This window comes from Haladaptatus halobius, from assembly GCF_020618475.1.
In the GTDB taxonomy this organism is placed as follows: Archaea; Halobacteriota; Halobacteria; order Halobacteriales; family Haladaptataceae; genus Haladaptatus; species Haladaptatus halobius.
Window position 1 is genome coordinate 57672 of record NZ_CP085339.1, and the last position, 115343, is coordinate 173014.

At 52.5% G+C, this 115343-nt stretch carries 112 protein-coding genes, 5 pseudogenes and 1 riboswitch (2 of these 118 cut by a window edge); of the genes and pseudogenes, 54 read left to right on the plus strand and 63 right to left on the minus strand.

Features of this window, described 5'->3' with window-relative positions; translation table 11 throughout:
* The 4 genes from LIW51_RS30580 to LIW51_RS30595 all read right to left on the minus strand — a co-directional run.
* A protein-coding gene (locus LIW51_RS30580; RefSeq protein ID WP_227379818.1) for a VOC family protein crosses the window boundary here: on the minus strand, nt 1–289 show its 5' portion. The gene continues 668 nt to the left of window position 1, outside the view; 289 of the gene's 957 nt are visible here — the first part of the coding sequence; the start codon lies at nt 287–289; the stop codon falls past the left edge of the window.
* Nucleotides 290–482: 193 nt separating this feature from the next.
* The gene (locus LIW51_RS30585) at nt 483–1241 is read right to left on the minus strand and encodes a CoA-transferase subunit beta (RefSeq protein ID WP_227379819.1); all 759 of its coding nucleotides are present in this window, start codon (nt 1239–1241) and stop codon (nt 483–485) included.
* A complete protein-coding gene (locus tag LIW51_RS30590; RefSeq protein ID WP_227379820.1) occupies nt 1241–2158 on the minus strand; it encodes a CoA transferase subunit A in 918 nt (305 codons plus the stop codon). Before LIW51_RS30590 ends, LIW51_RS30585 begins: the two co-directional genes overlap by 1 nt.
* Before the next feature lie 239 nt (nt 2159–2397).
* Nucleotides 2398–3174: an SDR family NAD(P)-dependent oxidoreductase gene (locus tag LIW51_RS30595; protein WP_227379821.1), complete on the minus strand. Its 777-nt coding sequence runs from the start codon at nt 3172–3174 to the stop codon at nt 2398–2400.
* A 192-nt stretch (nt 3175–3366) separates the two neighbouring features.
* On the opposite strand from LIW51_RS30595, the gene LIW51_RS30600 reads away from it, so the two are divergent.
* The 5 genes and pseudogenes from LIW51_RS30600 to LIW51_RS30620 all read left to right on the plus strand — a co-directional run.
* Nucleotides 3367–4179 carry an alpha/beta fold hydrolase gene (locus LIW51_RS30600; protein WP_227379822.1) on the plus strand — a complete coding sequence of 271 codons (813 nt, stop codon included), beginning with the start codon at nt 3367–3369 and terminating at the stop codon, nt 4177–4179.
* 52 nt (nt 4180–4231) lie between these two features.
* Nucleotides 4232–4852 carry an FAD-dependent oxidoreductase gene (locus LIW51_RS30605; RefSeq protein ID WP_227379823.1) on the plus strand — a complete coding sequence of 207 codons (621 nt, stop codon included), beginning with the start codon at nt 4232–4234 and terminating at the stop codon, nt 4850–4852.
* A gap of 346 nt (nt 4853–5198) precedes the next feature.
* Nucleotides 5199–6062, plus strand: a complete 864-nt coding sequence (locus LIW51_RS30610; RefSeq protein ID WP_227379824.1) for a branched-chain amino acid ABC transporter permease — start codon at nt 5199–5201, stop codon at nt 6060–6062.
* Nucleotides 6059–7066 carry a branched-chain amino acid ABC transporter permease gene (locus tag LIW51_RS30615; RefSeq protein ID WP_227379825.1) on the plus strand — a complete coding sequence of 336 codons (1008 nt, stop codon included), beginning with the start codon at nt 6059–6061 and terminating at the stop codon, nt 7064–7066. Before LIW51_RS30610 ends, LIW51_RS30615 begins: the two co-directional genes overlap by 4 nt.
* Nucleotides 7067–7156: 90 nt before the next feature.
* Nucleotides 7157–8476: pseudogene (locus tag LIW51_RS30620) on the plus strand (nickel pincer cofactor-dependent isomerase, group 22); the annotation flags it as partial.
* An 88-nt stretch (nt 8477–8564) separates the two neighbouring features.
* Here LIW51_RS30620 and LIW51_RS30625 read toward each other — a convergent pair.
* The 3 genes from LIW51_RS30625 to LIW51_RS30635 form a co-directional block, all read right to left on the minus strand.
* Nucleotides 8565–9812, minus strand: coding sequence for an ABC transporter substrate-binding protein (locus LIW51_RS30625; protein ID WP_227379826.1), 1248 nt, complete (start codon nt 9810–9812; stop codon nt 8565–8567).
* 134 nt (nt 9813–9946) lie between these two features.
* A complete protein-coding gene (locus LIW51_RS30630) occupies nt 9947–10645 on the minus strand; it encodes an ABC transporter ATP-binding protein (protein WP_227379827.1) in 699 nt (232 codons plus the stop codon).
* 2 nt (nt 10646–10647) lie between these two features.
* The gene (locus LIW51_RS30635; RefSeq protein ID WP_438267477.1) at nt 10648–11373 is read right to left on the minus strand and encodes an ABC transporter ATP-binding protein; all 726 of its coding nucleotides are present in this window, start codon (nt 11371–11373) and stop codon (nt 10648–10650) included.
* A 181-nt stretch (nt 11374–11554) separates the two neighbouring features.
* Between LIW51_RS30635 and LIW51_RS30640 the strand changes: the two genes are divergently transcribed.
* From LIW51_RS30640 to LIW51_RS30665, 6 genes are all read left to right on the plus strand, one after another.
* Nucleotides 11555–12790, plus strand: coding sequence for an iron-containing alcohol dehydrogenase (locus tag LIW51_RS30640; RefSeq protein ID WP_227379828.1), 1236 nt, complete (start codon nt 11555–11557; stop codon nt 12788–12790).
* 96 nt (nt 12791–12886) lie between these two features.
* Nucleotides 12887–14365, plus strand: a complete 1479-nt coding sequence (locus tag LIW51_RS30645; RefSeq protein ID WP_227379829.1) for a CoA-acylating methylmalonate-semialdehyde dehydrogenase — start codon at nt 12887–12889, stop codon at nt 14363–14365.
* 211 nt (nt 14366–14576) lie between these two features.
* Nucleotides 14577–15740: an LLM class flavin-dependent oxidoreductase gene (locus LIW51_RS30650; RefSeq protein WP_227379830.1), complete on the plus strand. Its 1164-nt coding sequence runs from the start codon at nt 14577–14579 to the stop codon at nt 15738–15740.
* 140 nt (nt 15741–15880) lie between these two features.
* Nucleotides 15881–16279 carry a VOC family protein gene (locus LIW51_RS30655; RefSeq protein WP_227379831.1) on the plus strand — a complete coding sequence of 133 codons (399 nt, stop codon included), beginning with the start codon at nt 15881–15883 and terminating at the stop codon, nt 16277–16279.
* A 43-nt stretch (nt 16280–16322) separates the two neighbouring features.
* Entirely contained in the window at nt 16323–17261 is a 939-nt protein-coding gene (lipP1, locus tag LIW51_RS30660; protein WP_227379832.1) for a LipP1 family hormone-sensitive lipase, read from the plus strand.
* A 63-nt stretch (nt 17262–17324) separates the two neighbouring features.
* Nucleotides 17325–17738 (plus strand): DUF120 domain-containing protein, encoded by a 414-nt coding sequence (locus LIW51_RS30665; protein WP_227379833.1) that lies wholly within the window; start codon nt 17325–17327, stop codon nt 17736–17738.
* Nucleotides 17739–17793: 55 nt separating this feature from the next.
* On the opposite strand, the gene LIW51_RS30670 is transcribed toward LIW51_RS30665, so the two are convergent.
* On the minus strand, nt 17794–18288 hold the full coding sequence (locus LIW51_RS30670) for an HIT family protein (RefSeq protein ID WP_227379834.1): 495 nt from the start codon (nt 18286–18288) through the stop codon (nt 17794–17796).
* Between the two features lie 212 nt (nt 18289–18500).
* Between LIW51_RS30670 and ribB the strand changes: the two genes are divergently transcribed.
* From ribB to LIW51_RS30685, 3 genes are all read left to right on the plus strand, one after another.
* On the plus strand, nt 18501–19205 hold the full coding sequence (gene ribB / locus LIW51_RS30675) for a 3,4-dihydroxy-2-butanone-4-phosphate synthase (RefSeq protein WP_227379835.1): 705 nt from the start codon (nt 18501–18503) through the stop codon (nt 19203–19205).
* A 119-nt stretch (nt 19206–19324) separates the two neighbouring features.
* Nucleotides 19325–20548 carry an iron-containing alcohol dehydrogenase family protein gene (locus LIW51_RS30680; protein WP_227379836.1) on the plus strand — a complete coding sequence of 408 codons (1224 nt, stop codon included), beginning with the start codon at nt 19325–19327 and terminating at the stop codon, nt 20546–20548.
* Nucleotides 20549–20677: 129 nt separating this feature from the next.
* Nucleotides 20678–21682 (plus strand): TatD family hydrolase, encoded by a 1005-nt coding sequence (locus LIW51_RS30685; protein WP_227379837.1) that lies wholly within the window; start codon nt 20678–20680, stop codon nt 21680–21682.
* A 20-nt stretch (nt 21683–21702) separates the two neighbouring features.
* On the opposite strand, the pseudogene LIW51_RS30690 reads toward LIW51_RS30685, so the two are convergent.
* The 5 genes and pseudogenes from LIW51_RS30690 to LIW51_RS30710 form a co-directional block, all read right to left on the minus strand.
* Nucleotides 21703–22589, minus strand: a pseudogene (locus tag LIW51_RS30690) (fumarylacetoacetate hydrolase family protein).
* A 520-nt stretch (nt 22590–23109) separates the two neighbouring features.
* Nucleotides 23110–23895 carry an IclR family transcriptional regulator gene (locus LIW51_RS30695; protein WP_227379838.1) on the minus strand — a complete coding sequence of 262 codons (786 nt, stop codon included), beginning with the start codon at nt 23893–23895 and terminating at the stop codon, nt 23110–23112.
* A 1431-nt stretch (nt 23896–25326) separates the two neighbouring features.
* Nucleotides 25327–26143 (minus strand): annotated as a pseudogene (locus LIW51_RS30700) (transposase); the annotation flags it as partial.
* Between the two features lie 91 nt (nt 26144–26234).
* Entirely contained in the window at nt 26235–26945 is a 711-nt protein-coding gene (locus LIW51_RS30705; protein ID WP_227379839.1) for a hypothetical protein, read from the minus strand.
* A gap of 297 nt (nt 26946–27242) precedes the next feature.
* Nucleotides 27243–27638, minus strand: coding sequence for a hypothetical protein (locus LIW51_RS30710; protein WP_227379840.1), 396 nt, complete (start codon nt 27636–27638; stop codon nt 27243–27245).
* 175 nt (nt 27639–27813) lie between these two features.
* Between LIW51_RS30710 and LIW51_RS30715 the strand changes: the two genes are divergently transcribed.
* Both LIW51_RS30715 and LIW51_RS30720 read left to right on the plus strand, forming a co-directional pair.
* On the plus strand, nt 27814–28680 hold the full coding sequence (locus LIW51_RS30715; RefSeq protein ID WP_227379841.1) for a universal stress protein: 867 nt from the start codon (nt 27814–27816) through the stop codon (nt 28678–28680).
* Nucleotides 28681–29170: 490 nt separating this feature from the next.
* Complete coding sequence (locus LIW51_RS30720) at nt 29171–30040, plus strand: universal stress protein (protein ID WP_227379842.1); 870 nt, start codon at nt 29171–29173, stop codon at nt 30038–30040.
* Between the two features lie 168 nt (nt 30041–30208).
* Here LIW51_RS30720 and LIW51_RS30725 read toward each other — a convergent pair whose 3' ends face one another.
* Both LIW51_RS30725 and LIW51_RS30730 read right to left on the minus strand, forming a co-directional pair.
* Entirely contained in the window at nt 30209–30793 is a 585-nt protein-coding gene (locus tag LIW51_RS30725; RefSeq protein ID WP_227379843.1) for a VIT1/CCC1 transporter family protein, read from the minus strand.
* Nucleotides 30793–31080 carry a DUF211 domain-containing protein gene (locus LIW51_RS30730; protein WP_227379844.1) on the minus strand — a complete coding sequence of 96 codons (288 nt, stop codon included), beginning with the start codon at nt 31078–31080 and terminating at the stop codon, nt 30793–30795. The genes LIW51_RS30725 and LIW51_RS30730 overlap by 1 nt, the downstream gene beginning before the upstream one ends.
* Before the next feature lie 215 nt (nt 31081–31295).
* Here LIW51_RS30730 and LIW51_RS39615 point away from each other — a divergent pair, with 215 nt between their 5' ends.
* Both LIW51_RS39615 and LIW51_RS30740 read left to right on the plus strand, forming a co-directional pair.
* Entirely contained in the window at nt 31296–31403 is a 108-nt protein-coding gene (locus LIW51_RS39615) for a YegP family protein (protein WP_368411893.1), read from the plus strand.
* Between the two features lie 335 nt (nt 31404–31738).
* Nucleotides 31739–33094: a sodium/calcium exchanger protein gene (locus tag LIW51_RS30740; protein WP_227379845.1), complete on the plus strand. Its 1356-nt coding sequence runs from the start codon at nt 31739–31741 to the stop codon at nt 33092–33094.
* 200 nt (nt 33095–33294) lie between these two features.
* Here the strand turns inward: LIW51_RS30740 and LIW51_RS30745 are convergent, their stop codons facing one another.
* The gene (locus tag LIW51_RS30745) at nt 33295–33774 is read right to left on the minus strand and encodes a transcriptional regulator FilR1 domain-containing protein (RefSeq protein WP_227379846.1); all 480 of its coding nucleotides are present in this window, start codon (nt 33772–33774) and stop codon (nt 33295–33297) included.
* A gap of 582 nt (nt 33775–34356) precedes the next feature.
* On the opposite strand from LIW51_RS30745, the gene LIW51_RS30750 reads away from it, so the two are divergent.
* Both LIW51_RS30750 and LIW51_RS30755 read left to right on the plus strand, forming a co-directional pair.
* Entirely contained in the window at nt 34357–34692 is a 336-nt protein-coding gene (locus LIW51_RS30750) for a GerW family sporulation protein (protein ID WP_227379847.1), read from the plus strand.
* 239 nt (nt 34693–34931) lie between these two features.
* Nucleotides 34932–36032 (plus strand): putative sulfate/molybdate transporter, encoded by a 1101-nt coding sequence (locus tag LIW51_RS30755; protein WP_227379848.1) that lies wholly within the window; start codon nt 34932–34934, stop codon nt 36030–36032.
* Nucleotides 36033–36069: 37 nt separating this feature from the next.
* Here the strand turns inward: LIW51_RS30755 and LIW51_RS30760 are convergent, their stop codons facing one another.
* Both LIW51_RS30760 and LIW51_RS30765 read right to left on the minus strand, forming a co-directional pair.
* Complete coding sequence (locus LIW51_RS30760; protein ID WP_227379849.1) at nt 36070–37365, minus strand: MFS transporter; 1296 nt, start codon at nt 37363–37365, stop codon at nt 36070–36072.
* 12 nt (nt 37366–37377) lie between these two features.
* Complete coding sequence (locus LIW51_RS30765; protein WP_227379850.1) at nt 37378–38484, minus strand: MBL fold metallo-hydrolase; 1107 nt, start codon at nt 38482–38484, stop codon at nt 37378–37380.
* 91 nt (nt 38485–38575) lie between these two features.
* Here LIW51_RS30765 and LIW51_RS30770 point away from each other — a divergent pair, with 91 nt between their 5' ends.
* Together LIW51_RS30770 and LIW51_RS30775 are read left to right on the plus strand one after the other, a co-directional pair.
* Nucleotides 38576–38899: a rhodanese-like domain-containing protein gene (locus tag LIW51_RS30770; protein WP_227379851.1), complete on the plus strand. Its 324-nt coding sequence runs from the start codon at nt 38576–38578 to the stop codon at nt 38897–38899.
* Nucleotides 38900–38992: 93 nt separating this feature from the next.
* Nucleotides 38993–39727 carry a helix-turn-helix domain-containing protein gene (locus LIW51_RS30775; RefSeq protein ID WP_227379852.1) on the plus strand — a complete coding sequence of 245 codons (735 nt, stop codon included), beginning with the start codon at nt 38993–38995 and terminating at the stop codon, nt 39725–39727.
* Between the two features lie 395 nt (nt 39728–40122).
* Here LIW51_RS30775 and crcB read toward each other — a convergent pair whose 3' ends face one another.
* The 4 genes from crcB to LIW51_RS30800 form a co-directional block, all read right to left on the minus strand.
* On the minus strand, nt 40123–40479 hold the full coding sequence (crcB, locus tag LIW51_RS30785; RefSeq protein WP_227379853.1) for a fluoride efflux transporter CrcB: 357 nt from the start codon (nt 40477–40479) through the stop codon (nt 40123–40125).
* Nucleotides 40479–40889 (minus strand): fluoride efflux transporter FluC, encoded by a 411-nt coding sequence (locus LIW51_RS30790; protein WP_227379854.1) that lies wholly within the window; start codon nt 40887–40889, stop codon nt 40479–40481. The genes crcB and LIW51_RS30790 overlap by 1 nt, the downstream gene beginning before the upstream one ends.
* A gap of 6 nt (nt 40890–40895) precedes the next feature.
* Nucleotides 40896–40960, minus strand: a riboswitch (Fluoride riboswitch).
* Nucleotides 40961–41290: 330 nt separating this feature from the next.
* Entirely contained in the window at nt 41291–41494 is a 204-nt protein-coding gene (locus LIW51_RS30795; protein ID WP_227379855.1) for a hypothetical protein, read from the minus strand.
* Nucleotides 41495–42021: 527 nt separating this feature from the next.
* On the minus strand, nt 42022–42282 hold the full coding sequence (locus LIW51_RS30800) for a hypothetical protein (RefSeq protein ID WP_227379856.1): 261 nt from the start codon (nt 42280–42282) through the stop codon (nt 42022–42024).
* 817 nt (nt 42283–43099) lie between these two features.
* Here LIW51_RS30800 and LIW51_RS30805 point away from each other — a divergent pair.
* The 4 genes from LIW51_RS30805 (at nt 43100) to LIW51_RS30820 (ending at nt 48044) form a co-directional block, all read left to right on the plus strand.
* Entirely contained in the window at nt 43100–43546 is a 447-nt protein-coding gene (locus LIW51_RS30805; RefSeq protein ID WP_227379857.1) for a universal stress protein, read from the plus strand.
* Complete coding sequence (locus LIW51_RS30810; protein ID WP_227379858.1) at nt 43539–45791, plus strand: amino acid permease; 2253 nt, start codon at nt 43539–43541, stop codon at nt 45789–45791. Before LIW51_RS30805 ends, LIW51_RS30810 begins: the two co-directional genes overlap by 8 nt.
* A gap of 460 nt (nt 45792–46251) precedes the next feature.
* A complete protein-coding gene (locus LIW51_RS30815) occupies nt 46252–47721 on the plus strand; it encodes an HPP family protein (protein ID WP_227379859.1) in 1470 nt (489 codons plus the stop codon).
* A gap of 50 nt (nt 47722–47771) precedes the next feature.
* Nucleotides 47772–48044, plus strand: a complete 273-nt coding sequence (locus LIW51_RS30820) for a hypothetical protein (protein ID WP_227379860.1) — start codon at nt 47772–47774, stop codon at nt 48042–48044.
* A 607-nt stretch (nt 48045–48651) separates the two neighbouring features.
* Here LIW51_RS30820 and LIW51_RS30825 read toward each other — a convergent pair.
* Nucleotides 48652–48855: a hypothetical protein gene (locus LIW51_RS30825; protein ID WP_227379861.1), complete on the minus strand. Its 204-nt coding sequence runs from the start codon at nt 48853–48855 to the stop codon at nt 48652–48654.
* A 538-nt stretch (nt 48856–49393) separates the two neighbouring features.
* On the opposite strand from LIW51_RS30825, the gene LIW51_RS30830 reads away from it, so the two are divergent.
* From LIW51_RS30830 to LIW51_RS30855, 6 genes and pseudogenes are all read left to right on the plus strand, one after another.
* Nucleotides 49394–51814: an amino acid permease gene (locus tag LIW51_RS30830; RefSeq protein WP_227379862.1), complete on the plus strand. Its 2421-nt coding sequence runs from the start codon at nt 49394–49396 to the stop codon at nt 51812–51814.
* Between the two features lie 12 nt (nt 51815–51826).
* Nucleotides 51827–52177, plus strand: coding sequence for a hypothetical protein (locus LIW51_RS30835; protein WP_227379863.1), 351 nt, complete (start codon nt 51827–51829; stop codon nt 52175–52177).
* A gap of 151 nt (nt 52178–52328) precedes the next feature.
* Nucleotides 52329–52522 (plus strand): annotated as a pseudogene (locus tag LIW51_RS39620) (hypothetical protein); the annotation flags it as partial.
* 366 nt (nt 52523–52888) lie between these two features.
* Nucleotides 52889–53047 (plus strand): hypothetical protein, encoded by a 159-nt coding sequence (locus LIW51_RS30845; RefSeq protein WP_227379865.1) that lies wholly within the window; start codon nt 52889–52891, stop codon nt 53045–53047.
* Complete coding sequence (locus tag LIW51_RS30850; RefSeq protein WP_227379866.1) at nt 53040–55469, plus strand: amino acid permease; 2430 nt, start codon at nt 53040–53042, stop codon at nt 55467–55469. Before LIW51_RS30845 ends, LIW51_RS30850 begins: the two co-directional genes overlap by 8 nt.
* 123 nt (nt 55470–55592) lie before the next feature.
* A complete protein-coding gene (locus LIW51_RS30855) occupies nt 55593–55919 on the plus strand; it encodes a hypothetical protein (protein WP_227379867.1) in 327 nt (108 codons plus the stop codon).
* 4 nt (nt 55920–55923) lie between these two features.
* Here LIW51_RS30855 and LIW51_RS30860 read toward each other — a convergent pair whose 3' ends face one another.
* Nucleotides 55924–56676: an Lrp/AsnC family transcriptional regulator gene (locus LIW51_RS30860; RefSeq protein WP_227379868.1), complete on the minus strand. Its 753-nt coding sequence runs from the start codon at nt 56674–56676 to the stop codon at nt 55924–55926.
* Between the two features lie 70 nt (nt 56677–56746).
* Here LIW51_RS30860 and LIW51_RS30865 point away from each other — a divergent pair, with 70 nt between their 5' ends.
* The 3 genes from LIW51_RS30865 to LIW51_RS30875 all read left to right on the plus strand — a co-directional run bounded on the left by LIW51_RS30865 (nt 56747) and on the right by LIW51_RS30875 (nt 59717).
* Nucleotides 56747–57775: a universal stress protein gene (locus LIW51_RS30865; protein WP_227379869.1), complete on the plus strand. Its 1029-nt coding sequence runs from the start codon at nt 56747–56749 to the stop codon at nt 57773–57775.
* Between the two features lie 190 nt (nt 57776–57965).
* Nucleotides 57966–59507 carry a TrkH family potassium uptake protein gene (locus tag LIW51_RS30870; RefSeq protein WP_227379870.1) on the plus strand — a complete coding sequence of 514 codons (1542 nt, stop codon included), beginning with the start codon at nt 57966–57968 and terminating at the stop codon, nt 59505–59507.
* On the plus strand, nt 59508–59717 hold the full coding sequence (locus tag LIW51_RS30875) for a hypothetical protein (protein ID WP_227379871.1): 210 nt from the start codon (nt 59508–59510) through the stop codon (nt 59715–59717). It begins immediately after the preceding gene.
* Here LIW51_RS30875 and LIW51_RS30880 read toward each other — a convergent pair.
* Complete coding sequence (locus LIW51_RS30880; RefSeq protein WP_227379872.1) at nt 59714–60067, minus strand: hypothetical protein; 354 nt, start codon at nt 60065–60067, stop codon at nt 59714–59716. The two genes, LIW51_RS30875 and LIW51_RS30880, sit on opposite strands and share 4 nt — an antisense overlap.
* Before the next feature lie 78 nt (nt 60068–60145).
* Here LIW51_RS30880 and LIW51_RS30885 point away from each other — a divergent pair, with 78 nt between their 5' ends.
* The 3 genes from LIW51_RS30885 to LIW51_RS30895 all read left to right on the plus strand — a co-directional run bounded on the left by LIW51_RS30885 (nt 60146) and on the right by LIW51_RS30895 (nt 64453).
* Nucleotides 60146–60829, plus strand: coding sequence for a potassium channel family protein (locus LIW51_RS30885; RefSeq protein ID WP_227379873.1), 684 nt, complete (start codon nt 60146–60148; stop codon nt 60827–60829).
* 163 nt (nt 60830–60992) lie between these two features.
* Nucleotides 60993–63230: an amino acid permease gene (locus LIW51_RS30890; RefSeq protein WP_227379874.1), complete on the plus strand. Its 2238-nt coding sequence runs from the start codon at nt 60993–60995 to the stop codon at nt 63228–63230.
* Between the two features lie 224 nt (nt 63231–63454).
* Nucleotides 63455–64453 (plus strand): DHH family phosphoesterase, encoded by a 999-nt coding sequence (locus tag LIW51_RS30895; protein ID WP_227379875.1) that lies wholly within the window; start codon nt 63455–63457, stop codon nt 64451–64453.
* Between the two features lie 334 nt (nt 64454–64787).
* Here the strand turns inward: LIW51_RS30895 and LIW51_RS30900 are convergent, their stop codons facing one another.
* Nucleotides 64788–65171 carry a hypothetical protein gene (locus LIW51_RS30900; protein ID WP_227379876.1) on the minus strand — a complete coding sequence of 128 codons (384 nt, stop codon included), beginning with the start codon at nt 65169–65171 and terminating at the stop codon, nt 64788–64790.
* A 346-nt stretch (nt 65172–65517) separates the two neighbouring features.
* Between LIW51_RS30900 and LIW51_RS30905 the strand changes: the two genes are divergently transcribed.
* Nucleotides 65518–67107 (plus strand): TrkH family potassium uptake protein, encoded by a 1590-nt coding sequence (locus LIW51_RS30905; protein WP_227379877.1) that lies wholly within the window; start codon nt 65518–65520, stop codon nt 67105–67107.
* A gap of 160 nt (nt 67108–67267) precedes the next feature.
* Here LIW51_RS30905 and LIW51_RS30910 read toward each other — a convergent pair whose 3' ends face one another.
* Entirely contained in the window at nt 67268–67942 is a 675-nt protein-coding gene (locus LIW51_RS30910) for a potassium channel family protein (RefSeq protein WP_227379878.1), read from the minus strand.
* Nucleotides 67943–68106: 164 nt separating this feature from the next.
* On the minus strand, nt 68107–68268 hold the full coding sequence (locus tag LIW51_RS30915) for a hypothetical protein (protein WP_227379879.1): 162 nt from the start codon (nt 68266–68268) through the stop codon (nt 68107–68109).
* 218 nt (nt 68269–68486) lie between these two features.
* Here LIW51_RS30915 and LIW51_RS30920 point away from each other — a divergent pair, with 218 nt between their 5' ends.
* The 3 genes from LIW51_RS30920 to LIW51_RS30925 all read left to right on the plus strand — a co-directional run bounded on the left by LIW51_RS30920 (nt 68487) and on the right by LIW51_RS30925 (nt 71042).
* On the plus strand, nt 68487–69440 hold the full coding sequence (locus LIW51_RS30920; RefSeq protein WP_227379880.1) for a universal stress protein: 954 nt from the start codon (nt 68487–68489) through the stop codon (nt 69438–69440).
* A 19-nt stretch (nt 69441–69459) separates the two neighbouring features.
* A complete protein-coding gene (locus tag LIW51_RS40545; protein WP_497007415.1) occupies nt 69460–69732 on the plus strand; it encodes a PIN domain-containing protein in 273 nt (90 codons plus the stop codon).
* A 512-nt stretch (nt 69733–70244) separates the two neighbouring features.
* Complete coding sequence (locus LIW51_RS30925; RefSeq protein WP_227379881.1) at nt 70245–71042, plus strand: DUF7537 family lipoprotein; 798 nt, start codon at nt 70245–70247, stop codon at nt 71040–71042.
* Between the two features lie 77 nt (nt 71043–71119).
* Here LIW51_RS30925 and LIW51_RS30930 read toward each other — a convergent pair.
* The 3 genes and pseudogenes from LIW51_RS30930 to LIW51_RS30940 all read right to left on the minus strand — a co-directional run bounded on the left by LIW51_RS30930 (nt 71120) and on the right by LIW51_RS30940 (nt 74109).
* Nucleotides 71120–71970, minus strand: a pseudogene (locus LIW51_RS30930) (IS5 family transposase).
* 197 nt (nt 71971–72167) lie between these two features.
* The gene (locus tag LIW51_RS30935) at nt 72168–72956 is read right to left on the minus strand and encodes a CPBP family intramembrane glutamic endopeptidase (RefSeq protein WP_227379882.1); all 789 of its coding nucleotides are present in this window, start codon (nt 72954–72956) and stop codon (nt 72168–72170) included.
* A 301-nt stretch (nt 72957–73257) separates the two neighbouring features.
* Nucleotides 73258–74109, minus strand: coding sequence for a geranylgeranylglycerol-phosphate geranylgeranyltransferase (locus tag LIW51_RS30940; protein ID WP_227379883.1), 852 nt, complete (start codon nt 74107–74109; stop codon nt 73258–73260).
* Nucleotides 74110–74240: 131 nt separating this feature from the next.
* Here LIW51_RS30940 and LIW51_RS30945 point away from each other — a divergent pair, with 131 nt between their 5' ends.
* The 3 genes from LIW51_RS30945 (at nt 74241) to LIW51_RS30955 (ending at nt 76193) form a co-directional block, all read left to right on the plus strand.
* On the plus strand, nt 74241–74660 hold the full coding sequence (locus LIW51_RS30945) for a helix-turn-helix domain-containing protein (protein WP_227379884.1): 420 nt from the start codon (nt 74241–74243) through the stop codon (nt 74658–74660).
* Between the two features lie 262 nt (nt 74661–74922).
* Entirely contained in the window at nt 74923–75804 is an 882-nt protein-coding gene (locus LIW51_RS30950) for a ParA family protein (RefSeq protein WP_227379885.1), read from the plus strand.
* The gene (locus LIW51_RS30955; protein ID WP_227379886.1) at nt 75801–76193 is read left to right on the plus strand and encodes a DUF7970 domain-containing protein; all 393 of its coding nucleotides are present in this window, start codon (nt 75801–75803) and stop codon (nt 76191–76193) included. The genes LIW51_RS30950 and LIW51_RS30955 overlap by 4 nt, the downstream gene beginning before the upstream one ends.
* A 468-nt stretch (nt 76194–76661) precedes the next feature.
* On the opposite strand, the gene LIW51_RS30960 is transcribed toward LIW51_RS30955, so the two are convergent.
* Nucleotides 76662–77129: an HVO_A0114 family putative DNA-binding protein gene (locus LIW51_RS30960; RefSeq protein WP_227379887.1), complete on the minus strand. Its 468-nt coding sequence runs from the start codon at nt 77127–77129 to the stop codon at nt 76662–76664.
* A 331-nt stretch (nt 77130–77460) separates the two neighbouring features.
* Here LIW51_RS30960 and LIW51_RS30965 point away from each other — a divergent pair, with 331 nt between their 5' ends.
* Complete coding sequence (locus LIW51_RS30965) at nt 77461–77697, plus strand: hypothetical protein (RefSeq protein ID WP_227379888.1); 237 nt, start codon at nt 77461–77463, stop codon at nt 77695–77697.
* Nucleotides 77698–77764: 67 nt separating this feature from the next.
* Here the strand turns inward: LIW51_RS30965 and LIW51_RS30970 are convergent, their stop codons facing one another.
* Nucleotides 77765–78061: a HalOD1 output domain-containing protein gene (locus tag LIW51_RS30970; protein ID WP_227379889.1), complete on the minus strand. Its 297-nt coding sequence runs from the start codon at nt 78059–78061 to the stop codon at nt 77765–77767.
* A 906-nt stretch (nt 78062–78967) separates the two neighbouring features.
* Here LIW51_RS30970 and LIW51_RS30975 point away from each other — a divergent pair.
* The 3 genes from LIW51_RS30975 to LIW51_RS30985 are packed head-to-tail and all read left to right on the plus strand — an operon-like array spanning nt 78968 to nt 81945.
* A complete protein-coding gene (locus LIW51_RS30975) occupies nt 78968–79642 on the plus strand; it encodes a P-loop NTPase family protein (protein WP_227379890.1) in 675 nt (224 codons plus the stop codon).
* Nucleotides 79629–79901, plus strand: a complete 273-nt coding sequence (locus LIW51_RS30980) for a DUF8156 family protein (protein ID WP_227379891.1) — start codon at nt 79629–79631, stop codon at nt 79899–79901. The genes LIW51_RS30975 and LIW51_RS30980 overlap by 14 nt, the downstream gene beginning before the upstream one ends.
* Nucleotides 79902–79905: 4 nt before the next feature.
* Complete coding sequence (locus LIW51_RS30985; RefSeq protein ID WP_438267478.1) at nt 79906–81945, plus strand: type B DNA-directed DNA polymerase; 2040 nt, start codon at nt 79906–79908, stop codon at nt 81943–81945.
* A gap of 108 nt (nt 81946–82053) precedes the next feature.
* On the opposite strand, the gene LIW51_RS30990 is transcribed toward LIW51_RS30985, so the two are convergent.
* The 10 genes from LIW51_RS30990 to LIW51_RS31035 form a co-directional block, all read right to left on the minus strand.
* Complete coding sequence (locus LIW51_RS30990; protein ID WP_227379892.1) at nt 82054–82407, minus strand: hypothetical protein; 354 nt, start codon at nt 82405–82407, stop codon at nt 82054–82056.
* Between the two features lie 615 nt (nt 82408–83022).
* Nucleotides 83023–83166 (minus strand): hypothetical protein, encoded by a 144-nt coding sequence (locus tag LIW51_RS30995; protein WP_227379893.1) that lies wholly within the window; start codon nt 83164–83166, stop codon nt 83023–83025.
* A 79-nt stretch (nt 83167–83245) separates the two neighbouring features.
* Nucleotides 83246–84535, minus strand: coding sequence for an ArgE/DapE family deacylase (locus LIW51_RS31000; RefSeq protein ID WP_227379894.1), 1290 nt, complete (start codon nt 84533–84535; stop codon nt 83246–83248).
* A 148-nt stretch (nt 84536–84683) separates the two neighbouring features.
* Entirely contained in the window at nt 84684–85676 is a 993-nt protein-coding gene (locus LIW51_RS31005; RefSeq protein ID WP_227379895.1) for a branched-chain amino acid ABC transporter permease, read from the minus strand.
* Nucleotides 85673–86548 (minus strand): branched-chain amino acid ABC transporter permease, encoded by an 876-nt coding sequence (locus LIW51_RS31010; RefSeq protein WP_227379896.1) that lies wholly within the window; start codon nt 86546–86548, stop codon nt 85673–85675. The genes LIW51_RS31005 and LIW51_RS31010 overlap by 4 nt, the downstream gene beginning before the upstream one ends.
* A gap of 81 nt (nt 86549–86629) precedes the next feature.
* Nucleotides 86630–87388: an ABC transporter ATP-binding protein gene (locus tag LIW51_RS31015; RefSeq protein WP_227379897.1), complete on the minus strand. Its 759-nt coding sequence runs from the start codon at nt 87386–87388 to the stop codon at nt 86630–86632.
* Nucleotides 87351–88088, minus strand: coding sequence for an ABC transporter ATP-binding protein (locus LIW51_RS31020; protein ID WP_227379898.1), 738 nt, complete (start codon nt 88086–88088; stop codon nt 87351–87353). Before LIW51_RS31020 ends, LIW51_RS31015 begins: the two co-directional genes overlap by 38 nt.
* Nucleotides 88088–89557, minus strand: coding sequence for an amidase (locus LIW51_RS31025; RefSeq protein ID WP_227379899.1), 1470 nt, complete (start codon nt 89555–89557; stop codon nt 88088–88090). The genes LIW51_RS31020 and LIW51_RS31025 overlap by 1 nt, the downstream gene beginning before the upstream one ends.
* Before the next feature lie 139 nt (nt 89558–89696).
* Nucleotides 89697–90128: a GNAT family N-acetyltransferase gene (locus tag LIW51_RS31030; protein WP_438267479.1), complete on the minus strand. Its 432-nt coding sequence runs from the start codon at nt 90126–90128 to the stop codon at nt 89697–89699.
* A gap of 47 nt (nt 90129–90175) precedes the next feature.
* The gene (locus LIW51_RS31035) at nt 90176–91462 is read right to left on the minus strand and encodes an ABC transporter substrate-binding protein (protein WP_227379900.1); all 1287 of its coding nucleotides are present in this window, start codon (nt 91460–91462) and stop codon (nt 90176–90178) included.
* Between the two features lie 152 nt (nt 91463–91614).
* On the opposite strand from LIW51_RS31035, the gene LIW51_RS31040 reads away from it, so the two are divergent.
* Nucleotides 91615–92859 carry a Zn-dependent hydrolase gene (locus tag LIW51_RS31040; protein ID WP_227379901.1) on the plus strand — a complete coding sequence of 415 codons (1245 nt, stop codon included), beginning with the start codon at nt 91615–91617 and terminating at the stop codon, nt 92857–92859.
* 67 nt (nt 92860–92926) lie between these two features.
* Complete coding sequence (locus tag LIW51_RS31045; RefSeq protein ID WP_227379902.1) at nt 92927–93409, plus strand: Lrp/AsnC family transcriptional regulator; 483 nt, start codon at nt 92927–92929, stop codon at nt 93407–93409.
* A gap of 1260 nt (nt 93410–94669) precedes the next feature.
* Here LIW51_RS31045 and LIW51_RS31050 read toward each other — a convergent pair.
* The 7 genes from LIW51_RS31050 to LIW51_RS31080 all read right to left on the minus strand — a co-directional run bounded on the left by LIW51_RS31050 (nt 94670) and on the right by LIW51_RS31080 (nt 99288).
* Nucleotides 94670–95143: a DUF7992 family protein gene (locus LIW51_RS31050; RefSeq protein WP_227379903.1), complete on the minus strand. Its 474-nt coding sequence runs from the start codon at nt 95141–95143 to the stop codon at nt 94670–94672.
* Nucleotides 95144–95307: 164 nt separating this feature from the next.
* Nucleotides 95308–95907, minus strand: a complete 600-nt coding sequence (locus LIW51_RS31055; RefSeq protein ID WP_227379904.1) for a DUF5789 family protein — start codon at nt 95905–95907, stop codon at nt 95308–95310.
* Between the two features lie 311 nt (nt 95908–96218).
* Complete coding sequence (locus LIW51_RS31060) at nt 96219–96677, minus strand: SRPBCC family protein (protein ID WP_227379905.1); 459 nt, start codon at nt 96675–96677, stop codon at nt 96219–96221.
* 264 nt (nt 96678–96941) lie between these two features.
* The gene (mntA, locus tag LIW51_RS31065) at nt 96942–97376 is read right to left on the minus strand and encodes a type VII toxin-antitoxin system MntA family adenylyltransferase antitoxin (RefSeq protein WP_227379906.1); all 435 of its coding nucleotides are present in this window, start codon (nt 97374–97376) and stop codon (nt 96942–96944) included.
* A 393-nt stretch (nt 97377–97769) separates the two neighbouring features.
* Nucleotides 97770–98681 (minus strand): DUF8008 family protein, encoded by a 912-nt coding sequence (locus tag LIW51_RS31070; RefSeq protein ID WP_227379907.1) that lies wholly within the window; start codon nt 98679–98681, stop codon nt 97770–97772.
* Entirely contained in the window at nt 98674–98817 is a 144-nt protein-coding gene (locus LIW51_RS31075; protein ID WP_227379908.1) for a hypothetical protein, read from the minus strand. Before LIW51_RS31075 ends, LIW51_RS31070 begins: the two co-directional genes overlap by 8 nt.
* A 150-nt stretch (nt 98818–98967) precedes the next feature.
* On the minus strand, nt 98968–99288 hold the full coding sequence (locus tag LIW51_RS31080) for an antibiotic biosynthesis monooxygenase family protein (RefSeq protein WP_227379909.1): 321 nt from the start codon (nt 99286–99288) through the stop codon (nt 98968–98970).
* Between the two features lie 209 nt (nt 99289–99497).
* Between LIW51_RS31080 and LIW51_RS31085 the strand changes: the two genes are divergently transcribed.
* Complete coding sequence (locus LIW51_RS31085) at nt 99498–100682, plus strand: trans-sulfuration enzyme family protein (RefSeq protein ID WP_227379910.1); 1185 nt, start codon at nt 99498–99500, stop codon at nt 100680–100682.
* Between the two features lie 113 nt (nt 100683–100795).
* Here the strand turns inward: LIW51_RS31085 and LIW51_RS31090 are convergent, their stop codons facing one another.
* From LIW51_RS31090 to LIW51_RS31120, 7 genes are all read right to left on the minus strand, one after another.
* The gene (locus LIW51_RS31090) at nt 100796–101287 is read right to left on the minus strand and encodes an MOSC domain-containing protein (protein ID WP_227379911.1); all 492 of its coding nucleotides are present in this window, start codon (nt 101285–101287) and stop codon (nt 100796–100798) included.
* Between the two features lie 417 nt (nt 101288–101704).
* Nucleotides 101705–102571, minus strand: a complete 867-nt coding sequence (locus tag LIW51_RS31095; protein WP_227379912.1) for a hypothetical protein — start codon at nt 102569–102571, stop codon at nt 101705–101707.
* Nucleotides 102571–102756, minus strand: a complete 186-nt coding sequence (locus tag LIW51_RS31100) for a hypothetical protein (RefSeq protein ID WP_227379913.1) — start codon at nt 102754–102756, stop codon at nt 102571–102573. Before LIW51_RS31100 ends, LIW51_RS31095 begins: the two co-directional genes overlap by 1 nt.
* The gene (locus LIW51_RS31105; RefSeq protein ID WP_227379914.1) at nt 102749–103156 is read right to left on the minus strand and encodes a hypothetical protein; all 408 of its coding nucleotides are present in this window, start codon (nt 103154–103156) and stop codon (nt 102749–102751) included. The genes LIW51_RS31100 and LIW51_RS31105 overlap by 8 nt, the downstream gene beginning before the upstream one ends.
* A complete protein-coding gene (locus LIW51_RS31110) occupies nt 103153–103485 on the minus strand; it encodes a hypothetical protein (RefSeq protein WP_227379915.1) in 333 nt (110 codons plus the stop codon). Before LIW51_RS31110 ends, LIW51_RS31105 begins: the two co-directional genes overlap by 4 nt.
* On the minus strand, nt 103482–103916 hold the full coding sequence (locus tag LIW51_RS31115; protein WP_227379916.1) for a hypothetical protein: 435 nt from the start codon (nt 103914–103916) through the stop codon (nt 103482–103484). Before LIW51_RS31115 ends, LIW51_RS31110 begins: the two co-directional genes overlap by 4 nt.
* 398 nt (nt 103917–104314) lie before the next feature.
* Nucleotides 104315–104812 (minus strand): hypothetical protein, encoded by a 498-nt coding sequence (locus tag LIW51_RS31120; RefSeq protein ID WP_227379917.1) that lies wholly within the window; start codon nt 104810–104812, stop codon nt 104315–104317.
* Between the two features lie 751 nt (nt 104813–105563).
* Between LIW51_RS31120 and LIW51_RS31125 the strand changes: the two genes are divergently transcribed.
* Nucleotides 105564–105824 carry a hypothetical protein gene (locus LIW51_RS31125; RefSeq protein ID WP_227379918.1) on the plus strand — a complete coding sequence of 87 codons (261 nt, stop codon included), beginning with the start codon at nt 105564–105566 and terminating at the stop codon, nt 105822–105824.
* A 648-nt stretch (nt 105825–106472) separates the two neighbouring features.
* Here the strand turns inward: LIW51_RS31125 and LIW51_RS31130 are convergent.
* Both LIW51_RS31130 and LIW51_RS31135 read right to left on the minus strand, forming a co-directional pair.
* The gene (locus LIW51_RS31130) at nt 106473–107420 is read right to left on the minus strand and encodes a hypothetical protein (protein ID WP_227379919.1); all 948 of its coding nucleotides are present in this window, start codon (nt 107418–107420) and stop codon (nt 106473–106475) included.
* Nucleotides 107413–108462, minus strand: a complete 1050-nt coding sequence (locus LIW51_RS31135; RefSeq protein ID WP_227379920.1) for a hypothetical protein — start codon at nt 108460–108462, stop codon at nt 107413–107415. Before LIW51_RS31135 ends, LIW51_RS31130 begins: the two co-directional genes overlap by 8 nt.
* 11 nt (nt 108463–108473) lie before the next feature.
* Here LIW51_RS31135 and LIW51_RS31140 point away from each other — a divergent pair, with 11 nt between their 5' ends.
* Nucleotides 108474–109103, plus strand: a complete 630-nt coding sequence (locus LIW51_RS31140) for a hypothetical protein (protein ID WP_227379921.1) — start codon at nt 108474–108476, stop codon at nt 109101–109103.
* A gap of 290 nt (nt 109104–109393) precedes the next feature.
* Here LIW51_RS31140 and LIW51_RS39625 read toward each other — a convergent pair whose 3' ends face one another.
* From LIW51_RS39625 to LIW51_RS31160, 4 genes are all read right to left on the minus strand, one after another.
* Entirely contained in the window at nt 109394–109744 is a 351-nt protein-coding gene (locus tag LIW51_RS39625) for an HNH endonuclease (RefSeq protein ID WP_438267480.1), read from the minus strand.
* Nucleotides 109745–110380 (minus strand): SRA domain-containing endonuclease, encoded by a 636-nt coding sequence (locus LIW51_RS40550; RefSeq protein WP_497007416.1) that lies wholly within the window; start codon nt 110378–110380, stop codon nt 109745–109747.
* 202 nt (nt 110381–110582) lie between these two features.
* A complete protein-coding gene (locus tag LIW51_RS31155) occupies nt 110583–114107 on the minus strand; it encodes an Eco57I restriction-modification methylase domain-containing protein (RefSeq protein WP_227379924.1) in 3525 nt (1174 codons plus the stop codon).
* Between the two features lie 49 nt (nt 114108–114156).
* On the minus strand, nt 114157–115343 hold the final stretch of the coding sequence (locus LIW51_RS31160; protein ID WP_368411894.1) for a helicase-related protein. 1513 nt of this gene lie beyond the right edge of the window; 1187 of the gene's 2700 nt are visible here — the last part of the coding sequence; the start codon falls outside the window, past its right edge; the stop codon is at nt 114157–114159.

Below are 115343 nucleotides of genomic sequence, written 5' to 3' on the forward strand. Positions count from 1 at the left end.
CCCAGTAATCGACCGAACCCTCTGGGATCGTCAGGCCGACGGAACTCATCATACCCTTTCCAACCATGCCATCTTCCATGGGCATGTTGGTCATCGGGAAATATGTGACGATCGTACCAGGGGTCCCCATTTCGTCGCCGTAATAGAGGTGATAAATCTTCTCGGGGACGTCGAAACGAACTGTCCGTTTGACGAATCGCATTCCAAGAACGTTCGTGAAGAAATCGTAGTTCTCCTGTGGATCGTCACAGAACGCCGTCACGTGGTGAATGCCTGTTATCTCTGGCATGGTATGGTACAACAGAACGTATAGAGGGATACCATATAATACTTTGTGTCAAATCACCGACTTCGATGTCGGGAAAGGCTCCAGTCGGCCGTGGAGAGAGGCTAACGTACGGCGTTCCGGCTACGAAATACGCCTCACCCTGACTACGGAAAATCTCTACTCAAAATACCACTATTTCAGCTGTGAAATGATATTAGCTCGTGTAGACTCCCTCGGGATCGAGTTCATGACGAATCAGCTTGATTTCTTCTTCGGTCGGCGGCGTGGTTTCGACCAACTCGTCCCCAATCCGGAGATCCCATCCAGTTGCCGCTTGGATCGTATCTTCCGTCACACCCGGATGTATTGAATCGAGGTACATCTCACCGGTATCGTCGAACCGCATAACACCCATATCGGTGATAACGGCGTCTGGGCCGCCCTGCAGCCTTAGCTCTTTCCTGTTCTCCCGACCACCAACGTAGCCAGGGCTCGTAATAAAGTCCACTTCTTCCGGGAACCGTCGCTTGACTTGTGGCGTGATGATTATCGTCCGATGGGTATTGCTCGCGATTTCGCAGGCTCCGCCACTCCCAGGGAGTCGAACCTTGGGGTCTTCGTAGTCGCCAATCACCGTCGAGTTGATATTGCCGTATCGGTCGATTTGTGCACCACCGAGGAAACCGACGTCGATGCGTCCGGCCTGCAGATAGTACCCAAAGCCCTGCACCATCGGTACGATACTCTTGGCGTTCGAAGCGAGTACCGGGTCGCCGATGGAGAGCGGTAACTTCGATGGATTCGAGTCGATTGTCCCCGATTCGTAAATCATCTCTAAATCCGGTGCGTGGGTTCGTTTCGCTAGGTTACAGGCGAGGTTGGGGATACCAACTCCAACGAGTGTGGTGTCGTCGTTTTGGAGCTCCTGTGCCGCACGCGATATCATTAGTTCCGTATCCGTGTAGTCCGTCATCAGTAGCCTCCCATATCGATCGGTGTCGCGTAATTCGACTGTGGCTGTAGCTCGACGAACCGCTTCGTATCCAGTTTTTCGAGATACTCCGTGCGATTCTCAACGCCATTCACCCACTCGTCCAACCACTCCAGCGTCGATTCGTGCGTTTCGCTCTGTCGATTCCAGTCGAGATAAGCCTGGTTGTCCCTGTCGTAGTATCCCTGTGCGTATGACGGGTGTGAACCATACGGCTCCTCTACCACGTAGTCCACCACGGTATCTGGAATGAGCGTTCGGTTCGGGTCGCTCTGGATGATCTCTGTGTCGACAATCTCCTCGACACTCAACACGACGATGTCGGCGGCAAACGCCGCTTCGACCATGTCACCGGCGATTCCCCACAATTGTGCGCTCCCCTTTTCGTCAGCTCGCTGTGCTCGAACAATCGCAACATCGGGATTTAGCGGGGGGACGACCGGAATTTCGTCCGGCTCATCGCCGTAGGGATTATCGACCGTTCGTATCGCATCGACGTACTCGGGGTAGTCGGAACCGACGAAGGTCCGGAGCGGCAGGAAGGGAAGATTCCGAGCTCCGGCCTCCAAGCGGGAGACGAGGCCGAAATGCGAGTACTCCTCAATAGATATCCGGCACGGCACGTTGTCCTCGAAGGCGCGGCGGAAGGCGCGAAGGCTCCCGACGCCGGGGTTGCCCGCCCACGAGAAAACTACTTTACTCGCACAGCCGGCGGCGATCATCTGGTCGTAAATTAAATCCGGTGTCGCTCGCGCTAGCGTGAGATTCTGGTACCCCTGTCTGATGATTTCGTGCCCCGCAGCGAAGGGGATGAGATGGGTAAAACCACCGAGATAGACCGTCTGACTGTCTTCGATAGCATCCAATATCGCTTCTTCCATGTTCACAATCTTATCCATATTACATTTCACTCCACCGGTGGAGCCATACTCGTTCAAAGGCGGCGTCCATGGAGACGAGTATCCGGTGGGATGTAATAAATCTCGGGTTCACCCGGATCGTCACCCCGCCCTTGCACGAGACACCCCACGAGAACGGTCTGGAGATCGTCGACGTTGGTTTCGGTAGCGCCAGTTCCGGTACTGCACACCTGATAAGTATAACGACACCAGTGGGACGGCGCTTTGCGACGCTTCTATCAGGGTCCGCCGGTGTTGACCCACCCGCCATCGACGATGATTCCCTCCGCGGTCACGTACGAGGAGAGATCGCTTGCCAGGAAAACGGCGACGTTACCGAGGTCATCGGGCGTTCCCAAGCGATTCAGCGACGTCTCGGCCGCTCGTGCGCGGACGGCCTCCTCCGGGTGATTCTCAGCCAGGCCCGTTTCGTCGGTGAATCCGGGCTGAATGGCGTTCACACGAACCTCCGGCCCGAGAAGTTCAGCGACGCCGAAGGTCATCGATTTCACGCCACCTTTCGCCGCACTGTAGAGGATGGAACCGGGTTCGACGAATCCCTGTTCAGTGGCGGTACTGGCGACGTTGATGATGGAGCCGCTGCCGCGCTCGACCATCCGCTCACCGGCGGCCTGACAGCCGAAATACGCACCTTTCAAGTTGACGTCGATCAGCGTCGCGAAGTCGTCGTCGGTCGTCTCAAAGAAGTCGACCGGGTGGACGATACCGGCGTTGTTGACCATCACGTCGATACCGCCGAATTCATCGGCTGCACCCACTGCCCCGACGAGGTCATCGTAGTTCGTCACGTCGCACTCGACGAACAGGCCCTGAGAGTCAGTCTCGTCCTCGATCACCTCCAGCGTGGGTTCCGTGTTTGGCGTTCGAGGCGTCTCTCGTACGTCGGCGACGACGACGTTCGCTCCGTGTGTGGCGAGTTTCAGCGCAATTCCGCGACCAATACCGCTTGCACCGCCGGTGACGACGGCTGTCCTGTCGGTCAAGAGGTCTGACATACGTCATCAATTAACAGGTGTTGATATGAAAGCTACGGTTCGTCTACGCCCCTGTGCCGAGGGCACCTGCTGACTACAAACGTTTTCGACTGCCGGCTTCGCGCCAGCGACGCGGGCCGTTCACCCTTTCCGAGATCGTTTTGTTGCCGACCATGAAAACATATATGGACTACCCTCGTGTCACGAATCATCATGGTATGTCACACTATCGACGGTGGCGACGACGTTACCCTGGCGGTGGATGAGGTGGGGAGTGGACAGCCGGTGATGCTCGTCCATGGCTACTCTCAGAGCCGACTCTGTTGGCGAAACCAGTTCGAGTCCGACTTGACCGATGACTTTAGACTCGTCGCGATGGATAATCGGGGCCACGGCGAGTCGGACAAACCACGCGATGCATACGCTGACTCGGAGTTGTGGGCCGAGGACGTTCGCTCCGTTCTCACCGAACTCGAACTGGATGACGTCATCCTCGTCGGGTGGTCGTACGGTGGGCTCGTCGTCCTCGACTACATCGAAGCGTTCGGAACGGATCGGGTTACGGGTCTCAATCTCGTCGGGGGAGTTTCGGAAATCGGCACCGAGACGGGAAATGCCCGTCTCGGCCCTGAATACATCGACCTCATCGAGGGATTTGTCTCGACCGATGCCGAAACGAGCGTCGAGACGTTGCTGGAATTCGTCGACCTGTGCGTCTACGATGACCTCTCGCCCGCGGATCGTTACTACATGTTGGGGTACAACGTCGTCGTCCCACCCCACGTCAGGGACAGTCTCCGCGACCGCACGGTGAGACACGACGCTGACCTTACGGCACTCGATATCCCCGTGCTGCTGACACACGGCGAAGAGGATGCCGTCGTCGTTCCGGCGGCGGCACGAGAGTACGCGGATCTCATCGATGATGCGACGCTGTCGATGTACCCGGAGACGGGCCATTCACCGTTCTGGGAGCACCCCGACCAGTTCAACCGCGAACTCCGGGAGTTCGCACTCAGGTCGTAGACAAAGCGTCACGGACGGAATTTTTTTATACGGATCACCGGGATCATACTGTATGCCTGCATTGCGCATCACGCGAATCGAGGACGTTGGTGAGCGAACCGTTGCGATTGAAGTTCAGACGCCGACGGAGTTCGAGGCCTACCCTGGACAATTCGTTCTGGTTCGGGCGACCATTGACGGCGAGGAAGAAACCGGCTATTACACCATCTCTTCACCCGACGTCGAGGAATTCTTCGAGATGACCGTCGCGGTCGACCCCGACGGAACGCTCGGCACGTGGCTGGTCGAACGGACGATCGATGAGGAGATCACCGTCGAGGGGCCGTTCGGTGACATCCGGTACACCGGGGAGGATGACGCGCTGGTTTTCGCACGCGGCCCCGGCATCGGGCCCGCAGTCGGTATCGCGGAGCTGGCCAGGGAGTCAGGACACGACGCGACGATCGTCCACGGTGGGAAGCAACCACCACACCAGAAACGGCTCACCCACTTGGAGGAGCGCGGTGTGACCGTCATCCTCACGAACGACCTCAGTGGGACGGTGGAATCGCTGACGGCGGACGAAATGTATGTCTTTGGGTTTCAAGGGTTCATCGAGGAGACGAAAGACGCCCTCACCGCCGCCGACGTCGATCTCGCCGAGGTCGAGATGGAGAGCTTCGGCCCGGCGTAGGTCGACGCGGCGACTTCAGCGATATTTTCTCCCGGGGTTCCAACGATTTGGTTTGCGCGAAGCAACTGTCGTGGGAGCGGAGCCCCGCCCGAGTTCACAAGCCCGCTCGACGCCCAGGATGCAATTGGTGACGTAATGGTCGCCTCGAGGAGGATTTTCGTGCGCCGGGGTTGTTAACCGACTGCGATCCACGCACAGTCGATTGTGGGACTCGGGTGGATGCCGTCGTTCGCCGGATATACGTGCAGGAGAGTATCGCCCGCTACGGCGCGAAGTTCATCCCTTGCTAGAAGATAACTAACCACAACCTATAAGATACCACTCCTCACATACGCAAAATAGAATAATGGCAGGCAATCAATTTGTCCAGATATGGGCATTGCTAGTCGATGGCCTGAGTATTGGACTCCTCTACGCGATGCTCGGACTCGGGATTACGCTCGTGTTCGGCCTCGGCGGTATCCTGAATCTAGCACTGGGTGTGTTCAGCGTCATCGCGCTCATCGTGACGTTCGAATTAACTGGATCGTTACCGCTCGTCATCGCCGCGGCCGTCGCGATCGTTGGTGTGGCCGTAGTGGGTTTAATTCTCGAACGGACGCTCCTACAGCTCGTTTATCGGTCGAAAGGTGACGACCGATTGTTGCTTGGCATCTTCACCACGCTCGGACTCTCGATTCTGCTACAGGGCGTTCTCTCGACCCAGTATAGCGGACTTTTTTCTATACCCGCTGAAATTTCCTCGATACAGATCTTCGGCGCGTTTATTAGAGGTGGTTCGCTCGTCACTCTCGCACTCTCCGTACTGACCTTGCTGGCGATGTACCTGTTCTTCAGCCGAACGTATACCGGAATGGCGACTCGAACGATCATGCAGGATGAAATCGGTGCGGTCTACTGCGGTATCGATATCGGACGGATGAGAACATTCGTATTCGTACTGAGTATCGCGATCGCGAGCTTTACGGGAGTGCTCTATGGTCTGACGTTCGAAGCCGGCGTATCTGATTCGTTCGATCTCACTATCACCGCCGTTATCGTCTCCATCGTTGGCGGCGTCACGAGCATTCCGGGGGTAGTCGCCGCCGGTATTCTGCTGGGGATCCTGACCACATTCCTCAGCGCGTTCTTCGGGTCGTACGTCGCGACCATTTCGCTGTTCGGCACCGCGATCGTCGTGCTCCTGTTGAAGCCGGAGGGAATCCAATGAACTGGGACTATTCTCGAATCTTGGCTGTGGGGGTTATATTGTTCGCTATTCCACAGATGTTCTTCGCGCCGAACGTGAGCTACTTCTCGCGAATTTTCGTTCTAATGGCGCTGTACGCCATTCTCGCCATGGCACTCAACATCGTCTTCGGACATACGGATCAACTGCTTCTGTTTACCGGCGCGATCACCGGTGTCGGTACGTATACGACCGTACTCATCGCCCAAGGATACGGTATCTCCCCCTGGATAACACTGTTCTTGGGTGCGCTAGTAGCCGGTGTCATCGGTGCCATCGTGTGTTATGTAGCAGCGATTCGTGAACTAACGGTCATCGTCATCTCGATTCTCACCCTTGCGCTTCAGTTCTCCATTATTGAACTCTTCAACAGTCTACGCGATATCACCGGTGGGGTGACCGGTCTCGCCTTCTCTGGGTTGCGTCTCGAAGTGATCGAGAACACCTTCGGCCTCCGCGAAGACGCCGTACTGTTCTACACGATCTCGGTGATACTACTCGGCGTGCTCCTCTTGTACCGGAATCTCATGAACTCCAAGTACGGGTTGGCGTTCGAGATGATTCGACAGGATGAGACCGCGGCCGAGTCAGCGGGTCTCAACGTGGTAAAATACAAAACCTTTGCGGGATTCATCGCGACGTTCATCATGGGGCTAACCGGACCGTTCTTCGGACAGCTTTCCGGCTACGTGACGCCGAACCTGTTCTCGTTCAATTCGATCGACGTACTCATTCTTATCATGCTCATCGTCGGCGGACTCCGGACGATGTACGGACCGCTCGTCGGGGCAGCGCTGATCATCTTCCTCAACGAGCAACTCCGGTCGTTTGCGGAGTTTCGCTCCATACTCTTCGGGGCGTTGTTGATCGTCTTATTCCTCTACTTCAGGGATGGCATCGTTCCCTTCGTCAATGATCGTCTTGAAAAGTCGAATCTCAAACGACGAGTGGCGAAGCGAGTAACGAACTTCCGCCCAGGTTCGTAGAGGCCTCGCGACCGTACTGCTACCGGAGTCTTCTGCTTGACTCACGTCCTCCGAACACCTTTTTACCAGCGACACCCGTACCTGGTAGATATGTCGACCGGAAACGATTTGATAGTATCACAGGAAGTCATCAAGGAGACGTGTGGGGAGACGCCGCTCCCAAAACTCGATACCATTGAACAGGTCTGAGAGACGAACCCGATTCCCGTATCGGACGTCACTGATCGGGCAGTAGCGACAGTTCAGGACCTCCCTTTCGAGGACGTCCCCGACGGTGGCACGATTGCACTCGGTGTCGGCAGTCGCGGGATAGCAAATCTCCCAAACGTAGTCCGCGGTGTCGTCGATGGGGTCCGAGAGATGGGATACGAACCGTTCGTCGTGCCGGCGATGGGGAGTCACGGCGGTGCAACGGCAGATGGGCAGCGAGAGAAACTCGCCTCTCTCGGGATATCGGAGGACACCGTTGACTGTGAGATTCGATCAAGTATGAACGTCGTCACCGTCGGGACGACGCCCGAGCGAGGCGTGCCGCTATATTTCGATGCGATCGCGGCGGACGCCGATGCTATCGTGCCGATAAATCGCATCAAGCCGCACACCGACTTCGATGGGAGCGTCGAGAGCGGCCTCTCGAAGATGATTGTCATCGGCCTCGGGAAACAGCGCGGTGCAAAGATCGCCCACGATTGGGCGGTCGACTGGAGTTTCCGAAACATGATTCCCGAGATCACCAAGCAACTCCTCGAAGAACTTCCGATCGTCGGCGGTGTCGCCATCGTTGAGGATCAGCATGACGACACCGGGATGCTCGAAGCGATCCCGCCGGCGGGGTTCCTCGACCGGGAGCGAGAACTGCTCGAAACGGCCTACGATATCATGCCGAAGCTTCCGTTTGAGTCCGTCGACGTCCTCGTCATTGACCGGCAGGGGAAGGACATCAGCGGTCAGGGCATCGATACGAATGTCATTGGCCGACGGCCGTTTTCCATCAATGAACCAGCTCCTGACAGCCCAGAGGTAAAGCGTATTTATGTCAGGTCGCTCACTGAGACAACCAAGGGCAATGCGATGGGCATGGGCTCGGCCGACTTCATCCATCGTGACTTCTTCGAGGAAATTGACGCCTCCAAGTCACTCATCAACGCAATCACCGCGAGTACAACCCGGGGCGTTCGCGTTCCGCCAGTGGTCGAGACGGATCGGGCCGGTCTGATCGCATCGCTCTCCACGATCGGCGTCGTCGACCCTGAATTGGTTCGCGTCCTCCGTGTAACCGACACGATGCGGCTAAAGCGACTGTACGCGTCGGAAGCCCTGGTCGAGGAGGCCCGCGGCCGCGACGATCTCCGTGTCGTCCGGGAACCGGAACCAGTACGATTCGAGAACGGACAGTTCGCTTCTCGCCCGCCTGATTCATCTGAAATAAAGACTCGGCCAGATACGGAATTGTGGCGGCGCTCGAACGTGGCATCCCGCTATCTTCGACAACTTCCGCTCACAGGTTGAGTGAACCGGGTTCGAAGGCGGGGAGCGGATCGGTTCGGAACTCCTCTTTGGGTGCGAACTTCCCGTTCGACCAGTAGTCGGGAGAACTCCCAACGTCGAACGAGTTGTAGACCTGAACCGAACCCTTCGGCTCCCCCCAGTCAGTGTATTCGATTTTTGCACCGTAGAGCAGATCGAACGTCCCGGTGCGTGTCGCTTCGGCAACGTCCACTGGATCCGTGGAGCCTGCTTCCTCTATCGACTTCGCTACGAGTTGAACTGCGGTGTACCCGTTCACTTGTGCATGGTCGAACAATCCACCGACTTCCTCATTGAAGGTTGACGCTACTTCTGCATAATCGTCGGCGTACATGTCGGTTGAGTTGAAGGATGCAAACGAACGGTCGATGCTGTCGCCGATGGCGTTGTAGTCTGCTTCCATTGGAGTAATAGCACCGAGGAATAGATCCGGCTCCAACCCAATCTCGTACATCTGGGGGTACAATGAACTGACCCCTGCCGGGTGGGCGGTGCCAAGGAACATTTCGATATCGTTGGGGAACTGCCGGAGTTGCGGAACGAAGTCCGTTTGCGTGATCGGTGCCGTCTTCCTCGTCACGTTGAGGCCGTCGGGGAAGTAGGCGTCCATCGCCGCCTCATACTCGTCACCCCAGACACCATCCTCAAATATGACGCCGACGTTGCTGTAACCGCGGTCTTTCACGATCTGTGCCTGTGCTCGACCAACGGTCGGTGTTGCAGGCAGAGCGGTTCGGAACGTGAACTGCGCGTCTTTCGGCACGATCTTTACTGCACCTGCCGCATGGAGGTACAGCGGAACCTTGTTTTGTTCAGCTATCCTTCCGACTCTGATCGCCGCCTCCGACGCACCGGGACCGATGCCCGCAACTGCGTTGTCTTGCTCGATCGCTTCGGTGAACGCATTCGCTGCAGCTTTTCCGCTGCTCTCCGTGTCCACGGTTTGGACGCGGATTTTACGCCCTCGAACGCCTCCGTTTGCATTGATCTGTTGGGCCGCAAATTCCGCGCCCACTCGATGACGTGGTCCATATACGGAGAATGGCCCGGAGAGCGGTTGGAGTGAGGAAATCACGATGGGATCATTACCTCCACCACTGCCGCCACCGTCGTTGCCCCCCTCGAAGAGACACCCAGCGACGAGGGTTGTTGCTACGCCTGTACCAGTTGCTTTCAGAAACTTACGCCTCTTCGTATCCGGGGGGGATTGTGGGGTCATGCTACTCCCTTCTAAGCGCTAAGGGCAAGTATTTATCTCTTTCTTTAATATAAGAACAAATAATGATGGTAAAATCAGTCATCTCCTAGGTTATCTTAAAACCCCAAAGTGTAGTCATGTATGAGTGACATCAGCTATCCACTCAAGTAACTCCGTCTGACGTGGTCGCTCTCGAGCAGTTCCTGTCCGGTTCCTTCCGAAGCAATACGGCCATTTTCGAGGAGGTAGGCACGGTTCGCAAGATCGAGTGCCTGATCGATGTGCTGTTCGATGAGAACGACGGTGACGTCGTTGCTAATTTCGTCGATCTTTTCGAACACTCGCTCGACAAGTTGCGGTGCGAGCGCACCCGACGGTTCGTCGAGTGCCAACACCTCCGGTTTCGCCATCAATCCCCGACCAATGGCGAGCATCTGTTGTTCGCCGCCGCTGAGTGTACTGGCCTTCTGATTCCGCCGATCTTCGAGTACGGGGAACATCTCGATGACCTCTTCGAGCGTCTTCTCGAAGTCGTCGCGCTGCGTGTACGACCCCATTCGGAGGTTCTCGTACACCGAGAGATCACCGAAGAGATTCCGTTTCTCTGAAATGTGAACGAACCCGTTGCTGACCCTGTCGCTGGCTGCCATCGACGATATCGGTTTTCCGAACAACTCGATCTCCCCGCTCGTGGGGTCGATCACGCCAGAGAGCGTCTTCAGCAAAGTCGTCTTGCCGGCACCGTTCGGGCCGACGATCGCGACGACGGAGTCTTCGTCGCTAACTTCGAGGGAGACGTCCCAGAGAACCTGTAAGTCCCCGTAGTGGACGTTGAGATCGAAAACTGCGATCATCGTTACGCCTCCGCTCCGCCGAGGTACGCTTCCGCAACTCGGCGGTTTTGTTGAACTTGTTCGGGTGTGCCGTTCGCAATTTTCTCTCCCTGGTTGAGGACGATTATCCGGTCGGTAGCGGTCATGATTGCGTCCATCACGTGTTCGATCCAGAATACCGAGATACCGAATTCGTCACGCGTCTTTTGGAGATTCCCGGATAGTTCGTCGAGCTCCCTCGGTGTCAACCCGCTCCCGATTTCGTCCACCAGGATGAGATCCGGTTCGGAGGCGAGTGCCCGAGCGAGTTCGAGTTGTTTCCGATGGGCAATTGTGAGATTACTCGCATCCTCTTCGGCCTCGTTTTCGAGGTCAATAAATTCGAGGTATTCCCACGCTTTTTCCCGTTCCTCATCGAGCGACCCCGGGTCGTTCTTTCCGAACATCGCCCCGGCGAGGACGTTGTCGAGCACCGTCGACTCGTTGAACGTCCGTGCCGTCTGAAAGGTTCGCATGATCCCATTGCGGGCAATTTCGTGTGGCGGTTTCCCCACCAGTTCCTCGCTGTCAAACAGTATGCTGCCGTTTTCGGGCGTGTAGACGCCGGCAATCGAATTGAAAAGCGTCGTCTTCCCGGCGCCGTTCGGACCGATAAGGCCGACTATCTCACCGTGGTCGATACTGAAGTCTACGTCGTCGACGGCGGTCAGGCCGCCGAAGCGTTTGGTCACCTCGCTAGCCGTTAACATAGATATGGATATCCTGCACCATGATATAAATCATGGGGTCAGATACCATGGTGCCGGGGACGGACACCGACGACAGGGATCGACAGCGTTCGATCGTCCACCTTTTCGCCCGGCTACGGAACTCGACAGTAGGTTAATAGCATCCGTAAGAATTAATTAGAAACCGAAAATTGGGGATAGTATGGCGCACGAGACCGTTCTCTCGCAAGAGACGCGAACAGTTGTATCGCCGAGTAAGGTTGTCGTCGGGGCCGGTGCCGTCGAAGAAGTAGGCGAGTACGCATCCCTTTACGGAACCACCGCGCTGCTCGTCGCGACCGAACAGATTTTCGACGTCCATGGTGATACGGTACTCGACACGCTCGACGCACACGGCGTCGAAACTGTCGTTTACACCGACGTTCGCCCCGACCCGACCGTCGAGAATATCAAGGTAGCCCACGAACTATGGGAGGAACACGATTGTGATGTCATCGTAACCCTCGGGGGTGGGTCGTCCATCGACACCGGCAAAGGTGTCGGCATCCTCGCCGGTAACGGCGGCGAGATTCGGGATTTCGGCGTCGACATCGCCGGGTATGAAGGTGTCCCAAATCCGACGCCGCCGCTTCTCGCCGTCAACACGACGGCCGGAACCGGCAGCGAGGCAACTCGTTCCGTCGTCGTCAGCGATGAGTCCACGTCGACGAAGTTCCTCATCGTCTCGAAAAACGTCGTCCCGGACGTCGCAATCGAAGATCCGGAACTCACCGTCTCGCTCCCGCGGAGCCACACAGTATTTACCGGTATCGACGCGCTCACCCACGCCATCGAGGCCTACGTGTCGGTGAACTCGTACGGGATTCCCGACGGGTACGCCGTGGAAGCGATGGAACGCATTGCACGCTCCCTCCCGGTCGCCTGGGCGAACGGCGAGAATCTCGACGCTCGTGCCGACATGCTCGTGGGACAACTTCAAGCCGGACAGGCGTTCACCAACTCTTCCGTGGCACTCGTCCACGGCCTCGCGCGCCCGCTCGGCGCACAACTTCACATTCCACACGGCTTGGCAAACGCGCTCATCCTCCCGTATGTCGTGGAGTTCTCCGTGATGGCTGCTACGGAAAAGTACGCGACGGTCGCACACATCCTCGGTACGGCAGACGAAGACGACAACACCCGTGAGGCCGCCGACAAAGCGGCCGATGGCGTACTCCGACTTTGTGATGACCTCGACCTGACCGGCTACCTCGACGACTTCGGTGACGTTCCCACCCGCGAGGACTACCTCGCCGTGGTCGACGAGATGACGCAGGACGCCATCGATTCGGGGTCACCGGCCAACAACCCACGGAAGCCGACAGCTGACGAGATTCAGGACCTCTACGTCGAAATCTACGACGACGCGCTCGCTCCCGACAGTCCACGGCGTTCCTGAACGCCGCTCGTTTCCCGAATTTCCCCATAACACGACGAGCGGGAACTGACCGGTCGAATCAAAACTACTAATGAGGGTGGTAGTAAACTGCTATGTATGTCCGAGTCAGAACAGAGCGGTCAGGCCAGCGTACAGAATTATATCGGTAGTCAGTGGACGGACGCCACCGGATCCGACGGAACTGATGTGGTCAATCCGGCGACCGGGGAGACGCTATCGTACGTCGGATTTAGCACCGAGGACGACGTCGACGATGCCGTGCAGCGTGGACAGGAGGCGTTCGAATCTTGGAGCCAGCGCCCGATCGAGGAGCGCATCCAACCGTTGTTTGAACTGAAAGCCCTCCTCGAAGCGAACATCGACGAATTGGCCGAACTTCTCGTCCGAGAGCACGGGAAGACGTTTGGCGAGGCGAAAGGAGAACTCCGCCGTGGCATCGAGAACGTCGAGACAGCCTGTGGAATGCCGACGCTGATGCAAGCGGGCCATGTCGAGAACGCCGCTCCGGATATCGACGAGACGGCTGTCCGGCAACCGCTCGGCGTCTTCGCGGCCATCACGCCGTTCAACTTCCCCGGGATGATCCCGCTATGGTTCCTGCCCTACGCCGTTGCGTCTGGCAACTCGTTCATCCTCAAGCCGAGCGAGCGCGACCCGCTGACCGCCAAGCGCCTCTTCGAACTCATCGACGAGGCCGGATTCCCCGACGGCGTCGTCCAGTTGATCAACGGGAGCGTCGACACGGTGAACGCGATCCTCGAACACGATGGTATTGAAGGCGTCTCCTTCGTCGGCAGCACACCCGTTGCACGGACCATCTACGAGAAGGCGGCGGCCAACGGCAAGCGCGTACAGGCACAAGGCGGTGCAAAAAACCATGTCATCGTCTCAGAGACCGCGAATCTGGAGTTCGCCGCGCGCAAAAGCGTCTCCTCGGCGCTCGCCTGCAGCGGCGAGCGCTGTCTCGCGAACGACATCATCTGCGTCGAAGAAAGCGTCTACGAAGAATTCGTCGACCTTGTCGTCGACGTCGCGGACGAACAGGTGGTCGGCTACGGACTCGACGAGGAGACGGATATCGGCGCTCTAATCACGCCGGAGCACGAGGATCGAGTTCGGAACTACGTCGAGATCGGCATACAAGAGGGTGCAAACCTCGTGCTCGACGGTCGTGACGTCGAGGTAGACGGTTACGAGAACGGGAATTTCTTTGGCCCGTGCATTTTCACGGACGTTACCGAGGATATGGTCATCGCCCGTGAGGAGATTTTCGGCCCAGTTCTCGGACTGATGCCCGTCGCCGACGTGGACGAGGGGATCGAAGTAGTGAACGCGTCGGACTTCGGGAACGCTGCCAGCCTGTTCACCGATAGGGGGGCGGAAGCGCGAAACTTCCGTCATAACGCTCAGGCTGGTAACCTCGCTGTCAACGCGGGTACCGCTGCACCGATGGCGTTCTTCCACTTTGGCGGACGGAAGGATTCGTTCTTCGGTGATCTCCACGCTCAGGCGGAGGACGTGGTTCGCTTCTACACGGACGAGACGGTGTACATCGAGCGCTGGCCCGACGCCTGAAGACGTTCGACTTACGCTCGAATTTTACCCTACCTTCTAAATTCGGAGATGCTGTTCGGTATCGTTCCAGGCGTACTCCGAATCGAGGTGAACGAGGGAATCTCGATGAGTGGCCGTCAAATCGGTGTTATTACCCGTCCGTCAACCCCATTTTTCATGATAGATGGGCTATCATATACTATTAAGTAGTATCATCACACATGATAACTTCATGGAGACATTTGCGTTCCACCTGATGCCGTATCAGGATATTGAAGATCTCACGGAGAAGAAATCCGCCTGGCCGTGGGTCGAGTACGATTACGACCCGGAAAAAGGAGCTCAGTATTACCAAGAGTACCTCGATCAGCTCGAGTACGCTGCCGAGTTGGGTTTCGACGGTGTCGGGGTCAACGAACACCACTATAACGCATACGGCTTGCAACCCGGTCCAAACATCACAGCGTCGAATCTGGCCGCTCGAACCGACGATACCACGATCGCGTTCTTCGGGAACTTGCCGGCACTTCGGGAGAATCCAGTTCGGCTTGCGGAGGAACTCGCAATGTTGGACAACATCACCGAGGGCCGGATTATCAGCGGATTTCCGCGAGGGATCCCGAGCGAGTATTTTGCCTACGGTGTCGATATGGGTGAATCTCGAAGCCGGTTTGAAGAGGCGTGGGATCTTATCATCAAGACGTGGACCGCCGACGAACCGTTTGACTGGGACGGCGAGCACTTCCAATACGAGAACGTCTATATTTGGCCGCGTCCGTATCAGGATCCTCACCCACCACTTTGGATGCCAGCAGAGAGCGAAGAATCGCTCCGCTTTACCGCCCGTAATCAAGTCCCTACAGGGCTCGTCTTCCAGCCGGTCGAGACGATCAGTGAGAAATTCGAGGAATACCGTCGCTATGCAGAGGAGGACTACGATTGGAGTCCAAGCGACGAAGACTTCAGCGTGATGCGGGCGATCTACGTCGCCGAAACAATGGAGAAGGCCCGCGAGGAAGCCGAACCCCACCTGCGGAAGTTTTACCATACGCTCACCGCCGGCGTCCACATCGGTGTCTCCGCAAGCATGATGGGTGATCAACCGTACGATCCCGAGAAGTGGGATGAGTACATCGAAGAGCTTCATCCCCACGGTGAATTCGCATTTAACTACGATTTCGAGGAGTTCCAGGAGTACGGCGAAACGATCGTCGGCACACCCGAATACGTCGTCGAAACGCTAGAAAAACAGTACGAAGAGGTCGGCGGATTCGGCCGGATCGTGGGCCAATTCCACTTCGGTGACTTGCCGGACTGGAAAGCACGGAAAAACCTCAAGCTCTACGCCGACGAGGTCAAACCAGAAGTCGACAGAATTGGCGAAGTCAACCCGTAAGCACGCACTCGATCTACGATTGACGTACCGTAGTCAATACTTCCATTTCCGCTCCACAATCCCATCAGCGTATTCTAATTTATAATTGAACTACTACTTCCCGAAACCTCTTAATTCCCGGCAAATAGATGTAGGGTCGAATGATTCCATCACTTCACCAGTCGCTGTTAATGGTGACGGATCTGGACGCGTCGACGGCGTTCTACGAAAAAATAATCGGTCTGGAGACCGACCGGGTAGCAGAAGGGAACGTGGAGTTTGCGACTGGCGAAGCGACGCTGGTCCTAGAGGAGGACTTCGATCCTGAAGTGCTCGACGCGTTCGGGGTAGACGCCCCCGGTGATGATCGCGGGAGTGGGGTTATCCTCGCCATCGACATCGGGACTCCCGAAGCGGTAGACACCGTCTGTGAGCGCGCCACGGAAGCGGGATATTCCGTTCGGATGGAGCCAACGGATGTCGATTGGGGTCGTCGGATGGCGCTTCTGTCAGACCCGGACGACTACACGATCGAGGTTTCGGCTTTACGTTCGGGGTAGTCCACCTGAACCTATATAACGGGGGAGAACACTTGTTAGCGTGATGCGTGCACAAGAACCACACCCGCAGTTAAAAGCGTTCATGGCAGAGACCGAAGATGCACCGGCGTTCCATCAACTTCAGATCGAGGACGTGCGAGGGATTACGGCCGACGTTTTCTCCGTTGAGGAACCCGAGCCGGTCGGGGAAGTTCTCGATGAGACGATCGATGGGCCGGGCGGGGATCTGCCGATCCGAATTTACTTGCCAAAAGGGGAGCAGCCGTTTCCGGTAACGATGTTTTTCCACGGTGGTGGATTCGTCTCCGGCGGACTCGGCAGCCACGACGAGTTCTGTCGGAGAATCACGAACACCACGGGAGTGGCTGTCGTTGCGGTCGACTACAGGCTTGCTCCGGAAAATCCCTTCCCGGCGGCCGTCGAAGATGCGTATGCAGCTATCGAGTGGGTTGCCAAAAACGATGGGGAGTTTGGCCTCGACACGGATCGTCTCGCGGTGACCGGTGACTCTGCTGGTGGAAACCTCGCAGCGGTCGTCGCACAGATGGCACGGAACCGAGGCGGTCCTTCCATCCAGCATCAGGTTCTGTTCTATCCACCCGTCTCACACCACCTAGAGTGGGATTCCGTAGCTGAAAACGGGGATGGGTACTTTATCACGAAGGAGGACTTGACGTGGTTCGACGATCACTACTTCGAGGATCCGATCGACCAGATGAACGTGTATGCGTCACCGCTTCTGACCGCTGATCTCAAGAACCTACCATCCGCGACGATCGTAACGGGCGGATTTGACCCACTTCGGGATGAAGGCGTCGCGTACGCCGAACGGTTGGAAGCGGCCGGCGTCGATGTCTCACACTACCATTACGAAGATGCCATACACGCCTTCATTCAGATGGCCGCAAAACCGTTCGAATTTGATCCATCGAAGGACGCGCTCGCAGATGTCGCTGGTGACCTACGATCCGCGTTGAAATAAAATCCGGCTGCACCGCTACGACGCATCGGTTGTCGATCGAAGATGGTTCACACCACACGAAAAATGACGTTCAGAGTACAAGGAACCGTAACCAGCGGCTTCGGGAGAGGAAAAGAGTTCGTCGCACTGGAGGGGTATGCCCGTCAATTCGAGCAACGGTTGGGGTACGAGCCGTATCCAGGAACGTTGAATCTCGAACTGGATAATCCAGCACGGGAGAGAATTGCGCCCCTCGAGCCGACGCGTCTCGGTGGGTGGGAAGAGGACGAACGGTCGTTTGGCGCAGTCGATTGTTATCCCGCGTTTATTCCCCATTGCGAGGATTCCATTCCACTCCACCTCATCCTTCCGGACCGCACCGATCACGATACGTCCACCATCGAACTAATTTCTCCCGTCAATCTGCGGGATCGGTTCGATCTATCCGACGACACGGTCATCGAAATCGCCATTGGTTCTAGCGAATCTAACGTTTGAGTCCGTCTAACGCCCCATCACCGTCTGGGTGTCTTTCCTCTAGCGGATATCTCGGTCACTCGTGTATTATCTCCACGGCTCCGTTTTCATCACGTACATGCGTCACGGAGAGATCGATCAATTCTTGGCAGAGTCTTTCATAGGTTTCATCGACTGCTTCTTCAACGATAGCGGTATTCGCTATGAGCGGGGTGAACGAGGTGTCGCTTTCCCATCGTGGGATGATGTGCATGTGGAGATGATCAGTCACTGACGCTCCCCCTGCAGCACCAACGTTGAATCCAATATTGAAACCGTCCGGAGCGAGACTTTCCTCGATCACGTTTATGACTGTTTGCGTCGTTTTCATGTAATCGACGAGAATATTCTCTGCAAGCGTATAGAACCGTCCGGTGTGTTCATACGGGAGTATCATTACGTGCCCCGGATTGTACGGCATGTTGTTCAGCAGAACGTAGGTATGCTCACTCCGGACTACGATGTTGTTCCTTCGATCGTCATCACACGACGGAAGATCACAGAAAACGCATTCCGTGTCGTCGTCATCCACCGGTCTCTCCCTTGTTACCCAATTCATCCGCCACGGAGCAAACAGTGAATCCATTGATTTGGCTATCGTCGTATGTTAGTATAAAGTCTCCGCTAGTTTGAAACGTCCGCTTGCTTTTTCTCGTAGAAACCAGGCAGAACGTTTATTATATACGCGAACGACCATGGACTCTATGACACGAATAAGCGGAAGTCGGATCGAGGTGAGTTTCTATGCTGAGTGATAGCATGCTGCCCGACAGTTACAGCTACCGTCAGAAAGAACCCGCCGACGGGTTGGATACTGCTATCGAGGCATTCCAATCGGGTGAACCGGTTCTGATTCACGATGCAGCAGATCGTGAGAACGAGGTCGATATCGTTTATCCGGCCCACGCTGTCACGCCGTCCGACGTTGTTCGACTCCGAAACGACGCTGGCGGGTTGATCTGTGTGGCGTTGTCTCACGAGGTAGCGGAAGCATTTGAATTGCCGTTCGCGGAGGAAATTATCGACCATCCCGCCGGTCATGAGACAACCATTGATTACGACGACCGGTCTTCGTTCTCCCTTACAGTTAATCACCGGGATACATTCACCGGTATCGTCGACAACGACAGAGCGCGCACCATCTCTGAACTCGGTACTGCGGCTCAGAATCCGGATACGACCGACTTTGTCGCAGAATTCGATGTCCCGGGGCACGTCCACATTCTTAAAGCCGCCCCGAATCTCCTGGAGGACAGACGAGGGCATACGGAACTCGGCATCGCGCTCGCGGAGTTGGCAGATGTTCCACCGGCGGTCGTTGTCTGTGAAATGCTCGACGACGAAACCGGGGGCGCACTCTCTGGTACTAATGCGGCGTCATACGCGGGGCGTAACGATTTCGCCTTCCTCGACGAATCCACGATCGTCGAGGAAGTAAGTTGGGACTGATTCCGATCTACATTACCCACTAATCGGCGTTAGATGGCAATACATTCGGCAAATTTCCGTGTCTACATGCGATCGTGAGTACTATTATATGCTCACGTGCTTGAGTAATCCATAGCACAATGAACGCTCATAGCTATACGTTCGGGTATCAACCAGCCACAATCCACCACGGTTCGGGTGTCATTGCGGATCTCGAGACAGAACTCGCTCGACGGGGGCTCTCACGTGCGCTCGTCGTTACCGACGCCACCATGCGAGACGTCGATCATGTAATGGAACCGGTGCGAGAGGGAATCGGAGAATCGCTCACCGACGTATTCGACGGTGTAACACCCGAGAAGTATCTGAAGGCGGCCTATGACGGTGCGACACGAGTTTGCGAGGAAAACATCGATGCGCTCGTCCCGGTCGGCGGTGGTAGTAGTCTGGACATCGCTAAACAAATCAGCGTCCTCGCCGGACACGACCGACCGCTCGACGATGTCGCAACCGAGATATTGGATCGCGAAGAGATCCTCGTTCCCGACGACGACGTTTCGCTGACGGATATTTTTGCCGTGCCGACGACGCTACCCGGCGCCGACCTCTCACAAGTCGCGGGAGTCAAGCTCAGTCTCGACCCGGACAGAAAATCCAAATCCGATGTTCCGAGCGCTGGTGTATCGGACAGTCGCCTGATGCCGACTGCGGTCTTCCACGACTTGGAACTGTTCGCCACGACTCCCGATCACATTCTCGCTCGTTCCGCGATGAACGGATTCGACAAAGGCATCGAAATGCTGTACACTCGCCACCATAACCCACTTACCGACGGTACGGCTCTTCGTGGCGTCAGACTGCTGTACGAGAACCTCCCGACTCTCACTGCCGACTCGACGAGCCGGGCGGAGCTCTCACGGGTTTTGCAGGGTATTGCCGCCGCGCAGTACGGCCTTTCGACGCCTAACGCATATCGTGCCTCCGTCATCCACTCGTTTGGTCACGCTATCGCACGGAACTACACCGTTCAACAGGGTGTCGCACACGCGATCGCGGCACCGCACGTTCTTCGCTATCTCTTCGAGCAGATCGATGGGCGCCGTGATCTGCTGGCCGAGGCTTTCGATGTCCAGGACGAGGATGCTTCCGAAGAGAATACGGCAGCCGCAATCGTGGAAGCGGTGATCGATACCCGAGATGCGCTCGATCTTCCGTCACGGTTGCGTTCGGTTGAGGGGACCAAAAAGAACCATTTTCCGGATCTCGCGCGAGCGGTCATCGCGGATCCGTTCATGGAGGCTGGCCCGCGCGACCTCGATGCAACTCGGTCAGATATCGAAAACGTTTTTGAGCGGATGTGGTGAGCTGAGCATTCTCCGCGGCAATTCGAGCGAATATTTGCTCAATGCTGACTCTATAAACACGTGTTACTCGGCCAGTGGTGGTCCTATCTTCTCATAAAGCTTCAAGCAGGGGGAGGGTCTTGTTCTGGTATGGCACCAATCTATCCAACTCGCCGGCCGACCGACGCGGACTATCTCTCCGACGAAACGATCGATCTGCCTTCGTCCCTGCTTAATCTTCCATGGGTTGACTGTCATAATCATGCGCAAACTCTATCTTGGGAGGATCGCGAACGGTACGCCCTTACGGGCTGTCAATCGATGGTTATGGTCGCATCAGAGTATCACTGGACGCCATATAAACCAGTCGTTGCCGACGACATCCGGTTTCTGTGGGACGACGCTATCAATCGTCGACGAGCGATCGAAAATAACCATTTCTTTGAATCTAATCTTGCATTGGGTGTTCACACCGGTGTTCGAATCGAGAATCCAGCCGAACTGCTGGCCGCGATGGACGATTACTGCCGACTTGACGAAGTCGTGGCACTCGGTGAAACTGGCGTCACTCCATCTCAGCATATCGAGGAGTGGGATATAGACGGACAACGGGCGGTTGTTCAGGCACAGATGGAACTCGCAGATGAACATAATCTCCCGATTATTCTCCATACACCGAATCGGAGAACTGGTGATAGCCCAACTTATCGAGTTGGGGCTAGCACACCCGGATACGAAAAGAACACGTCTCTTGCATCTTCACCCGTCATTAAAGGAGAGAACCCTGCTTTGGGGGCAGTCAAAATCGATATTCAGACCGCTAAAGAGGCTCGTTTGGCTGAGGAACAGATCATCGCTTCACATGCAGATCCAAACAACTCAAAATATCTTTTGGAACAAACTGATTGTTACTTGAGTTTCACCGTCGGTTACCCATGGCTGACCGGAGTGACTGCCGCTGATGTCGCAGAGGTAATTCATGAGTACGGCTCCGATCGCATAATGGTCGAAACGGATTGTGCGAACATTCTCCGTACGAGTGTGTTTTCCGTGAAACGGACGATTTTCGATCTCTATCGGATGGGAATTAGTGAGAGCGATATTAGAAAAGTCGTCTTAGAGAATCCACGGAGCGTCTTTAAATTAGGAGAGTAATACTCACACCTTAAATCTGATTACGTGTGCCGACATGTATTCGTTATTTCGCCAATGTTCTCAACACCGACAGTAACCCTTGTACCATCATCAAGAAGACGCTGCGGATCGCGGTACACACCAACACCTGACGGAGTTCCAGTGAAGAGCAGGTCACCCGGCTCAAGTGTAAACGCCTGACTACAAAATGAAACGAGATCATCAATATCAAAAATAAGGTTCGCTGTTGTCGAATCTTGTAGCCGTTCTCCATCAATCTCTGTCCAAATCTCGAGATCGTGCACATCGTCAAGTTCATCCAAAGTGACTAATTCCGGTCCAGTTGGTGCAAAGGAATCTAAAACTTTTCCCTTGAACCCATTGACCATCATTGTGTTGCAGATCTCGTGTTGATACATCGTTTCCGACCATGACTCCGGCCACATATTCTCGAGCGTCATCGACACTCACTGACTTGCCTTGGCGACCAATCACAATGACCATCTCGGCCTCGTAATCCACCTGTTTCGTGTACTCGGGATCCCATGTGATATCGTCATTGGGACCTCTCACAGTCGTCGGAAATTTCGAGAACAACACCGGTTCATCAGGAATCGAATTCTCCCCCTCTTCGGCGTGCTCTTCGTGATTCAACCCAACGCACACTACTTTTTGAGGATCTCCTATAGGTGCGTGACGTTTGAGGTCACCGATAGCATGAGAATGAGTGTCATTTTCCGTCCCATATTCAAGGATGAAGGCGACTCTCCCTCCAATTCCACATCTCTGGAAGGTCTGACAATTGTCGTGGAATCTCGATTCCTGCTTCCTCCCCTGCTACGTGAAGGTCGACTACGTCCCCGTTCGGGGTGTGTGCACCACACCAAGGCTTGTCCGTTTGGTTCGAACTGAAGTGTCCTATTCGCATCGTAGTTAGGTAAGTCCCCGCTGTACTTAATCCCAGTGATAAAGCGTCATGGATGCATACGACTCTCGATTAATTATCGGATCGTTCTCCCGTACAAACATCAGCAGTATGCCTTATACTCGCTCTATCACGTTCGAACTGTGGATCCTGAGGAGTTGGTTCCTCCGTCGCTCATTTGATGTCAAATGCCATTGGAGTAGAGAGACGATGATACTTGAAGCCGAATACACGCTGGTTGGGCACAGACTTCTCGACGGCGTAATTTGGTATGACACACTTCGGAAGTAGATTATTGGTCGGGGGAATTGTCGCTAGAAAGCGCAGCGAGCAAAAGTGACGCAGATGCGTTCATCCGCTTTAACATGAACATCTGCCAGTTCGAGGCTGAACTTGATGTGTCCGATTCCACGCTTCGGCGTATCGAGTAGTTCGCAAGAATGCTCTACGCGTCTTCTTTGATCTCATAGGTCGTATGAAGCTACCATCACACGATAATTACCAACTTTTTCTGTTCATACCGCTATTCTGGGTCGTAGTACTTCCAAGATTGGTTTTCGAGGCGCAGTTCAATATCGTTTGCTGCACCCCTGACGATGTTAGGGAGTTGATCACCCCACTCATCTTTAATTCGAACTGTAGGTCCAGCCACCGAAATCGATCCGACGACATCATTATCGTGGACCACCGGTGCAGCGACAGACGAGACGCCGGATTTGACCTCATCATAACTTGTTGCGAAACCCTGTTTGCGTACCTTTTGAATCTGAGAGATATACGTATCCTCGTCCGGGATTATGTAATCTGGATGCTTCGTCTGGAGGTATGATATGATATTTCGGGTCTCCTCGTCTGGATACTGGGCAAGAATGGCCTTCCCGCCTGCAGTGGCCAGTGAGCAATCTCCCTCCATTCTAAATGAAATAACGCCGCGGCCACCAACTGACTTGTCGATGTAAATTGGATGGGAATGCTCCTCGAAAAGCAACCACACAGCTTCGCTGGTCCGCTCGGCGAGGTCGTTGAGTACCGGTTTGGTTATAGAGAGGATTCCTAGTTGCTCATTCACATGTGTTGCATGTTCGAGAAACCGCAACCCCAGCCGGTATTTATCGCCGTCCTTAACGACATATCCTTCGCTCTGAAGGGTTGCCAGGTAGTGATAGGTAGTACTCTTCGCCAACCCCACATCATTGGCTAGCTCCGTGACTCCTGCGTATTCTTTCCCTTGAAGCGTGACAAATAGTTCGACGATTCTGTCGGCTGTTTTCACCGAACGTTTAGGTTTTGATGGTTGATACGGTGACATTGCTCTAGTATAGAATAGTACACTTAAAAACATTAGTGTTGTTTCTACATCTTTTTACGCCCTAATTATAGATGAAAATTGCCTGCAGAAATTAAGGGTGTCTATTGACATTTTTCCCAAGGTTGTATGAAATTATCAAACACCACTATGACGGTCTTACTAATAAAGGATAAGGAAAACATCCATTCAATTCTTGCCCTCAGTATTGGATTAATATCTGGTCGCCCGCAAACCGGCTAATCATTACAAACCTATTTGTGTAACGCCTAACGGTTTACTCCTACTGTTGGTTCTCTCTTCGCATCTAATCGCCGAAAAAATCTTGTTTGGTATCTATAGACAAAGCGAATGCCTCTCCGTGTCTTTAACAAAAAATCTGATGACGATGACCCTACCGCGTATCCAAGACTAAATGAAATTATCGAACGGCCATGGTTAACAGTCCACAAATCGCGATACTCGTTAAGTGATATCGGGCCAATGTAGTCTCTCATTTCATGACCAGTTACTCGATCGTCCCGCTGATCCAGGAGCAACCTGGGATAGCGATAATCTTCGGCAATGTCGACACCTCGACATACGATTATATGGTTGATAGTAGATGGTATCGTGTGCGGTGAGATTTGATACCCGTTATTACACTGGAAGTGATGGTGTCCCCATTACTTTCTATTACGGAAGTGGGAGTGCTACTACCCCGGTAAGAATAATTAAATCAGTGGAGGATGCTTTCCGGCGGCTAAATAGGTTAGAAATTATGTCAAAAGAAGTTACTCAATCGTGCTCTGAAGAACTAGTAAAACCAATAGAAGTCGTCGTACTGAGCACGGACAAGCGATCAGAAGAACAAATCACCGAGACCGTCTTTTATTTACGTTTGTCGATTAAAGGAATTATCGGAATCAGTTAAAATTTCTTTACAATATTTTGTTCTGCAAGCATCTAGCCAAATCTAATAAACTTTTAATTGCCAACTTGATCTGGTGTCGTTGTTCAAAGCGAGTAATTACATCTGGAAAAGCTGCGAATACTGGCAGAACGGCAATCACCACGCTAGAACCAAAATTTGTGATCGCTGTGGAAACACTATCTCAGCAAATACGTTTCCACGGAGCCACTCAATCCCGTCGCGGAGATCAAAGAAATGTCCTAAAATATCAATCATGTCTGCGTCACCCATCGTCTCAGATGGAGAGGGTATCTGGACACCCATGAACAAAATCACCACATGTCGTTCGTGGGAATCTGAGACTACAGCGGCTATAGAGGATATGTGATGCGCGGTTTCACGCGAATCAGAGAAGGAGGGTGGCTTCATTCTCGGCTTCAGCCGCGGGTTTATTTCGATAGACCAACTAATTGCGCTGAATTGCCGTCGTCAGGATATGGCCGTCGCTCACCAACGAGCGAACATCGACTTTTGACGCTCAACTATCCGATTCCGGTCTGTTTCTTTAAAAGTATCAGAACGCTATCCGCCGTCACCGCTGGAGACCGCTCGTACTCATCATTCAACTCGACTTGCATGAGCAGATCGACCGCTCGCCAGATCGAGTACAATAGGCACGCGAAGGCGAAGTAGAAGAACCGCAACACGAAATTTTTCGACGTCGTCGTGGCCATGAACCGCTTGATCGATTTGTAGCCGCTCTCGATTTCCCATCGATAGCCATACTCGGACAGAAATTCACTGCCTTGATTCGACATGAATACCGAATATTGGCGGTGATCCATGTGCGTAGAATTCTCGCTCCGTCGGCAGACCAGTGTCGTCTCGTGCCAACTCGTTCTCCCCGAGATGCAGCTTCCGATCGGTTTCGTACCTGTCCTTATCCCAGTGGAAGAGTCGCTTGGCTTGGGCTTTCTCATTGATCTGCATTCGTTTCGGTACGACGTACGAGAGCCCGCGCTGGCTGATCGCTTCCAAGACGTGCTAACTGTCGAACTCCCGGTTCATCAGCACATTGTCGACATGGACGAGATCCTGAGCCGAGTCAAGTAGATCCTCAACGATCTCCTTATGTGTCTTGCCTCGTCGAACTGGACGAGCATCCAATACAATTGGAACAGCGTCGCCGACCAGTTGAACAGTCGTCCACTGGTGAGCGTACTCGTCGGTGCTCTCTTTCGTCCCGATGATCTCATCTTCATAACTAGTCCTGTCACCCGTGAACGGACCAGCCTCGGTGATGTCAATGGCGACGATACCTGCCCGAAAGAACTTCTCAGTCTCTGCGACCTCGCCTAAGAATCAGTCCAAAGAGTGTTGGTACATCTCACCACCCTGACGGGCAGACTACGCTAGGCGCGTAACACCCTGAAAAATACGGGCGAGTGGGTCAATTTTCGCCCGGCCCGTCGTCCCCGTCAGGATCATCATCGTCATCTCCCGATCCATCGTCGTCGTCATCATCGTCACCACCGACTCGTGCACTGGGATGACGGTCGACCGACACGCCCGAAACCTCGCCATCCACATCGACGTTTTCCGCAAGAATGACGTCGCCGTCGGTCGTGATATCCCCATCAATCTCGCCATCGGGACAGACGAGGACAGTATTCTGCGTCGTGATGTTGCCGTCAACCTCAACATTGGAGCCGTGAATCACGTCGTCGACGCTCGCTAACTCGTCGTTATTGAACGCCTCGCGGTTGGCGGCGAGATCGACGCCAAGGAGGACGTCACTCACCGCATCAATGTCCCCGTCGATTTCGACAGCGGAGCCGGTGACGATGGCTCCATCCGCTTCGATAGTGCCGTCAACATCAACATCGTCTTCGAGAATCACATGCCCGCCAGCGACGATGTCCCCATCGAGATCAACGCCCTCGGTAACGTAGACATCGCCATCAGATTGGACATCGTCGTCAGTGTCCGACGTGACGGTCGTCGCTGCCGTTTCTAGGGTGATAGTCCAGTACTCGTTGCCGTCTCCTCCGTCTTGTCCTGTCGTGCCGTCTTGTGCTTCGGCGAGGCCCCCGAGGAGTGTGAATCCTGCTACACCTCCCAGAAGTCCGAGAACCTGCCTACGCGATGTTCTGTTGGTCATATTCTGCACATAGCAAAGGAGTCGAGACAGCATAAGTCGGGTATTACGCGAGACGGATACTATCGGGGTTGTTACAACCGATATTTCCATGCCACTGTTGACCGGCACGCATATCCACCTAACGATTATTACAGTTACGAGAGTGTCGACTAATAGGTTTTCAACAGATTCGGAGGTGTCAGTACAGCTCGCCAGCGGTTCGTGTATAGTGTTATCTCCATTGTTAGAAGAACACTCACTTCATAGAGAATCAGCTGTTGCCGATTCGTGGGTGGACAGCACTAGTGATGCGATCGTTCACGGATTCGTCGGAGTGCGCGTACCGCGGACGAACTGGATCACGGCAGCGAGGAGGACGAGACAGATGACGATCATCGCGCCCTGTGAGACGGCCGCAATAACTGAGTCGACTGATTCCCCGGTCAGCAACGCGATGATATCTGGAATCCCACGCGTCGATCCCAGCACGCCGAGCATCGCCAGGAGCCCGATTCCGTAGGCAGCGAGCCGTTGCCGATCCGGCTGCTGGCGACCTATCACGCCCAAGATGGTGATGAGAACACCGAAGAGGGTTGGAATGAGCGCCGTGACGCTCGCGAAGTCAGAAAGCACGTAGGCACCGATACCCAAGACGACAAGCGCGATTCCGAGCACTATGCCCACCATGAATGCGGCCGGACTGAAATTCGCCATATATGGAACCCTGTGTGGGACAGGCGTATAGGTTTCTATCCTGAATGTGCTGGATGATTCCCCTCAGCTCATCCGTGCATGGTTGGGTCAGTCAGTTCATGAAAATTAGACTGCAAGCACGGTCACTGATGTCTTTTCAATGGCTGATGAACAAGTGGTAGCATGATAGCTAACTATGTTCGAGACCATTCTCATCCCGGTTGACGGAAGTGATACTGCGAAGCGTGCTGCCACGGTCGGGCGTGAATTCGCACAACGCTACGATGCGCGTCTCAAGGTGCTTCACGTTCTCGAGAATCAATCACATCTTTCCGGCCTGGGGGGTGACCAGACCCCGGAAGAGAAGGGTCGCGAAATTCTCGATGAGAGTGCGGATCTCACTGCTGGGAGTGATATCGAGATCGACACGCATCTAGTAGAGGGGCAGCCGCGCGAAGCCATCACAGAGCATGCGACTGAGATTGACAGTGACCTCATTGTGATGGGCCGTCACGGTCGGAGTGGACTGCGAGAACGCCTTCTCGGGACCGTCACCGATCGCCTGTTGCGTCACACCAGCATTCCGGTGCTGATCGTCCCCGGTGAGGTCAGCGAGCACACTACTGGTGGCACGTATGAAAACATCCTCATCACGACGGACGGCAGTGAGAACGCCGAACGAGCGGCCCCCTATGGTGAGGATATCGCACAGCACTTCGAGTCCACACTCCACCTACTCAACGTGGTCGACGTCCAAGCTGAGGCCGGAGCGTTCGACGCTGGTGGCGTGTCAGAGGACTTCATCGAACGACTTGAAGAGGAAGGTCACAAGGCAATCGAGCGACTCGCCCAGCAGATTGACGATGACAACGTGCCGGTGCAGTCAGACGTCGTGCGAGGGGATTCACAGGAAGCTATTGCAGACTACACTGGCGACCATGATATCGGTCTGATTGTCATGGCGTCCGAGGGCGAATCAAACTTGGCCAGTCAGTTGTTGGGAAGCGTCACAGACCGCGTTCTCCGTACGGTGGACGTGCCAGTACTCGTCGTATTTCAATAGCACGGACGACTGACCATGTGAGGAAGAGCGAGGAGAATACCTCATCCTCTGGGGTGGGGAGGATGTTACCGAACTGGGTGGCGCGAACATCGTTATGCACAAAAATGTCTCCTTCACAGGGTGACGAGCGGATACCATGGAGTTTGACCCCAATGCGATGGACATTATTTGACCGTACCGACTTGATTATCTCTCTCGGCTTATCGGATTTCAAGTGTCTCGGGTTCTAATACGGCATAACCTATGCCCAAAGAGCTGGAACGCAGCCTCGGTCTCACTCACATGAGTACGTCCACACACCATTTCCGCTACGACATCGTCTTCGGTGCTGTACTCGATTAGCTGGCGGATCATTCGCGTTCAATGGTCCTGTACACTCACTCGCAGGAGCCGTGTCGGCATACCTTTCTCCGCTCTCTGCTCAACAAAGTCGCGTTCTGAAGAGAGAAAACTAATTAGCGGAGTCGCCCCGTGGTTCTTTCTAGCACCCATGTACGAGGATATCCTGCTGCCGTTCGATGGAACCGAGGGAGCGGCGGAAGTGCTCCATCACGCCAGCGAAATTGCGCACTGGGCCGACGCGACGATACATGTCCTCTACGTAGCCGACACCACGCGTGACAGCGTCACCGTCGTCGAAGGTCATCCTATGGATGCACTCGTTCAAGAGGGGGAAGACATCGTCGAAGAGGCTGAGGAAATCCTGCGTACGCTCGGTGTCGACTACGACTCCGACGTCGTCCAGGGGAATCCAGCGCCGATGATCGTCGAGTACGCTGAGCGCTACAATCACGATTTGATCGTGATGCCGACCCACGGCCGGGAGGGTATCTCCAGATATCTCCTCGGGAGCGTGTCCGAGAAGGTCGTTCGCCTGTCGCCGGTGCCCGTTCTGACGGCCCGAATGCAACCCGACGAACAGTTCGCGTTCCCCTACGAGAACATCCTCATCCCAACAGATGGCAGTGCAAGCGCCACCCATGCTGCCCAGTACGGGCTTTCCCTCGCGGCAGCCCTCGATGCAACCGTGCACGTCCTATCCGTCGTTGACGACACGTCGCTCGGTCCGGACATCCGATCGGCCATCTCGAACCAGGAGAGTGAGCAGGCAGCGACCGAAGCTGTGGACGACCTCCTCTCGGAGGCGAAGACCCACGGCGTTGCGAACACTGTTCGACACGTCGAATACGGGCCGCCCATCTCGGAAATTCTCGACTGTATCGAGACGAACGACGTCCACGCCGTCGTGATGGGCACGATAGGAAGACGCGGGACCGACCGCATCTTACTCGGCAGCGTCGCCGAAAAGACTGTGCGCTCTGCACCAGTCCCCGTTATCACGGTCAGAGAGACAGAGTAACAGAGCAGTGGAAGCTGTGTTACTGACGATAGCGCATCCCGAACTACACCCCGAGGAATACCGCTACTACGACCGATGGGCTACGTCGTCTGACGCTACGTCCTTGTCTCATTCGGTCACGTTACCAGTGAAGCGCCTGCCGTCGTAGTTGAATTCGAGAGATGTGAGCTATCCGGGGAGGAAGATGTTGATGAGCGCAACAACGATGCCAGCGATCCCCATCCGAATCCCCGCGACGTACCACCGCTGACGAGAGATCGACGCCATGTACGCTCCGAATGCAAACAGAACGCCGCATGCGATGGCGACCGAGAGTATCGTGGCCTGGAGTAACGAGAGTGCCGTGCCCTCAAACAGGAACGGAATTAGGGGCACCACGAGTCCGCATAATGGCCCGAAGCCGCTCATGAGGGCGTTGACGACCTGATTGTTGGTCTTGTCCCGCTCAACCTGCGTGTCGCTCAGGTCGGTAAGCATCGCATCCTCCAGATTGTGCAGTTCGGCACGCATCTCGGCGCGTTCGATCTCCCAGACGCTCCAGACACCCGAGGTTGTCAGCCCGATAGCGCCGCCGAGGCCGATCGCAATGACCTGTAACCCGTCAGAGACTCCGGAGAGATACGCGCTGACGGTGACACCGACGCCAGTCAGTGCGCCGTCGAACCCGTTCGAGACGAAGTATCGTCTCGCGATCGGCCCAATCCTATCGCTGATTCGTTCCGAGATCGACGCCGAGATAGATTCCGCACCCATCAGTCCTGGGGCGTGGGTGCATCTTCGACGAGATGCTCTCCACAAACGACCTGATCGACCGAGTGGATCGTCCCTCCTGCATCTTTGACAGACGCTCTGACATCGTCGTACTCGATCTCATCGCCTTCGAGCGTTAATTTCAAATTTTTTACCTCTTGGTCGAGTTCGATGAGCGTCGCGTTAACAGCGGCGACATTGCTCGTCCCAGCGATGTGTTGAGCGAATTCGATCGTCGACGGTTCATGTGGTTTCAGTACGTCGATAACCAATCGCTTCACGGGGGCCATCACACTATCTAACAATGCACCATTTAAAACTCATTTGGTGGACGCACATCCGAAGACAGCAAATATGAGTCGGTACTTCAGTACGATATAGTACATATTCGCGTTCAGCGGGAGATCAGAGAGACAGAGATGTCCAGCAAGGCTACGTTCGAGATAGTTCACGATAAGGCGGGGAATGGTGTTGGCGACTCATCGTCTCAAACGGGAACATAATCATGGATAGTGGAGAGGAGTACCGATCTAAGCAGGGAGCCAAACGGGGGATTGAGAGCGTCAAAAAGAACGCCTCCGGGGCCGGTATACGGGTTGTCGACGACAGTTAACTGTGGATATTCAAGCCGTTTACCTGACCTACTAAAGTCCATGTTCGCGTCATCGACCCGCGAGTGAAGCCGTGGGCTTCCGCCTTGCATCTTTGTAAAGGTTGAAGCTGACTTCCTGCCAATAGTGATGGATATTCACAAGCAACGGTACATCTCTAACGCTACTATCGCCGAATTCGGCATTTTCAGGACTCAATGAGGAGGATTAGTGACCAACTCGACTAATGGCGTATTCGGACACTTCAACGCCTGTAGTCGGCGAAATCAGACATTTGAGGGATATCTTGTGTATTATACATCAGAGAACCCTGTATGAAGGCGAACAAGGTATTCAGATGATCGAGTCTAGTCGATTCCGCCACCCGCTGGTCGCCGTTCTCGTCGCATTGGTACTGACGATCCCATGGATCGGAGCGTTCGTCTCGTACGGTGGGTACGGAACCGTGCATCCGGGCGAAAACATCGCGCCTGTCATGGCCGTCGTCGTTGCGGGATTCGCGATCCTAGGTGCGGCGTTCCTACTCGCGTGGGCGGCCGAAACTGCCGAAAAAGACGTCCCGCAGGCGTTTGCTATAGCTGTCCTAGCGGTGCTCGCTGTCGCGCCCGAGTACGCAGTTGACGCACTGTACGCGTGGGAGGCCGGTGCTGGCTCAAGTGAAGCCGCCAATCTCGCGGTCGCCAACATGACTGGAGCGAATCGCATCCTCATCGGCCTCGGGTGGTCCGGGATCGCCCTGTTCACTATCTATCGCGCAAAACTCGCCCGCGACTCAGCGGTTGAACACCGTTCGGGATTCCTCGCGGACGTCGTCGGACTCGATCAGAAGATATCTACTGAGATTGCCTTCCTCCTTGCGGCGACGGCGTACGCGTTCTTCGTTCCCCTCGGCGGCGGCATCGGACCGTTCGACACGCTCATTCTCGTAGGCCTGTACGTGCTCTATCTCCTGGTCATCATCCGCGGTGATGTCGAGGAATCCGAAGAACACGTCGGGGTTCCCGCGTACTTCCAGCAGTATCCGAAAGTACCCCGGATTGCTGTCGTCATGTTCGGATTCGCGTTTTCGGGCGCGATCATCTTCACTGCCGTCCACCCGTTCGCCGAGGGGCTTGAGCAGTTAGGGCTGCAGTATGGCATTCCGGAGTTCTTCATGATTCAGTGGCTTGCTCCACTCGCTTCCGAGAGTCCTGAACTCATCGTCGTCGCCTACCTGGTAAACAAGGCGCGCTCGACCGCTGGGTTCAACGCACTCATTTCCTCGAAGCTCAACCAGTGGACATTACTTATTGGAACACTCGCTGTCGTCTACTCCATCTCGGCGGGAGTCATCGGAACACTTCCGTTCGATCAGAAGCAGGCCGCAGAGATCTGGATCACTGCTGCGCAGAGCTTTTTCGCCATCGCCATCCTAACAAACTTCGAAATTAGCACTCGTGAGGCGGTCGCACTGCTCGTGCTGTTCGTCACGCAGGTTCTCGCAGAGTTCTACGTGATTCAGATATACGCTGAGCCAACGGCAACCAACATCAGTATGACCATTCTCTATGCCTACACAGGTGTCTACATTGTCCTTGGGATCGGGTTGTTCATTACGCGCCGCGAGAGTGTTCGTCGGCTCGTCAAACGGACACTCTCAACCGCTCGGGCAGCACTTGGGAATGGCTCCAGTCAGCCAGAACACGCAGACTGAGTAGCGCGTATCTCTTTCCTGTGCTACATTATCAGAGGGGCGATTTAGTCGCGTCAGATATCCACTGTACATGACTCCATTCAAGCCCTATGCATTGAGAACACTAATCGCAACTTCCCCATGTATTGGAAGTTCCACCGGTGTTCTCGATCGAAAGACAACATTCGATACGACTCCTGCGACGGATAATCTTGGAAGGATCAATCACGGCGTGAAGAATCGTGTTCAGGTGGCTGTACAGATTCCCAATAGAAATCGAACAGGTGGTTGCCCCATTGTCGTGCTTCGTCAGTGTCAGCGATAAATTCCGTTTGCGAGTCGTAGGCCCCGTCCAATGTCGGTAGCGAAAGCAGAAGGTAGTCCTCGGTAACGGTGACCGCAACCGAAACATCCGGCACTCGAATCGTCTCCGTGGCGTCGAGCAGTGCGGGAGCAGTTTCCTTGACGACCTCCTCGAAAACGGCTTCATCAAACACGAGTCGTCCTATGTCCGCACCACTGGCTGCATCGGCCAATCGGTCGTTGTACACCGGTATGATAGCACTGATTGAGTCTGCATTCCTCAGCCGTCGTTCGATTTCAGAGACGGCGTGTGCCGGTCGGGTTTCGGTCGCTCGTACGACCTCGCCGCCAGCAAGTTCTGAAAGACGAAGCCGAAAACGTGGCGGTATTACCGTCACATTGTGGGTCTCCCAGTAGTCTGGATCCGTCGCAAGTACTGACTCGGTTTGCTGGTAATTGTCGATAAAATCGACGATGACTTGCCCCAGTCCAGTTAGCGACCACCGTTTCGATTGTGGTTTATGTATTAATCCTTGTTCGTGTAGGCAGGTTAACGCGTTGTATACGGCGGACTTGCTAGCGAGATCGTGGTCTACCAATGATTGGGTCGAATCACAGCCGCCAGCGATCGCGAAGAGAATGGCCGTTCGTGCGTTAGATCGGAGTACAGAGTCGATCAACGACAAGTGATCGCCCATAGCTAGAGTTCTTTACCTGGTCTCATTATCTTTTTCTCCTCAACTGAGAGTACTGCACTGGTTCCGATTGAGAAGTTGCCGTCGGGTGAACACCGTGCCCCCTAGATTCAGGCATACATGAAGCGGATTAATCTCAGCTACCGCTGACACAGTCGTATTTAGATTTCTTGTTCTATATCCTATTCATACGGTTGATATCACATAGGTATCTGACTGCAAAGTAGAACATCGCCTGAAGAATAGTTATGACGACCGATCTCGATTGAGTACCTGGACGATATTATGGTTGAAATTGAATCAATTCGATCAGTCATCGAGCAGATGGATCGGCGCGCCTCAGTAGAGTCGGTTTACGGAGAGCCGATCGAAGTAGGTGACAAAACTATCGTTCCTGTCGCAAAAATTGGGTACGGGTTTGGCGGAGGATACGGCTCTAGTGATGAAGACGAAGGCGGATCAGGCGGAGGGGGTGGGGGTGGCATCTCGGCTACACCACTAGGAGCGCTTGAACTCACAGAGGACAATACTCGGTTCGTTCGCCTTGAGTCGAGAAAACGGCTTCTACTGGCGTTTATAGCAGGGATTATCATCTCCCGTCTGTGGGGACGTCGCGCATAAAATGAGTTCAGGTGGTTCCGATCGTGTTAAACCTATAAAAAGCGGCTAGAAGCGATCCTGTATCAGACAAGAAAGCATCTTCCACCCCCCTTGGTGTCACCTTGCTCGCGGGTAACGAGCGCTAATGATTGTAAAATAACGTTCCATTGACGAAACCAGAATAGATTATATCTTCTTCGGAATTCAATCGTTCTTGATTGCCGAGTAAATTGATACGTCTGTACTTCTATGGGTATACAATGGCTATTTCTATCGGGTATTCATCTCAGCGTTCTTTGAAATTTTCCTTTTCGGAGTTTACTGGCGCGTTAGGAGATTCGGTTACGGTTTTTCCGGTTGTCGTCGCCATCGCCGCACTCACCGAATTGTCACTGACACATCTTCTCTTAGGGTTTGCAGCGTTCCAAATTGTGTGGGGACTCTACTATGGGCTCCCGGTATCAGTCGAACCAATGAAGGCACTCGCCGCACTCGTGATTGCAGGCGCACTCACAGCTGGGGAACTGGCAGTTGCGGGGCTCCTCGCCGGTGTTGTTCTTCTCGTGGTTGGATGGACTGGCATGCTCCGCCGAGTCGAGCGGTACGTCGGCCAGCCAGTGATTCGTGGCGTGCAAGTTGCCGTTGCACTCATCCTCCTCGAAACTGGTGTCCAACTGAGCCTCGACGGACTACCGCTCGCACTTATCGCGACGAGTGTCGCGGCGGTCGTGATTATCGCGGGGTACCAGCGTGCGAGTGCGCTTGTCGTCCTCGGTGTCGGAATCGTATTCACGGTTGCACAGACGGGTGTCCCAGCACCGCAGCTCCCTACGTTTACAGTCAATCTTCCGAGTCTGACATCAGTCACTGGGGCAATGTTGGAAGGAACAATAGCTCAGCTTGCGATGACTGTCGGCAATGCCGCCGTTGCCACCTCGTTACTCCTCTCAGATTACTATGACGCCAATGTCTCCTCCGACGAGCTTGCGACGAGTATGGGCGTGATGAACCTGTTTGCCATCCCGTTTGGAGCGATGCCAATGTGTCACGGCAGCGGTGGTGTCGCTGGCAAGTACGCTTTTGGAGCTCGAACTGCAGGATCGAATCTAATCCTTGGAGTCATTTATGCGGTCGCCGCCATCCTCGCAGTTGGTGTGGTTGCCGCGTTCCCACTGGCAATGCTTGGGGTCGTCCTCGTCTTGATCACCATTGAACTCGGCCGGGCTGGTCTCGACACAGAGCATATGCCGCTAACACTCGGTGTTGGGATTCTTGGACTGATAACAAATGTCGGTGTAGCATTTTCCGTGGGAATTGTTGGGCATCTGGTACTCAATCGCATTTTCCAAGTTTCGCAGTAAGTGATGAAACCGATCTTTGCTTAGCAGATATATACGCTTAGTCCTCAGAAACGAGTTGATCGGGTGCGTCAGTTGCTGGAGCGGGCGGTTCGTGTGTTCCGAAGTCAGGATGTGTCTCTTCCATCCAGAGGTATACAAGGCCGCCGGAGACGAACATTAACAGACCGGTCATATAGAAGGCAGCTTCGATGTTGACAAATTGCATTGCAAGCCCGATTAGGATTGCTCCGACGGCATAGCCAGAGTCTCGCCACATCCGATAGACACCCATGCCCGACGCACGCCATGTCGGATGGGCTGCATCTCCGGGCACCGTCATTAGATTCGGATAGAGCAACGCCATTCCAACTCCTGCAACGCCCGCCATCACGGCCCATGGGAGATATCCGTCGACGGCTGTCATCCCTAAGACACCCACACCAGCTACAAACATACCCACAATCACCGGCGGTCGGCGTCCGATTCTATCTGCAAGTCCCCCAGTCCCAATTTGGAGGAAATACATGGCACTGTGAACGCCAACGACAACACCAACAGCTGCGATACCTAACCCCTGGCTTGTGAGGTAGAGCGGAACTGCAATCCAGAACAACGTATCGACGAAATTCTCAATGTGACCAGCCTGTGCGGCCGCAAACAGCGTTTGATCGCCGTAGGTCGCCCGCTTCAGCACTTCATTGAACGGCAGGTTTGCATCGTGGTGATCATCATCACCCTCTGCATGCGCGTACTGAACCGTCTCCTTGATGAGAGAGATTGAGATAAGAAATGCCAGCACTACAACGCCAGCGAGGAAATAGAATGGCTCCGGTCGAAGGCTCGTCTGAGCGGCTATCACACCTGTAATCCAAGCCCCGACCGCAAGGCCGGTGTAGCCAAACGCCTCATCGATGCCGACGGCGAGACCACGTTGCTCCGGCCCAGCAAGGTCAATTTTCGCATTCACTGCCATACTCCAGGTAAGTCCTTGATTGATGCCGAGCAGGATGTTGCCGACGGTGATCCACCACCAGTTCGGCGCGAAAATCAGGATGACCGGCAGCGGGAGTGCGGTCGCCCACCCAAGAATGAGCACAGGCTTTCGACCGTACTCTTCGCCCCATTTGCCAGCATAGAGGTTGATCAGTGATTTTACAATCCCGAAGGAAACGACGAACGAGCCGATAACGAATAACGACTTGACGCCAAGGACGTCACGGCCTAAGACGGGGACTACAGCACGTTCTGAACCAATCGTCAATCCAGTCGCGAAGACCAGTAAGATGTGTAGCGAGAACTGTGGGAGATGCTCGCGGATACCCTGCGTATACTCAGGAGTGGTTTCCGTTGCCATAGCTATCGGTCGTTAATTTGCAGCACACTGATTCGGTCCTAATTCAAGTTGCCGAGCCTCTTCCTCGTCGACGTGCTCTTTCCCGACGTTCACACGTTTAATCTGCTCATGGTTAGGTGGCGTCTCAGGAATGTTTGCCGTGATCGCCTCGATAAATCCCTCTCGCTCGTATCTCAGTACCTCATTGTGCTCTCGGATGTCATGAAGGGAGGCAGTCATTGGAGGCTTAGGGGACCCAGGATCGTGAGCAGGGAGAACCAAGCGGTCGTCCGGTTCTTCGAGGAGTCGCTGGAGACTTGCATACAGGGTTACTGCGCGGTCACGAATGGCTGCATCGTTACCACCCTCGAGGTCGGGGCGACCCACACTCTCGAGGAAGAGCGTATCGCCGGTCAGGAGAGCTTTCTCAGCTACGTTGAACGTCACACTTCCTTCGGTATGACCCGGTGTGTAGATAATCTCAATCTCGATCGACCCCAGGGATAGCACCTGCCCATCTGCAAGTGCGGTAGCGGACGAGAGATCACCAGCGTCGGCAGGGTGGAGGTAGCGAGGGACGTCGTGGTTCACAGCGAGTTCCTGCGCGCCAGAGATGTGATCAGCATGGGCGTGTGTTTCAAGAACCGCCGTGAGCGTTGCCCCATGCGCATTAATCAGGTCGAGATAGTTCTGCGTATACTGACTCGGATCGACGACGACAGCTTCCCCGTCATCGATAAGGACGTACGAGAGACATCCGGTTCCCGGTCGTGCCACCTGAATGAGCTGATCAGGGCCAGTGGCCGGAAGTTCCGCTGCGAGATGGACACGACTCCAGCCGCCCATTCCATCCTTAAGGGTCGTTGCCTCGTATCCAAGCTCAGTGAGCACGGTCGTCGCCGTGTCGGAGACTTCTCCTGCTGCGCAGACGGTGACGATCTCTTTGTCTTGCGGAAGTGTTTCGAGTGCTGGTTGTGCCTGCTCGGGCGACTCTTTTAGCGTATCGTAGACATCGATATTGACGCTGTCTGGGATATGCCAGCTTTCAAACTCGTCTTCATGCCGGATATCAAGAACAAGGAGCGGGTCATCCTCATTCTCCAATCGGTCTGCGAGGGTCTCTGGTGAGAGGTCTGCCATCACGTACTAGGTAGCTTCGACATTGCCATATCACCACTGCCAGCTATAACTGGCACCACCTCTAATTACCCTTATTGTGTAGTACTTGGCGATGGCTGGAATTAGTCCCGAAGAACTTCGTACCCGACGCCAAAACGACGCCAATCTTCGAATTGTCGATATCCGCTCCCCGGGAGACTATGAAGAAGAGCACATTGAGGGAAGTGAGAATCTTCCCGTTCGAGAGGCATTGCTTTCTGGAAACGTCGACGAGGCACTGGAACTGTTGGATAATCTTCCCGCTGATGCTGAAATTGTTACGGTTTGTGATGCAGGCCACGTCTCGGGAGAAACAGCAAACATGCTTCGCGAGCAAGGGTACGATGCAAAGGCACTAGATAACGGACTCGAAGGGTGGAAGCAGAGTTCAGAGTAATACTCTTTCCTAATCAGTTTAGTGATTTTATTCTTTGAACACCAGCTATAACCGGTAGACTATATATAGTTACGGACAGTCTATGATGCCACCATGTACGAAGCATCATTCAAGATCCGTCACGAATGCCCATATCGAGAATTCTCCGAGCAGTTTCCAGATATCACAATCCGTGAATGGCACCACCACGATTGCCAGATCTTAGAGCTGTCAAGCCCAACGGCACCGTCCGAGGATCTTCTTGAAGAGATTCAACGCATCGGAGACGTCCTTCACAGTACGACCGACGACGATGGACTTTACGTGGTCGTGCAATCGTGTAAATGCCCGATCGAGAAATCCATCATCAAGCTATTCCAGAACCACACCTGTGTGTATACCCCGCCGACCACCTATCGACAGGGATGGGAACACTATACGGTGATCGGGTTTGACGAAAGTGATATACAAGGAGTTTTGCAGGAACTAGACGAATCTCGTGAGATCGATGTCCTCTCAAAAACTTCTATTGAGAAACGCCAACTCCCTCACAGCACGCTCTTCTCGGTCGACCGGTTGTTTGCTGGTCTTACTGATAGACAGCTCGCTGCCCTCCGACTGGCCTTAGACAACGATTACTACAACCAACCACGAGGCGCATCGACGAAGGAGCTGGCTGAACAGACAAACATCGCGCGGGCGACATTCGAAGAACACCTCCGAAAAGCCGAAAATAAGCTCCTCACGAATGTTGAACCGTTCATTCGACTCCTCACCGAGACACAAGCATCCAATGTTCTGGGTACCCGTCAACCATCAGTGTCGTCGGAAACCGTAGAAACAGACTGACTTACACTGATCCAGTAACACCATTCTGGAGGAAAAGCATCTGTCCTGCCACCTGGAGCGGTGAGAATCGTGGTTGGGGTCTCGACGATCCAGATAGGAACTCAATCGAGGAGGTGCGTGAAATTCAGGACAAACTCGAAGACCGGATCGAGGAATTCTTCGACGAAATTGAATCCCACCAGTGAACAAGATCTGAAGGAGAGGGTCCTGTGTCATCGTACTCTATGCATTGAGAACGACAGTCTCAACTTTTGGATTCCCTAGTTCAATGAGACTCACGAGTTGTCGACACTACGAGACGCTGAACACGACACGCTTAAGAACGCGTCTAGTCGCTCAATACAGTGGGTGTAGGTATCCCAGAGATGTTCAGAGTCGAAGAGTCACTCGTTCATTCACAACTGGAGGACAGTCGCAATGCCAGCGGCGATACCCGCAGCGATAAGACACAGTCCAAGCGTCCCAAGGGCATAGATACTTGCGCGTAGTCGATCGCCCTTCTCCCACAACCGGACAGTTTGCACCGAAAACGAGGAATACGTTGTGAAGGAACCACACGCCCCGACACCAACGAAGAGGGTGACTTCACTATTGAACCCGGCGAACGCGACGAGTCCAAGCACGAAACTCCCCACTACATTCACGGTGAGCGTCGAGAACGGGAATCGGTCGTGGACAAGCAACTGGCCAACCGTGTAGCGTAATACCGCGCCAATCGCACCACCGGTACCGAGGAGATGAGCAGGTTCCATCACTCGTCCACCTCCGGTGCCGAAGGTGTGACAGTGCTAACCCACCGGGCTGCCTCACGACCGAGTAAGACCGCCCCAAATCCCAACGCGTAACTACCGATGATGTAGCCAATCGCCACCGTTGGTGTCGTGGTGAGCACGTCGATGATGAACGTGCTATAGGTGGTGAATGAGGCGAGGAATCCGGTCGCCATGAGAGTCCGGCTGGTTCCAGAAATCGTACCGCTGAAGAGTTCCTCGTAGATGAGGAACCCAAGGGCGAAACAGCCCAGTATATTGACGGACGCAGTGGCCGCCAGTGAGCTTGGGACAAAGAGGTCGATGAAGTATCGGAGGTTCGAGCCGGCGAACCCGCCGATACCGACCACTAGGATTGCTTCCAAGTGTTCAAGAGGGTGTGTCTGAGCCATGGCTGATGTGTGGTAGGAGTCATCAGCCAGAGTGGCGGTTGGGTCAGGCGGACTCCATCGCCCGAATAGACCCACAAGGGGGCGTTGGTTTGAATTGACTCTGGTGGCTATGTTAAAATTGCGATTGTATATGGGTCGAACGAAGCGACAATGAGGTAGATCTCCTGATTAGTAATTCAATCATTATCTTCCTGTACAAAACCGTGAGGTAGATCATATCGTATGCATTGAGAGCGTCGGTCTCAACTTCTGCCAGGAACGCATATGACCCTCACTGCTGAATTTCGGCTTACCTCGTACCATCTCCCACTCGTCGACGTTGCGGCTGCACCCCCGAACGCACACTACAACTCGCGCACGGTGAACAACCCAAGTCAGGACCATTTGTATACTCCTATCGGTTACCGTGAGTCAAGCGCATAATAGACGACGGTCATTGTGAGAGCCATCAATACTGCCTGAAAGAGTACCCAATCTCCTAGCAACAGGCCGAATACGAGGATCGTAATACCGGTCAGGATGCCTATCAGAACTGCATATGCCCTGCGCGAGAGGTTCCTCGTCCACGCATCAACGCGATGGTAGAGCTGTCTCACAATATCCATATCCGGATTATGCCCGTCATCCAGATAAATCTGTTAGAGATGCAGTCTAACTGACTGGTTGTTCCACGCTGCGATGAGCTGAATAATAGAGGTGGAACTCGCTCTCCAAGTTGTCCACGTCTAAAAAAAGGCACTCTTCAGTAGCAACGCGCATCAGAGATTGAGGAGAGCGAGCGTCGGAACGACCTCTGATAACACCATTATAAGGACAATGAGTAACGGAACGAAGAGAAGGACAGAGAGATGCACGAGATTGCTCGTGCATTCTATCCACCGACGTAATTGACGCAGTCGTCGGTGTTTAATGCGTTGACTCCGATGGCATATCCCGCGAATGCGGGCTAGCAGGTCGTCCCGCATGTGTATCCAGCTCTGGTATTTTGGTGAAAAGCAGTATAGCTCCGAGAACAGTGGTGTTTTGAAACACCTTTCTTGGCTTATTCACGTAAAGTATTAACATATGATATATACTGCAGTATTCCCAGAATGACTAAACTACAGGATGGTTCGAGATATCGATTTCGTGTCTATGGCGTTTCATCTTCGTCAACGGGGCCGAGATATTCCAAGTGAATATCTTCTCTGTTCTGGGGAGTTACTTCTTGTTGAATGCGATAGAGAACATGAGTCGACCGTTCATTCTGTGTTCGCTCTTCAACAACAACGAGTGCACTTTTTGGTGTTGCTTCTCGAATATCGTAACTTAACACGTTCTCTCGGGCGGAGAGGAGTTCTTGAACAGCGGTGATAAACTCTGCTGTGGCAGAATCCTCATCGGATGTGGTCATGTGTTTGACTTCAAGCGGAATCAATAGTAATCCTTGGGTGGCGTAGCAGTTGCCAGCGTACACATTGCGCAGTTATTGACTGCCGTGTAACTCGAAAATCGCTGTAGAACCGTAGTTTTTGACTCTATAGCAGTGTGCATGTAAAGTGTATCACTAACCAGAAGGGGGGTGAGCAAGCATGGCTGCCGACCAACGCTCGATCGTCCCGACGCCGTTGAATCCCCGTGACGCCCAGACACTCACCCAACGCCTGTCGGCAGGTGACAAAGTTCGCATCACTACGACTATCCTATCGCGGACGATTCTCACGGTGAGAGAGACACACATCGACACGCTATGCACTACACCTCGTTCTGACGGCCCCACCGATCACGAACACAGCACACCATCCAGCAAGCTACCTACCACTGCACTGTCTGCCAATCCAACGCACCTATGACTGTTCTCGAGTACACGCACACAGCCAATGACACAACTACCCGCTGTATCGGTATACTCACCACCATCGCTCACCTCTCGCAGAGTTCCATCGTGTTCGAACCTGAGTGATTCCAACAGCTCAATCGACGCCTCGTTGAAGCTCCTGACCTGTGCGCTCACTCGTCGGAGGTTTCGATATTACATAATCAAAAAATCATTGCTCCCAATTTCCGTTTGGCGCAATACAGCTGGAAAAGATTCTCGAATGAATTAAGGGAGATGAGATGGGACACTCCGTGAGATGGATTCACACATACAAGGACTGTATCCTGATTTCGGAGATTGGCAGATGACTCGAAAACAGGTTGCAGCGAGCTAATAAATACCGCGTATTCCTATGCCAGAGACGCTCTTCCAGAAAATACTCGTCCCGGTCGCATCGGAGTCAGATGCGGAAACGACGTGTCAAGCACTGCTGCCATATCTCGATCGAGACACGAGCGAAGCCAAGATCGTCCACGTCATCGAGAAGGCAGACGGCGCACCCGACAAAGCATCGCCCGAGCAATTACAGGAGGAAGCCGAGAAGATGTTCGATAGAGCTATCGAACAGTTCACGAACGCGGACTTCACAAACTTCGAGACCGAGGTGCGATACGGAACGAACGTTGCTGACGCCATTGTTGACGCGGGGCGCGAATACGGTGCATCAGCCATCGTCTTCACACCGCGTGGCGGCAAGCGCTGGACACGCCTCCTCACCGGTGACGTGGCGAATTCTCTGTTAACGAATACTGATCGTCCAGTCATCACCCTTCCGCCGGAGGAAGACAGCCATGGATGAGCAGGAACTCGCCCGCGATTTAGGCTTCCTCGAAGCTTACACGATCGGCCTCGGAACGATGATTGGCGCCGGAATCTTCGTGCTGCCCAGCATCGCCGCGGAAGCAGCGGGCCCTGCTAGCATGATTTCGTTTGCCCTCGGCGGTGTTGTATCGTTGCTGGCCGCCCTCTCGCTGTCCGAACTCGCCACTGGCATGCCGAAAGCGGGTGGGAGCTATTACTACGTTAATCGGGCTCTCGGCAGCTTCTTCGGTAGTATCGTCGGGTGGGGGATGTGGGCCGGGCTGATGTTCGCGAGCGCATTCTACATGCTCGGATTTGGCCAGTATCTCACGTACTTCGTTCCTATGGGATCGACGGGGGTGGCGATTGCTGCACTCATCATGTCCGCTATTTTGACCGGCGTCAACTATTACGGGGTGAAAGAAACGGGTGCGCTCCAGAACGTTATCGTCATCGCTCTCATCGGTCTCATCATCGTGTTCGTTGCATTCGGCGTCCTTCACGTCGATACACTCGGTGAGTTCAATCCGAACGGCTGGGGGGCAGTTGTCGCAACCATCGGCACAGTGTACGTGACGTTCATCGGGTTCGAAGTGATCGCGACGAGCGCTGAGGAGATCAAAAACCCGAGTCGGAACCTTCCGTTATCGATGATCGCAGCGGTCGTCACTCCGACGCTGCTGTACGTGCTTGTCATGTTCGTCAGCACGGGAACGCTCAGCATCGATGCGCTCGCCAGTTCCAGGATTCCGGTGGCGGACGTCGCCCAACAAGTCCTCGGAACGATTGGCGCGATAGCGATGGTCGTCGGAGCTGTCCTCGCGACAGTCTCGAGTGCAAACGCCTCGATACTGTCCGCTGCACGGGTGAACTTCGCCATGGGGCGGGACAGGATCCTCTCTAATTGGCTCAATGAAGTGCACAACCGCTTCCGGACACCATACCGCGCAATCATGGCGACTGGTGCGATCATCTTGCTGTTGATCACCGTCGGCGTCGGTATCGGGACGCTCGCCGAGGTCGCGAGTTTCGCGTACTTGGTCACCTACTCACTCGTTCACATCGCCGTCATCGTCATGCGACGAGCAGACCCAGCTGACTATGACCCGGCATTTGAAATTCCGAACAGATTCTTTCTCTTCCCCATTGTTCCTATTCTCGGTTTCTTCGCATGCGTGTGGGTACTCGTTCAGATGGACACTCTCGTTCAGTTACTCGGTCTTGGGATCGTTGGCATCGGTATCGTGTGGTATTTCGGCTACGCCCGCGACCGAGCAGTTCGAGAAGGGTTGCTTGGGGAAGCGATTGCGCCGACGCCGACACTCACGGCGGATGGCCACGGACGATACCGGGTCGTTGTGCCAGTCGCAAATCCAGAAACCGAACGTGAACTCCTTCGCCTCGCCGCTGCAAGCGCCCATGCGCATGACGACGAGCAGGCCGAACTCGTCGCAGTGAACGTTATCGAGGTACCACAACAAACCTCGCTCTCACAGGATCTCGAGTTCGAAGAGGAACGTGTCCAGAAACAACAGCAACTCCTCGACGAAGCACGAGATATCGCAAACGATCTCAATGTTGGCCTTCGAACACGGGCAATTGTTGGACGAAACGTCGGCGAGGTCGTCCTCAATGTGATCGAAGAGGAGAATGCGAACCACGTCCTCCTCGGGTGGAAAGGCCGACGAAGTGCCCGCGAACACATTCTTGGCTCGAACATCGATCCAATTATCGAACGAGCACCGTGTGAGGCGACGCTCGTGAAACTAAACGCTGACCAATCACACGACGATGTCGAGGAGATCGTCGTTCTCGCCGGGGAAGGCCCTCATTCCCCTGTCGCTGCGCGACGGGCTGGAGAGTTTGTTGCGGCGACCCAAGGGAAAGCACGGCTAACGCTACTGAACGTCCAGCGTACGTCCGAGGAATCTAAGCAAGATCCGACTGAACGCGGTGAGGAAATCATCGACCAAGTTGCGAGTGCGGCCGGTATTCAGTTCATGGATTATGACTCACAGGTCGTTGTCACCGACGATATCGAGCCGACCATTCTTGAGACCGTTAAATCGTACGACACGATCTGTGTCGGAGCGACGCGCTCTGGCTCCGTTTCACAAGCTCTCTTTGGGTCACTTCCGGAAACCATCGGCGAGAACGCATCAGGGACGGTGGCAATGGTTCGCGGTAGCAAACAAACACCGCAGTCGATTCGAGAAGGTCTTATTTCCCGTCTTACTAGTTGAATTGTTTTGGACTGGTCGAAACTATCAGTTCGAAGTGTGAATTGACGTCAGTCATGAGTTACCATCGCTTCGGCGAGCGATGAAAACACCCCAGTTACGAAAACGCCGACTATCACTGACACCGCGACAAGTAGATGCGATAACTGGAAGGTCACGACAAGAATGGCCATCCTTGTATGCGGGAACTATCATTCTAACATGCCAACTCCGACGGCAGATGATATCTTGTTCTGAATAGCACTTGTATTCTCATCTTTGTTCGATCTGCTCGCCGCGTATCCAGCGGATTCCTGTTAGCCAAGTTCAGCATCAAAGGAAAATGTTCTCAAAAAACCGTTTGGATGGTTATCTCCGATGAAACACTCATCCTTCGCTTTGTTCGGTGAGGAAGGGGGTTTACCCACCTGTAATTTAGCTAAATCGGCAGAACACACTTACTGCACCATCTGATACTATCGCTATGCTCGAGCGACTACGAACGCAATATGAGAGGATTCATCAACGGCTTCGACGAGTAGAACGCCGTGAACTCAGGGAATTTCGCCGGTGGGTTGAGCATACTGGAAACTTGATTCACCTCTCGGTATTGCTTTTTGTTCCCCTGCTCATCGGCATGGTTACGCTCCTATCGAACACTATCGAGCAGTTATCGTTTCTGTTGTTCCCACCGCTTGCGGCGGGCACGTATACACTGTTTGCTGACCCCCAAGGACGGTACGCGTCCCCGCGAAAGTTCGTCGGGGGGCTAACTGTCGGCGCTCTCTGTGGATGGGCTGCGCTGGAGCTAGCCGCTTATTTGTTCTATCAGACACCCCCAGGTGAATCCCAAATATCCGCTGGCGGTGCAGCGATGGGTGTGTTATTTACTGCAATTAGTACTTGGGCATTCGATCTCGAGGAGCCGTCGGCGTTTTCGACTGCGCTTCTTGTGCTCGTCACGGGAACCTCACAGCTTGCATATGTTCTCAGCGTTGCTGTATCGAGCGGTCTCGTCGCGGCGGTGTTCGTCAGCTGGCGTCGCTTATTTTACGAGCGGCGGGCGCATTACCTCTATCAATCAACACGGGGTGACGATAACATTCTCGTCCCAATGCGTGGAGAGCAAGCAGAGACAACTGCGATGTTTGCAGCTCGCCTCGCTGCGGCGCATGAGGCCGGAAAAGTCGTGCTTTTAGACATCGTATCGGACGAAACCATCGAAGATGTCGAACAGGAGGTTCGTTTGGAACAAAGTATCTCACCGCGACTAATCGGCGCAGAACAGAACACAACGTCCGAGGTTACAACTGCTGCTGAGGAACGTATTACTGACCAGATCGTGACACGGCTCAAGGATCTAGAAACTCATATCGAGAACACGGTAGATATCCCCTGTGAACTCGTCGTGGCGGTTGACGGAACTGCCACAGCAAATATCGCATTGCAGACGGCCCGAGAAACGAACTGTGATCTTATTGTCACTCCCTATGAGGAAGACGCTGGCAAGTTTTCACCGTTCATTCGCATGTTGTTCGGCGGAGATATCGATGTCATTGCTTTCCGTCCGACCACCAAGCGGACGCACTGGTCGCGTGTATTAGTACTCGTTCGGAACTCCGGCGATGTTGCTCACAGAATGCTTGACTTCGCTCAGCGACTCGTTGGAGAGACTGGTCGGGTAAATGTCTGTACGTGCATCTCTCGAGGAACAATGCGTCGTTCAGCAGAACATATGCTTGCTAATCTTGTCGAGACGTTTTCTGGCCCGTTTGACACACACATTTCGCGGTCGTCTGTGGAGGAGTTCCTTTCGCACAACTCTTCGCTATACGATCTTGCCATTGTTGGCGCAAGTACGGATCGAAGTACCGCATCTCGATTTATTTCACCACCGACGTTCGAAAAAATCCAAGATATTGACTGTGACTTGGCTATCGTCCATCGCCACTGATACTCGCGCAAGAGCCACGGATCCGCAAGCGACGAATATTCACTTGTCCAGTGCTAACAATAAGCATATGGCAGTGGACGGATGGTTCCGAAGAGAAGATCTTGAAGACGATAAAAAAGATCCGGGCCTGGCAGGACGACACCACCGACAGAAAACTGTATGTGGAAGATATGACGTTCATTGACCGGGGATACACCGTATTTCTCTTCGACGAAAGTCTCTATAGCTCGAAGAAGCTTGGTGAGTTCTCGACTCAGGAAGCTGCAATCGATCATGCTACTACATGGACAGAGGAGAACGCTGATAGCAGCGCTCATCGTTAATTCGCTCGCGGTGTGCGTAATCGCATCTCGCTCCGAAGCAAGACCATTCTGCCGACCACGCTCGGGATTCGACGAAAACAGCTAATCTCGAGGCGAGTTTGAGAGCGTTATCGACTATGAGGGAAGCATTGAGCTGGATCTGAATCAAATGCTTGTCCAACTCTGATGGACCGCTTGAGCACGTCGTGTAGCCGTGTATGATTAGTGAACGATCAATCTTGACTTCGCTTCCTAGAATACAAAATAAAAACAGAGGGTAGTGTAAGCAGCGAGAGCGGCGATTTCAACTTCAGCATGCACTGGTGAAGATGAGGCGAGGGTCGTGTCGTTCGCGAGTGATGCATGACTTGCTGTGAAGGACTACTTGATAATTGCTACGTTATGCTTGCTCTCGTTGGATTAATACGCAATTCGGCCGATCCCCACTTTCAAGAACGTCTGTCCTCTTGATTTTGGCGGATGGACTAGAAGCACACTGCAATCGAGCTCATCAATGATATCCGTCGCCGGATTACTGAACAAGAAATCGTGAGTACGAGAATGGGCATCCGTCCCTAGTAATGCTACGTCAGACTCAGTCGTTGCTGCAACGAGTCCATCGACCGTATCAGCCTTTTGAGTACGGTACGTCAGTCCCGACTGAACAGAGCTGTTCAAGCTCGTTCAGGAACTCAGACGCCGCATCGAGGAGTTCCTCCGAGGCGTCTGCGTCGACTGCCATCATGAACCGAATCGTCGCCCCGAATTCGGTCGCAATTGCATTAGCGACCGTGACTTTCACTGGGCCGTACGGCCCCTGTTGTGTGAACACCGGGATAGTATCTATTTCATCGAAGTCACGATCGCGAAGAAATACGACGGCACATGTTTCATGAACGGTATTACATAACATACTCAGCGACCTAAGGCCGAACGAATGCTCACCGCCTTAGTTGAGTCGTTCACTGAGAAAATATTTGGATGCGGATTTCACTTATCTCAGCGGAGAATTATCTAACCACGGACGATTCATACTACGGCCTCGTCACCATCGGGGCGAGTACGGACCGTAGTAAGGTCTCTCGCATTCTATCGCCTCCAACATCCGAACAAATTCAGGAGGTTGATATTGATGTGGCCGTGGTTCACGAAGGGCTGACCTGACGAAACAGCCAGTCAACGTTCAATTAACTGTCTCTCTTAGGGGGATGCTGAAATATAAATGGTGACTTGGGCGGCATTTATATATAAGAATATTGAAATAAGTAGATCTCTTGTTCTAACCGTCTTTTTCGAACATAATATCTGAAATCTGTCTTTTTTGAGGATTCGCCAGTTCTTTTTTACTGATCGAGTGAGAAAAAGAGCGCATGGCGAATGACTCTGAACAGGATGTAGCTGCAGAAGAGCCAGCCGGGGAAGGGGATGTTGAGACGGAACTTTCCCGCGATATGAGCCTGTTCGACATCACGTTCATCGGCGTCGGCGCGATGATCGGTGCGGGCGTGTTCGCCCTGACCGGTTTCGCGGCGGGCATCGCGGGTCCTGCGCTCACTGCCGCGTTCATCCTCAACGGGTTCGTCGCGATGTTCACCGCCGTCTCATATGCGGAACTCGGCGCGGCGTTCCCTGAAGCAGGCGGTGGCTATCTCTGGGTGAAAGAGGCGCTCGTCGATCCGAACGGCTTCTATGCCGGGTGGATGAGTTGGTTCGCCCACGCAGTAGCATGTTCGCTCTACGCTGTGACCTTCGGCACCTTCTTCGTCCATTTCGTCGAAATTCTGAACCTCGCTCACTTCCCTGCATTCGGCTTTGGTTTGCACTTCTACGAGAAACTCCTTGCCGTGCTGATGATTTCGGCGTTCGCGTACATCAACTTCCGCGGGGCCGAAGAGACGGGGAAGGCGGGCGTCATCGTCACCGCCATCAAGGTCGTCATCCTCGGTCTCTTCGTCGGCTTCGGCATTTGGGCGACCCTCCAACAACCAAACTGGACATCGAAGTTCCTCAACAGTCCGAGCTTCGCGCCCGGCGGCTGGATGGGTATCGTGGGTGCGATGGGATTCACCTACATCGCGTTCGAAGGATACGAAATCATCGTCCAGTCCGGCGAGGAAGTCGTCAATCCCGGAAAGAACGTGCCGAAAGCGGTGTTCTACTCGATGTACATCGTCGTTCCCATTTACGTGCTCGTCGCGTTCGCGGCTATCGGCGGCATTGAAATCACGCCACAACTCATCTCCGGCACGGCCATTCCAGATACTGCAAGTCCGTCGTTGCCGACGTGGGAAGCGCTCGGCTACATGGGTGAGTTGGGCATCATCAGCGCGGCGGGCCAGTTCGTTCCCTATGGCGCTCCCTTATTGCTGTTCGCCGGTCTGGCGGCAACGATGAGCGCGCTGAACGCGACGGTATACTCGTCCAGTCGCGTCTCATTCGCGATGGGTCGCGACCGTGCACTGCCCGGCATCTTCGACAGTATTCACTCGGACAAGCGAACGCCTCACTGGGCGATTCTCATCTCGGCGGTTCTCATTGCCCTGATGGCGGTCGCACTCCCCATCGAGAGCGTCGCCGCCTCTGCGGACATCATGTTCATTCTACTGTTCGTGCAGGTGAACTGGACGCTCATCCGGATGCGCCAGACCCACCCCGACCTCCCGAGGACGTACACAGTACCGTTCATGCCGTGGCCGCCGCTCATCGGTATCGTCCTCCAGGTCTTCCTCACGCCGTTCCTCCTGCTCGAACTCGGACTACAGCCCGGCTTGACGGGAGAGAACTCTCACGGGTTCGTCGCCCTCGTCACGACGGCAGTGTGGATGCTCCTCGGGCTCGGCATCTACTACAGCTACTCGAAACAGCAGGAAGCAGAACAGCTCGAAGAGGAGACGCCGACCGTGGTCTCCCCCGAACCGACCACGTCCGGGGAGAACCAGATCGTCGTCCCCATCGCCAACCCAGAGAACGCCGAGCAGCTGATGCGAACCGCCATCGATCTGGCGAAAGATGAGGAAACGTATCCGAACGGGGAGATCCTCGTGATGAGCGTTGTGACGGTTCCGCAGCAGACGCCGATTTCGGAAGGTCGTGAGTTCGTGGAAGATGAACCTGACATGCTCGACGACGCGATGGAGATCGCTCGAGACGCTGATGTGCCGGTGAGTGGCACAATCCGAATCGGCCACGACGTGGCGCAAGCGATTCTCAACACCGTTGAGCAGTACGATAGTGAAGCAGTTCTTATGGGGTGGAAGGGGCAGCACAAATCACAGCGTCGGGACATCATTCTCGGGAGTAATGTCGATAAGGTCGCGCAGGACGCTCCGTGTGATGTGATGGTGGAACGCGTCGCTCCTGACGCAACCGGGGAGGTCGATCGAATACTCATCCCAACCGCGGGTGGCCCGCACGCAGATCTCGCCGCTAAGATAGCGGATAGTGTCGCGTACACGCAAGAGGCCGAAGTGGATATTATTTATGTGGTAGAGCCTGCCGCCGACGAAAGCGAGCGAACGAACGGGCGAGAAATAGTTGATGACACTGTCGCCACCTTCCGTGAGGGAATCTCCGTGACTGGCGAGGTCATCGAGGGACAGGACATTGTCGATACAGTTATCGACCAGTCAGCAGGGTATGACCTCGTTGTTGTCGGTGCGACGCGTGAAGGATTGCTGGAACAGCTTGTCTTCGGGGCAATCCCTGAACAGATTGGCCGCCAGGCACAGAACACGGTGATAATGGCTAAACGGCACCTCGACATCACCTCACGACTTCGCCGGTGGCTCTAACCCCGTTCAACCATGGCAACGAGTATCGAACGAGCGCTGCAAACGATGTTTCGTATCGGGTTCATCGGAATGGTCTGCTTTTTCGTTCTCTTTCTTCTCTACGCTCTTGGCGGCATAGTAGCGCTTACGTTCATGCCGTTTCACTTCGACTATAGTTTCCTCTCGCTACGACCGAATCCCGACCCTGTCTTCAATATCCTTGGAATGCTGTTCGGTATATTTGTCTGTATTGAGACATTCGCAGTCATCTGGTTGACGTACTTTGGACGGAATGTACTTCAGTATCGGGATACAGTTGCGATTCTTACAGGATTCGTCGGATTAGGCTTGGAGCAGCAATCGTTCGGCATACGCTTCCCATGACACTGCAGGTCTTGTTTGGGTTTAGTTTATAATTCCTTTACACCGCTTGGCGACAGTTGCTAGACACGACTCCTCACCGGTGATATGGCGCATTCTCTGTTGACGAACGCCGATCGTCCGGTCATCACACTTCTGCCAGAGGAGGATTCCCATGGATGAGCAGGACTGTGCACACTATTTAGGCTTCCTTGAAGCCTACACATCAGCCTCAGAACGATGATTGGTATCAGAATTTTCGTGCTTATCAGCATCGCCGTAGAGGCTGCAGGGCCGGCTAGCATGATTTCGTTTGCCCTCGGCGGTGTTGTATCGTTGCTGGCCACCTTTTCACTGTCCGAACTCGCTTGTCACTGAAAGATGAGATTTGCTGTTTTGACGACGTGCTTTGCAGGGATAGGGGTTCGCGTAGGTAGCGCCAGTCTCCATAGGCATAATCTTTGACTACTCGTAGGGTCGCGTCATCTGCCTTCACACCTATAACGGCAAAAGTATCCAAAAGCACCTTCTCAGTGCTGTTCATTTCTCTAGGCGTTCGTAGACTGTTCTACCGCTTGGATCCGCATTCTATCGGCCCATATTCTTGAAACTCGCCGCGGACATTACTAATACGGAAAGCACCTTCAGTAGTTTCGGTTTCAGTAATCTAGTCTTAAGTAGAGATAGTGAATACCGACGCCTACTTTTATAGTTGTTCAGTTTGAACTGGGTTACATGGTTTCAACATTAATCGCAGGAGTCATCCTAACCGTGTTGGCGTGGCTTGGTCTCCAAATCGCCGTGGTTCACGGGAAGTACGTGACCGATAAAATCGCTGAAGGAAGATACCACAAAGGTCCGTTCCGAAATCGGGACGGTGAGACCAATGAGTGACGAGAGCGGTCTTCCCGGGCACGAAAATCAAACGGATCTGGCTCGCGACCTCTCGTTGTTCGATATCACGATGATCGGTATTGGTGCGATGATCGGTGCCGGGATTTTCGTGCTGACCGGGCTCGCTGCCGGCCAAGCCGGACCGGGTCTGGTGATGGCGTTCGCGTTCAACGGCTTCATCACTATCTTCACGGGGATGGTCTACGCCGAACTTGGCAGTGCCATTCCCGAGGCTGGCGGTGGGTATCTCTGGGTTCGGGAAGCACTTGGACGCTCGCAAGCATTTCTTGCGGGGTGGATGAGTTGGTTCGCTCACGCCGTCGCCGGGTCGCTGTACACGCTCGGGTTTGGTGCGTTTGTCCACCTTCTTTTGACGGAGTATTTCGGCATCCAACTCTTTCCGCCAGTGGATCTGTTCGTTCTCACAATCGGCCCGGAGAAGGCATTTGCCGCTTTTGCCGGCGCACTCTTTGCATACATCAACTACCGCGGGGCGAAAGAAACCGGACTCGCCGGCAACATCGTGACCCTCGTCAAGGTTACCGTTATCATTATCCTCATCGCATTCGGGCTGGGCTACATCTTTGGTCATCCAGCAGAAGCATCTGGCCGGTTTCAGCCCTTCCTTCCGCGTGGTTTTGGTGGCATCTTCATCGCAATGGGACTGACATTCATTGCCTTCGAAGGATACGAAATCATCGTCCAATCTGGTGAGGAGGTTGTGAATCCCAGGGAAACAGTTCCAAAAGCGGTCTTCTATTCGATGGCGATCGTCGTCACGATCTATATACTCGTCGCCATCGTTCTCATTGGTGCAGTCACGGTCACACCCGAACTGTTCCAACAGGCCCAAGAGGGTGCTACCGGTGGTCACGGGGCGACGAATCTCCCAGCAGTCCCAGCGAACATCGGGGATGCCGCGGTTTGGGAGATTCTCGGGCATCTTGGCGAGTTTGGTCTCGCCCAAGCGGCTGGCCAGATCATGCCATACGGGACGCTCGTCATTCTTGTAGCGGGTATCTTCTCAACGCTGTCGGCACTGAATGCAACAACGTTCTCGTCGACGCGAGTATCGTTCGCGATGGGGCGTGATCATGTCTTGCCCGACGCGTTCAGTGAGGTTCATTCGGAGAAGCAAACACCGTATATCGCAACAGCGCTTTCTGGAGCACTCATCATCTTCATGGCGGTCGCACTTCCCATCGAAGCAGTCGCCGCAGCAACTGACGTGATGTTTCTGTTGTTGTTCTTGCAAGTGAACTACGCTGCTATCGTGATCCGGCGCGAGTGGGGCGACCAGATTGACTACGGCTACGTGATGCCGTACTTCCCGTACGTCCCAATCATCGGAATCATTACTAAACTTGGTCTCGCCGTCTATCTATTCAACTACAGCCCGCTGGCGTGGTACGGTGCTATCGCCTGGATCCTCGTCGGTATTGGTATCTTCTTCATCTACTCTCGGGGACGCGTTCGGGAAACTGAAATCGAAGAGGAGACTCGTCTGGTGACCGAAGAACGTGCGGTAATTGACCGTGGCTACCAAGTTCTGATTCCGATCGCAAATCCCGAGCATGCTGAGAAGCTTGTGAAGGCCGGGAGCGCAATCGCCCGTCGGAACGATGGTGAAGTGCTGTTGACATCGATCGCCACCGTCCCCGAGCAGACACCGCTCTCTGAAGGCCGCGCGAATACCGACCAGCAACGTCGAATCCTCGACGATGCAATGCAGTACGTCCCCGAGGACATCCCCGCCCATCGGACGGTGACGATTGGGCATGACGTTGGCCGAAGTATCGACAACATCGCCTACCAACGAAATAGCGATCTAATCCTGCTGGGCTGGCGGGGGCGTCGGAAACGAACGTCGGATCTCGTCCTTGGGTCGATTATTGATCATGTCGTTGAGCACGCCCCATGCGACGTCGCAGTGATCAAAACCGCCGGGGATGACCGAGATACGCCTCACAACGTGCTCGTTCCAATGGCCGGTGGCCCACATGCAGAGGTTGCCGAGGATATCGCCGCCGGGTATGCTGGTATGGGTGCGAATGTGACGTTGTTCAACGTAGTCACCAGCGACGATAATCGTGAGGATGCAGAATCGTTCCTCACGGACCGCCAAGAGACATTAGCAGAGGAGGATCTCGAAGTCTCGACAACCGTCATTGAAAGCGACGATATTGCAGAAGCTATCGTCTCTTATGCCGAGAAAAACGACTTCGACACGGTCGTCCTCGGTGCCGCAGGTGAGGGTCTCCTCCGGCGCATTCTCTTCGGTGAAATTCCAGAGACAGTCGGCGAGCAGTTCGATGGCCAGGTCGTGATGGCGAAAAAGCATCGTCCGATTCAATCGGCGGTCAGCAACTTCGTTCAGAAGTGGGTTGGTAAAGGAGCAAAAGCAGCCGACTTGGCGAGCTGAGCACGCCAAAACCTGATTTGGACGATGTCTCCACCATCAGATGATGAATTTGACGTCCCTGAACGTTCTCTGAGTGCTCAAGTAGCTACTTGGCTGGAACAGACGTGTTTCCTCAGTGCGCGAATGGCGATGCCGGGAATGATCGTTACCGGCGGAGTGTTTCTCCTGTACGTTGTCACTGGAACGCTCGCGACGATAACTGGGATATGGATGCCACAGTATCCATTTCTGTCACTCACTGCTGATCCGTATTTTGCTGTGCTCGGCTTCCTCGCTGGCCTCGACATCTGCCTAGGAACTGGTGCACTAATTATCCTCTATATGATGCATGGAATCGAAACTACTCGCGGTCAGATTTCGACGCTAGCTGCATTTATTGGGTTTGGCTTTGGAGCTGGTGTTATCAGCATGACGCTCCCTACAATACTACAAGTCCTCAGAGTCGGGTAACCGTTCACCCTGGTGCTTGTTCCGTGAATCCCTGAAGTGATTGGTCGGAAACTCCTTTTCGTGAAAACACTGTCACTACATCATTGGGCTGAATCCGAGTACTCCCCTTGGGGGTGAGAATCGAATCGTCACGCTCAATAGCAATAATGAGAAGCTCATCGCCAATCAGCCCAGCTTGATCCGCCTCTTTTAGTGTCTTGTTAGCAATGGGTGCATCGGCACTGATCACTGTTTCGACGACATCTGACTCGCCAGAGAGACTTATGAGGTCGGTCATCGAGAGCTGACTGCGTTCCTTGTCGGGCCCATACTTTTGATAGGGCTGAAAACGCTCGTTCCGTATTAAACCCTCGTCCTCGATTTCGATTCCAATATTCGTAAGTTCACGCGCAATGCGAGCGAGGTCATTCGTATCCTTACCAATGGCTTTGATTTGTACATTCCCTCGTCCAGTCATGAGTTCGCGGACGTTGATGACACCAGAAATAGCGAAGATGCGCTGGATAATTTCTTCTCGATGTACAATTTCCGCGGTACAGGTGAATAAATTCGTCAGATACCCTTCTGAGCGCTCGAAATCAACGTTGGCGTGGAACCCAATAAGGATCCCGTGCTCTTGCATTTGATTAATCCGGTTTCGGATTGTCCCAGCGGAGACACTGACGTCGTCAGCAATCTGCGGGGCGGAGGTATTCCGAGCATCTTTCATTAAATGATAGATGATTCGTTTGTCGATTTCGTCAAGCCGGTATCCCATACATTTGGTTATTCGGTGGCATACTGAACTGTTTTTCGCCCTTTTCCTGCTGTTTCCTGCTGACAATTGGATGTCTGGGCATGGAGGGGTTTATTCAGATGCTGAATTTTCAGACCTCATTTTCGCGGATCAGAAATTGAGTCAGGTTATTTATGTTGCTTTAGTACAAAGTGAGCGTATGGAACGAGGATTGCTCGGACAGCCGTGGGCCGTCACCCCGTCCGAAGTGAAAACCTTCGCTCCGTCCACTACAGGTGCGATACTCGTTCCAGTTCTCGACCAGGAAAAGGTACAGCAAAGTCTTTCGATCGGTATGACGCTCGCACGAGCAAACGGGACAGGATTGATGATCGTCCGTCCGGTCTCAATACCGTCGCAACGACCGCTAGAACTTACTCGCGAAGAACGTGTGGAACACCACGTGGTTGTCGACGAAATCGTCGCCGATGCCACCAAGAAATATCCTGGCCTCGATATCCGAGGTGTTGTTCGGCTTGGACGCGGCATTGAACGCACCATTAGGAATGCTGTTACAGAACATAGTATCAGTGCTGTTGTCCTAGAGGAGTCACCGACATCGAAACGGTTTCCTGTGGTTCGACGAACGCTAGCGGAGCGAATCGCAGCGAGTGTTCCCTGCGCGGCAATTGTAACCAACAGCATGGGTTCACTTGCCTCAATATCATCGATTCTCGTTCCTGTAGGGGACAATTCGAATACAGGATTGGCAGTCGATATCGGACACGTCCTCGCGTCAGAACACGATGCCTGGATCGATATCATCCATGTGATTCCTGACGATGCGCCGGATCGAATCCAAACACGTGCTGAACAGTACGTTGCCGCTGCGATCGACCGTCTGGGCAGCGCAAAACGGGTTAACACATGGATCGTTGAAACGGATGATACCACCGCGACTATCGCCGAACAGACGGAGTTCTATGACATGACGGTGCTCGGTGCATCTCAAAAAGGACGGTTGCAACGGCTTCTGTTCGGTTCAACGACCGATACTGTCTTTTCCACTGCGTCACAGTCAGTAGCGATGGCGATAACCGCCGAGAACTGGGCAATCCAGTGGCGTATCTCCACAGTATAGCTGTAATTCCACAGCCAACTTACTCAGTGGCATAAATGCAACAAGTTTCTTTTCAATCGTAGAGAATAGCCGTTCAGCAGGAGAACTGAGCTGACAGAAATTTTGGTTTGACAGCTCGTATTTATACTATAATTCGGACAGTCATCGAATATCCAGCAATATATGTAGTATCCGTTGAAAGCATTTGGCAATGGTAGAGTGGTTACGAACGATCGGACGCGACCTTGGTCGAATGCTACAAGCGCTGTCCGGGATGTTGTTCGTCTCACTGAGTATCCCTCTTGTGTGGCGCGAATATTATGCAATTCCAGGACTTCTACTCTCGGGACTGATTACGTTCAGTTTGGGTATTGGACTAGCGAAACTGTGTCGGAACGCAGTAGAACCAGGGAAACTCCACGGGATGATGATCGCCGCCTCAGGGTGGTTTCTGATCGCGTTGTTTGGGTCACTTCCGTTCTACTTCATCGCGTGGACGGTCGCGCTTGACCCCGCACTTATCAGTGCTCCCCCAATGACTGAGACACTTGCTGTGTTCAAACACCCAATTAACGGCGTCTTCGAGAGCATGAGTGGCTTCACGGGAACTGGACTGACGATGACCGACGACGAGAGTGTTCTTCCACACACGCTCCAATGGTGGCGGTCATTCATTGAGTGGGTCGGTGGTGTCGGTGTTATCGTCCTCACGACAGCGATTCTCGCACGTCCTGGGAGTGGGTCACTGACGCTCTACGAAAGTGAGGCACGCTCGAAGAAGATTCATCCAAGCATCGTCTCGACCGTTCAGACCATATGGTGGATCTTCCTCCTATTCACGTTCCTCTCGATTCTCCTCCTCTGGCTTGCCGGCATGCCGATATGGGATGCAATCAACCATGCAATGACCGGCTTAGCAACCGGCGGGTTCAGTATCACCGACAACAGTATTGGGACGTACGATAGTGTGGCGATCGATTTCGCCCTTATTCCCGTGATGATGCTCGGGAGCATTGCGTTCCCGATTCACTATCTGATTCTGCAAGGTGATCTGAAGAATCTCTACACCGACCTCCAAACGAGATGGGTGTTCGGGTTTTTCGGGGGTGGAACGATCGTGCTGACTGGAATGTTATTCTTCAACCAAACGTATGAATCATTCTTCCAAGCGTTCCGATACGGTGTGTTTCAGTTTGTCTCGGCAGCGTCGTGCACCGGCTTTCAAACCGCCGGGTCGCTCGGAAACGAGTGGTCTGCGGAAGCGCAGCTCATCGTCTCGTTCGGAATGGTCGTCGGTGCTGCCGCCGGGTCAACGGTTGGTGGTATCAAACTGATTCGGCTTGCAACACTCACGAAGGGGACATGGTACAGAATTACGAACGTGTTCTATCCAAAGTCTGCGCTTCGTCCATTCAAGTTAGATGGCCGAGTTTTGACCGACGCCGAAACGGCTCAAGAATTCGAAGAAGCGGCCATTATCGCATTTCTCTGGGTTGTGTTCCTGGTATTGGGGATGTTCGTCCTCCTCGTTACACTTCCTATTGGGGCTGACGGTTACAGCCTTCAAAACGTGATGTTCGAAGTTGCCAGTGCACAGGGGAACGTCGGCCTATCAAGTGGCATTACTGGGGCAGCAATGCCATCCGTGATCAAAGTGACGTTCCTCTTCAATATGTGGATCGGTCGGCTCGAAATCGTTCCTGTATTGGTACTGCTACGAAGTCTCCTTCGGGGGACGGAGGTGTACCGCTAGATGGTCGATTACCGTGACTTCCCACTACTGCGTCGCCTCGCCCAATTCGGTGGCCAAGACACCGTCTTCGACCTCTTGTTGCTCTTAGGGCCACTGCTCATCATGAGTATTGCCCTCATAGGGCGAACAGCAGTTACAGGAGCCCTCGCTATTGGGTATATTCTCTTTTTCCTGGGCTACCTCTTGTACAAGGGGCTTCGCTATCGTTAGCCCTCTGATTCTTCCACTCGACCCAGGAATGACCAGTGAAGCTTTGGTTCTCCATCGACGGGTGATTGTTCGACTCGCACCCGATAGAGATACGGACCATGCGGACAGTCGTCGCACCCATCGGCACAAGGTTGGTTCTTCGTGACGAGTGTATACCCATCCTGTTCTTTGATACTGATAATTTCCTCGCCGGGGGCTTTATCAATTTGTGTTGTTGGTTCCAATCGTTCATTGAGCAAGGTTTGTGCATAGCTGATGACTTCTCGAATGGATTCATCGTCAAGTGCGCCCAACTCATCAACTATCGAATCCGGTACATCGATACGGGAATCAGAACTTCTGCGCCCCATAGTTGACTCTTGAGCTGGTGCATTAAAAATGCGATTGAGTAATCCTATATACGAGGCCCAACAAGAACCACCTGAGAGATGTATCTCATCATCGTCGGGGCTGGAAGCATCGGAAGCCAGCTCATCAAACTCGCGACCGAACAAAACAACGATGTTGTCGTCATTGAAAAGGATTCAAATGTCGCCGAGGGGGCTGCCTCAACCTACGATTGTCTCGTTATTAATGCGGACGCAACGATTATGGATACTCTCGAGGACGCTGGAGCGGATCAAGCTGACGCGATCATCAGCACGACCGACGAAGACGCAATCAATATCATGGTGATGTTGCTCGCTCAAGAACTCGAAGTCCCATCGCTCGTCTCCGTCGTCCACAACCCGGAACACATGCGGGTGTTCCGTCAGATCGGTGTAAACGTCCTTGAGAATCCACAACACCTCATTGCAGAGTATCTTTACCGCGCTGTCCAACGCCCATCCGTCAAGGATTTCATGCACCTTGGAGAGGGTGCAGAAGTCTTCGAGATCACCGCAACACAGGGAAGTGAAATTGCTGGAACATCGCTCCAAGAAGCAAACGAGATGGGATTGTTTGGCGAAGATGTCCTCATCGTCGCGATTCAGCGAGACACCTCAGTTATCACCCCGCGAGGTGAAACCGAAATTCAAACTGGTGACCTCGTCACGGTGTTTTCCAAACGAGGCTTCGCTCCGGACGTCATGGAGCTCTTCACGGGAGAAGAAGGTACCAATGGTCGATGAACAGAATCTATCCCTTGTGGACACTCAACGACTGACTGCATCACTTTCACTGCCATCGAAATTCTGACCACGGCGATGTCCACCCTTAAGTTCCTTCCGTCCACAGAAGCACATACCGCAGGGATGAAGCATCATACCCGATCAGAGAAATAATAGTCACAATATGGCAAAAGATCTCGAACGCGACCTTGGTCTCTACGCGACGATTACGATCAGTATCGGTGCGATGGTGGGCAGCGGTATCTTCGTCCTTCCCGGATTGGCTGCTGCAAAAACCGGCCCGAGCGTCATTCTCGCGTACTTGTTGGCGGGACTCATCGTCCTTCCTGCGGCACTTTCAAAAGCCGAGATGGCGACCGCGATTCCTGAGGCTGGTGGTACCTACCTCTTCATCGATCGCGCAATGGGGCCGCTCCCCGGCACCATCGCGGGTATCGGTGCGTGGTTCTCGCTCGTATTCAAGAGCGCGTTCGCACTCGTCGGCCTCGGCGCGTACCTCCTCATACTCATCGAGGTTCCAGCGGGACTCCTCACATTTGTTGGACTTGGGCTCGGTGTCCTCCTCATCGTCGTCAATATCGTGGGCGTCAAACAAACTGGGCGATTGCAAGCAGGAATCGTGAGTCTCGTCCTGCTCGTGCTCGTCGGCTTCGTCGCCGACGGCATGACGTACGTCGATCAGTCACAGTTTCATCCGTTTTTGACTCACGGAAACGGTGGCCTCCTCGCCGCGACCGGATTCGTGTTCGTCTCCTACGCGGGCGTCACCAAAATCGCAAGCGTCGCCGAGGAGGTCGAAAACCCCGGTCGGAATATTCCACGCGCGATTCTCATCTCGGTTCTCGTGATGATGTTGGTGTACACGCTGACGGTCTTCGTCATCGTGGGCGTTGTCCCTGCCCCAGAGCTCCAAGACAAACACAATTTGACGCCCATGGCGATGGCGGCTCGAGCGTTCGCCGGGCCAGCCGGGCAACTCGGGCTTGCTGTCGTCGCTGTGTTCGCGCTGACGAGTATGGCGAATGCAGGCATCCTGTCGTCGTCGCGCTATCCACTTGCGATGAGTCGCGATTCACTCGCCCCGCCCACGTTCAGCGAGGTAAGTGAGCGATTCAAGACGCCGATCTGGTCAATCGGGTTTACCGGGGCAATTCTCCTTGTCCTTATCGCGTTCGTCCCGGTCGTCAATCTCGCCAAATTGGCGAGTGCATTCCAGATACTGGTCTTCGTCTTCATCAACGGTGCGGTCATCGCCTTCCGTGAAAGCGAACTAGCCTGGTATGAACCCGAATTCACTGCCCCTGGCTACCCGTGGGTGCAGGCGTTCGGTGCCGCCGGTGGCCTCGTCCTTCTCACACAGATGGGTGTCATCGCACTCGGAGGTGCCGCTGGCATCATCATCATTGGGGTTGCGTGGTATCGGTTCTATGGCCGGGAGAAAACCGAACGCGAAGGTGCAGCTCTCGATGCGATTCGACGGTCGACGAGCTCGCAAACGCTTGCAGCAACGGAACGGACGGTGGCTGATGGTGATGGTACCATTGGTGATGGGCATGTCCTTGTTGCGATGGATGCTGAGACGTCCGCCGAACGTGAACGCTCACTACTGACGGTCGCAGCGAGTGTTGCACAGCAACGAGGTGGCACCGTACACGCTGTTCGATTTGAAGAAGTCCCCGAACAGCTGACGCTCTCGTCTGCGACTGACATGCGACCGGACGACCGAGCGTTCGAAACGCAGACACGCGATTTAGCAGCGTCACTACCAGCATCTATCGAGGCACGTGAAATCGTCAGTCACGACATAAAGCGGGCAGTCGTCAATTATGCTCGTGATCTCAACACCGAACTCATCCTCGGCGAGTGGCGACCTGAACACTGGCACGCCGAACTGCTCGGTAGTGACGTCGATTGGTTTATGAAGCATGCGCCATGTGCTGTCGTGTTCCTTCGCGATCGTGGCTTCGATGAAATCGACCAAATTGCAGTGCTTACACAACAAGGGCCGTATGGCCCAGTGAAAGTCGCGATTGCCAATGCAATTGCTGCCGAATTCGAGGCGACAATCCGATTTGTGACGGCAGTTGACGTGGAGGCTTCGGAGGAACTTCTCGATGCGACGTACGAGTTTCTGGACGAGCTTGAACAGCTCTGTTCGGTCGAGACGGAAAGTACCGTCCTCGAAACGACTGATACCGTCGACGGGCTTGTTGCAGCAACAACCGGAGCTGATTTGGCAATCCTAGGGACAGTTGCCCACTCACGAGCACACGAACTGGTATTCGGTGACCCCGCGGCGGATATTAGCGATAAGATCGACTGCAGCGTGCTGCTCGTCCATCCACCGAAGTCACGAGGACAGACGTTCCTCAGCGCAGTCATTCGGCGCGTTGCGTACTAATGGCACCTCACACTCATCAGTGAAGGCAAACAGTATTGCGTGACGCTATTCGAATTTGTCGTCGAACTAATTATAAGGAAGATCCCTTAAAATAACAACACTTGTTAGCTCGATCGTCAAACGGCCAGAATATTGGCAAAAGAAATCATCACAAGAGAGTTCGTAACTCCCGATAGTCGATATCTTCGTATACGTACTCTACTATAGTAGACATCATGAAAAAGATGTCTGAGTTACAAAAGCAGCTAGCGGATATTGACTCAGTAGCTATTGTGTGCCATTATCAACCGGATCCAGACTGTCTTGCGAGCGCATCAGCTTTCCAATGGATCGCAGAGCAGTCAGGAGTTGAAGAGGCTACAATCTTCTACGAAGGGGATATTACCCATCAAGAAGTCCTCTCCTTTATCAATGTATTTGAAATTGCACTTGAGCGAATTCGTGAAGAGGATCTCAAATCGTACGATTGTATCGCTTTGATCGATCATTCCGTTTCTGGAACGCCGATCGGACTTCCAGACAATGTTCCTGTCGAGTTTGTTATTGATACGCAAGAAGTTGGAGAAAATACGGACGTAGCGTTTGTTGATAGTCGCTCTGACTACGGAACGACTTCAACCATCCTTACAGAATACATTGATGACCAAGAGTCGACGCCATCAACACTCATCATGTCTGCACTGCTTTTTGCAATTCACCACGAGCGACTTGACCACGTCCGATACCCAACGCTCGCAGAATACAAAGCAGCAACAACTCTCTATCCCACTGCCGATATTGATCTAATAGAAGAAGTATACGGATCGTCGTTAACGCCATCGACACTCGATGCAATTGGACGAGCGATAAACCATCGAGAAAAGCAAGGTTCAACACTTGTCTCGAGTATTGGGAGAACCACTGAAAGTGGTGCACTCCCACAGGCCGCAAACTATCTCCTTCGACTAGAAGGAATTCGAACCGTACTCGTTATGGGTATTGTTGATGGGCAGCTCCGATTGAGTGCACAGTCGTTTGATCCACGAATCGATATTGGGGACGTAGTTGAACAGGCATTCGGTTCGTTCGGATCTGCTGGTGGCCATCCCGATCGAGCAGGGGGTCAACTCCCCCTTGGAATTTTTGCAGAAAGTAGCGCAGCAGATGTTGCGATTGAAGAGCAGCTGTTTACGGTCGTTGCAAATCGATTCTTCGGAGCCCTTAATTTAGACGACAGAAAATAGGCGAGACAGTCTATATTGGTCGTTAGTGACTTCCACGTCACGGTGATGGTTCAATGAAGGGATTACTTGGGGTCGCTCAGATTTGCCTGACTTGCGTTGCGAACGCACACATCCTGTATCGGCTATAAACCCGAAGCTTCGTACTGAGCACGCTTTGCAATTCATGTAGTTCTCCTCAGATACTTGTCGCGAACATCACTGCTTCGCTCGCGCTATAAACAAAACGAACAGAAATGTTGTATCATTCTCTTTTTGTAAGATGTGGTTAGATCACGATTCAAGGATGAGGCCTATATGGCCTGTGTATCATGGCAAGTAGATAGAGTCTGGGTCATCAATTACTATCCTGTGGAGTATCTCGTTCCCAAATTGTCGTAAAAGTACGTTCTTTTGGAGCATGTTCAATTCGGTGGATCTCCCATGGACCTCCAGAGCTAGGACGAAGGAGCTCTAGAACAGTATCTTCGTTGAGCCATCTTTCGGCGTGAAGTGTGTTCCCATCCAGAAATACTCGATTAAATGAAATTGGATCTGGTTCGTCTTTCTGTTGAGAGTTGTATCCGAATGAGGAAAGGTGAACATCTGTAACTGGGATTTTCTCTAATCGATCACCAATCTCCACAACTAAATGCTCTTCATAACGAGGTGAATTATCACTGGTCTCTACTTCCCGATCGTCCTGCTTTTCGAGTCCTTGTACGGAGACATTCTGCACCATTATTGTGTTATTTGAGATAGAGATGGGTAGGCCTTTCTGTTAGGGATATTTTCCATAACATAAATATAATCTTTATTATATTTATATCCTTATTTACCCACTTGTTATTATCAAATCTACTTAAATAAGTTGATTTATTCATCGACCCTGATTACTGATGGCTCTATACTTCTATTAGCTATAGAATAATAGAGAACCCCCGGTCGTGACTTATTTGAGATGGCGAAGCGAAAAAGAACTAGGGATGGCACTCCTAGTCCGAAGCAATAAAATTTGGCGCCCATTATTTGGAGGAAGAGCCACCATCAGTCTGACCCTCGAGAGTGGAAGGGAACTCTATTAGAAAATGGCGACTAATGATTCCTTCGAACTTGGCCGGATGAGCAACCTCAAAATCATTTTGAGGAACATTGGGGCACTACAGCTCATCCAATCAGGATTGATGTTTGCTAGCATTATCGTAACTCTCATTTTTGGAGAATTTTATCAAGCAGGTATCTTCTTTCTTTCTGGTCTTCTCACAGGCACATTTGGTGGAATTCTCTATTGGGTATTCAGCGATGCACCTGACCCCAAAGTGAAACACGCAATGATTATCGCAGGTCTAGGATGGTTCATCACTGCTGCTTTTGGTTCGCTTCCATTCTTCCTTACAGCGTATTTAACTCCAACAGGAGTAATTGAATCGTATCTCCCTACTGGTGCGACATACTCTTCAAGTGTCTACAACTTCCTGAACCCACTACACGCACTCTTTGAGGGGATGAGTGGGTGGACCACAACGGGGCTGACAATGGCCGTACACGAACCGTCACTCCCTCGAGGCCTCCTCTGGTGGCGAACGCTCATGCAATGGATCGGTGGAATGGGAGTCATACTGCTCACTGTCGTTGTGATTCGCCAAGCTACAGGAATGAGTGGGTATTTGCTTTTCCAGAGTGAAGCGCGAGAGCGGAAACTTCGCCCAAGCGTTCTCGGAACTCTTCGTGAACTCTGGACGCTCTATCTAGGAGTTACGATTTTTGCGGCGATTTATCTCACAGTGGTACTCGCAATCTTCGAACCTGACTATACTATTTCCCGAGCGATATGGGGGGGAGTAACTCATGCAATGACTGCAATTTCGACGGGCGGGTTCAGCATCCTCGACAACAGTATTGCAACATATCAATCGTATATTATTGAGGTATTGTATCTTCCTATAATGATACTCGGTGGTATCGCTTATCCAGTCTACTATGCGGTTATACGCGAGAAGGACACTTCAGAACTTCTGCAGAGCCCTCAAACTCGATGGCTCATCATACTCATCGTATTCGGAGTCCCCGTGTTAACCCTCTTGTCAGTCTTACAATACTCAACGTCGATAGCGTTCCGTCAATCACTCTTCCAGTACATTAGTGGCATCACAACCACGGGTTTCCAAAGCGCTCCTATTGGTGATTGGCCAGCTGCTGCGATAGTTTTTATCGTCGCAGGAGCGATGGTTATCGGTGGTTCCGCTGGTGGGACAGTAGGTGGAATCAAAATTATCCGTGCCTATATCATCGGCAAAGGATTCACATGGAAGATTCAGAATGTATTTTTCACAGAACATGAAATTCCCGAGCTTAATCTTGGTCGAGAGCGACTCTCGCGCGAAGAGATGAATCGTGAAACTACCGAAGCGACCCTTCTCGTGCTATTCTATATTGTTACCCTCATAATTAGCCTTATCGTCTTGACCAGTGTTGTTGGAGATAAATATACGCTCGCTGACACACTCTTCGAAGTCGCCTCTGCACAGAGTACCGTTGGACTTTCTTCAGGTATTACTGATCCGACGATGCCTGTCGCTGCAGAGATCGTTCTTATTTTCCAGATGTGGATTGGTCGTCTGGAAATTATTCCTGTTCTCGTGTTCTTCCGTGCACTATTTTTAGGATTTAGCCGGTGATTTGTTCACAAACTAACGCCAATGTACGGTGGAAATTGTTTATAATAACACTTGACATTGGGAGAGACAGAAGACAGAGGTATTAAAGAAAACTGTGGCCACAAATAATAGTCGTCACGGCAGACAAGACTCAATTAAGTAGCATTGCTGGTGAAGTTTGCTAGACTTCGTTCTCATCCTCAAAAATCCTCATAATGTCAGATGTTGTGCCACTTTGGGAGTATATAGTAGCGATATCGTCAGTTTTGAACGTGGTATCCTCCTGAGCGGAGATAGTCTTTCCATTTCTCTCGATAGCAATGATAAAAGAATCGGCAGGAATGAGCCCTTCTTTTTGGGCTGAACGGATTGATTCACCGTTTATTAGCGCATTTTCTTCTACAGAAACCTCGAATATTTCTGCATCACCTTCTAACTGAAGAAAATCTTCTACGGCAGGATTTTGGATCGAATTGACTAGTCGCTTGGCAATCACCTGTTGTGGGTTCTCCATAACCGTTACACCGATTTCCTCAAAGAAATCCATGTGCTTTGGATCATGAACAACGCTAACTAAAGTGGGAATTTCGAATCGATTAGCAAGCATCATTACCATCAGATTCGTCGCATCCTCTTCCGTTGTACTGATGATCGCGTCGGCTTCTGTCGGGGTTGCTTCTACAAATACGTCATGGCTAGTAGCGTCGGCATTGATGACAGTCACGTCATAGTTTGACTTAGCCCATTCAGCACGCACTCGATCTTTTTCGATCACCACGACCTCATGATTCTGTCTCGTAGCTACGTCAAGCACACGAGAACCGATATCGCCAGCACCAACGCTGATCAAATACATAATGGATCTTTAGCCGACACACTGCAAGAGTATTACGCATCTGGCCCACTCGTTGGTGACTCATCACGATAGAATTCCTATCTAATCTTTTTACCCGAAGAATGCTAATGGAGCCGAATAACTCCCCAGGGATGATTATAGATTTCACACGTGCAAGAATTTGATTACACTATCGTAATCTCCTCCATGATGCCCTCATCTTCAGTAGACGTGATCGCTAACGCCGACGTGAGAATGTCGAACTCCCCGTCAACGTCTTCCGTCACTGCATCTGTGTCCGCTTGGTCGTTTCTATCATTCTTGTCCGCTGTGTGGATCTGCGCCATCTGTTCCGAGAAGAATACTTCTACTCATCTTCGTCGGCCAGAGGATGTTTTTGCCGCCGTTGCTAAGCGACTAAGCCAAACGGCTGACTGAATCCGCATGTCGGTGAGAGATTTCAATAGAATAGATGAAACATTTTTGATATTGTACCCTTAGTTGATCACTGTTTTGTTTCTCATGCGTCTTTCAGGTTCATGTTGCTCAGCGTGCTACTCTGTACATGGACTCCGAAAAAGAGACTACACAAAATATTGACCAAGCGATCTACATTGGCGATGAAGAGTTTGACGTCCCTGACGACCAATACAATCTTCTCGTTCCAATTCTTGACACCAATCTCAAAACCCGTGAAGAAGGAGATATTGAACGACTGCTCCAAACAGCTCACACAATCACGCGAGCCCACGACGGAGTACTATACCTCGTTAATATCGTACTCTACCCAGAACAAACACCACTTTCTCATGTTCTGAACGAAGAGCAAGTCGAAGAAGCACGCAACAACGTCACACAGCTCCTCGCCTCCGTATCTGAAGACTCTACAATTTCGATTCAGGGTCGAGTTTGTCTTGCGCATAAGGAAATTCGAGCTATTCATCAGATGCTTGATCAACGAGAGCACGATGCGATTTTCTTGGGAACTCGAAATCCAGTGAGCCAGCGACGCCGGCTGTTTCAACGAGACACGGTTGAACAGCTTCTTAGCAATGCACCGTGTGATGTGTTCGTCGAGCGATTCGGCAGAGAACCCTTTGTTGAGGAATTGGGATCACCATCAGAGCACGTCGAACGAATACTAACAGCCGTCGCTGATAGTCCCCACTCGGAGTTAGCCGTCGAAACAACGCGTGCTATTGCTTTGGAAACGGGTGCACGAGTCGATATTTTCCATGGAATACCGCCAGACGCATCTGAGGAAGCTGTCGAAGCAGCAAAGACAATCGTTGACGAGGCAGCAGCAATGCTTGCTGATGTCTCTGATGTCGGCACCACCCTCGTCCGAACAGAAACCGTTGCAGAAGAACTCATTACGCGCTCAAACAATTATGATGTGACTGTTCTCGGGGCGACGCGCGAGAATCTGCTCCGGCAATTCATCTTCGGATCGCTTCCTGAACAGGTGCGGCTTGGGGCGCAAAACACAGTCCTACTGACCAAACAAAAAGCAACATAACCGCGCAACCGAAAATCCAGTGCCGAGGATACGCTTATCTCTAGCCACGAAAATTCAGCAACGCCTCTCGAAGATCGAGCAAATCCCACCAGATAAACTTCGGAAGACAGACGCTGGCCTAGCTGGCACAGCCATCATGATTCTAGCCTCGACTGAGCATGATGATATCGGCATCGTAATGGATGACAAAAATGCCGAACAGACGATTCAAACCGTCCTCGCTGACACATACTACGAAGCCTATCTCCGTGTCTTCAATATTTGGAACCTCATCGAATGTATTGAAAATTGATGCCGTTCTCATTGTGACGCAGTGGCCCGAGAACACTTAATATCCCCAATAGCGGTGTTGATACTCAGAAATAGAACACACCTATTGGAATATTGAATAGACGAAAAGATAGATGTGCGGCTGAGCATCCATACTGAATTTCGTAAATTATCTATAGATCGGCTCCTCGATGCCTCCTACTGGGGAAGAGAATGTTCCGAAACTTAATTACCACTTCAGAGATATCTCGGTCAGATTGCGACGGTTACTTATCCGCAAATTCGAATATGCACATATTCAAATAGGTGTAAAGACGAATATCTAATCTACAAAAGCTATACGAGAGGCCTTGTTGAAACTCTCAATCGGTGATAGGTTCCACAAGCCGTGATGAATACATAGCGCGTATCTTGCAATCGGTTCGGGACTGATTCTCCTGAGAGTCACAACACCGGGTTAGGGTGGCATCGCCCTGTATCCGAGAGGTGGAATTACCCATCAACATTAAATATGAGGTGTTTGAATAGTCGCCTATGCATGCGTCTCCGCTCTCAGCGATCGCCGTCGTCGCCCTCCTGGTCTTCGCGGGATGTACTGGACTTTCAGGCACGGGCGGGAACGGGCCGTCGCCCGACGAGTTCCCGAACGCGTCGGCCATCGACCAGTCGGTGTTCGACACCCACGCGACCGCGCTGGCGAACACGAGTTTCACGCTCTCAACCGAGAAAACCCGGAAGGACCGCGTTCTCCGCCCTTCAGAGAAGAACTTCACGTACATGAACGACACGGGCCGTTTTCTCGTCGAGCCCGGCGCCTCACAGTACCTCGGACACACCACCGGCTACTTTTCGGGGAACCGTTCCATCTACTCGAACGGAAGTACGGAGTACGCCCTGTCCCGGACGGAGAACGAGTCGGTAGTGAATCCTACTCGCGCCCCGGTATTCAACGAGTCGGGCGAGCGGTATCTCTGGCGCGGATGGTTCAACAACGACAGCGGAAGCCAGCTCGCGTTTGCTGCGATTGACGCCACCTACGAGCGCGAAGGCGTCGAGACGTTCCAGGGCGTTCCGGTGATGCGTTACGAGGCCACCGGCGTTGACGCGCTGTCCGACTCGTTGGCGGGAGGCGAGAACGCGAGTTCGTGGTACGAGGAGTTCTCAGCGACACTCCTGCTCGACGAAGACGGCGTCATCCGCCACTATGAGTACGAATTCGTCTGGGCCGACTACCACACCCGGAGGATTACGAAGGCGTACACCCTGTCTGACGTGGGGAGCACCGACGTCGAGAAACCGGACTGGGCGGCGAACACGACGGTGGGGTCGTAACTACTCGGCTCGATACCGACCGGGTCGCCCGGTTGATCAATCCATCCTCTGTATTCAGCAGCACATTCTTCTCGGACTTACGACCAATCCCCCTCCTTGTGTGAAATGGTGAGAGCTTGCTCCAAGTTATAGACGACACACTTGATGACGAGTTCGCGGAATTGCTTCCACCAACGGCGTGACCGTACGAACGCACCGAACTTCTGTTTGATCGCTGCTTTGACTGCCTCGTTCATGTTTCGCCGATGGTAGAGATCGCTGTCCAGCCGTGCGTTCCATGCCTTGTGGAGCGAGGTAAACTCTCGATGCTTGATGAGTGGTCGAATACCGCAATCACGGGCGAGCCGACGGAGTTTCTGGTCGTCGCACCCCTTGTCACAAGTTAACACCGTGACAGATTCCGCGTTCCGTTTCACCACCTGTGGCGCAATCTGCGTATCGTGTTTTCGTGTCGTCGTTACGTGAATGTCGAGCACTGCGTTGGTCGCCGTATCGACCAACAGCGTCGTTTTCAACTGCTGGATTGTGAGGTTCGTTCGCTTCGTGTAGTGGGTTGATGCATGAGCTCGCTCAAACCCGTACGAATCGATGCCGGCGACACCGTTCAGCGGCAAGTCCACAAGTGAAACGTTCAGCAGAACCCGCCAGACGGCCATCTCCAAGCGGGCGAATGCCTTGCAGAGTGTCGAGGGGACGGGAATTGAATCGAGATTGAGGGCGTCACGAATGCGAGGCATCTCGATGAGTTCATCAACGAGGTCGCGGTACGTGGTCGTCTTCTTCACCTTGAGACAAAGCAGGACGACGTGTTGGCGGAGTGTAAATTGCTTCCGTGAATAGGAGTCGAAAACCGTGCGACAGCACGGCGAGCCAGCACCATAGCCCGTTCGACGAATCGAAGGAGTCGTGACTTCGGGAGAGTATCCATCTACCCTCTAGCTACTCACCAGTCATGTTTGTCAGCGAGGATTTCAACAAGACCAAATCCTTTGCCTTTGATGGGATTCGTGTGCCGAATACAGAGATTGTATGAATCACGGAGGTAGCTTTTGCTGAAAAATCGAGCTTCCAAACCACGGCGCAGTTGGTGACGATGGCCGCCGATCGAGGGTGCGAGACGTCGGCTCATGAGGCAATCGATTCTTCTGCTCGATAGGAGAGGCGTCCTCTGGTGAGAACTACGAGGAGTACCGCTATCGAGGAAAAAACGATTACGTTCAACGCACCACCATCAATGATGGTGGCGGCCCAGCCACCGTAGGGTAAGTCATCGAAGACCGGTGTGAGAAACCCGCTCGCTGCGTTCCCAGCAGCATGGAGGAGAATGACGATGAGGAGGCTGCCACCGGTTCCGTTGAAGACCCACGTATAAATGAACGTGGCCGCGATGGCAGTCAGCCAAAATGCGGCAAATCCATCAACCGTAAACGGACCGAGGAACGGCGTGAAAAATCCTGGAAGGTGCCACAGGCCGTGGAGCGTGCCGAGAACGAGGGTACCCCGTACTGGGCCGTATAGCTCTTGTAATCGTGGGAGTGCAAAGCCGCGCCAGCCGGGTTCTTCACCGATCCCCGGCACGAAAATCCCCAGTAGCACGAGGGGAAGGAAGATGGTGAAGAAGAGGGGCCAGTTCTCAAGTAGCGCCCTGAGTGGATCTGCTCCGAGAACAGCGACATACCCTGCGATATACGCGAACATAAACCCGAACAGAGCGACTACATACCAGCGAAGGCCGATTCGCCACCGTTTGATCCGTCCCAGTAATCGACGCACACTCGCCCGTCCCTCTATCACCGCAGTTACGAGAATTGCCGCGAGAGCTGGTCCTAGCGGTGCTAGCACGTACATCACGATGCCATAGGCATTCGGTAGTGTATACGGCAATAGTCCCAAGCCAACGGAATTTTCGCTCACCGACCATGGTAGAATAAATGCCCACGAGATGGCGTATGCTAATACAAAGAACACTCCCAGTGGTGAGTAGTGAATAATAGAGTCTACTGATTGCTTCATCCAATCTGCTCATTAGCGAGACGTGGTAATAATCTACTCGCGCTAACCGACGCAGCATCACCTGGTTTCGAGTGCTCTTGCTGCATATGCGCCCTCTATTCAGCACACCCGTCAAAACCTATCTCCTGGTTGGGGTTTCAACAAGCCCAGGTAGATAGCGATTCTTCTTTAGTGGTTTCGTGGAGGATTCTACACAGATATTTTACAGAAGAAGCGTCAGGCGTCCACTGATAAAGGCCACTGCTGAAATGTACATCCCATACTTCAGCAGTGACTGACCACCCGCTGGGTCGTCAAAACTTCGATATCCAGAGTAGAGCATGACGAGAACAGCCGGTGCGACCAAGATAAGATACGCTACGCCAAACGTTCCAATGAAATACGGCACGGGACTTGCGAGCATCCCAAGCAGTAGAACCACTATAGCAATACTGAGCGCTGGCCGTCGACCGATCGCGATCGGAAGGGTATTCAGCCCTTCTTCGCGGTCGCCCGCAAGATCCTCTACGTCCTTGATGACTTCTCGTGCGAACGTCGACAGTGCTGCTAAGAGGAACAAAATACCGACTGCTAAACTTAGCTGGCCGACGGCTGCTGCACCGAACAGGAATGTACTCCCGCCAAGATATGACACAAGTAGATTACCGACCCCCGGTAACCCTTTGAAGAATTCTGTATACGTAACGAGCGCAACAAGATTAAGTACCGCAATACCAGTTGCCAGCAGTGGGAGCATCAAGGCGAGCACCCCAGCAACGGCAAAGAGAACCACACTGAAGACGAGAACAGTTCTAGGGGCAACTGCACCGCGAGGAATTGGTCGCTCGGGGTTGTTGATCCGGTCAATATCGCGGTCAAAGTAGTCGTTGATCGCCATACCTGCACCCGTGGCAAGAATCGTAGTGAGAGTTGCTGCACTGACGGCTCCCATCTGATGAAGGATGCCACTGCCTTCAGCAACGAATGCACCAGTGAACGTCAGTACGCCGGAGGCGATGGCATTGCCTGGGCGGATAAGCTCTATGAGTCCTTGAATACACTCATCAAGCGACACACCAGCGACTTTCTGTGCTCGTCCAATAAAGAGCCCGAAACATACCTAGCCAATTCGGACAAATAGACTCCATAGCACGATTCAGTAGGTGTGTGAGAAAGACCTATTATCTGTCACTAGTCCTCTCACATATGGAGATAGAAGACAATGAATTGACAGAGGGGGCAGTGCTCCCAGATGAACGAGTAGCGACGTTCGAGCAGGTACTGGAGAAGAAATCTAATTTGGAGCTCGCGGAGACGATGGCCACGGTCTGTGGGATCCATATAGCAGCATCCCGTGTATATCTCACTATTCTCGATCATCCACACAGCACAATAGCTGAAATCTCTGAAATTCTTGACCGCGATCAGAGTACGATCGGGAAACAGCTGAAACCGCTGTACGAACAGGACTTGGTGACTCGGTATCCACGCACCGTCTCTAATGGAGGCGTCAAATATCTTCACGTCGCTCAATCACTCGCAGAAACCACGGAGTGGCTACAACATGAGTTGGACAGATGGACAGATGCAACCATGACGCAACTATCGCGACTCCACATAAACTAGCATACGTTTAGATGGTGCACCCACGTTATTGCCGCTCTTCCAGGATGAGTTTGGGTATAATGCGAGTTACGATGTTAGAAGTTCGTGCGATGTTTGCGATTCTCGGAATTCGTACGATTCGCACATAACATTTATACAATCACCATGAGATGATTGGAGCAGAGGCACTCGCGAAGTTTACGAACTCCAGGATTCGGAGAATGCTAGCGATTCGTACGATCCTCACGATTCGTAAAGTTCGTAGAGTGCAGGAGGATTAATCATGGCAGAGGAACACAATAGCGGAGAACCGCGCGCCGTTTCTGTCGGCGTGCTCAAAGGCGGGTTCGGAAAGACAACAACGGCGATTAACCTGGCTCGTGAGTTAGCTCATCGAAACGGCTCAGCTCTTGTTGTCGACCTCGACGACAACGGCCACATGAGTCAGAATCTCGGATTCACGGACCAATATAGTGCCGAAGAGAACCACGCCGAAGCCGTTCTCATTGACGGTGAGGAACCAACGCAATACATTCAAACAGTAACCCAGGGACTCGACATTTTCCCTGCGCACGTGCAGCTCGAAGACGTCCAGAGTGGCCTAAAGGAGGCGACGATGGGAACGACACGACTCAAGGAGAATCTCATCAATCCGCTACTCGGTGACGAGTACGATTATATCGTGGTCGACTGTCCAGCGAACCGCGGGAAGCTGAACGACAACGCGATGTACGCGACGGGGAACATCATCATCCCCCTTCGCGCAGAGAGTGGGTACGAAAGCGGTCTCTCCAGCACCGTTCAACGGCTCGTGCAAGAAGCACGGCAGTACTTTGAATTGAACATCCTCGCAATCACACCCACAGACTTACAAGATCGTATCGATCAGGACACGCGCGACCGTTCGCTCCTCAAGGAGATCAACAGTCGGGATGGTGTATCGAAGCTCGTGCCGAACTATGCACGTGTGACTGACGACGATTGGGTAGCGATCAACAAAGGGAAGCAAAACGGGAATCTGCCGGGGATTCGCCACCGGGCGGCGATCGACAGGGCGCACGATGAAGGCGTTCCACTTCGAGACTACGATGAGACCTGCGATCAACTCAAAGCCTACGACGAACTCGCTGAAATCGTCGAGCGCGGAGAGGTGGTGCACGAATGACGGCGTTTGACGATCTCGAAGATGCAATCAATGAGGAAGCAGAGAAGCCACCAACTTCTAGCAGTTCGTCCGATTCTCAAGATTCGCTCGAATCGGACGAATCGCAGGAATCTCACGAATCGCAAACATCTAAGGAGCCAAAAGATCCGCGAAAGGCGCCTGCATTCGAGTTTTCCCCAGATTTACGACGAAGTATCTACGCGCGCGAAGAGTCGTGGCAGAGGTTCGAGGATGCACGTGACCTAGAGATGACTCGGGAGTTGCGGAACGCAGGCGTTCGGAATCACGAGAGTCGTGAGGTTCATGACGCGATGGTTCGGTTGGCGGCAGAAAATCCCGAAGAGATGACACGGTTGATCCTTGACGCACGCGGTGTTGACGGAGCATAGACGCAAAGTCTGAGTCGACACACCGTTCTTCCACAGTTGAAGAGTAAAGGTTGAAGCAGTAGTCGCGGATCCAGAGGTCGCTACTAAACCAGGTCGTTAGTTTCCAGCGAATACCAATGTCGAAGATAATGAAACCGTTACAAATATCCATCTCAAACAGTATTTGTACCAACTAATGCTATACGTTCTCTTGAGGGGGATTATCTCGGGGCAGACCGTAAAGTGAAGTGTCGATAATAGGCAATGATTGATTTCGACTGGAAAATTAATGAGTGGGTGAAATCACGGTGATGAGGAGACCACTAGTGCCAGTACTGCCAATAATAGCTTCATTTAAATACCACTCTCTCTCTCCACCATTGCCAGTAAAGAAGTGAATAGACGACGGTAGTTGGCAGTGAAAACAGTTTTAGGTCTAATTCAGCAGTAATTCTACTACCTCAATCGTTATTGCAAACTCCTCTGGTATTATACAATCGGTTCGACGATCACGTGTTCATGCTGTAGATATGGCTTCTTGGCACGACCATCCGTCTCGAAGCTGATCACACCATGGCGGGCCAGTGTTTCGAGGTCACGACTCACTTGCCCCTCATCGCGGACGAGTTGTCGTGCGAGATCACGGACGTTAAATCCTGCATTTACAGCACCGGGGAGTTGCACTTGATAGCCATTCCCTGCAATTTGGAGTGAAGCGTTTGTAACACGGTGGATCGAGACGGTGTCGAGCGCGGCTGACGTTGCGAGTTCGACGATATTCTCATCAGTGATTCGGTCGAGATCGATGACGAGGAGGAGACCGTCGAATGCGAACACGCGAATGTTTGCAAGACGAGTGGGCTCGTCGTCAGTCTCTTCAACGAGTCCAGCGGCTCGGGCAGGCTTTGTGACCTGGAGAGCGAGGCCATCGCCGGAACGTTTGATCTTATTGGGCATTGGTGGTTAGTATTGCGTACTAACTCAAGAACATTCGCCTTGGCGGATGCGCTCTCGGCTCGGCGTTGTTGGTGAGAAGCGTCGAGGCCGCGAATCTCCTCACGTGAATTCAGTTTCACTTCCGCTCTGGTTGGCTGACCTCTTTATCGGTCGGGTACCAAGCGTCGAGTGCAGTTAGCGTAACCCAGCAGGCGACGTGGGTTCTTGTGCTCATCCCAACCCATGCTCCCATGGCGTCTGCTTGTTCCCCTTGTCACAATGAGCCAGGTAGTGTCACGACTGGACTCTGTCCGAGGGTTTACCTGTCGTGTCCTCGAATTTGGTAGTACGAATGGGTCCAAACGAGACGTCGCCACTCACACCACTTGCGCAAGAAGCGCTTGAGGCACTCGCAAGGAGGCTCCCGGATGAGGGCGAACTCACATATGAGCACGCCTATACGATTTTGAAGGAGGAAGAAGAGCTTGAGCGACCAGCTGCCGAGGATATTATCGAACGGCTCTACATGAAAGGCCATCTCTATGAGGTCGAGGAGAAGCTCCGGCTCACTGATTACGGATCTGAATAACAAGGGCGGCCCCGGTAGTGAGGGTTAACATGGAAATACATCGTGTCAATCGAATCGCTTTTCTTGATCAACTAGCCGGGCATGGGTTTCCCCCAGTACCGCGTTGTGCTCTAATCGGTTCATAGATGAGAATGGTATTATCACTGCGGACGGTGACAAGATAGTCCTCGACCGTGAATCGCACCTCAACGTCACTCTTTTTCTCCGCGCTTGCTGTGACGATGTCTTCGAGCGCATCTGGGTTCACGTGTTCGTACAGGGAGAGCGTGGTCTGGCCTGCTGCCGGCTCAATCACGTCAATGAGTACGTCGACTACATCAACAACAAGCTCCGAACTCGATGATTCAGGGTCAATTGTCTTCAAGGCGATCAGTGCGTATTGGGGTGGTGGACTCGGTCCAGAGTGCTCTGTGGTGGAGCCAAACCAGCTGGTCGTTTTGACTCTCAGTGTATCACTGTTCATACTTTCCATTAGCCCTCCAGCTAGTTGAGTAACGGCCACTTACTGCAAAATTTACTCAATCGAAAGAAAACGATGCTAAAATCGAGACCAATAAAAGTTATATGGGATTGTTTGATGGAATAGTATAATAAAATCAATCAATGTCTGACGTACTTATTTTATCCTCGATGCCGTTAGTGGAGATACGCTCTCACCAGAGGCCAGCACGACGACACAGTCTGGCGTCATCACCCGACAGTGTCGCCGTGGCTGGTCGTGAGAGCTGACTTTCCCTCCCTAGCCTCCTTTCCGACAGGTTGTGTGAGTTCTGTTGTTCAGTGCTTGTCTGTCGAGAAGCAGGGTTTCGGAAATCCGAATCGGAAACGGATGGGACGTGTCGAATCTCGTGATCACTGTCTGGCATCTCGAATCGTGACTGACTGTAGCAGATTCGGGCACAACGCCGTTAGCTTAGGAGGAATCGAACCATCTACACCCCTCTTCGAACTGGCCTAAAAGCGGCGTGAAATTCACCACCGACTCCGTCGACCAATTTATTCGACATCATCACGCCCTCATCGAGATTTTGCAAACGGAATGTGGAACTCAAACTGGCCAAACGTCCGGGGATATCTCGAGCTTCCGGCAGGTTTCTACCGATGAAGTGCACCAGTCTACACCAACAATTGCATAGTGAGTATTCTCGCGTTGCTATGGCGCCCAGCACGGCAGTCACTCGCACTGGTTGAGGAGGGTCGTTCCTGTATTGGAAGCATTGGAAACGACCCTGGCTTGCCTATCTGAAACCCCAGAGAAATACCACCTGTGATGATGCGCCAGACGCCACCAGAACTTCCCTCACTTGACTCCGGAATCACGCTGCTCAAAACCGACGAGCGCATGACTGGGTCACTCCAATCACTCGTGCTCGACCAATTGCTCCTCGATCAGGGCTCAGCCATCTGGATCGATGCTCACGGGCACGGAACGACGCACCCACTGACGCGAGTCACTCCTTCAATGCGCGTTCTTGATCGGATTCACATCGCGCGAGCGTTCACTCCGTGGCAACACCAGAGTCTCGTGCAGGATCTTGCTGGCGAACTCTCGGCCGAGACCACGATTGCCGTCCTCCCGGCTCTTGACTGGTTCTACCGGTCAGAAGATCTTCCGCCGGGTGACGATAGACGGATGCTCTCGAGCGTGGCCCAGCGGGCCCAAGCACTTGCCGAACGATTTGAGATTCCGGTACTTTTGACGTTGCAGACAGACGATACGCTGACAGCACCGATTCGCGACATCGCCGATCAGACGATTCGGTGTGAGCAAACTCAGTTTGGGCCGCGGTTCGCAGGCGAGGAGTACGAGACGTTGGTCTATCCACTTGAGAATGGGATGGTGCAAACGACACTCGCGTATTGGAAGCGTATTCTCGCCAATCGGCATCCGGCGATCGTTGATGCTGACGTTTCACCGGAGGTGAGCGCGAATGGGGCGCACTAACGCAACGTATCGTGATTTGCTCCGGGCGATGGAGTCACGGTGGCAAGAGTATAGGCGGGCACTCCGACACGCTGACCAGGCTGTGTTCGATCAACTCTTCGAATATGCTCGGGCTCATGCCGACGCGAGTGGGCTCCAGAACCACCAGTTCGTCGAGATACCAGCGCTCATCTCGATGGTGATCGAACAGCAAAAACAACTGGAGGACTTGGAAGACCGACTCGATCACTTAGAGAACGATTTGAACAATCGGGGATGAGACGATGGTGTATAAAATCGACTACGTCGACGGCGACGTGCTCACTTGGTCGGTGACCGAGACAGGTGTGAACTGTGAAGTGGATGAATCGTACACGCCAACGATCTACGTGTCGGTACATGATGATGGCGACTTTTCCACGGCACGTGCCGCACTTCGAGACCATCCTTCCGTTGTGCAGGTTGCTGTTGTTGATGAACGCGTGAGTTTTCGGCACGATCCCGAACAAGTGCTTCAGGTGGATGTGGTCAACCTCAAAGCGATTACCTCGGTGGCGCGAATGGTGAGCAAATGGGGTTCCCCCGGTGAGTATCGCTGTTACAACGTCGATTTTTCGCGGGAGTTTCGGTACTGCCTCGAACAGGGGATCGATCCACTGCCGACCCACGAACTCTCGGAGATGCAGATTGCTGTGTCAGAGACAGAACTCGCGAGTAGGAGAGTTACCGAACTCACGATCGACGATGAGGTGGTGACTGGGAGTGGTGCGGGCGTGTTAGCAACGCTATCGGATCGAGTAGAGTCGGTTGACCCCGACGTTCTGTTCCTGAATACGAGCGACCTCATTCCAGTTCTCTTCCAGCAGGCCGATCGGCTCGATGTAGAGTTCCAGCTTGGACGGCGATCTGGATGGCAGCAGCTGGCGGGCGAATCGACCTACGAAAGCTACGGGCAAGTCCGACACTCTCCAGCACGCTACAATCTCCCGGGGCGGGTGATCATCGACGGCTCGAATACGTTCATGTGGAATCAGACGAATCTCGATGGCTGTCTGTATCTCGTTGCAAAGTCGGGCAAGCCATTGCTGGAGTTGGCATGGTCGTCGATCGGGAACATTTTGACCGGGATTCAGATACAGGAAGCCCGTGAGCGTGATGTTTTGGTCCCGTGGCGTTCGTGGCGTCACGAGAAGTTCAAAACGATGCGTCAACTCCACGATGCCGACCGGGGTGGGTTCACGTTTTCACCGGGCGTCGGCCTGCATGAAGAAGTTCATGAACTCGACTTCTCCTCGTTGTATCCGAATATCATCGTCACACGGAACGTGAGTCCCGAAAAGATCCGGTGTGAGTGCCATGCTGGTCGGGAGGACGTACCGGGCATCGGGTATTCGATTTGTGACGAGCGTGGGTATCTTCCGGATGTACTTGAGCCGTTGATCGAAGATCGCGATGCGATCAAAGCCGAGCTTCAAGAGACGGAGGATGAGGCTCGTCGCAAGGAATTGGAAGGCCAATCCAGTGCGATCAAGTGGATTTTGGTGTCGTGTTTCGGCTACCAGGGCTTTTCGAATGCGAAGTTCGGACGCATTGAGTGCCACGAAGCGATCAACGCGTACGCCCGAGAGATTCTGTTAGAGACGAAAGCAGTCCTCGAGGAGCATGGCTGGCGGATTGTGCATGGCATTGTCGATAGCGTGTGGGTGACGCCGATCGAGGGAGAGGACCAGACGTCGCTGTCCGAGCTCGCATCGGAGATTTCTAAGCAAGTGGAGATTCGGCTCGAACACGAAGCACACTACGACTGGATTGCGTTCGTTCCGTTACGGGATTCGGATGCTGGCGCGTTGACGAAGTACTTCGGGAAGGTTGCTGGGGAAGACGAGTACAAGTATTGGGGCATCGAGTGCCGTCAGCGGAGTTCGCCGTCGTACATCGACGAGGCGCAGAAAGCGTTGATTCGAGCAGTGAATGAGTATCGTGACCCAGAGGCGGTTTATGAGGAACTGCGGTCGTGGATTGATCGACTGGAGCGTGGGGCGGTCGATCCGAATGAGTTGGTAATCACGAATCGTGTTTCGAAAAAGCGAGAGGACTACACGCAGTCCACGCGGAGTGTGGCGGCATTAGAGCGGGCGGCAGATCTGGGGTTGTCGCGTGCGCCTGGTCGGAGTGTGTCGTATATGGTGGTTGACGATGTAAAGCAGTCGCGTGAGCGGGTGCAGTTAGCGAGTAAGGAGTTGGACGAGTATGATGTCGGGTTTTATCGAGAGTTGCTGATTCGTGCAGCAGCGAGTGTATTGGTCGCCGCTTGGGTAGCGTGAATCAGACATCGAGCAGGAGTTAGAGCACAGTGTTGTCACTGGGGGTCGACGGTGTGAAAAAGTAAATTTCGGCTGAAAATCACTGAGCGTGATTCAGAGATCGACAGCTTAAATCAGGAGACCGAGACTGACGTCGATTTTCTGTTCTTGTTCAGCTTCGTTCGAAGCATCCGCGACACCGACCTGAGAGTTTTCGTTGGACTGGCTACTCGCTTGAACGGCGGTGGCGTCACCGGAACATGACTTCCAGGCAGCGGCCGAGACAGCAGTCGCGTCGTCCTGGACGTTCACATTTGTTTGGGAAACGTCCTGATCCTGTGCGACCACAGCGGTGGCATCCTGGTCGATATCTTGGTCCTGTACGTCTATACCGTCTTGTGCGGCTGCACTACCGATGACGCCGCCGAACAATACGGTGCTGGCGACCGCCATCGCGATCAGTATTCTGAGTGTTTTCTTCATGGTTAGCTCAGTAGTGACGGAGGGTTCAAACCACACAACGACCTCACCATTCACGGATCTTCCGTGCAATTAGACGGCCGAAATGATGATTTTTGGAAACCCTGTCCGTCTAGTGTCTGCCAACTACGAGGTTCAATTTGAACCCCCCTTATCGTTCAGTTGTTTTAGGATGAGCTTTTGAGATGCAATTTTGAGGATCCATTTCAACGCGATTCTCCGTTTGATGGTAATTCGAGTTAAGACTAACGTGACTGCCAGCTGGGGGTCCCAGCATGCTTGTCGATTCGGACATAATATCTGTATTTTGGCACGCTATAGAAAATGACCAAGAAGTGCGTATATTCATTTCACTAGTATCCACCTTAACGGAGGAAATAATCGTTTTCGGAGACATTTCAGGCTAGACAGGCAAATAGCAATTTCCTGTGAAAATATAATGGTTGTAGTATAATGTTTCTGAATCAACTCTTATTGTTGATTCTCATCGTTGACTATCTGATTTGGCTCGGAAATGTCATTAAGTGTTGGTAATCTTAATGAGCGGAGACCTGTCGTTCACTAATTGTAAACGTGGAATCGTAGTGGTAAGTACTGGACGCTCCGGAAGCGATGGTGTTACTCATTGGCACGCACCTCCGCTGGGGCTACAGCGTCGTCATCGGGCGTGGAGAGGCGCGGAAAGTGAGCGATGGTGGTAAGCGTCCCGATACAACGCGCGGTCGTGTCACTGGCGGTGTGCGTGTACTCGATGACCGTCATGGACAACTGAGTGGACTATTTCGTCTGATCAATTATCTACACTATTCATAAATAGCTGAGAGCGAGAATGGAATACTACTCAGTCGTCTACGCCACAATAGTCAACAGCAATCCCAGCAATCGTTTTTGCTGTCTCAAGCAATGCAGGAACCGTAGTATGCTCATCGGCACCGTGGAGATTCCACCCCTCTGGACCGACTGAAACTGCATTAATATCGTAGTAGAGTGCGTAGAATCGCTCATCGAGCGCTGCATTGCCGCCCACAAAGGAACCAGACTGTTCCGTAATCCGTTCGGCATTCTGCTTTGAGATCTGTGCGATTTCAGCATCTGGACTGATTTCATGTGGGACAGCCTGCCATCCAAACCACTCGATTAATGGCTGATTGTCTTTGAGCCATGGATCATCATTTGCTACCTCTTGAATCGCACTCTCGATCTGTTCTCGCACGTCTTTGCGACTTTCACCTGGTGGCCACCCGACACGGCCCTGAAGAATCGCCTTTCCTGGGAGAGTCGATGGCCAATCGCCAGCTTCAATCATGCCGATATTGATATTCGTTACGTTCCCTTCGAGATCTGGATCACTTTGATAGGCAGGCTCATAGTCAATCTCGGCTTTTCGTTGTTGATCGAGCTCTTCAATCGCATGGTAGATTTTCGTTGCATTGCCAATTGCATTGACGCCTTGATGTCCCCATGCAGCATGAACGCTTTTTCCAGGCACCTCCACTCGGAAATACATGACTCCTGCACTCGCGATGCCAATATTCGGGATGTTGAATGGTTCAGCAATTACGGCTGCATCAGGGACGTAGCCGCGTTCGAGGGTTGACAAAGCACCACCAATGCCACCATCCTCTTCCTCAATAGTGCTTTGGAAGATGAGATCGCCACCGAGTTCTACCCCACTATTCTCAAGTGCTTCGATCGCAAGCAGAACGGCTGCCAATCCCCCCTTCATGTCGGCCACCCCGCGTCCATAAAGAGTGTCTCCCTCTTGAGTAACCGTCCACGGTTCTCGCTCCCACTCGCTTTCGGTCACATCAACAACATCGATATGGCCACCGAGCGTGAGTGTTGGCCCATCACCACCCTCGATTCGGACAGCGACATTTGGTCGTCCGTCGTATCCAACAGCGTCGTACGAGGAAGTTTGAAAATACCCCTCGTGATCTGTGAGTTCGTCTGGCGATGGTTCCCAGACATCTGGTTGGTAGCCAATCGACTCAAGCCGGTCAATAACAACGGCTTGTCCAGGCTTTTCGTTGCCGGTTACCGTTTGGGCCTCGACGAGTTCAGTTACCAATTCTATGAGATCCGATTCTTTGGAGTCGATCGTTTCTTCGAGTGTAGCTTTAGTGGACATTATTTGTGTATCGTGAGTGTTGATCGTAGTTCTTCGTTGCTAGCTCTCCTCGCTGTTCAACAGGCAATGGTATCTAATTACAAGTCACATGGCGGCGGCCAACACTCTCCTCCGAACCGAGTATAACCACTGATTCGAAATCCCATCCTCATCGGTCGAACAACTCTTGGAAACGGGATCGAATTCCGAAGTCACTCCCTGCAAGCCCATTCGGGAAGAACAGTGTCACGATGACCAACAACGCTCCCCAAATGATCAGCCGAACTTCGCCGACATCACGAAGCATTTCTGAGAGACCAAAGACAGCAACGCCGCCAAAAATGGCACCACCGATCATCCGTGGTCCCCCAATGATACCCATTGCCATTACCTCAATCATCTGGGACAGTTGGAGCATCGGCGGCGAGATAATGAGCAGTGTATATGCTTGCAGTGCACCAGCAACACCAGCGATTGCTGATCCAATGATGAACCCAGAGAGCTTATAGCGTGGGACGTTATTCCCGAGCATTTCTGCAGCTTCTTCTGATTCGCGAATTGCACGGGCAACGAGCCCAAACCGGTTTACAAGAAACCCGTATTGAACACCCATGAGTAACACGACGATACCCACGACGAAGTAATACATGAGCAGCTGATCGCCACCGAAGAGGGGTGAGAAATTCGTATACCCTGTCGGACCGCCGGTCACATCCCGAAGAATGATTGTTCCTCGGTAGATGATTTCTGCATAGGCCAACGTCACCATCCCGACATAGGCACCCTTGAGTCGCAGTACTGGATACGCGATCGGAAGGCAGAACACACTTGCTGCAAGCCCTGCGATGAGGATCGATACAAGTGGCGGTACGCCAAGTTCTCCCGCAAACAGTACCGCTGCATACGCTCCAACGCCATACAATGCAACGTGGGCGAACGTGAAGATCCCAAAGTACCCTGCAATGAAAATCCAACTCCCAACCAATAGCACGATTATGAATAGCTGCATGAGGATCTCAATCCCATAGGATGTAAAGATCAGTGGAGCAATCGCAGCAATGAATCCACCAAGAAGGAAGAGTACCCCATTTCGAGTTCGGGCGTCTTCTCTGAGTCGCGTCGTAGTTCGTTCGAACGCAGCACGGAGTGATTGGGCAATCATCCGCTGATCCACCCTCCGATACCGTCCGGCGTGGCGACTAGAATGACGATCATGATCACAAAGAGGATGATCATTGCCGTTTCGCTCGCTACCCAGATCATGCTGATACTCCGAATCACCGCAAGCCCTATCGCCGCTATAAGTGTTCCACGGACACTCCCAAGCCCACCGACCATCACGACGATAAACGCGAGCAGAAATGGATACCATCCGACTGATGGATAGATCGCAAAGAGTGGTGCAAGCAGCACTCCTGCTAGCCCCGCAAGAGCTGCGCTCACGCCGAAGGTAATCGCATAGATTCGTTTCGGGCGTACCCCCATGAGGAGTGCTGTTTGACTATCCTGCGAGACTGCCCGAATAGCGAGCCCCAATTTCGTTCGCGTGATGACCAAAAAAAGCAGGCTTAGCGCAACAACCGAGATCAAAAAGATCAGAAGCCGCTGTGCATTCACGGTTATCCCCGCTATTTCCCATGCTGCATTTGTTATCTGTGGAAATGCCCGCCGACTTGAGCCGATCCCCACGAGAATCGTGTTTTCAATGAAAATCGCAAACCCGAGTGTGATCACCATTGAAGCGATATCGAACTCCTCTCGATCCCGCAATGGCTCGATCAGTGAATATTCGATAATCCACCCAACGATGAAAACGACGAGAATCGCACTGAGAATCGCCACGAAAATACTGCCAGATATCCTCAGAGCGAAAAACCCGACAAATCCGCCGATCATAAACATCGCTCCATGGGAAAAGTTGAGGACACGAGCGACACCCCAAATAAGAGTCAGCCCAACCGCGATCAGTGCAAGTTGCCCACCAAAGAATACTCCATTAACGATTTGCTGTACAACGAGTTCAAGACTGACCATATTAGCTCACGCTCCTGCTCACTACTGCGTGAGCACTCTCCACCTTGTAGATGTCTATGATTAGATCATCTATTTGCCAGTTCATTTGTGACGCTCTCCAATGTACATTTTCATGATTTCATCCTCATTCTGTAGTTCATCTGTCCACCCTTCGAACACGACTCTTCCCTGATCAAGGACGTACACGTACTCAGCGGTGTTGAGGACTTTTCGAATATTTTGCTCGACAATTATCATATCTCGTCCTTCCTCTTTGAGCCTGGCTACTTGTTCAAAGACAAGTTCAACGAGATCTGGAGCAAGTCCTGCACTCGGTTCGTCGAGGAGCAAGATTTTCGGATCTGACATCAGTGCACGGCCAAACGCGACCATCATTTGTTGGCCACCGCTGAGTTCTCCAGCTCGTTGGCTCCGTTTCTCCTTGAGAACCGGAAACATCTCGAACACTGTCTCATATTGATTCTCCAAAAACTCCTTATCATCGACTAAGAAGGCTCCAATCCGAAGATTTTCTTGGACCGTCATCTCCGGAAAGACATTTCCGCCTTGGGGTAGCATGATTGCCCCCTGTTCGATAACGTCATGTGGATGGGCGTTTGTCACATCATGGTCTCGAATCCGAATCAACCCATCCCAAACCTCAACAAGTCCACAAATCGTTTTTAGAAGCGTTGATTTGCCAGATCCATTTGGGCCAATAATACAGTTGACACGGTCAAGTTCAATATCGAGGGTAATATCATGTAGCACCTGGTTTTCATCATACCCTGTATTGACTGACTCTAAATTGACTAAAGACACGTTATGTCCCCCCGAGATAGGCTTCACGAACTTGGTCATCAGCTTGAACCTCTTCAAATGTCCCTGTCATCACCTGTCGTCCGGCGTTCATAACAATAACCCGTTCACAAAGTTCACTGATAACTGACATATCGTGTTCAATTACGAGAATAGCGGTTCCTCGACTGTTGATTCGTTTGATGTCTGCGATAATCTCATCCATAAGTGCTGGATTGACACCCGCAGCCGGCTCATCGAGAAGGATCAGCTCTGGCTCGAGCATTAGCACACGAGCAAGTTCGAGGAGTTTCTTTTGTCCTCCGCTGAGTTCATCAGCACGGTTTTCAGCAACCTGATCAAGATGCAACTCTTCCAGTAGTTCCCAGATCCGTTCGTCACGCTCATCCGGTTCCACCGACACATTTGGAACCATCATATTTTCTACGACGGTTAGTCGTCCGAATGGCTTCGAAATCTGGAATGTTCGACCGACACCAAGTGTGGATACCTCATATGGTTTCTTGGTCGTGATGTCCTCGCCATCGAATACGATTTCTCCTTCGCTCGGCGATAGAAATCCGGTGATGAGATTCAGTGTTGTCGTCTTTCCGGATCCATTTGGGCCAATTAATCCGACTAACTCGCCGGATTTAATCGACATGTCGAGACCATCGACTGCCATCACACCTCCAAATGCCTTCTTGAGGCCATCTGTTGCAAGGACCTGCTTTCCGTTTACGTGTCGAGTCTGTCCTGACATTACTCGTCACTCTCCGTGATAGCTGTTGGCGGATAGAATCCATCCCAGGGCAGTGTTTGTTCAACAAATGAACTGGCCATGAGTACGGTTTGGTCATCGAAGCGAGATCCAATCAATTGCATTCCGATTGGGAGTCCCTCGTCTGAGAATCCAATTGGTACTGACGCAGCTGGATTTCCACTCAAGTTAAGGAGCCACGTGAGAGTCCATCCATGCATTGGATGCACCGTGACGCCGTCGACAGTGGGGTGATCTGTATCTAGCTCAAACGCGGTTCGTCCAAGTGTTGGCGTTGCAAGGATGTCGAAGTGAGAAACTGCCTCTTGGATTTCCCGGAATATTGAGGTTCTAACCCGCCGTGCTTCGGCGAGTTCTCGAGTACCGATTTGAAGACCCTTCTGAATGCGAGAGCGAACTTCTGGGGTGACCTCGGTATCATCTGCAAGTAGATCGATGTCTGGATCTCGCTTTAGATTCTCGTAGAGTCCAACATACCGGGATTGGAGAATCAGTTCAAGTGCATCGTGTCGTTCTTCCCATGTTCCTTCAAACGAGATATTTGCCGCTTCAACAATTGCACTGGTCTGTGAGAGACGTTCGAGTGCGCTTTCTACTGCACTCTGAACCTCTGTGCTGATAACTGATTCACCGAAGTCAATCGAATACCCAATTGACAGATTCGAAATTTCTTCCTCGAGACTGTCTCGATACGATGTATTAGTCTCTGGAAGACTGAATGGATCATTCGAATCAGGGCCAGTGATCACATCCATCATCAACGCTGCATCACCCACCGTCCGAGCAATTGGTCCGAGGTACGTGTACGGTAAGCTGTTTTCGTATGCGTCTACATTGGACGAACCGTGTGGTACTCGACCAAAATCAGGCATCAATCCATATACACCGCAGGCACTGGATGGGATTCGTATCGAACCTGCTGCATCAGACCCAAGTGCGAGCGGTGCAAGTCCTGCAGCAACAGCCGCGGCGCTGCCACCGGATGAGCCACCAGTTGTACGTGTGAGATCCCATGGGTTGGTTGATGCTCCGAAAACCGGATTTTCAGTTACGGTTTTGCGACCGAATTCGGGTGTATTTGTTTTTCCGAGGATGATCGCCCCTGCGTCTCGCAGCCGTGTAACAACTGTATCATCAGCGGTAGGGATATATTCGGCAAACGAAGGCGAACCAAACGTTGTGCGAACTCCGTTGACTCGAGTGAGATCTTTGATGGCGATTGGAATACCATGGAGTGGGCCCAGTTTATCACCTCGTTCAACGGCTTGCTCGGCTAACACTGCCTCCGAGCGAGCGCTCTCTTCACAAACTGTGACGTAGGCTGTGAGGTGGTCGTTGATCCGATCAATCCGATCAAGGAATGCATCAATGACAGTAACAGGGGAAAGATCACCTGTCTGAATACGGTCTGCAAGTTCAGTAGCAGGGGTGAAACACAAGTCATCACTCATTCGAATCAGCCTCCGTTATCATTGCGTGAACCCCCATCCCGTGACAATTCGTCTACTGACAGGGTTTCGTGACCATTTGTGGGATCCACCAGGCACTATTTCTCGTTCAAACTTGGACAGAGTCTTTCTAGGTGCTGACTTAGTCGAGATCATATTTGAATGAGTAACAGTATTTTTCGTATCCCAGCTGCTCATAAAACCGATGAGCGTCGTCTCGCCACAGTCCTGATTCGAGTTCAACAGCAGCGCATCCCTGTTGTTTAGCCCAATCGTGTACGAACGACAGAAGTTGCTCACCAAATCCTTCAGAACGACGCGATTCGGTTGTTACGAGGTCATAGACGTACGCATGTCGCCCCAAATAAAAATTCGCTGAGATTGTAACGCCAGCAACTGCAACTGGGTCACTCTCTTCATAGCCTACGAAGAGTCGATACCCTTCATCGACCATCTCAGCATATAGATCATCGAATGAGTCTTCAGTGAGATGAGATCGTAGCTCCCGAAGGATAGGGAAGGCTTCTCGACGTTCCTTGGCTGTTTCAGCATGCCGAATATCCACTTTGATCACCTACTAAGGGGAGAAAGTCAACTACTATGCTCAATTCTTTCATTGTGTTAGTAGACACTCCCGTCGATTTGTTTCGCTGCTAGCTTCGGAGGCCAGACGAAATTGAGGTTTCCATCGATGATTTGATAGCCAAGTGCAGACTGTGTTTCTGGGCTTCCCCATGCTGCTTGATGGTTTTTCTGGTATTTGATATAACCAGTTCCTCCTTTGATCGGATTATGATTGAGGACTTTGTTGGCCCACTGATCATTACTTGCCGATCTAAATGCCTCTAAATCATTGAACGAACGGACATACTCTGCAATTAGTTTGATATTTTGATATGAGAGCGCTGCACTCCCAGTCATTTCAGCATCGTATTTATTATTCCATGCCTGGAGCACTCCTTGTTGTTTGAGCAATTTATCGACACGACCTGCATTCAGTAGTGTAATCGCCCCATTCGCGGCGTTACCAGCTGTCTTCCGTGCTTGTTCGATCGTAAGCCCATAGTTGTGGAAAAAATGTGTGTTTTCAAACCCTGCTCCAGCAAACTGCTTTGCAAGGTTACCAGCACCGGATGATGATGTTTGGACGCCCCATACGATATCTGGGTTATTCTGCTTGATTCGCGAAAGGAGAGAGGTAAAGTCGGTTTCGTCTAATCCAACTTCATCTTCCGAAATGACATTCCATCCAATTTTATTCAACTCGTCTTTCATCAAATCCATGATGGAGAGCCCATATGACGTGTCTTCGCCAATCAACGCGATTTTCTTACTTTGATATGGGAAATAGCCGATCTTTTGTTTTTGAAATTGAGAGATGAGCTGTCGCCACCCTACGGCATACGCTTCCGAGGGGGGTGCCGTCTTAAAGACATTTGTGAGGTCGTTTTTGTTGATTTTCGCAACTATTTCACTCGACACCGCTTCGTCGATGATCTGTGGCACATCATGTTGGTTGGTCACATCAATTGTTGTCAGTGCGACGTCGCTGTGAAATCCACCACCCATTGCATCGACTTGTTCTTCTTGAATAAGCCGACTAACTTCGTTCCGACCTCCTGATGGTTGTGATTCTGAATCTCCGAATGCCAGTGTAATATCCTGGCCACCAACACCACCGTCTTTGTTTATCATCTCACGGGCAAGATTCGCTGCCATCTTCTTTTGTTGCCCTATGTTTGAAGCTGGCCCCGAAAATGGCCCGTAAAACCCGATTTTCAGGCCACCTTCGCCTTTGCTTCCGCCTCCTCCAAACCCTTTGAGACATCCAGCTAATGCTCCAACAGCTCCTGCCCCACAAACACGGAGAAATCCCCGGCGTGTGTTGGCACGCGACGTGTTGCTCATACTCATGGTACTGTACTCAGAGACGGGATATAAATAATTACTGGTTAGGATGGCAATTTGTCCCAATCTTGATTTCAGCAACGGGACTCTGTTCGAGAATTAGAAGCTGTTCTAGACAAGATGTAAGTAGAGAGAGTGAGATTACCACGCATATGTTGGAAATCAATTCGAAAAGATTTCGCGAAACGTTCGAACGGTACTCAAAAATCGGTGGGACGGCGAATGATGGTCTTCACCGATTAGCACTGTCGACAACCGATGGAGAGGTGAGAGATGAGTTCGTCTCGGATTTAGAGGCGCTTGGATTGTCTGTCCGTATTGATGAAGTTGGGAATATTTTCGGACGCCTGCCAGGCGCTGATCAAGCAGCGGCCCCAATTCTTATCGGCTCTCATTTAGACTCACAGCCAAAAGGCGGACGATATGATGGACAACTCGGTGTTCTCACAGCCCTTGAGACTATTCGAGCCTTCGATGATTCGGACATAGAAACGCAACGTCCTGTCGAGATCGTCAATTGGACGAATGAAGAAGGATCGCGCTTTAAACCAGCGTTGATGGGGAGTGGTGCCTGGGTTGGCATACATGACGTCGATAAAATCCTCTCCACCACCGATGAGCAGGGAACAACTGTTGAAGATGCACTTAAAGAAATCGGTTATGATGGCACCACTCCATGTGACCCGAATGAGATTCCTCATGCGTACTTAGAGCTTCATGTAGAGCAAGGCCCGGTGCTCGAAGAGCATGGACGAGAAATTGGAATTGTCGAAGGAATTCTTGGTATGGCATGGCTCGAAGCAACGATCTACGGTGAAGCCGATCATGCTGGCCCCTCACCAATGCATACTCGATCAGATTCACTGGTCGCAGCAGCAGACGTGGTTACGGGGGTTCGACGCCTAAGTACCCATCTTGCAGACGATGTGGTAACGACTGTTGGAGAATTGATCGTCGAACCCAACTCGGTGAACGTAATTCCATCCAAAACCAGTTTTACTATCGATCTCCGTTCCTACGATAATGAAGTTGTCAATCGTGGTATCGATCAGATCGAAGCCGAATTATCATCTGCCTGTGCTCGGGAGGGAACCAAGTATGATCTCGAGGAACTATGGAAGATCCCGCATACAGAATTCTCACAGCAGATCTGCACTCGCCTTGATACCATTGCCAACGAACTCGGACGATCACATGAACGTATGATCGGTGGTGCCGGTCATGATGCCTCATATTTAGCGGATTTGACTGAAACAGGGCTTGTCTTTGTTCCCAGTGTCGATGGTAAAACGCACAACGAGCAGGAATTCACCGAGTGGGATGATGCCGTCGCTGGAGCAGAGGTGTTTGCCAATACCGTCTTGCAACTCGCTGAGTCAGAGGAGACGTCACAATGAGTGCTGTTTATGTTCTTCTCTCTACAACTAAGATATTGACTGAAGACAGATTCGGGAGGCAATGACAATGGATTCTCGTGATATTGAAATTCTCAAGACAGTATTCGAGCTTGGTGATCCTAGCCCACGACGAATCGGAGAGAAAATTGGTATACCAAAGTCAACTGTTCATTATCGACTTTCCAAGCTCCAAGAGCAAGGTGTCCTTCAAAACGATCTCTATGAATTTAATTCGAAAGTTGCAGGATTCAACATCACTGTAATCACAGAAGTTCTCGCAGAGTATGAGCCAAACTATCAACAACGCGTTGGCGAAGAACTCTCTGAGATAGAAGGTGTTTCTGAAGTCCATTTCATGATGGGTGATACTGATTTTATCGTTGTGGCACATCTTCCCAACAGTGACCATATTCAGCGTTTAATTAACGAATACGAGGTGATTGAGGGGGTTGAGCGAACTAGCTCCAAATTCGTGATTTCGACAATTAAGTACGAACCAAATGCCATGCGAAACTATGATCGTGAAACACTCATCGAGATCTTAGGGTAGCTGATGCTGATGACGAAGCATAATATTGAGTGAACAAACGCGATATACAAAATCTCGAACATGATGACCAGTTGCGTGCCCAGATTCAAGAAGCCCTTCCCAATACCGAAGTGTTCGTCTTGGGGTTAGAGTAGTTGAACGGCTCTTCAACCGAACAGCGGATAACATCACGATCAGTCGGCTGCTGATCGATCAGGTCACCATCTTGGACAGTTCGGTGTAAGAGAACTACTGACGGGATGATACAAAGAAAGCCGTGTTTGGGAGAGGCTTCGACAATGGTATCGTCGTGATCGCCCGACGGCTGATGGCGACGGGAGTACCGGCTGCTGACGCCTCCACTGGCGACGAATAATGATGATCGTCGAACGTTCGTACGCGAAGACCGACCTCAGTTTTCGAATTGGTGTGCAATACATGCTCTATATCTGGCATACCGTTCCTAATAGATGATTAGAGTATGACATTCAGCTGCTGACTCGTCAGTGTGGAATACTCGACACATTCTCAATCATGTCGTCCTCGACTGACGCAATTGGGGGGATGTCAATTACAATATTGTAATAGACGAGTACAAGTATTGGAGGATCGAGTGTCGGTAACGGAGTACGCCGTCGTATCTCGACGATGCGTAGAAAGCGTTGATTCGAGCGGTGAATGAGGACCGTGATCCAGAAGCTGTTTGTGAGGAATTACGGTCGTGGGTTAATCGACTTGAGCGTGGAGCGATCGATCCGAATGAGTTGGTGATCACAAATTGTGTCTCGAAACACCGGGAGGACTACACGCAATCGACGCGAAGTGTGGCAGCACTGGAGCGAGCGGCGGATTTGGGGTTAGCACGTGCGCCTGGTAAGAGTGTGTCGTATGTGGTAGTCGACGATGCAAAGCACTCGCTCTCGCGACTGCTGTTGGCAAGTGAGGAGTTGGACGAGTATGATACCGAGTTCTATCGGAAATTGTTGATTCGTGCCGCAGCGAGTGTACTGTCGCCAATGGGTTGGCGAGAATCAGATATTGAGCAGGAATTGGGGAAGTATACCGAGTCGAGTTTGGCGTCATTCAGATAATATTTAGGTACTGCTGCGGATTTTCACCAGTCACACTATAGTGAAGGATCCGGGTAGGTCAGGAGCGACCGTCCAAGATACAGAGCGCATAGTCAGCACGTTCCGACCGCAATCGAGGAGCAGGGCCGATTGCTTACTACTGAGAAAATCTGTATCTTTGGCGCCGTCGAACAGGGTGTAGTGACTGGAATCACTCCTCGCGTTTACCGTATGTTTCCTCACCCCAACCATAGTCTGACGCTTCGTCGTTCCGTTCGAGGTAGTCCTCCAGTACCTCTTGTACCGTTTGGCCGAGATCCTCTAACTCACCGTCAATCATTGAAACCGTGCTCGAATCGAGCGATTCAGTCGCGTTTCGCTCCCTCCAGTCGTCCGAAATCATTGGGGCGTCGAAGCGAAGGCGGTCTTCGGTTGGGTCCCAGTAGAAGTCGAACGCTTGGAACAGGCCGAGGTCGCTGACAATTCGAACGTGCTCTTCATCGAGATTTGTGTACTCGGTCCACTCGTTGAATCCCTCCTTCCATGCACCCTCCTGGAGCAGGTCTTCGATGTCCTCGCGGTAGAAGTCCTCTGACCCGAGCGTCTCTTCTTGCCACTCGAACTCGCGCGGCATTCCTCGGTTCGAGAGGTCTGGTGGTTCCGGGACCTCTATATCGAGCGCCATACCAATGGTTTCACTGGTAACACAATAAAGCCTATAGCAGTTCCAAATGAGACGGAATGAGACGCCTCTCCCAAGAGAACATCCCGTTACTGGATAGAGGGCGCGTATCGGTCACGCTTGGAGCTTGACAGCAGTCATGGCAACAATCGCCCGTGATCGTCGGTCTATATCCCGAGCCACTCGTCGTTTCGGACCTGATATCCGTTCGCTCGACAGAACTTCGCCGCTTCTCGGCGTACCGCCCGGGACGTCGGGAGCGTTTCTTTGTCGCGGATTCGCTCGACGATCCAGTCGCTGATAACTTGGACCCCTTCATCGTCGTCATCGGCGTCGATCGCTTTGAGTTCCTGGAAGGTCTTCTCGTAAGCCTTGCGCTGTGTCCAACTGAAATCCGTATTCCGAAGCGTCTTGCTGGCTTCCACGACCCGTTTCATGGCCGCGGCAACTGTCGGCCGCTGTACCTGCACCCGGAGGGCAGCTGGAGAGTCGAACGTCTCCTCGTCAGTCTCCGGTACTAGTTCCTCGATACTGTAGCTCCCCTCAACCGATTCGATCTCACGATCGCCGATCGCCGCGACGACCTCGATCCCCGTCGCCGGGAATGTCAGCTCTTCGAGTTCCGCCTTAAAATCGGCGAGTTCCTCCGCTTCCACCGGTGGCTCTATTTCGTCCTCGCGCTCCAGTTCTGTGGCGATCTCACGCTCTTGCTGGCGTCTTTCAGCGTCGTGTGCTTGCTTGTCTCGACCGCGCTTATCGTCTGCCATTCTAGGATTTTGACTCTCCAGCCGAATAGCTCTGTGGTCGATAACAGGTACTCCCAAACGTTTACGCCAGCTATTAAAATCGAGTTTTTGCTCGTCAGGAAGTCATCCAGTGAGACAGTCTGACTCCTATATCTTTCTAAAATGTTGATCGAGAGCCGGAATTTCAGGTGAACTATTTCTCCCACACTCTGCTGAGTATATCCTCTCTATTCAGCACGCCGTTCCTGACAGCAATCGATCAGCGAAGTCAAAATACATGTCTTGTTATGGGGTGCCTCTGGTACGACCCGACGCTATCTTTCGCAAGCCTTTCAGATAGCACGCACTTCGTCGGTTTCAAGGATGGTCTTCAGATTCTCGCCTTCCTCTCTCATGTGCGTCCGGACAGCATCGAATTCACGCCGGTTGAGCCACGCACCGATCGGGCCGGTTCGTACCTTGATCCGTTGAGTGAGATCACAGCCGTTCTCGTGGGGCTCAATCGTAAAACTGATCGACGGCATAAGTATCCCGACCAGCCGTGAGGTGGGTTTGAACTCGATGTGTCGGTCGGGGACGACCTCCGTGAACTGGACCGTCTTTTTCTGCCTCTTTCCCGCGATTCGTTCCTCGAAGTAGCCGATCGCCCCTTGTTCTAACCCGTCTCCAGTATTCCATCGGAACACGATATGATCGGGATGCCACCGTTGGTAGTTCACATCCATCGTTTCGAAGAAGTGGTAGACCTCCTCCGGAGATGCGTTCACTCGCGTAGTTTCCTCTAAGATCATCTCTGTCTCTATAATTGTCTACGCAGACGATAGCTGTTTGTTCATGAAGTGGGTAGTTTCCCGTATTGTCCTACGATGATGGACTCGTCCTCTCTATCTAGCACATCATTTCTAACAGATGACTTGGGGGTAACGTTCAACTGCTCGCTGTCTTATCATATCGTTCAGATACTGCTCCCTCGACTGTCCGCGCATCTGCCGCAAATCGTCTGTATATTGGTTGATGTACTGGAGCTTGTCGACGAAAATTTCCTCGTCAACCATTCAGACGTCACCGCTCGCAAGCCGGTCGATGAATTCCTGACGTTCTCGCTGTCGCTCATCAGCGGTGGCCCCATACTCACGCTCGATCTGCTCGCGATAGTCGTTCACGGCCGTTTCATCCCCAACAAGGAGTATTCCGTCACGGACGATTGAATGAACGACATTCAATGGGAGCTGTTCGATGTCACTTACGTCCACAAAGCCCTCGGCATATGCTTGAAGGTCAGCATCGATGCGATTCCGTCGTTGGAATCGCTCACGGGCGTCAAGCTGGTCTGGAAACTGGAGCGCAATATCGACATCGGATGCCGGTGTTGCCGTCCCACGGGCGTGAGAGCCAAATAAAAGAGCGAACGTAACCTCTGTCTGCGAAAGATATGACTGGAGCCGAGTGACATCAATGCCGTCGATGTCCATGTCGCTCGTCCGCTTCATGGGTTAGTGTTTGCGAGCGATGACTAATATACTTACGTTGGTTCCATCCCGGACGAGTGCAAACGATACAGAACACGGGAAGGTGGATCTCTTCTGTGATCTCTTCCAAGCAGAAGACGCGAACACGGTCGTCAGAACCAAATCGAACTCTCCTGACGGTGACTTCTCGGTTGATTCAATCACGCGGTTCCGACCACAAACGCGGTGGCCGGTACCACCTCACCCCCTCCCGCTGGCTTTGAGCCGATAGACGCCGATACAACTGCCGTACTTACGAGTAGCCGTACGGCGTCTGTCCCAAACTGTGTCAATTCGGGACGTCCAATTCCGCGTTCGTGATGGTGTTCGTGTTAGATTCGTGTCCCTCTCGGCCGTGATTTGGTCCCGACCACGCTACTCTCCGGCACCCTCGTCTGTGGCCGGACTATCGTTTGCGTCTCTGTTCGTCACCTCGCCGGGAAGTTCGACGTCTGCCTTCAACACGAGACGCGTTTCCTGATAGCTCAATCCGTCTTTGGATCGCTGGCGTTTGATCTTCCCGAGGCGTCCATTCGAGAGTTCGTGCATCGCGTCCATTGTCCGCCGAGCAAGTTCCTGACTATATTTCTTGCTCACGCCGGACTCCTTGAGTCGAATCCATTCGGCGAGATCTGAGGCATCGAGATAGGCACGGATCTCCCCACTGCCCTTCGACCAGAGTGAATACCGGCCTGCTTCGTCGCGTTCACGCCACGCTTTTCCCGCGAGTTCGTCGGGTTTGCGATTCGTGACGGACGCGAGCATGCCGTCGTCATAGCGAGCAAGCCGCTGAATTGGCAAGAGATCCGCCGTCGAATAGGCGACTGCACCACCGCGACCGAGGGAATCTTCCTCACCCGGAAGTCGGAAGTAGGTGTTGCCGTCGTCTTTCGTGATGCGTTCGAGTTTGTTGCCATCGACGAAGATCCGGTCAGCGTCAACGTTGTCGGCGAGTAGGTGGGCACCTTTCTCGAACTCGCGGGCTTGGAGTTCATCGATCCGTTCGTCACGTGCCTGCGTCTTGCGGGCAAGTGCCTTCCGGTGGGCTTTCGCTTTGGCTGCCTTGTCTGCTACATCTTCTACTCGCGCTTCAAGCTCGTCGATTCGGGTATCCTTCTCCTCAATATCTGCGTGGAGATCTGCGATCTGTCTGTCTTTCTCGGCGACTTTTCTTTCAAGATCGTCAATACGGTCAGTGAGCGACTGGACGTGCTTTGTGAGGTCGCTGACTGAGACGCTGCTTTCATTGAGCGCATTGGACGCTCCGGAAGCGGTGGTGTTACTCATTGGCAGACACCTCCGCTGTGACCGCCATGTCGTCTGTTGGGGTAGAGATCCGGAGGAAGTGCGCAATCGTGGTGAGCGAACCGATACAGCGGGCGGTCGTGTCAGTAGCGGTGTGGGTGTACTCGGGAACAGTCATAGGCGAATTGGAGTGCTTGGCAGTGCAATTAGTGCAGGGCGCGTATCTTGCAGAAACAGGAAATTTCGATCGGGGCTATTGAATTGGCCGATGCAGGTAGGTACTTGTTATCCGCTTGCGGACTTCGCTAATCAAACCAGTGGTGGTCCCCTACACGAGTGGGATCGCATCATCACCGAACCCACTCCCATATGTCTCGACGACTTCCGTAACGGTGACCTCATACGCATCGTACCACTCCGTCCACCGCTGTTTTGCGCGTTTGTGGTCCGCATCCGTTCCAAACGACTCGATTGCGTCCAACGACTCCCAGTAGTAGACGACTAGAACCTCCTCACTATCCGGCGCATGCCACGTTTGCTTGCCCACATATCCCTCCATGTCCTCGGCAGCCGCTTGTATCGCGTCATTCAACTCATGAAACTCCGCATCATACTCACCCGGAGCGAGGCGGAACGTTACCAAATACATCAGGACTATTCACTCGTCCACGCGAACAAGACGCTTCCCCTCGGAGCATACAACGGTTAGCAACCAACGACTCGCTGACCCATGCCCAAGTCGGGTTTGGGTTTCTGGCCACCCTCGCCGGGACCTTCACGCCTATCCTTCGTAACGGAGAACATTCCTATGAACACCCCTCTAAATCGGGTCCGAGTGGGTCCCATGGTGAGTATCTGATGACACGACACAATAGCCAGTCCGACAGGAATCGATTCGCAACCATCGCAGTCGGCGCAGCTGAAACCGAAACGCATCCTCACAGAGATGGAACGAACGATGTCGTCCCGCCGATTCACCTTTCGACTACGTTCGAGTGGGCCAGCGGGGAGGACGCCAATGAACACGACTATTCGCGCGAGAGCAATCCGACGCGAGCAACTCTCGAAGAGCAGTTAGCCCGCCTCGAAGGCGGCGAGTATGGGTTGGCGTTCGCCTCCGGAATGGCTGCCACATCGACGACGATGCTGTCACTGGTCCCCCCGGGAGGCCACGTCGTCTCCTCGGACACCATCTATAGCGGAACCGAAAAACTGCTCACGGAACACATGGCCGGACATCTCGGCGTTGACATCGACTTTGTTGACGCCCGTGACCCCGACAACGTCGCCGATGCAGTCAACGTGGACACTGACTTGATCTGGGCAGAAACACCGTCGAATCCCTTGATTAGATTGTGCGATATTCAAACAATAGCCGACATCGCCGATGACCATGATGCTCTGTTCGGCGTGGACAGTACCTTTGCGAGTCCGTACTACCAAGCCCCACTCGAACTGGGTGCTGACGTCGTCGTTCACAGCACCACCAAGTATCTCAACGGGCACTCCGACTCGATCGGCGGTGCCGTTATCACCAACGACAGTGGGGTTTTCGAGCAATTGGCGTTCGCGCAGCGGGTTGGGCTCGGGAATATGCTTTCGCCATTCGACTGCTACCTCGTTGCGCGAGGTATCAAGACGCTGCCCGCGCGGATGGAACATCATGAGAAGAACGCGATGGCAGTTGCCCGGTTCCTCGAAAGCAACAATCGGGTCGCTCGTGTCCACTATCCGGGTCTTGAGAGCCACCCGCAACACGATCTTGCGAGTGAGCAGATGTCGGGGTACAGCGGGATGCTGTCCTTCGAGTTTGATGGCACACTCATCGAACTTGAGGCGTTCATCGAGGGACTTGAGGTATTCACGCCGGGAGCTAGTCTCGGTGGGGTCGAGAGCCTTGTTGAGGTACCGTCACTAATGATTCCCGACGAGTTCAGTCGTAGTGAGGATTCAGCGGAGATTCCCGAGACGTTGGTCCGGGTATCTGTTGGCCTCGAAGACGCCGATGACCTCTGCGAGGACCTCCGGAAGGCACTACCGTAGGCGCACGTTCCCCCTTTCTCCCGACGTCCCGATCCGCAAGCGGGGTCGATTGTCCATCAGATCTGGCAGCCGCAAGCGGGAATACGAACTATTTCTAAACGAGAGAGTGCGGATTATTCGAGCGGTTCGATTACGTCTCCGGGGCGAATCATCCCATCTTCGAGAATGTCCGCTCGGAGCCCACCTCGGTGAGTGAGTGCCTGCAATACGCCGTCCTGAGTGATATGCTGAAGATGATTACAGGGTTCACACAGTCGATCTCCTCGACAGATGGCGTCACCGACTCGGAATCGTTGTCCAACGAGATGATTGAGTGCGACATCACGGGTTTCGATATTTCGTCGGTGTTCTCCCGGTGCGAGTTCGATTCCCGCTTCACGTTCGATTGCCGTTACAGCCTCTTGCTCGATCAACGTGAGGTCGTACCCATCGTGGCGTTCCTCATCTGGCTCCCACTCGACGAAGGTTCCCGTCTCAATCTCCCTAAAGTAGCGATCACCTCGGAGTCCCTTTCCGGCAACTGCTTCAACGTCAGTCTCTTCTTCCATCTCCGCTTCGGCTTCAGGTGCGATAAAAATCCGTTCGACAGTGCCACTCCCGGTCATGTGTGCTATGCGCGTTTAGCACAGTATAAACACTCGGGTGTTGTTTGACAAGGTAACTCAGCGGTATATCCGCAGTAGCTACCTCACGGTTGTTTCAGTAGGTAAGAAGTCGCACCAACAGGATTTCAACAGAGCCACTGATTCTCTTATCGAATTGACCGCGATCGCGTCGGCGATTCGATAAAACATCACGGATTTGATGAGTCACACCCGTTGTGACCGGACACGAGAGCGAAACCACGAGGTAGCCGTAATATACCGACACACTACTACTGAACAAAAAGGGCCTTCTTCCGTAGTTGTGACTCGAGTACAAAGCGTCGGAGACGTGAGGAACCGCGCCAAGCTATGGCCAGGGGCGGTCTACACGTCACGTCCCGTCCAATGTGTCACCATGGTTTTGTTTTCTCGCCGTTCTCACACCCCGCTACCATTACGCCCGGTCACAACGGGTGTGACGCCACCGGTGACCGCGCCATCCTCGAGAAGATCGAATTCGTGATACCGCATTTCATTCAGCCCTTCCGCCGTGTCAATGTCCATCGCCACAATCTCGACGTTCTCCTGTTTCTGACTCACGCGGCGCTCTTTCTCGGTCACGTCCGAGCCACCAAGCTCGACAAGCTTCTCCCAGACACGGGTAATCGTCGTTCCGTGCGGTTTCTCGCCATCGATGGCGGTGATCGCTTCCTTCAGATCTGCACGCGTCCAGAAGACGCCCGAGCCGTTTTTCCGCCACGTGGCGAATTCGTCCCATCGCCGGGCAGCTGTCACCGCGCGCCACGAGTTCTTTTTGTGCTTCTTGTCTACGAGCCGCTTTTTCACTTGATATGGCGAACAGTTCGCGTACAGATCCAGCAGGGACGTGGCTGGATCGACGCCACCCGGCAGGCCAGTGGTGGTCGACGATTCGTCGTCGTCTTCGATCTCGGCTTCGAGTTGGTTCACCTTTGCCGTGGCTGCTTTTGAGATCTCCCGCGCGTTCTCTGCGTTTTCTTTCGCTTCGTGTGCGTTTGCGGTTAGATCCTTCCGTGCCGTGCTGGCTTTCTCGGCGTCCGCTTCGAGTTCACCAACGCGCTCCTCAAGCGCACCGATCTGCTCGGCCTGCTGCTGAATCACCGCCCACATCGTTTCCCGGCTTGGTAGCTTCTGCTTGGGATCTGGCTCGGCCGTGCTCGCGTTCGACGTGCTCGGCTCGGCCATGTCCATTCCCATTGTGGCGGCAAAGTCTTCGTCCGATACCGCGTTTTCATCGACTTCTTCGAGCGATAGTCCGACAGCCATCAATTCTCACCTCCGAAATCTGTCTCCACATACTGTTGGAGCGACTCGATCTGCTCGTCTTTCTCAGTGACTTCCTGTTCGAGGTCGTCAATTCGGTTGGTAAGCGACTGAACGTGTTTGGCGAGGTCGGTGACCGAGACGTTTTCGAGAGTACTAGACGCTCCGGAAGTAGTGGTGTTACTCATTGGCAGACACCCCCGCTGGAGCTACGGCGGCGTCGTCTGGCGTGGAGAGCCGGGGGAAGTGTGCGATGGTGGTGAGTGAACCGATACAGCGAGCAGTCGTGTCGCTAGCAGTGTGGGTGTACTCGAGAACAGTCATCGGCGAACCGGCGTGGCTTGCTGTGCAGTGGTAGGTGGCTTGTTGCAGTTCGTCCTGTGCCGTCGTCGTAATCGGTGGGGCCGTCAGCACCAGTTGTGGTGCCTGACTCGGTACGGGGTGTGTTTCTCTGACGGTTAGAATCGTCCGTGGCAGGTCGGTCGTCGTGATGCGAACGCGATCACCGGGCGAGAGTTGCCGGACGAGTATTGCTGAATCGCGGGGATTCAATGGCTTCGGAATGACCGAACGCTCGTCGGTACTCACGCCTGCTCACCTCCCGTCGGGTTAGTGATGCACTCGACACGCGCACCCGTCCGAAGCCAGGTGTAGCGCCCAGTTGGTGAGAGATCGTAGTGCTCGAGCGTTGTCTTGGTGTGCTCAATCTCGTCGTAGTAAGCATACTGCAGCCGGTACAGATCGTGTGTTGGTGTCGCAACGTACAGCACGTGCTCGCCGGGCTCTGGCCCGCGACAGGAGAGTTCGGGTTCGCAGTGCTCATACTGATAGATGACGCCTGTGAGCGTGCGATGGTCAGTACAGATTTGGATTGGATCTGCACACGCCAGTGCGAGAACCGTCTCTCGGTCGGTCATTGGTCGGTTTCCCGATTATGGCGAATGCGTTCACAGCGCTGGCAGGGCGCTTGGAGTTGGTCGTGTGCATCCGCTCGTGCGAGGGTGACGAACGAGTTGTCGGTTCGGGTCGAACAGAGCGGTTTGTCCTCGTTGTTTGGTTCGTGGTAGGCGTAGGCCCTGCTCGTCGGCTGGTCGAGGATAAGCACTGGATCGTCGTCGGGGAAGGGGTTAGCCTCGATGCGACGGCGACGTTCCGACTCATCTGAATGGGGCTGGTATTCAGCTGGGATGCAGGAGTGTGAGCCGTTGCACCGAACAATGTACGTGCCGCAATGGGGACATCGATCGAACGTTGCTTCAATATCGTCGGTGGTGATCTCCTCGTCTGGTGACCACGATCCATTGTCGGTAGTCGTGGCGGGGGGCGTGTTGCAGTTGTGGTCGCCCATCAGCACCACCTCCGATCGTGCCGGTAGGTGTGCTGGATTATGGTCCGGGCGGTGTTATGTTCGGTGGCGCGGTCGCAGCAGCTGGAGTTACGTCTTGGGGTGGGGTTCCGGGTTGTATGTTTCATGGGATGGAACCAGGTGGTTTTGGGTGGGTGCTTGCATGCGGTACTGGAGGACACCAGGTCATGCTCTCGTCTTAGGATTGACGAGGAGGCCCGGTGGGTCACATGGATGTCATGCCATACAGTCACACCCAGAAAGTGAGGGGTAATTAATTTAATGCACGCAACACTATTAATTTGAAATAACATATACCGGCGACTGAATGTGTATCCGTCGTGATCTACTAGCCTGCCGACAGCTAGCGCTGGTCGGCGAGGGCGTCCTGTCGGGTGCATTTACGCACGCACCTCAGTTGTGGTGGTGTGAGTGATGGCGTCGATGCCGTAGCACCGATTGAGGATCTGTTGGTAGTGCTGGCGGGTTTCTGCAGTGGTTTCGCCCGGTGGTGTCGAGGGGAGTTGTGGATTGCCTGTTTTGGTGGTGGCGACCGAGCGGTAGGTGTCGGTGTCGTCGGGAATCTGGAAGCCATCCTTGCCGTAGTTGATCGGGAGGCGACGTTCGAAAAATCGCTGGCAGTCGGCGGTGGCGTAGATGCAGTACAGGTAGGTCTCTTGGCTGGTGGTCTTGGTTCGGGTTTCAAAGCCCACTCTGAGTTCGACGAGGTATGCGCGAGTGATTGCCTCGTCGGTGGTTTCGGGAGCGGGTTGGTCGGGGTCGTGGATGGCAGTTTCGGGTGTGGGTTCGAGGCGCTTGACCGGTTCGAAGACTGTCTTGCCGAGGGTTGCCTCGACTGAGAGAGCGCCGCCGTTCGGCTTCTCGTCGAAGGACGCCATTAGTGGTATCCTCCGAAACGAAGTGGTTGGTAGTCGATGCGTTTTTCTACGGCAGGGGTATTGCTAGTCATGCTTCTGTGGAGTGCAGAAGCGCGGTCGGTGTCATCACCACCGGCCTTTCTGCGAAGGTATCCCGCGCTTCTATAGACCTATATCTATTCTCCAGGAGGATAAAACTATGTATTGCACAGTGCAATTACTGGCTCAAAGTAAAGTATTTTGCATATCATCTCATCTTTTGTACTGTACTACACTATGAGTTGCATAGAAATGGTTAACGAGAACTTTGTTCCCTCCGAAGATTGCGACCGTGTCCTAAGCGTATTTAAAGAAGGACAAGGGGGTAATAAGCCATGGGGACGTGCAAACCCTCGATACATCATTGATCAAACTGGGATTGAGAAATCTAATGTTGAGTTCCATCTTCGACGACTTCGGGACGCTGGTTGGATTACCAGGTGTGCTCGCGGACTCTACGAGTATGTTGAGGATCCAAGAGAGTAGATAGACTAGTAGAGATTCCTAAAGAAAACGTCCTCCTTGGGGGTTGTAGAACGCGAGAAACGAATCCGCGAAATTGCACACAGCCATAGCGAGTATCGTGTGTAAATCGAGTCGGTCGCGATCGGTTCGACACCGTTTCGATTGGACTGATCGAACGACTTTCGGAGTTCTTTATATCTGGTCGGTGTTTCAGTTACCCGATAAAACTAGGTTTCCAGGGAACGTGTGCAAAAATATGCGTCTTCGAATGACCGACACGCGGGAACGGCGGATGGAGTATCTCCTCGAGGCGACTGGTGAGAAGAGTAAGGTACTCGACCGCGCCGCCGAATTCTATCTCCAGATGCGAGGGGACACGGCGGCTGTTCCCAATGGTGCGTTCGTCGACCTGATGGAGAAAGCCGAGCAGCAGGGGAGTGTGACAGCGGAAGAGATCGCAGCGGTACTCGATACCGAGGAGTTGCCTGTTAAAGCTCAAATGAGTTGGTCTGTTGGACAAATAGATTAGTAGTCGATATACTGAATTTGAATCGGTAATTGAAATTCAGGGTCTGTTGGGATCATCAGAACGTCACAAGAATGGCGTGTTGCATACAGAGGATGTAATCAGCAAAACCCACGTTATTCATTCCTTCCTATTCTTCGAGGAATCGCCCGCGTGTTGGCAGTGACAGTCTCGGCGATTTCGCAGGGCTGCTCACCAGTTAGTCTTCACGAGTGAGGATATTCTCGACCGCCTCAACAAGGCCGACTACATCGTCACAGGCGAACGCTGCGGTGTTTTCTTATTCACTTTGTAGTAGTCGGCAGCGCCTTGATTGGGTCATAACACTACTCGTTGCCTTCACCCGTGCGAATTCAAATCGACTTCGGCGTCTCCGATTGTGGAGCCATGCTCGTGAACACGACCCGGATTCCTAGTATTCTCCGGTTACTGAAACGTCGATTGCCTATAAAAGACGCGTGGAGACTGGTGTGATCGGTGTGCTCAAGGGAGTGATCATGAACACGAGTTAGGACCGGTTCGTGTTCATATTGGGGCGAGCTGTATTCGCTACGTGAATCCCCTAGGGGTCTGGGAGGAAATATTGAGATAATATTTGACTGTTCATATAGACAAAAACCAGCGTGCATTACCTTCGTCATAGATGTTCTCTTAGCAAAAATAATCTTTAATAAGTTCCGGATGTTGTGAAATTCTTGATTTCATCTCCACACCATTCCAAACGTCAAGAAATTTCATATCTGGTAGGAAATCATCGCTTGCTAGTTTTGTTTCTAAATCTCCGGTCGTTTTTATCGTAGCGACAAGGAGTCCAGTACAACCATGGCTATTCGCATTCATCTTCATTCTATTAAGATCTCGAGCATTAATTCCACTTCCTTCGTTGTTGAACTTATCTTGAACCATTATCTTCACTGTTCTTCTCCCGATATTTTGGTAGCAAAAGCCATCCTTTCCCTGATCTGCGCCCGTACCACCAGGAGAGATGTTACTGAATGAGTCATTTAACCTCAACAATTGATAGACAAGTTCTTGGAAGTCGTCGCCTTCGGAATCAAGTTTGTTCCATTGAACAATATTACTGGTCAATTCTTCGATCTCATCCACTAATCGGTCACAACCCGTGGTCGAATAGACTTCTGATAACCGATTTATTGGCGCAACAGCGATTTTACCTGTAGATTCGTAGAGAGAGAGTTTCGCCTGGTCTGGAGTAAAGAAAATAACTTTCTCGGTGACTTTATCAACTTCGATGAATTTTTTGTTCTCAATAAGATCAATATTGTATGAGCAGCTCGAAGGATTAGGTAGTTCAATATTTCGTGCTAGTTCAAACCCTTCTGTCTGTTTCGATGAAGAAATTTTAACTGGAGTTTGTTGAGCAGTACAGATAATTTCGTTTGGCTTCACTTTATGGTGCATTCCGCAATTATCACAGTAAAATCGTACTCTTTTTCTAATCCATGGCATTTCCTTACAATATGCCAATTCGTCATGAACTAGCGATGATTTGTCAATAAAGTCGCCACTTATCCCTTTGACTAATGTTGGAACAAATGCTGCTTCTCCTATGATTTCTGATTTATTGATCTCAACCATTTATATTCTTAATTATGTACTCGACAGTCTTCCTATGGTCTTCTGGAGTCAATTTCTTCTGATAGATTCGAAAAGCATTGTTAGCTGGCGAGAGTTGGAAGGTCACACGTCCAACCCCATCAATATCGAAAACCATGTTTTTGAAGTTGTGAGGACGATCCTCTGGATAAGCTTCGTCCTCACTAATTTCATCTTTACTGGTCCATTTTGATATCGACCGGCCAGTATGTTCAGCATGAGTTGCCTTCACGAAATCGCTTAGTTCCAAGAAATTTCTCACGTCGTCGTCAGTTATCGTCATTTCGTTCCCGGTAAACGACAGCTCATTATCGAATAGTTCTTCAATAGTCGATTTTACCGATGTTATATCGCTCTCAGACAGATCTCTCTCGCGAATTTCAGCAATTTCTTCATCAAGATGAATTCGGACAAAAGCTTTTCCTATGTCAGGAAACGTAATATTCCTACCCTCTCGTGGATGGTATTTGGTCTCTTCGGAGTTTTTTACCCAGAAGTCAAGATAGACATGGTCCGAATCCTCAACCTCTCCCAATCTCAATTTTGGGACAGCATCTAAAGACTTCCAAATATTGTTCCCTGTGGTCGAAAATGCCTTTTGAAATTCTTCGATATCTGAATCAGAAAGGAAGTCCTCTAGCTCATCTCCATCCATCTGTTTTACTATCTTCAAATCAGACTCACCCCCGTCTGATTGAAGCGCATTTATTTCAAAAAGATGTAGATTTGTTTCCAGTGCACCATTATTCATTGCGGACTCGTAATAAGACAGTTCTCTGTAGCTGGTTTCATCAAAAATACTTTTTCCAGCCTTGACAAATATTTGTTCCTTAAGTATAGACCAATTATCTGGCCAATCGTCCATCGCTCTCTTAATATTACGCTTTCCAGCCATTAAGAGATCATCTACGGTTTCGTCGGTGAACTCATCATACTCCTCCTCAATCTCATTAAACTGCTTTAGAGGTAATATATCTCGAAGATATTCTACTTGCTCTGGTGCACTGAGTGAATCAAATACCATAAGGAAGAAAGATGATCGCAGACATATATATCTTTCTGAAATTCGGGACGACTATCAAATTGGTCTTCGGACTCCCGATTCCAGATCCCAAGGAGAATGACGATGGGGTTGTCGACAAGGTGATTTCGTTGTCGAGAGACCTGCACGAACTCGCCGAGCGCTATCAGGATGCGAAAGCTGATGTGTCTTCACCGGAGGAGATTCTCAAAAGGTATGAAGTGAATTCGCTGTCGTTCGCTGTCTATATCCAGAGTATTGGTTTGGGTGACGAGGATGGTGAGGTGTCTCCTTCGCAGGATGGGACGACAGTTCGAGTGAACGTGCAGTCATCGGTGGAGTTTGTTTCTGAAGAGGCTGCGGCAGCGTTCACAACGCTAATTCGTAAGTTAGACGTGGAGTCAGTTGAGGAACTGGAGAGCCTTGAGCTTCCGACGAGTGCTGATGAGTTGGTGGCCGTCGCTGAAGAATACGAAGAGGCGCAGTCGGTTGTTGAGTCGGCACCTGATGAAGCCCGTAAATTGGAGAAGAAGTTAAATCAGCAGGTGTACTCGCTGTACAGCCTGAATACCGAGGCAAGGGATCTTGTGGATGAGCGCGTAGATAAGCCAGAGAACCCGCTTGAGGCGAAAGTACGGAAGTAAATTGAAGTATTACCAAACAGAGTTACTCACTCGGTTTCAATCAGCCCAGTACAAGATTCTCCAACGCAGGATATTGACCAAGGGTCTCAAATTCCCCAAACGCTTCCAAGTCGATCCAAACTAGCTGATCGTGTTCCCACGAAAGATCTTCATCACAAAGCTCCTCGGCCTCTGAACAAGGCATCTCGATCAAGATTGGATGCAAATGGAATCGCTCATTCACACTACTTGGATACGACGCTCCAATTTCTTTGATCTCCACAATTCTCGGAGAAACAGATATAAGTTCCTCATCCAATTCTCGCTTTGCAGTCTCGCGAATCGATCATCGCTCTCTCGCTTTCCTCCGATAAACTCCCAGTACTCATCCTCAGTTTGCCGAGCAAGCAAGTACCAGTAGCTATCATCTCTTTAGCGCGTATCACTAACTGCGCGACATTCACGATATCAGCCATTGCATAGATACTCCCAACCTCACGACTCTCGTGTTTAGCTTCGAGCTGCTCGATGAGTCGCTGATTGAACTCGTCCTTGTCAGCTCCATTGTGGGATCGTCGATGGCAGTTCGGACAAAGCGCAATCACTGATTCAGGATCATCAGGACCACCATCACTGAGTCGGTGCACATGGTGGACCTCCAACTAAGGGTCGCCGTTCGAAGTTTCGAATGGTGCAGGCTGATTACAACCTTGGCACGTTCCGTCTGCCCAAGCGAGCGCGTATTCTCTTACCTCGGATGCACGACGATGGGTTTCAGTGACAGACGTCGTGGTCGCTGGCTCAGAGCTGCTCGCTGCCTTTGCTCGCTCGTACAATTCTACCTCGTTGAGGCTTGTTTCCGTTCCAAATGGTCCATCCTCTCCCATCTCGTTGGAGACTGGTGCGAGGACAAATCGGATCCCACGTCGAAGGTTTTTGTTCGTATCTGGGAGTTGCTGTTCGAAGTGATCGACGTATTCGTACTGTCCAACGTATTCAACCATTCCCTTGCCGAGCATTTTGAAGAGATGCAGCTGGCGACCATCCGATTGGTGCTGAAGAATGGCTTTGTTCCCCTGATCATACGTCATGTCCCCCTCCCGGCCCTCACCCGTGTAGATTACTGTGCCATCATCTTTGAACTCATCTTGGTAGCCATGATCTTCCCCGGATCCGCCCGTGAACAGGAAGACATAGGGTGAATTGCCACACGGTGAAATCCCATGCTGGCGACGACCGCCGAATTCATCGTGAATTCCTTGGCGAGCGTATTGTTCGCCACTTTCGAATAGCGTCATTTGACTAACTCATCATTCTCAGTCCGGACCATAGATACTGAGGGAGATTGAATGTATGATCTATTGAATTCAAGGCAGGGATTAAGTGGTGTGTGTCTGCGAAATACCGTATAACTAGCGCTGCGAACACAGAGCTGATCGACATTTTCGAACAGTTCTATCGTGAATACTATGAGTTAAAATATCGAAATTTACGTCAACGTTAGGTACCCTCGAAGGGACCGAAGAACGGTCGATCATCTCGCCACTGCTGGCCTCGTTCGATTATCTCAACCCATGGATGATCCGCGATTTTCTCAAGTTCTCGGACTATCACACCGCTTTGGAGCGACTCAACCACATCAGTCGCAGTCGCGAACAACCCTTCTCGTTCACAGAAGGCATCGATGATCTCCTGCTCGTTGGCGCTTTTTAGATGATCACAATACCATTCTATGAAATTGATATCGTGATCGTCTAGCACGGTCGAAATTAGTTCGACAAGATCTGTTTCCAACGGCTGTTCGGCGACATTGCGCAGGTACAGTTCATAAGTCAAAGCGTTCGCCATGCTTTGGAATTCAGCATATGGTTCTTGCGCCGAGGGGAGTGAATCGTACTCCATCGCAACCCCAGTAATTGCTAAGAGTCCATACAGATCCTCAAGTACTGACTGATCAACTTCGGAGAGATCTCCGGGAAGGACGAGATTGTCAAGGAAGTACGCGTCGAAGTGCATGTCGCGGATTGCACGATTGAAGATGGAGAAGTAGACAAACCAATTCACGAACTGGGTGTTCAAGAGTACAGCTAGCGCTGGGAGAGAAAGGTTAGCGTCGTCGGGCACAACGATATTCGTCACCGTCTCAAAGTTGTAGGTTTCAACTGGATCATAGACCGCCGCGATGAGTAGGTGATCATACGGATTTTTCTTATGTGCGAGGATATTCTGTGCCATTACCTTCGGCGTCTCTACCCGCTGCCTGGTCGCATTTGAGATATTATCCGCTTTGATATGATGTTCAGGCGCCCGGGTGAAGTACCGTTGTACTTGTTTCCCGTTATAGCCAATGGGGGCAGAGTTATCGGTGATCCTATTGGTGGTACTTGCACCCCGACCGGCGTCAACACCTATCTCACCCATCGTTGGGAAATCAGCGGCGGCGAGCCCAGCAGCGACAGTCTGGTGCTTCGCCGAGAAACTAACCGGAAGGGTTCCAAGAGTTTCCGCGAATGAGCGGGACACCGCCGCTGTATCGTCCAGGTGGTACGCACCATCGGGCAATTGGCCGCAGTCGTAGTGATCATTGGTTACTGTCTGCGAGAGGTGCACTGTCACCTGTTCGTGATCAACGTTCCTAAACGCCTTCCCGAGATCAACACCCCGGTATAGCTTATCGAGACAGAACGCACGGAAGTCTTCCCAATTTGAGTTGTAGGTACTTGGCTTTGGAACTATATAACTCAATTCGCCACCAGTGAGTTCCCAGCTACGCTCAAGAAACATTTTCGCAACTTCGCGACTTCCTTCGATCAGGGAGTATCGCTTCTCGAGGAGGGATTTTTCAAGTGAACCCGGAGAGCTGCCGTGAGGCGGATTTCCGATGACAACATCAAACATTTCACCACTCTCATTGGTTGGTGCGAAGGCCATCGGGAACTCGAAAATCCAGTGGAATGGGTCTAGGTCTTCGATGTCGGATGGGCTTATCGGCCGCTCTACGCTGATAGTTCCCTGGTCCTCCATCAGTTCGAATATTCTCGTTACGCTTTCGGCGTTGGCTTGACGGATATCCTGGTGGTATGCCGTTGTGGGCCAGTTTACTTGTTCGCGGAAACCTGCGTCGGAAACCTGGTGGCGCACATCATCGGTCATCGCCGAATCGAAATCGAGGTTGCACTTGATCCGCCCAGTCACGTCATCGATAATATCAGTGAACTCTTGGTACGAGCCAATGTCCTCTTCAACAATAACGTCGCTCTGCTGGGCGAGAATATCGGTAAATTCTTTCTGGAGGATCTGTCGCTGAGTAGTGAGTTCCTCCAATAATTCGTCAGCAGTTTCTCCTGATGCGGTCTGATATTCCAGGATATTTTCCCGATAGTCGTTGACCGCTTCTGGGTATTTCTTCTGCTCTCCGTCAGTCCACTCGAATTCAAATTGGACAATGAGGGAGTCGTAGGCGGGTCGTACAATTCCGACGAGGCTGTTTCCTTGACGTATATTGAAGTCGATGTTCGGAAGCGTCTCAATTTCTGGCTCACCCTGACTTAGGTCGACTGAGGTCGCACTAATCAGCCATAACCATAGCCGGAGCTTACAAACTTCAACCGCTCCATCAAGGAGATCAACGCCGTACAAAGACTTGCGAATAATCTCTCGACGGAGTTCATAGCGTGACTTCTCTGTCGTGGCTTGGTGGCGCCACGTCTCAAGAATTTCCCCGCATGCCATCAGAAATGCGCCACTCCCAGCGGCTGGATCAAGGACGGTTATATCAGTTAGCACCTCTTCAAGTTGGTTGCGTTCAACTGGAATCGACGAGTCGTCGGCGTATACTTCCTTGAAGAATTGATCCGCCGACGGGATTTGCTCTGGTGAAATATTGTGTTTATTGGTGAGTACAGCTCGAACGCGGTTCCATAGTGTTTCCCGTGTATTCTCGTAGGCGATGTAGTTAGGCGTGTAATAAGCCCCGACTTTCCTGTTCCCCTTAAGCATCTGCTCGCCGCTTGCAGAGACGTCCATTTCGTCAAGTTCCGCAAGTGAGAGGAGCTCATCGTCCGATAGCTCACTGACAGTGATAACGAATTTCTCGAAGATGTGGCCGAGAACAGCCGGTGAAAGTTTGTTTGGCGAATCTGCTTCCGTTTCGTCGGGCGGGGACTGCTCGACCAACCAGTTGTATTTATTCAACTCGTCAATCAGGGCCGACCAATTGTAAGCTGTGCCGTCCAGCTCTCGTTCCTGGAGTTCGTCCCCATCTTCTGTGGGGATTCGGTGGTTTCGGAATAATCCGCCGTTAAGGTAAGGATAGGCTATCGAAACAGTGTCGGTTACTTCATACTCTGTCCAGCCACTTGTGTTCAGATGGTCGAAGAACGTCTCCATGAGGAACGTGTAGAATTCGTCATCATCGAGTACGCTCTTAAATAATTCCCCGGGCGACAGCTGGAGGCGGTTTCCAGCGTCGTCGATACCATGAATAATATCCTTTTCAACGAGGAAGTAACAAAAGATTAGCCGGTCGATTGTTCGTTGGGCAGCCATGAGTCGTTCCTCATCGCTGATGTCGGTTTCCCCAGGTACCTCGAACGCTCGTGCAATATCAAGGCGGATATCCCATAGATTTCGGTAGAACTGGTCAACGACATCCCGAATGTCGAAAAGTGTCTCCAAACCCTCGTCAATTCTATTGAGCTTGCTTTCCTTACTATCGCGGACGTCGGTACTGTGTCCAATCGATTGGTTGTAGATAAACCATTTATGTTCCCCGTATCGATTGTAGACGGCTACTCGCTCCGAATCCGGGTTCCAGAACCAGTAAAAGTCGAAGTTTCGGCCGAGAAAGCGAAGTTCGGAGACGACTCCCGCCTGGCGATCAGGAGCGACGGCTTCAAAGTATGCAAGACGAGTGTCAGGATCGAAGTCAAACTCGATTTCCTTCCCATCAACGGTTGCCGAATCACTCCCTCTATGTGTGAAATACCCCCTATTTTCCAGGAAGTCCTGATTATACGTACCCATGATGATCCTTCATTAGGGAATCTAAAGCAGTTTCTATTATGGTTTCGAATTACTCCTCAATGTACTTCGCAATCGCAATTGGAGCGACGTTGACACCGTCATCACTTCCGTCACCAGCACTTTCAACGAGGGATTTGAGGCGTTGCCAACTTTCGCGTTGTGCCACACTCTCATCGATGTTCCGTACCATGGTTGGATAGTCAAGTATCGTCTCGCAAGTCGTCTTTACAGCATCTTCTTCTTCGGGTCGAAATGTGTTGTTCTCAAGCCCAGTCAGGACATCGGTTAATACGACCCGCATGTCTCCATCTGTAAGCCTATCGCGAGCGTCACGAACAAGTGCATGAATCTCTCCCGTTCGACCGAGATTTCCTTGCGTGGTTTGCTCACGTAACACCGCTGCTTCCCGCTCTTCGACGAGATCTTCCAGCGCCGTCCAATCTGCATCAGTAAGTCCTCGAACACTGGACGAACCTGAAACACTCCTTTGAAATGAACTCCAAACGGCCGTCGTATTGCCTATCTGGCCGATGACGCCAAGACCAGACGATTCTGCTTGTTGGAGCGTCGTATAGATCGGTTTTGAATTCGGAATCGGCACTCGGTCAATCAAAGAGGCGTCGATGTTGTGTTCCTCGATCGCTTGTTCCAGTGCGATATCGATTGGATCTCGTGCTGAACGTTCATCGTCGAGTGTTTCACTAGGATTGGCACTACTCAACGATTGTTTGTATTCTTGCAAGTGTTCCAGATATTCTTCTTGCTCCTGAGATCGCATACTGTCGATTCGTTCCTCGTCCATCATCCAGACGACGAAGTCTAGACCAGCGATTTGGACGATATTCTCAAGGCGGGCGTCTAACGTATCATACAGTTCAAGTTCACGATCGATTGAGCCGGTGGGTGTGAAATTTCGTACGTAGATCTGTTTTGGATTCGTGATCCGAAGTGCACGTCCTAAACGCTGGATGAGTGCTGTCGGATTGTACGGCAAGTCGTAGTTGATAACGACATCCGCCCGCGGTAGGTTAACCCCCTCCGCAAGCAGTTCGGTTGTGATTGCCACATCGTATTCTCCTGATTGAAACGCATCGACGAAATTTTCTTTAGATTGGTTCGTTTGGCCATGGATCGCCCCAACATTGACGTCCGGTAGCTCCTCTTGTACGACCTCAGCGAGATACTCAACCGTCGCGACGAACTCCGAGAAGACTAGTATTGGCTGATCCTGGTCAA

What these genes read in the sequence shown, in the direction of transcription:
- LIW51_RS30770 (WP_227379851.1), top strand. Translation starts at nt 38,576, where the DNA reads ATGGCTGGAATTAGTCCCGAAGAACTTCGTACCCGACGCCAAAACGAC.
- LIW51_RS30790 (WP_227379854.1), bottom strand. Translation starts at nt 40,889, where the DNA reads ATGGCTCAGACACACCCTCTTGAACACTTGGAAGCAATCCTAGTGGTC.
- LIW51_RS31070 (WP_227379907.1), bottom strand. Translation starts at nt 98,681, where the DNA reads ATGAGTAACACCACCGCTTCCGGAGCGTCCAATGCGCTCAATGAAAGC.
- LIW51_RS30885 (WP_227379873.1), top strand. Translation starts at nt 60,146, where the DNA reads ATGTATCTCATCATCGTCGGGGCTGGAAGCATCGGAAGCCAGCTCATC.
- LIW51_RS30695 (WP_227379838.1), bottom strand. Translation starts at nt 23,895, where the DNA reads ATGTCACCGTATCAACCATCAAAACCTAAACGTTCGGTGAAAACAGCC.
- LIW51_RS30615 (WP_227379825.1), top strand. Translation starts at nt 6,059, where the DNA reads ATGAACTGGGACTATTCTCGAATCTTGGCTGTGGGGGTTATATTGTTC.
- LIW51_RS31005 (WP_227379895.1), bottom strand. Translation starts at nt 85,676, where the DNA reads ATGATTGCCCAATCACTCCGTGCTGCGTTCGAACGAACTACGACGCGA.
- LIW51_RS30985 (WP_438267478.1), top strand. Translation starts at nt 79,906, where the DNA reads ATGGTGTATAAAATCGACTACGTCGACGGCGACGTGCTCACTTGGTCG.
- LIW51_RS30900 (WP_227379876.1), bottom strand. Translation starts at nt 65,171, where the DNA reads ATGGTGCAGAATGTCTCCGTACAAGGACTCGAAAAGCAGGACGATCGG.
- LIW51_RS30835 (WP_227379863.1), top strand. Translation starts at nt 51,827, where the DNA reads ATGGCAACGAGTATCGAACGAGCGCTGCAAACGATGTTTCGTATCGGG.
- LIW51_RS30725 (WP_227379843.1), bottom strand. Translation starts at nt 30,793, where the DNA reads ATGGGTGCGGAATCTATCTCGGCGTCGATCTCGGAACGAATCAGCGAT.
- LIW51_RS31140 (WP_227379921.1), top strand. Translation starts at nt 108,474, where the DNA reads ATGATCGCAGACATATATATCTTTCTGAAATTCGGGACGACTATCAAA.
- LIW51_RS30710 (WP_227379840.1), bottom strand. Translation starts at nt 27,638, where the DNA reads ATGGCGAATTTCAGTCCGGCCGCATTCATGGTGGGCATAGTGCTCGGA.
- LIW51_RS31100 (WP_227379913.1), bottom strand. Translation starts at nt 102,756, where the DNA reads ATGAGTAACACCACTACTTCCGGAGCGTCTAGTACTCTCGAAAACGTC.
- LIW51_RS31055 (WP_227379904.1), bottom strand. Translation starts at nt 95,907, where the DNA reads ATGGCAGACGATAAGCGCGGTCGAGACAAGCAAGCACACGACGCTGAA.
- LIW51_RS31020 (WP_227379898.1), bottom strand. Translation starts at nt 88,088, where the DNA reads ATGTCAGGACAGACTCGACACGTAAACGGAAAGCAGGTCCTTGCAACA.
- LIW51_RS31010 (WP_227379896.1), bottom strand. Translation starts at nt 86,548, where the DNA reads ATGGTCAGTCTTGAACTCGTTGTACAGCAAATCGTTAATGGAGTATTC.
- LIW51_RS31120 (WP_227379917.1), bottom strand. Translation starts at nt 104,812, where the DNA reads ATGGCGTCCTTCGACGAGAAGCCGAACGGCGGCGCTCTCTCAGTCGAG.
- LIW51_RS30995 (WP_227379893.1), bottom strand. Translation starts at nt 83,166, where the DNA reads ATGACGGTCATCGAGTACACGCACACCGCCAGTGACACGACCGCGCGT.
- LIW51_RS30635 (WP_438267477.1), bottom strand. Translation starts at nt 11,373, where the DNA reads ATGTTAACGGCTAGCGAGGTGACCAAACGCTTCGGCGGCCTGACCGCC.
- LIW51_RS30975 (WP_227379890.1), top strand. Translation starts at nt 78,968, where the DNA reads ATGATGCGCCAGACGCCACCAGAACTTCCCTCACTTGACTCCGGAATC.
- LIW51_RS30715 (WP_227379841.1), top strand. Translation starts at nt 27,814, where the DNA reads ATGTTCGAGACCATTCTCATCCCGGTTGACGGAAGTGATACTGCGAAG.
- LIW51_RS30650 (WP_227379830.1), top strand. Translation starts at nt 14,577, where the DNA reads ATGGAGACATTTGCGTTCCACCTGATGCCGTATCAGGATATTGAAGAT.
- LIW51_RS31040 (WP_227379901.1), top strand. Translation starts at nt 91,615, where the DNA reads ATGTTGGAAATCAATTCGAAAAGATTTCGCGAAACGTTCGAACGGTAC.
- LIW51_RS30945 (WP_227379884.1), top strand. Translation starts at nt 74,241, where the DNA reads ATGGAGATAGAAGACAATGAATTGACAGAGGGGGCAGTGCTCCCAGAT.
- LIW51_RS30850 (WP_227379866.1), top strand. Translation starts at nt 53,040, where the DNA reads ATGAGTGACGAGAGCGGTCTTCCCGGGCACGAAAATCAAACGGATCTG.
- mntA (WP_227379906.1), bottom strand. Translation starts at nt 97,376, where the DNA reads ATGAAGCGGACGAGCGACATGGACATCGACGGCATTGATGTCACTCGG.
- LIW51_RS31035 (WP_227379900.1), bottom strand. Translation starts at nt 91,462, where the DNA reads ATGAGCAACACGTCGCGTGCCAACACACGCCGGGGATTTCTCCGTGTT.
- LIW51_RS30875 (WP_227379871.1), top strand. Translation starts at nt 59,508, where the DNA reads ATGGTCGATTACCGTGACTTCCCACTACTGCGTCGCCTCGCCCAATTC.
- LIW51_RS31130 (WP_227379919.1), bottom strand. Translation starts at nt 107,420, where the DNA reads ATGGTTGAGATCAATAAATCAGAAATCATAGGAGAAGCAGCATTTGTT.
- LIW51_RS30610 (WP_227379824.1), top strand. Translation starts at nt 5,199, where the DNA reads ATGGCAGGCAATCAATTTGTCCAGATATGGGCATTGCTAGTCGATGGC.
- LIW51_RS30960 (WP_227379887.1), bottom strand. Translation starts at nt 77,129, where the DNA reads ATGCCCAATAAGATCAAACGTTCCGGCGATGGCCTCGCTCTCCAGGTC.
- LIW51_RS30915 (WP_227379879.1), bottom strand. Translation starts at nt 68,268, where the DNA reads ATGGCGCAGATCCACACAGCGGACAAGAATGATAGAAACGACCAAGCG.
- LIW51_RS31090 (WP_227379911.1), bottom strand. Translation starts at nt 101,287, where the DNA reads ATGACCGGGAGTGGCACTGTCGAACGGATTTTTATCGCACCTGAAGCC.
- LIW51_RS31000 (WP_227379894.1), bottom strand. Translation starts at nt 84,535, where the DNA reads ATGTCCACTAAAGCTACACTCGAAGAAACGATCGACTCCAAAGAATCG.
- LIW51_RS30625 (WP_227379826.1), bottom strand. Translation starts at nt 9,812, where the DNA reads ATGACCCCACAATCCCCCCCGGATACGAAGAGGCGTAAGTTTCTGAAA.
- LIW51_RS30775 (WP_227379852.1), top strand. Translation starts at nt 38,993, where the DNA reads ATGTACGAAGCATCATTCAAGATCCGTCACGAATGCCCATATCGAGAA.
- LIW51_RS31015 (WP_227379897.1), bottom strand. Translation starts at nt 87,388, where the DNA reads ATGACCAAGTTCGTGAAGCCTATCTCGGGGGGACATAACGTGTCTTTA.
- LIW51_RS39615 (WP_368411893.1), top strand. Translation starts at nt 31,296, where the DNA reads ATGGATAGTGGAGAGGAGTACCGATCTAAGCAGGGAGCCAAACGGGGG.
- LIW51_RS31125 (WP_227379918.1), top strand. Translation starts at nt 105,564, where the DNA reads ATGACCGACACGCGGGAACGGCGGATGGAGTATCTCCTCGAGGCGACT.
- LIW51_RS30595 (WP_227379821.1), bottom strand. Translation starts at nt 3,174, where the DNA reads ATGTCAGACCTCTTGACCGACAGGACAGCCGTCGTCACCGGCGGTGCA.
- LIW51_RS31115 (WP_227379916.1), bottom strand. Translation starts at nt 103,916, where the DNA reads ATGGGCGACCACAACTGCAACACGCCCCCCGCCACGACTACCGACAAT.
- LIW51_RS31110 (WP_227379915.1), bottom strand. Translation starts at nt 103,485, where the DNA reads ATGACCGACCGAGAGACGGTTCTCGCACTGGCGTGTGCAGATCCAATC.
- LIW51_RS30630 (WP_227379827.1), bottom strand. Translation starts at nt 10,645, where the DNA reads ATGATCGCAGTTTTCGATCTCAACGTCCACTACGGGGACTTACAGGTT.
- LIW51_RS40550 (WP_497007416.1), bottom strand. Translation starts at nt 110,380, where the DNA reads ATGACGCTATTCGAAAGTGGCGAACAATACGCTCGCCAAGGAATTCAC.
- LIW51_RS30750 (WP_227379847.1), top strand. Translation starts at nt 34,357, where the DNA reads ATGGTTGAAATTGAATCAATTCGATCAGTCATCGAGCAGATGGATCGG.
- LIW51_RS30990 (WP_227379892.1), bottom strand. Translation starts at nt 82,407, where the DNA reads ATGAAGAAAACACTCAGAATACTGATCGCGATGGCGGTCGCCAGCACC.
- LIW51_RS30590 (WP_227379820.1), bottom strand. Translation starts at nt 2,158, where the DNA reads ATGGATAAGATTGTGAACATGGAAGAAGCGATATTGGATGCTATCGAA.
- LIW51_RS30655 (WP_227379831.1), top strand. Translation starts at nt 15,881, where the DNA reads ATGATTCCATCACTTCACCAGTCGCTGTTAATGGTGACGGATCTGGAC.
- LIW51_RS30600 (WP_227379822.1), top strand. Translation starts at nt 3,367, where the DNA reads ATGGTATGTCACACTATCGACGGTGGCGACGACGTTACCCTGGCGGTG.
- LIW51_RS30870 (WP_227379870.1), top strand. Translation starts at nt 57,966, where the DNA reads ATGGTAGAGTGGTTACGAACGATCGGACGCGACCTTGGTCGAATGCTA.
- LIW51_RS30810 (WP_227379858.1), top strand. Translation starts at nt 43,539, where the DNA reads ATGGATGAGCAGGAACTCGCCCGCGATTTAGGCTTCCTCGAAGCTTAC.
- LIW51_RS31050 (WP_227379903.1), bottom strand. Translation starts at nt 95,143, where the DNA reads ATGGCGCTCGATATAGAGGTCCCGGAACCACCAGACCTCTCGAACCGA.
- LIW51_RS30815 (WP_227379859.1), top strand. Translation starts at nt 46,252, where the DNA reads ATGCTCGAGCGACTACGAACGCAATATGAGAGGATTCATCAACGGCTT.
- LIW51_RS30950 (WP_227379885.1), top strand. Translation starts at nt 74,923, where the DNA reads ATGGCAGAGGAACACAATAGCGGAGAACCGCGCGCCGTTTCTGTCGGC.
- crcB (WP_227379853.1), bottom strand. Translation starts at nt 40,479, where the DNA reads ATGGAACCTGCTCATCTCCTCGGTACCGGTGGTGCGATTGGCGCGGTA.
- LIW51_RS30795 (WP_227379855.1), bottom strand. Translation starts at nt 41,494, where the DNA reads ATGGATATTGTGAGACAGCTCTACCATCGCGTTGATGCGTGGACGAGG.
- LIW51_RS31095 (WP_227379912.1), bottom strand. Translation starts at nt 102,571, where the DNA reads ATGGCTGTCGGACTATCGCTCGAAGAAGTCGATGAAAACGCGGTATCG.
- LIW51_RS30730 (WP_227379844.1), bottom strand. Translation starts at nt 31,080, where the DNA reads ATGGCCCCCGTGAAGCGATTGGTTATCGACGTACTGAAACCACATGAA.
- LIW51_RS30880 (WP_227379872.1), bottom strand. Translation starts at nt 60,067, where the DNA reads ATGGGGCGCAGAAGTTCTGATTCCCGTATCGATGTACCGGATTCGATA.
- LIW51_RS30980 (WP_227379891.1), top strand. Translation starts at nt 79,629, where the DNA reads ATGGGGCGCACTAACGCAACGTATCGTGATTTGCTCCGGGCGATGGAG.
- LIW51_RS30605 (WP_227379823.1), top strand. Translation starts at nt 4,232, where the DNA reads ATGCCTGCATTGCGCATCACGCGAATCGAGGACGTTGGTGAGCGAACC.
- LIW51_RS31075 (WP_227379908.1), bottom strand. Translation starts at nt 98,817, where the DNA reads ATGACTGTTCCCGAGTACACCCACACCGCTACTGACACGACCGCCCGC.
- LIW51_RS31135 (WP_227379920.1), bottom strand. Translation starts at nt 108,462, where the DNA reads ATGGTATTTGATTCACTCAGTGCACCAGAGCAAGTAGAATATCTTCGA.
- LIW51_RS30740 (WP_227379845.1), top strand. Translation starts at nt 31,739, where the DNA reads ATGATCGAGTCTAGTCGATTCCGCCACCCGCTGGTCGCCGTTCTCGTC.
- LIW51_RS30905 (WP_227379877.1), top strand. Translation starts at nt 65,518, where the DNA reads ATGGCGACTAATGATTCCTTCGAACTTGGCCGGATGAGCAACCTCAAA.
- LIW51_RS31080 (WP_227379909.1), bottom strand. Translation starts at nt 99,288, where the DNA reads ATGTATTTGGTAACGTTCCGCCTCGCTCCGGGTGAGTATGATGCGGAG.
- ribB (WP_227379835.1), top strand. Translation starts at nt 18,501, where the DNA reads ATGCTGAGTGATAGCATGCTGCCCGACAGTTACAGCTACCGTCAGAAA.
- LIW51_RS30920 (WP_227379880.1), top strand. Translation starts at nt 68,487, where the DNA reads ATGGACTCCGAAAAAGAGACTACACAAAATATTGACCAAGCGATCTAC.
- LIW51_RS31045 (WP_227379902.1), top strand. Translation starts at nt 92,927, where the DNA reads ATGGATTCTCGTGATATTGAAATTCTCAAGACAGTATTCGAGCTTGGT.
- LIW51_RS30680 (WP_227379836.1), top strand. Translation starts at nt 19,325, where the DNA reads ATGAACGCTCATAGCTATACGTTCGGGTATCAACCAGCCACAATCCAC.
- LIW51_RS31025 (WP_227379899.1), bottom strand. Translation starts at nt 89,557, where the DNA reads ATGAGTGATGACTTGTGTTTCACCCCTGCTACTGAACTTGCAGACCGT.
- LIW51_RS30800 (WP_227379856.1), bottom strand. Translation starts at nt 42,282, where the DNA reads ATGACCACATCCGATGAGGATTCTGCCACAGCAGAGTTTATCACCGCT.
- LIW51_RS30890 (WP_227379874.1), top strand. Translation starts at nt 60,993, where the DNA reads ATGGCAAAAGATCTCGAACGCGACCTTGGTCTCTACGCGACGATTACG.
- lipP1 (WP_227379832.1), top strand. Translation starts at nt 16,323, where the DNA reads ATGCGTGCACAAGAACCACACCCGCAGTTAAAAGCGTTCATGGCAGAG.
- LIW51_RS30760 (WP_227379849.1), bottom strand. Translation starts at nt 37,365, where the DNA reads ATGGCAACGGAAACCACTCCTGAGTATACGCAGGGTATCCGCGAGCAT.
- LIW51_RS30755 (WP_227379848.1), top strand. Translation starts at nt 34,932, where the DNA reads ATGGCTATTTCTATCGGGTATTCATCTCAGCGTTCTTTGAAATTTTCC.
- LIW51_RS30765 (WP_227379850.1), bottom strand. Translation starts at nt 38,484, where the DNA reads ATGGCAGACCTCTCACCAGAGACCCTCGCAGACCGATTGGAGAATGAG.
- LIW51_RS30830 (WP_227379862.1), top strand. Translation starts at nt 49,394, where the DNA reads ATGGCGAATGACTCTGAACAGGATGTAGCTGCAGAAGAGCCAGCCGGG.
- LIW51_RS30645 (WP_227379829.1), top strand. Translation starts at nt 12,887, where the DNA reads ATGTCCGAGTCAGAACAGAGCGGTCAGGCCAGCGTACAGAATTATATC.
- LIW51_RS30585 (WP_227379819.1), bottom strand. Translation starts at nt 1,241, where the DNA reads ATGACGGACTACACGGATACGGAACTAATGATATCGCGTGCGGCACAG.
- LIW51_RS30855 (WP_227379867.1), top strand. Translation starts at nt 55,593, where the DNA reads ATGGCGATGCCGGGAATGATCGTTACCGGCGGAGTGTTTCTCCTGTAC.
- LIW51_RS30955 (WP_227379886.1), top strand. Translation starts at nt 75,801, where the DNA reads ATGACGGCGTTTGACGATCTCGAAGATGCAATCAATGAGGAAGCAGAG.
- LIW51_RS31155 (WP_227379924.1), bottom strand. Translation starts at nt 114,107, where the DNA reads ATGGGTACGTATAATCAGGACTTCCTGGAAAATAGGGGGTATTTCACA.
- LIW51_RS30720 (WP_227379842.1), top strand. Translation starts at nt 29,171, where the DNA reads ATGTACGAGGATATCCTGCTGCCGTTCGATGGAACCGAGGGAGCGGCG.
- LIW51_RS30805 (WP_227379857.1), top strand. Translation starts at nt 43,100, where the DNA reads ATGCCAGAGACGCTCTTCCAGAAAATACTCGTCCCGGTCGCATCGGAG.
- LIW51_RS30705 (WP_227379839.1), bottom strand. Translation starts at nt 26,945, where the DNA reads ATGACCAACAGAACATCGCGTAGGCAGGTTCTCGGACTTCTGGGAGGT.
- LIW51_RS30925 (WP_227379881.1), top strand. Translation starts at nt 70,245, where the DNA reads ATGCATGCGTCTCCGCTCTCAGCGATCGCCGTCGTCGCCCTCCTGGTC.
- LIW51_RS30965 (WP_227379888.1), top strand. Translation starts at nt 77,461, where the DNA reads ATGGGTCCAAACGAGACGTCGCCACTCACACCACTTGCGCAAGAAGCG.
- LIW51_RS30860 (WP_227379868.1), bottom strand. Translation starts at nt 56,676, where the DNA reads ATGGGATACCGGCTTGACGAAATCGACAAACGAATCATCTATCATTTA.
- LIW51_RS31085 (WP_227379910.1), top strand. Translation starts at nt 99,498, where the DNA reads ATGACACGACACAATAGCCAGTCCGACAGGAATCGATTCGCAACCATC.
- LIW51_RS31060 (WP_227379905.1), bottom strand. Translation starts at nt 96,677, where the DNA reads ATGATCTTAGAGGAAACTACGCGAGTGAACGCATCTCCGGAGGAGGTC.
- LIW51_RS30685 (WP_227379837.1), top strand. Translation starts at nt 20,678, where the DNA reads ATGGCACCAATCTATCCAACTCGCCGGCCGACCGACGCGGACTATCTC.
- LIW51_RS30640 (WP_227379828.1), top strand. Translation starts at nt 11,555, where the DNA reads ATGGCGCACGAGACCGTTCTCTCGCAAGAGACGCGAACAGTTGTATCG.
- LIW51_RS30665 (WP_227379833.1), top strand. Translation starts at nt 17,325, where the DNA reads ATGACGTTCAGAGTACAAGGAACCGTAACCAGCGGCTTCGGGAGAGGA.
- LIW51_RS30865 (WP_227379869.1), top strand. Translation starts at nt 56,747, where the DNA reads ATGTCTGGGCATGGAGGGGTTTATTCAGATGCTGAATTTTCAGACCTC.
- LIW51_RS30895 (WP_227379875.1), top strand. Translation starts at nt 63,455, where the DNA reads ATGTCTGAGTTACAAAAGCAGCTAGCGGATATTGACTCAGTAGCTATT.
- LIW51_RS30910 (WP_227379878.1), bottom strand. Translation starts at nt 67,942, where the DNA reads ATGTATTTGATCAGCGTTGGTGCTGGCGATATCGGTTCTCGTGTGCTT.
- LIW51_RS30845 (WP_227379865.1), top strand. Translation starts at nt 52,889, where the DNA reads ATGGTTTCAACATTAATCGCAGGAGTCATCCTAACCGTGTTGGCGTGG.